110 protein-coding genes, 5 tRNA genes, 1 pseudogene and 1 riboswitch (1 of these 117 only partly in view) are annotated in these 109,431 nt (G+C 72.1%); of the genes and pseudogenes, 60 read left to right on the top strand and 56 right to left on the bottom strand.

The window, feature by feature from the left end; translation table 11 throughout:
• Positions 1-58 (bottom strand) — tRNA-OTHER (locus ACSP97_RS14555); it reaches 40 nt to the left of the window's first position.
• A 177-nt stretch (positions 59-235) separates the two neighbouring features.
• On the opposite strand from ACSP97_RS14555, the gene ACSP97_RS14550 reads away from it, so the two are divergent.
• The 4 genes from ACSP97_RS14550 to ACSP97_RS14535 all read left to right on the top strand — a co-directional run bounded on the left by ACSP97_RS14550 (position 236) and on the right by ACSP97_RS14535 (position 5,407).
• Positions 236-1,672 (top strand): MFS transporter, encoded by a 1,437-nt coding sequence (locus ACSP97_RS14550; RefSeq protein WP_355153512.1) that lies wholly within the window; start codon positions 236-238, stop codon positions 1,670-1,672.
• A 150-nt stretch (positions 1,673-1,822) separates the two neighbouring features.
• The gene (locus tag ACSP97_RS14545) at positions 1,823-3,619 is read left to right on the top strand and encodes a DEAD/DEAH box helicase (RefSeq protein WP_355324987.1); all 1,797 of its coding nucleotides are present in this window, start codon (positions 1,823-1,825) and stop codon (positions 3,617-3,619) included.
• A gap of 300 nt (positions 3,620-3,919) precedes the next feature.
• Complete coding sequence (locus ACSP97_RS14540) at positions 3,920-4,561, top strand: IclR family transcriptional regulator (RefSeq protein ID WP_355153508.1); 642 nt, start codon at positions 3,920-3,922, stop codon at positions 4,559-4,561.
• Between the two features lie 54 nt (positions 4,562-4,615).
• Complete coding sequence (locus tag ACSP97_RS14535; protein ID WP_355153506.1) at positions 4,616-5,407, top strand: S16 family serine protease; 792 nt, start codon at positions 4,616-4,618, stop codon at positions 5,405-5,407.
• Positions 5,408-5,473: 66 nt separating this feature from the next.
• Here the strand turns inward: ACSP97_RS14535 and ACSP97_RS14530 are convergent, their stop codons facing one another.
• Positions 5,474-5,947, bottom strand: a complete 474-nt coding sequence (locus ACSP97_RS14530) for an Lrp/AsnC family transcriptional regulator (RefSeq protein ID WP_355153504.1) — start codon at positions 5,945-5,947, stop codon at positions 5,474-5,476.
• Between the two features lie 122 nt (positions 5,948-6,069).
• Here ACSP97_RS14530 and hppD point away from each other — a divergent pair, with 122 nt between their 5' ends.
• Complete coding sequence (hppD, locus tag ACSP97_RS14525) at positions 6,070-7,218, top strand: 4-hydroxyphenylpyruvate dioxygenase (RefSeq protein ID WP_355153502.1); 1,149 nt, start codon at positions 6,070-6,072, stop codon at positions 7,216-7,218.
• Between the two features lie 56 nt (positions 7,219-7,274).
• On the opposite strand, the gene ACSP97_RS14520 is transcribed toward hppD, so the two are convergent.
• The gene (locus tag ACSP97_RS14520) at positions 7,275-8,765 is read right to left on the bottom strand and encodes a tetratricopeptide repeat protein (RefSeq protein ID WP_364732988.1); all 1,491 of its coding nucleotides are present in this window, start codon (positions 8,763-8,765) and stop codon (positions 7,275-7,277) included.
• A 92-nt stretch (positions 8,766-8,857) separates the two neighbouring features.
• Here ACSP97_RS14520 and ACSP97_RS14515 point away from each other — a divergent pair, with 92 nt between their 5' ends.
• Positions 8,858-10,273 (top strand): FAD-binding oxidoreductase, encoded by a 1,416-nt coding sequence (locus tag ACSP97_RS14515; RefSeq protein WP_440557825.1) that lies wholly within the window; start codon positions 8,858-8,860, stop codon positions 10,271-10,273.
• Between the two features lie 32 nt (positions 10,274-10,305).
• On the opposite strand, the gene ACSP97_RS14510 is transcribed toward ACSP97_RS14515, so the two are convergent.
• A complete protein-coding gene (locus ACSP97_RS14510) occupies positions 10,306-10,719 on the bottom strand; it encodes an SsgA family sporulation/cell division regulator (protein ID WP_355153483.1) in 414 nt (137 codons plus the stop codon).
• Positions 10,720-10,964: 245 nt separating this feature from the next.
• Between ACSP97_RS14510 and ACSP97_RS14505 the strand changes: the two genes are divergently transcribed.
• Positions 10,965-12,554 (top strand): RDD family protein, encoded by a 1,590-nt coding sequence (locus tag ACSP97_RS14505; RefSeq protein WP_440557823.1) that lies wholly within the window; start codon positions 10,965-10,967, stop codon positions 12,552-12,554.
• Between the two features lie 115 nt (positions 12,555-12,669).
• Positions 12,670-13,434, top strand: coding sequence for an RDD family protein (locus tag ACSP97_RS14500; protein ID WP_440557821.1), 765 nt, complete (start codon positions 12,670-12,672; stop codon positions 13,432-13,434).
• Between the two features lie 21 nt (positions 13,435-13,455).
• On the opposite strand, the gene ACSP97_RS14495 is transcribed toward ACSP97_RS14500, so the two are convergent.
• Complete coding sequence (locus ACSP97_RS14495; protein ID WP_355153477.1) at positions 13,456-13,692, bottom strand: hypothetical protein; 237 nt, start codon at positions 13,690-13,692, stop codon at positions 13,456-13,458.
• Between the two features lie 335 nt (positions 13,693-14,027).
• Between ACSP97_RS14495 and ACSP97_RS14490 the strand changes: the two genes are divergently transcribed.
• The gene (locus ACSP97_RS14490; RefSeq protein WP_391870144.1) at positions 14,028-16,382 is read left to right on the top strand and encodes an immune inhibitor A domain-containing protein; all 2,355 of its coding nucleotides are present in this window, start codon (positions 14,028-14,030) and stop codon (positions 16,380-16,382) included.
• Positions 16,383-16,503: 121 nt separating this feature from the next.
• Positions 16,504-16,827 carry a hypothetical protein gene (locus ACSP97_RS14485; protein WP_355153473.1) on the top strand — a complete coding sequence of 108 codons (324 nt, stop codon included), beginning with the start codon at positions 16,504-16,506 and terminating at the stop codon, positions 16,825-16,827.
• Between the two features lie 33 nt (positions 16,828-16,860).
• Here ACSP97_RS14485 and ACSP97_RS14480 read toward each other — a convergent pair whose 3' ends face one another.
• Both ACSP97_RS14480 and ACSP97_RS14475 read right to left on the bottom strand, forming a co-directional pair.
• Entirely contained in the window at positions 16,861-17,454 is a 594-nt protein-coding gene (locus ACSP97_RS14480; protein WP_358678640.1) for an isochorismatase family protein, read from the bottom strand.
• Between the two features lie 168 nt (positions 17,455-17,622).
• The gene (locus tag ACSP97_RS14475) at positions 17,623-18,969 is read right to left on the bottom strand and encodes a nicotinate phosphoribosyltransferase (protein ID WP_355153470.1); all 1,347 of its coding nucleotides are present in this window, start codon (positions 18,967-18,969) and stop codon (positions 17,623-17,625) included.
• Between the two features lie 56 nt (positions 18,970-19,025).
• Here ACSP97_RS14475 and clpS point away from each other — a divergent pair, with 56 nt between their 5' ends.
• The 8 genes from clpS to ACSP97_RS14435 all read left to right on the top strand — a co-directional run bounded on the left by clpS (position 19,026) and on the right by ACSP97_RS14435 (position 26,647).
• Entirely contained in the window at positions 19,026-19,343 is a 318-nt protein-coding gene (gene clpS, locus ACSP97_RS14470; RefSeq protein ID WP_146466723.1) for an ATP-dependent Clp protease adapter ClpS, read from the top strand.
• Between the two features lie 13 nt (positions 19,344-19,356).
• Entirely contained in the window at positions 19,357-19,962 is a 606-nt protein-coding gene (locus ACSP97_RS14465) for a DUF2017 domain-containing protein (protein WP_355527814.1), read from the top strand.
• A gap of 319 nt (positions 19,963-20,281) precedes the next feature.
• Positions 20,282-21,715: an amino acid permease gene (locus tag ACSP97_RS14460; protein WP_355527812.1), complete on the top strand. Its 1,434-nt coding sequence runs from the start codon at positions 20,282-20,284 to the stop codon at positions 21,713-21,715.
• Between the two features lie 146 nt (positions 21,716-21,861).
• Positions 21,862-22,284, top strand: a complete 423-nt coding sequence (locus tag ACSP97_RS14455) for a Mov34/MPN/PAD-1 family protein (protein WP_180330846.1) — start codon at positions 21,862-21,864, stop codon at positions 22,282-22,284.
• A 162-nt stretch (positions 22,285-22,446) separates the two neighbouring features.
• A complete protein-coding gene (locus ACSP97_RS14450) occupies positions 22,447-22,725 on the top strand; it encodes a MoaD/ThiS family protein (RefSeq protein WP_355527809.1) in 279 nt (92 codons plus the stop codon).
• Positions 22,726-22,741: 16 nt separating this feature from the next.
• On the top strand, positions 22,742-23,692 hold the full coding sequence (locus ACSP97_RS14445) for a PLP-dependent cysteine synthase family protein (protein WP_355153463.1): 951 nt from the start codon (positions 22,742-22,744) through the stop codon (positions 23,690-23,692).
• A gap of 265 nt (positions 23,693-23,957) precedes the next feature.
• On the top strand, positions 23,958-26,033 hold the full coding sequence (locus ACSP97_RS14440) for a putative Ig domain-containing protein (protein WP_355527807.1): 2,076 nt from the start codon (positions 23,958-23,960) through the stop codon (positions 26,031-26,033).
• Between the two features lie 170 nt (positions 26,034-26,203).
• Positions 26,204-26,647, top strand: coding sequence for a hypothetical protein (locus ACSP97_RS14435; protein ID WP_440557817.1), 444 nt, complete (start codon positions 26,204-26,206; stop codon positions 26,645-26,647).
• Here the strand turns inward: ACSP97_RS14435 and ACSP97_RS14430 are convergent.
• Positions 26,644-27,108, bottom strand: coding sequence for a type II toxin-antitoxin system PemK/MazF family toxin (locus ACSP97_RS14430; protein ID WP_358678631.1), 465 nt, complete (start codon positions 27,106-27,108; stop codon positions 26,644-26,646). The genes ACSP97_RS14435 and ACSP97_RS14430 overlap by 4 nt on opposite strands.
• Before the next feature lie 261 nt (positions 27,109-27,369).
• Here ACSP97_RS14430 and ACSP97_RS14425 point away from each other — a divergent pair, with 261 nt between their 5' ends.
• Positions 27,370-28,122, top strand: coding sequence for an MBL fold metallo-hydrolase (locus ACSP97_RS14425; RefSeq protein WP_355153455.1), 753 nt, complete (start codon positions 27,370-27,372; stop codon positions 28,120-28,122).
• 73 nt (positions 28,123-28,195) lie between these two features.
• Here ACSP97_RS14425 and ACSP97_RS14420 read toward each other — a convergent pair whose 3' ends face one another.
• Positions 28,196-29,446 carry a PTS transporter subunit EIIC gene (locus ACSP97_RS14420; protein ID WP_355153453.1) on the bottom strand — a complete coding sequence of 417 codons (1,251 nt, stop codon included), beginning with the start codon at positions 29,444-29,446 and terminating at the stop codon, positions 28,196-28,198.
• A gap of 125 nt (positions 29,447-29,571) precedes the next feature.
• Positions 29,572-30,879 carry a PTS transporter subunit EIIC gene (locus ACSP97_RS14415; RefSeq protein ID WP_440557815.1) on the bottom strand — a complete coding sequence of 436 codons (1,308 nt, stop codon included), beginning with the start codon at positions 30,877-30,879 and terminating at the stop codon, positions 29,572-29,574.
• Between the two features lie 184 nt (positions 30,880-31,063).
• Here ACSP97_RS14415 and ACSP97_RS14410 point away from each other — a divergent pair, with 184 nt between their 5' ends.
• The 3 genes from ACSP97_RS14410 (at position 31,064) to ACSP97_RS14400 (ending at position 32,617) form a co-directional block, all read left to right on the top strand.
• A complete protein-coding gene (locus tag ACSP97_RS14410) occupies positions 31,064-31,297 on the top strand; it encodes a glucose PTS transporter subunit EIIB (RefSeq protein ID WP_070027295.1) in 234 nt (77 codons plus the stop codon).
• A gap of 79 nt (positions 31,298-31,376) precedes the next feature.
• A complete protein-coding gene (rph, locus tag ACSP97_RS14405; RefSeq protein WP_355153451.1) occupies positions 31,377-32,114 on the top strand; it encodes a ribonuclease PH in 738 nt (245 codons plus the stop codon).
• Positions 32,115-32,218: 104 nt separating this feature from the next.
• Positions 32,219-32,617 carry a hypothetical protein gene (locus ACSP97_RS14400; RefSeq protein ID WP_382073713.1) on the top strand — a complete coding sequence of 133 codons (399 nt, stop codon included), beginning with the start codon at positions 32,219-32,221 and terminating at the stop codon, positions 32,615-32,617.
• A 31-nt stretch (positions 32,618-32,648) separates the two neighbouring features.
• Here ACSP97_RS14400 and ACSP97_RS14395 read toward each other — a convergent pair whose 3' ends face one another.
• The 4 genes from ACSP97_RS14395 to ACSP97_RS14380 are packed head-to-tail and all read right to left on the bottom strand — an operon-like array spanning position 32,649 to position 36,014.
• On the bottom strand, positions 32,649-33,425 hold the full coding sequence (locus ACSP97_RS14395) for a DUF1707 SHOCT-like domain-containing protein (RefSeq protein ID WP_440557813.1): 777 nt from the start codon (positions 33,423-33,425) through the stop codon (positions 32,649-32,651).
• Positions 33,426-33,434: 9 nt separating this feature from the next.
• Positions 33,435-34,397: an ABC transporter ATP-binding protein gene (locus tag ACSP97_RS14390; RefSeq protein WP_355153445.1), complete on the bottom strand. Its 963-nt coding sequence runs from the start codon at positions 34,395-34,397 to the stop codon at positions 33,435-33,437.
• A 2-nt stretch (positions 34,398-34,399) separates the two neighbouring features.
• On the bottom strand, positions 34,400-35,164 hold the full coding sequence (locus tag ACSP97_RS14385; RefSeq protein WP_355153497.1) for an ABC transporter permease: 765 nt from the start codon (positions 35,162-35,164) through the stop codon (positions 34,400-34,402).
• A gap of 49 nt (positions 35,165-35,213) precedes the next feature.
• Positions 35,214-36,014, bottom strand: a complete 801-nt coding sequence (locus tag ACSP97_RS14380) for an ABC transporter permease (protein WP_355153443.1) — start codon at positions 36,012-36,014, stop codon at positions 35,214-35,216.
• Between the two features lie 832 nt (positions 36,015-36,846).
• On the opposite strand from ACSP97_RS14380, the gene ACSP97_RS14375 reads away from it, so the two are divergent.
• On the top strand, positions 36,847-39,690 hold the full coding sequence (locus tag ACSP97_RS14375) for a transglycosylase domain-containing protein (protein WP_440558430.1): 2,844 nt from the start codon (positions 36,847-36,849) through the stop codon (positions 39,688-39,690).
• Between the two features lie 7 nt (positions 39,691-39,697).
• On the opposite strand, the gene ACSP97_RS14370 is transcribed toward ACSP97_RS14375, so the two are convergent.
• The 3 genes from ACSP97_RS14370 to ACSP97_RS14360 form a co-directional block, all read right to left on the bottom strand.
• Positions 39,698-40,018, bottom strand: coding sequence for a DMT family transporter (locus ACSP97_RS14370; RefSeq protein ID WP_180330857.1), 321 nt, complete (start codon positions 40,016-40,018; stop codon positions 39,698-39,700).
• A 34-nt stretch (positions 40,019-40,052) separates the two neighbouring features.
• A riboswitch (guanidine-III (ykkC-III) riboswitch) is annotated at positions 40,053-40,117 on the bottom strand.
• A 76-nt stretch (positions 40,118-40,193) separates the two neighbouring features.
• Entirely contained in the window at positions 40,194-40,496 is a 303-nt protein-coding gene (locus tag ACSP97_RS14365; protein WP_374028541.1) for a GroES family chaperonin, read from the bottom strand.
• Positions 40,497-40,608: 112 nt separating this feature from the next.
• On the bottom strand, positions 40,609-40,935 hold the full coding sequence (locus ACSP97_RS14360; RefSeq protein ID WP_355153441.1) for a DUF3618 domain-containing protein: 327 nt from the start codon (positions 40,933-40,935) through the stop codon (positions 40,609-40,611).
• Positions 40,936-41,039: 104 nt separating this feature from the next.
• On the opposite strand from ACSP97_RS14360, the gene bcp reads away from it, so the two are divergent.
• The 4 genes and pseudogenes from bcp (at position 41,040) to ACSP97_RS14340 (ending at position 42,884) form a co-directional block, all read left to right on the top strand.
• The gene (bcp, locus tag ACSP97_RS14355) at positions 41,040-41,507 is read left to right on the top strand and encodes a thioredoxin-dependent thiol peroxidase (RefSeq protein WP_070027314.1); all 468 of its coding nucleotides are present in this window, start codon (positions 41,040-41,042) and stop codon (positions 41,505-41,507) included.
• Positions 41,508-41,643: 136 nt separating this feature from the next.
• Positions 41,644-42,299: pseudogene (locus ACSP97_RS14350) on the top strand (HNH endonuclease signature motif containing protein).
• Positions 42,300-42,343: 44 nt separating this feature from the next.
• Entirely contained in the window at positions 42,344-42,796 is a 453-nt protein-coding gene (locus tag ACSP97_RS14345) for an HNH endonuclease (protein ID WP_440557810.1), read from the top strand.
• A 15-nt stretch (positions 42,797-42,811) separates the two neighbouring features.
• Positions 42,812-42,884, top strand: a tRNA-Leu gene (locus tag ACSP97_RS14340).
• A gap of 56 nt (positions 42,885-42,940) precedes the next feature.
• Here the strand turns inward: ACSP97_RS14340 and rdgB are convergent.
• The gene (gene rdgB / locus ACSP97_RS14335; protein ID WP_355324955.1) at positions 42,941-43,543 is read right to left on the bottom strand and encodes an RdgB/HAM1 family non-canonical purine NTP pyrophosphatase; all 603 of its coding nucleotides are present in this window, start codon (positions 43,541-43,543) and stop codon (positions 42,941-42,943) included.
• Between the two features lie 25 nt (positions 43,544-43,568).
• Positions 43,569-44,945 (bottom strand): SGNH/GDSL hydrolase family protein, encoded by a 1,377-nt coding sequence (locus tag ACSP97_RS14330; RefSeq protein ID WP_440557808.1) that lies wholly within the window; start codon positions 44,943-44,945, stop codon positions 43,569-43,571.
• Positions 44,946-45,140: 195 nt separating this feature from the next.
• On the opposite strand from ACSP97_RS14330, the gene ACSP97_RS14325 reads away from it, so the two are divergent.
• Positions 45,141-46,454: a DUF445 domain-containing protein gene (locus ACSP97_RS14325; RefSeq protein ID WP_355153434.1), complete on the top strand. Its 1,314-nt coding sequence runs from the start codon at positions 45,141-45,143 to the stop codon at positions 46,452-46,454.
• Between the two features lie 143 nt (positions 46,455-46,597).
• The gene (locus ACSP97_RS14320) at positions 46,598-48,406 is read left to right on the top strand and encodes an MFS transporter (protein ID WP_440557806.1); all 1,809 of its coding nucleotides are present in this window, start codon (positions 46,598-46,600) and stop codon (positions 48,404-48,406) included.
• Between the two features lie 225 nt (positions 48,407-48,631).
• On the opposite strand, the gene ACSP97_RS14315 is transcribed toward ACSP97_RS14320, so the two are convergent.
• Positions 48,632-48,934 carry a hypothetical protein gene (locus ACSP97_RS14315; RefSeq protein WP_180330862.1) on the bottom strand — a complete coding sequence of 101 codons (303 nt, stop codon included), beginning with the start codon at positions 48,932-48,934 and terminating at the stop codon, positions 48,632-48,634.
• A gap of 173 nt (positions 48,935-49,107) precedes the next feature.
• On the opposite strand from ACSP97_RS14315, the gene ACSP97_RS14310 reads away from it, so the two are divergent.
• Positions 49,108-49,533: an Hsp20/alpha crystallin family protein gene (locus tag ACSP97_RS14310; RefSeq protein WP_355153431.1), complete on the top strand. Its 426-nt coding sequence runs from the start codon at positions 49,108-49,110 to the stop codon at positions 49,531-49,533.
• Positions 49,534-49,979: 446 nt separating this feature from the next.
• Positions 49,980-50,435, top strand: a complete 456-nt coding sequence (locus ACSP97_RS14305) for a DUF2267 domain-containing protein (RefSeq protein WP_440558427.1) — start codon at positions 49,980-49,982, stop codon at positions 50,433-50,435.
• Positions 50,436-50,557: 122 nt separating this feature from the next.
• On the opposite strand, the gene tgmC is transcribed toward ACSP97_RS14305, so the two are convergent.
• From tgmC to ACSP97_RS14265, 8 genes are all read right to left on the bottom strand, one after another.
• Complete coding sequence (gene tgmC / locus ACSP97_RS14300) at positions 50,558-51,820, bottom strand: ATP-grasp peptide maturase system methyltransferase (protein WP_440557804.1); 1,263 nt, start codon at positions 51,818-51,820, stop codon at positions 50,558-50,560.
• A complete protein-coding gene (gene tgmB / locus ACSP97_RS14295; RefSeq protein WP_440557802.1) occupies positions 51,798-52,796 on the bottom strand; it encodes an ATP-grasp ribosomal peptide maturase in 999 nt (332 codons plus the stop codon). The genes tgmC and tgmB overlap by 23 nt, the downstream gene beginning before the upstream one ends.
• Positions 52,797-52,799: 3 nt before the next feature.
• Complete coding sequence (gene tgmA, locus ACSP97_RS14290; protein ID WP_355324937.1) at positions 52,800-53,144, bottom strand: putative ATP-grasp-modified RiPP; 345 nt, start codon at positions 53,142-53,144, stop codon at positions 52,800-52,802.
• A gap of 93 nt (positions 53,145-53,237) precedes the next feature.
• A complete protein-coding gene (locus ACSP97_RS14285) occupies positions 53,238-54,083 on the bottom strand; it encodes a helix-turn-helix domain-containing protein (RefSeq protein WP_355324934.1) in 846 nt (281 codons plus the stop codon).
• Between the two features lie 24 nt (positions 54,084-54,107).
• The gene (locus ACSP97_RS14280; protein WP_358273812.1) at positions 54,108-54,614 is read right to left on the bottom strand and encodes a DUF6879 family protein; all 507 of its coding nucleotides are present in this window, start codon (positions 54,612-54,614) and stop codon (positions 54,108-54,110) included.
• A complete protein-coding gene (locus ACSP97_RS14275; protein WP_355324928.1) occupies positions 54,595-54,822 on the bottom strand; it encodes a hypothetical protein in 228 nt (75 codons plus the stop codon). The genes ACSP97_RS14280 and ACSP97_RS14275 overlap by 20 nt, the downstream gene beginning before the upstream one ends.
• 128 nt (positions 54,823-54,950) lie before the next feature.
• Positions 54,951-55,163, bottom strand: a complete 213-nt coding sequence (locus ACSP97_RS14270; RefSeq protein WP_440557800.1) for a DUF397 domain-containing protein — start codon at positions 55,161-55,163, stop codon at positions 54,951-54,953.
• Positions 55,164-56,009 (bottom strand): helix-turn-helix domain-containing protein, encoded by an 846-nt coding sequence (locus tag ACSP97_RS14265; RefSeq protein WP_358273816.1) that lies wholly within the window; start codon positions 56,007-56,009, stop codon positions 55,164-55,166.
• Positions 56,010-56,228: 219 nt separating this feature from the next.
• Here ACSP97_RS14265 and ACSP97_RS14260 point away from each other — a divergent pair, with 219 nt between their 5' ends.
• Positions 56,229-56,852, top strand: coding sequence for an ATP-binding protein (locus ACSP97_RS14260; RefSeq protein ID WP_440557798.1), 624 nt, complete (start codon positions 56,229-56,231; stop codon positions 56,850-56,852).
• Here ACSP97_RS14260 and ACSP97_RS14255 read toward each other — a convergent pair.
• Positions 56,849-57,598 carry an HNH endonuclease gene (locus ACSP97_RS14255; protein ID WP_358273820.1) on the bottom strand — a complete coding sequence of 250 codons (750 nt, stop codon included), beginning with the start codon at positions 57,596-57,598 and terminating at the stop codon, positions 56,849-56,851. The genes ACSP97_RS14260 and ACSP97_RS14255 overlap by 4 nt on opposite strands.
• 161 nt (positions 57,599-57,759) lie before the next feature.
• Between ACSP97_RS14255 and ACSP97_RS14250 the strand changes: the two genes are divergently transcribed.
• Positions 57,760-58,980, top strand: coding sequence for a DNA cytosine methyltransferase (locus ACSP97_RS14250; RefSeq protein ID WP_358273822.1), 1,221 nt, complete (start codon positions 57,760-57,762; stop codon positions 58,978-58,980).
• Here the strand turns inward: ACSP97_RS14250 and ACSP97_RS14245 are convergent, their stop codons facing one another.
• The 3 genes from ACSP97_RS14245 to ACSP97_RS14235 form a co-directional block, all read right to left on the bottom strand.
• Positions 58,981-59,382: a very short patch repair endonuclease gene (locus tag ACSP97_RS14245; protein WP_440557796.1), complete on the bottom strand. Its 402-nt coding sequence runs from the start codon at positions 59,380-59,382 to the stop codon at positions 58,981-58,983.
• A gap of 96 nt (positions 59,383-59,478) precedes the next feature.
• Complete coding sequence (locus ACSP97_RS14240; RefSeq protein WP_358273826.1) at positions 59,479-60,435, bottom strand: NaeI family type II restriction endonuclease; 957 nt, start codon at positions 60,433-60,435, stop codon at positions 59,479-59,481.
• A gap of 35 nt (positions 60,436-60,470) precedes the next feature.
• Positions 60,471-61,484, bottom strand: a complete 1,014-nt coding sequence (locus ACSP97_RS14235) for a hypothetical protein (RefSeq protein ID WP_440557795.1) — start codon at positions 61,482-61,484, stop codon at positions 60,471-60,473.
• Positions 61,485-61,657: 173 nt separating this feature from the next.
• On the opposite strand from ACSP97_RS14235, the gene ACSP97_RS14230 reads away from it, so the two are divergent.
• Both ACSP97_RS14230 and ACSP97_RS14225 read left to right on the top strand, forming a co-directional pair.
• The gene (locus ACSP97_RS14230) at positions 61,658-62,707 is read left to right on the top strand and encodes a permease (protein ID WP_440557793.1); all 1,050 of its coding nucleotides are present in this window, start codon (positions 61,658-61,660) and stop codon (positions 62,705-62,707) included.
• Positions 62,704-63,513 (top strand): TIGR03943 family putative permease subunit, encoded by an 810-nt coding sequence (locus ACSP97_RS14225; protein WP_440557791.1) that lies wholly within the window; start codon positions 62,704-62,706, stop codon positions 63,511-63,513. The genes ACSP97_RS14230 and ACSP97_RS14225 overlap by 4 nt, the downstream gene beginning before the upstream one ends.
• A 53-nt stretch (positions 63,514-63,566) precedes the next feature.
• Here ACSP97_RS14225 and ACSP97_RS14220 read toward each other — a convergent pair whose 3' ends face one another.
• Complete coding sequence (locus ACSP97_RS14220; RefSeq protein WP_440557789.1) at positions 63,567-64,988, bottom strand: MFS transporter; 1,422 nt, start codon at positions 64,986-64,988, stop codon at positions 63,567-63,569.
• 139 nt (positions 64,989-65,127) lie between these two features.
• Here ACSP97_RS14220 and ACSP97_RS14215 point away from each other — a divergent pair, with 139 nt between their 5' ends.
• The 4 genes from ACSP97_RS14215 (at position 65,128) to ACSP97_RS14200 (ending at position 67,869) form a co-directional block, all read left to right on the top strand.
• The gene (locus ACSP97_RS14215) at positions 65,128-65,655 is read left to right on the top strand and encodes a winged helix-turn-helix transcriptional regulator (RefSeq protein WP_355153416.1); all 528 of its coding nucleotides are present in this window, start codon (positions 65,128-65,130) and stop codon (positions 65,653-65,655) included.
• Positions 65,656-65,726: 71 nt separating this feature from the next.
• Positions 65,727-66,041 (top strand): DUF6412 domain-containing protein, encoded by a 315-nt coding sequence (locus tag ACSP97_RS14210; RefSeq protein WP_355153414.1) that lies wholly within the window; start codon positions 65,727-65,729, stop codon positions 66,039-66,041.
• Between the two features lie 113 nt (positions 66,042-66,154).
• On the top strand, positions 66,155-66,871 hold the full coding sequence (locus ACSP97_RS14205; RefSeq protein ID WP_355153412.1) for a YidC/Oxa1 family membrane protein insertase: 717 nt from the start codon (positions 66,155-66,157) through the stop codon (positions 66,869-66,871).
• 143 nt (positions 66,872-67,014) lie between these two features.
• Positions 67,015-67,869 (top strand): fumarylacetoacetate hydrolase family protein, encoded by an 855-nt coding sequence (locus ACSP97_RS14200; RefSeq protein WP_355153410.1) that lies wholly within the window; start codon positions 67,015-67,017, stop codon positions 67,867-67,869.
• A 73-nt stretch (positions 67,870-67,942) separates the two neighbouring features.
• On the opposite strand, the gene ACSP97_RS14195 is transcribed toward ACSP97_RS14200, so the two are convergent.
• The 3 genes from ACSP97_RS14195 to ACSP97_RS14185 all read right to left on the bottom strand — a co-directional run bounded on the left by ACSP97_RS14195 (position 67,943) and on the right by ACSP97_RS14185 (position 70,517).
• Positions 67,943-68,818, bottom strand: a complete 876-nt coding sequence (locus ACSP97_RS14195) for an LLM class F420-dependent oxidoreductase (protein WP_440557786.1) — start codon at positions 68,816-68,818, stop codon at positions 67,943-67,945.
• 128 nt (positions 68,819-68,946) lie between these two features.
• Positions 68,947-69,447, bottom strand: coding sequence for a heme-degrading domain-containing protein (locus ACSP97_RS14190; RefSeq protein WP_440557785.1), 501 nt, complete (start codon positions 69,445-69,447; stop codon positions 68,947-68,949).
• Positions 69,447-70,517 (bottom strand): Gfo/Idh/MocA family protein, encoded by a 1,071-nt coding sequence (locus ACSP97_RS14185; protein ID WP_440557783.1) that lies wholly within the window; start codon positions 70,515-70,517, stop codon positions 69,447-69,449. Before ACSP97_RS14185 ends, ACSP97_RS14190 begins: the two co-directional genes overlap by 1 nt.
• A gap of 63 nt (positions 70,518-70,580) precedes the next feature.
• On the opposite strand from ACSP97_RS14185, the gene ACSP97_RS14180 reads away from it, so the two are divergent.
• The 8 genes from ACSP97_RS14180 (at position 70,581) to ACSP97_RS14145 (ending at position 76,236) form a co-directional block, all read left to right on the top strand.
• Positions 70,581-71,711, top strand: coding sequence for an ROK family transcriptional regulator (locus ACSP97_RS14180; protein WP_355153491.1), 1,131 nt, complete (start codon positions 70,581-70,583; stop codon positions 71,709-71,711).
• 79 nt (positions 71,712-71,790) lie between these two features.
• Entirely contained in the window at positions 71,791-72,120 is a 330-nt protein-coding gene (locus tag ACSP97_RS14175; RefSeq protein ID WP_440557781.1) for a hypothetical protein, read from the top strand.
• Positions 72,121-72,136: 16 nt separating this feature from the next.
• The gene (locus ACSP97_RS14170; RefSeq protein WP_440557779.1) at positions 72,137-72,412 is read left to right on the top strand and encodes a hypothetical protein; all 276 of its coding nucleotides are present in this window, start codon (positions 72,137-72,139) and stop codon (positions 72,410-72,412) included.
• Between the two features lie 98 nt (positions 72,413-72,510).
• Positions 72,511-73,605: a hypothetical protein gene (locus tag ACSP97_RS14165; RefSeq protein WP_440557777.1), complete on the top strand. Its 1,095-nt coding sequence runs from the start codon at positions 72,511-72,513 to the stop codon at positions 73,603-73,605.
• Between the two features lie 158 nt (positions 73,606-73,763).
• On the top strand, positions 73,764-74,051 hold the full coding sequence (locus ACSP97_RS14160; protein ID WP_440557776.1) for a hypothetical protein: 288 nt from the start codon (positions 73,764-73,766) through the stop codon (positions 74,049-74,051).
• A gap of 78 nt (positions 74,052-74,129) precedes the next feature.
• A complete protein-coding gene (locus ACSP97_RS14155) occupies positions 74,130-74,909 on the top strand; it encodes an HAD-IIA family hydrolase (RefSeq protein ID WP_355153397.1) in 780 nt (259 codons plus the stop codon).
• Positions 74,910-75,010: 101 nt separating this feature from the next.
• Entirely contained in the window at positions 75,011-75,577 is a 567-nt protein-coding gene (locus ACSP97_RS14150) for a hypothetical protein (protein ID WP_355153395.1), read from the top strand.
• Positions 75,578-75,585: 8 nt separating this feature from the next.
• Positions 75,586-76,236, top strand: a complete 651-nt coding sequence (locus ACSP97_RS14145; RefSeq protein WP_440557774.1) for a class F sortase — start codon at positions 75,586-75,588, stop codon at positions 76,234-76,236.
• A gap of 56 nt (positions 76,237-76,292) precedes the next feature.
• On the opposite strand, the gene ACSP97_RS14140 is transcribed toward ACSP97_RS14145, so the two are convergent.
• Positions 76,293-76,366 (bottom strand) — tRNA-Lys (locus ACSP97_RS14140).
• Positions 76,367-76,542: 176 nt separating this feature from the next.
• Between ACSP97_RS14140 and ACSP97_RS14135 the strand changes: the two genes are divergently transcribed.
• From ACSP97_RS14135 to ACSP97_RS14125, 3 genes are all read left to right on the top strand, one after another.
• Complete coding sequence (locus ACSP97_RS14135) at positions 76,543-77,832, top strand: peptidoglycan-binding protein (RefSeq protein WP_440557772.1); 1,290 nt, start codon at positions 76,543-76,545, stop codon at positions 77,830-77,832.
• Between the two features lie 68 nt (positions 77,833-77,900).
• Entirely contained in the window at positions 77,901-79,040 is a 1,140-nt protein-coding gene (locus ACSP97_RS14130) for an SPFH domain-containing protein (protein WP_355153390.1), read from the top strand.
• Between the two features lie 123 nt (positions 79,041-79,163).
• Entirely contained in the window at positions 79,164-79,769 is a 606-nt protein-coding gene (locus tag ACSP97_RS14125) for a lytic polysaccharide monooxygenase auxiliary activity family 9 protein (protein ID WP_355153388.1), read from the top strand.
• A 43-nt stretch (positions 79,770-79,812) separates the two neighbouring features.
• Here the strand turns inward: ACSP97_RS14125 and ACSP97_RS14120 are convergent.
• The 6 genes from ACSP97_RS14120 to ehuB form a co-directional block, all read right to left on the bottom strand.
• Positions 79,813-79,886, bottom strand: a tRNA-Lys gene (locus ACSP97_RS14120).
• 85 nt (positions 79,887-79,971) lie between these two features.
• The gene (locus ACSP97_RS14115) at positions 79,972-80,730 is read right to left on the bottom strand and encodes an IclR family transcriptional regulator domain-containing protein (protein WP_355324860.1); all 759 of its coding nucleotides are present in this window, start codon (positions 80,728-80,730) and stop codon (positions 79,972-79,974) included.
• Positions 80,731-80,944: 214 nt separating this feature from the next.
• Positions 80,945-81,727, bottom strand: coding sequence for an ectoine/hydroxyectoine ABC transporter ATP-binding protein EhuA (gene ehuA / locus ACSP97_RS14110; protein WP_355153385.1), 783 nt, complete (start codon positions 81,725-81,727; stop codon positions 80,945-80,947).
• Positions 81,717-82,367, bottom strand: a complete 651-nt coding sequence (gene ehuD, locus ACSP97_RS14105; RefSeq protein ID WP_355153383.1) for an ectoine/hydroxyectoine ABC transporter permease subunit EhuD — start codon at positions 82,365-82,367, stop codon at positions 81,717-81,719. Before ehuD ends, ehuA begins: the two co-directional genes overlap by 11 nt.
• Entirely contained in the window at positions 82,364-83,083 is a 720-nt protein-coding gene (gene ehuC / locus ACSP97_RS14100; RefSeq protein WP_391870122.1) for an ectoine/hydroxyectoine ABC transporter permease subunit EhuC, read from the bottom strand. Before ehuC ends, ehuD begins: the two co-directional genes overlap by 4 nt.
• Complete coding sequence (gene ehuB, locus ACSP97_RS14095) at positions 83,080-83,994, bottom strand: ectoine/hydroxyectoine ABC transporter substrate-binding protein EhuB (protein WP_355153380.1); 915 nt, start codon at positions 83,992-83,994, stop codon at positions 83,080-83,082. Before ehuB ends, ehuC begins: the two co-directional genes overlap by 4 nt.
• Between ehuB and ACSP97_RS14090 the strand changes: the two genes are divergently transcribed.
• Entirely contained in the window at positions 83,969-84,295 is a 327-nt protein-coding gene (locus ACSP97_RS14090; protein ID WP_440557768.1) for a DUF3830 family protein, read from the top strand. The genes ehuB and ACSP97_RS14090 overlap by 26 nt on opposite strands.
• 236 nt (positions 84,296-84,531) lie before the next feature.
• Here the strand turns inward: ACSP97_RS14090 and ACSP97_RS14085 are convergent, their stop codons facing one another.
• Entirely contained in the window at positions 84,532-85,482 is a 951-nt protein-coding gene (locus ACSP97_RS14085) for a D-2-hydroxyacid dehydrogenase (protein ID WP_440557766.1), read from the bottom strand.
• Positions 85,483-85,833: 351 nt separating this feature from the next.
• On the opposite strand from ACSP97_RS14085, the gene ACSP97_RS14080 reads away from it, so the two are divergent.
• Positions 85,834-86,565, top strand: a complete 732-nt coding sequence (locus ACSP97_RS14080; protein WP_355153375.1) for a maleate cis-trans isomerase family protein — start codon at positions 85,834-85,836, stop codon at positions 86,563-86,565.
• A gap of 97 nt (positions 86,566-86,662) precedes the next feature.
• Positions 86,663-87,760, top strand: a complete 1,098-nt coding sequence (locus ACSP97_RS14075; RefSeq protein ID WP_355153373.1) for an LLM class flavin-dependent oxidoreductase — start codon at positions 86,663-86,665, stop codon at positions 87,758-87,760.
• Positions 87,761-87,766: 6 nt separating this feature from the next.
• Here the strand turns inward: ACSP97_RS14075 and ACSP97_RS14070 are convergent, their stop codons facing one another.
• Complete coding sequence (locus tag ACSP97_RS14070; protein WP_355527749.1) at positions 87,767-89,572, bottom strand: putative bifunctional diguanylate cyclase/phosphodiesterase; 1,806 nt, start codon at positions 89,570-89,572, stop codon at positions 87,767-87,769.
• Between the two features lie 323 nt (positions 89,573-89,895).
• Between ACSP97_RS14070 and ACSP97_RS14065 the strand changes: the two genes are divergently transcribed.
• Entirely contained in the window at positions 89,896-91,155 is a 1,260-nt protein-coding gene (locus ACSP97_RS14065; RefSeq protein WP_355527747.1) for a M6 family metalloprotease domain-containing protein, read from the top strand.
• A gap of 152 nt (positions 91,156-91,307) precedes the next feature.
• Here the strand turns inward: ACSP97_RS14065 and ACSP97_RS14060 are convergent.
• The 7 genes from ACSP97_RS14060 to ACSP97_RS14030 form a co-directional block, all read right to left on the bottom strand.
• Positions 91,308-91,381: transfer RNA gene (locus ACSP97_RS14060), tRNA-Lys, on the bottom strand.
• Positions 91,372-91,917: a hypothetical protein gene (locus ACSP97_RS14055; RefSeq protein ID WP_355527745.1), complete on the bottom strand. Its 546-nt coding sequence runs from the start codon at positions 91,915-91,917 to the stop codon at positions 91,372-91,374. Before ACSP97_RS14055 ends, ACSP97_RS14060 begins: the two co-directional genes overlap by 10 nt.
• 152 nt (positions 91,918-92,069) lie before the next feature.
• On the bottom strand, positions 92,070-92,438 hold the full coding sequence (locus ACSP97_RS14050; RefSeq protein ID WP_070027370.1) for a hypothetical protein: 369 nt from the start codon (positions 92,436-92,438) through the stop codon (positions 92,070-92,072).
• Positions 92,439-92,708: 270 nt separating this feature from the next.
• The gene (locus tag ACSP97_RS14045) at positions 92,709-94,046 is read right to left on the bottom strand and encodes an AAA family ATPase (RefSeq protein ID WP_440557763.1); all 1,338 of its coding nucleotides are present in this window, start codon (positions 94,044-94,046) and stop codon (positions 92,709-92,711) included.
• Positions 94,043-95,632: a hypothetical protein gene (locus ACSP97_RS14040; RefSeq protein ID WP_440557761.1), complete on the bottom strand. Its 1,590-nt coding sequence runs from the start codon at positions 95,630-95,632 to the stop codon at positions 94,043-94,045. Before ACSP97_RS14040 ends, ACSP97_RS14045 begins: the two co-directional genes overlap by 4 nt.
• Positions 95,623-96,879, bottom strand: a complete 1,257-nt coding sequence (locus tag ACSP97_RS14035) for a hypothetical protein (RefSeq protein WP_382013757.1) — start codon at positions 96,877-96,879, stop codon at positions 95,623-95,625. The genes ACSP97_RS14040 and ACSP97_RS14035 overlap by 10 nt, the downstream gene beginning before the upstream one ends.
• Positions 96,776-97,711: a phosphatase PAP2 family protein gene (locus ACSP97_RS14030; protein ID WP_440557759.1), complete on the bottom strand. Its 936-nt coding sequence runs from the start codon at positions 97,709-97,711 to the stop codon at positions 96,776-96,778. The genes ACSP97_RS14035 and ACSP97_RS14030 overlap by 104 nt, the downstream gene beginning before the upstream one ends.
• 238 nt (positions 97,712-97,949) lie before the next feature.
• On the opposite strand from ACSP97_RS14030, the gene ACSP97_RS14025 reads away from it, so the two are divergent.
• Positions 97,950-98,546, top strand: a complete 597-nt coding sequence (locus ACSP97_RS14025) for a histidine phosphatase family protein (RefSeq protein ID WP_355527737.1) — start codon at positions 97,950-97,952, stop codon at positions 98,544-98,546.
• Positions 98,547-98,597: 51 nt separating this feature from the next.
• On the opposite strand, the gene ACSP97_RS14020 is transcribed toward ACSP97_RS14025, so the two are convergent.
• Positions 98,598-100,082 (bottom strand): hypothetical protein, encoded by a 1,485-nt coding sequence (locus tag ACSP97_RS14020; RefSeq protein WP_355527735.1) that lies wholly within the window; start codon positions 100,080-100,082, stop codon positions 98,598-98,600.
• Positions 100,083-100,368: 286 nt separating this feature from the next.
• Here ACSP97_RS14020 and ACSP97_RS14015 point away from each other — a divergent pair, with 286 nt between their 5' ends.
• Positions 100,369-100,776, top strand: coding sequence for a hypothetical protein (locus tag ACSP97_RS14015; protein ID WP_355153354.1), 408 nt, complete (start codon positions 100,369-100,371; stop codon positions 100,774-100,776).
• A 34-nt stretch (positions 100,777-100,810) separates the two neighbouring features.
• Complete coding sequence (locus ACSP97_RS14010) at positions 100,811-101,683, top strand: spermidine synthase (protein ID WP_440557756.1); 873 nt, start codon at positions 100,811-100,813, stop codon at positions 101,681-101,683.
• Between the two features lie 330 nt (positions 101,684-102,013).
• On the opposite strand, the gene ACSP97_RS14005 is transcribed toward ACSP97_RS14010, so the two are convergent.
• Positions 102,014-102,559, bottom strand: a complete 546-nt coding sequence (locus ACSP97_RS14005; protein WP_440557754.1) for a hypothetical protein — start codon at positions 102,557-102,559, stop codon at positions 102,014-102,016.
• Positions 102,560-102,714: 155 nt separating this feature from the next.
• Here ACSP97_RS14005 and ACSP97_RS14000 point away from each other — a divergent pair, with 155 nt between their 5' ends.
• The 3 genes from ACSP97_RS14000 to ACSP97_RS13990 all read left to right on the top strand — a co-directional run bounded on the left by ACSP97_RS14000 (position 102,715) and on the right by ACSP97_RS13990 (position 106,387).
• Complete coding sequence (locus tag ACSP97_RS14000) at positions 102,715-103,422, top strand: response regulator transcription factor (RefSeq protein ID WP_180330926.1); 708 nt, start codon at positions 102,715-102,717, stop codon at positions 103,420-103,422.
• On the top strand, positions 103,419-104,822 hold the full coding sequence (locus tag ACSP97_RS13995) for a sensor histidine kinase (protein WP_358273872.1): 1,404 nt from the start codon (positions 103,419-103,421) through the stop codon (positions 104,820-104,822). Before ACSP97_RS14000 ends, ACSP97_RS13995 begins: the two co-directional genes overlap by 4 nt.
• Positions 104,823-104,944: 122 nt before the next feature.
• Positions 104,945-106,387: a glycoside hydrolase family 18 protein gene (locus tag ACSP97_RS13990; RefSeq protein ID WP_440557751.1), complete on the top strand. Its 1,443-nt coding sequence runs from the start codon at positions 104,945-104,947 to the stop codon at positions 106,385-106,387.
• 197 nt (positions 106,388-106,584) lie between these two features.
• Here the strand turns inward: ACSP97_RS13990 and ACSP97_RS13985 are convergent, their stop codons facing one another.
• Both ACSP97_RS13985 and ACSP97_RS13980 read right to left on the bottom strand, forming a co-directional pair.
• Positions 106,585-108,009 (bottom strand): GH1 family beta-glucosidase, encoded by a 1,425-nt coding sequence (locus tag ACSP97_RS13985; protein ID WP_355153344.1) that lies wholly within the window; start codon positions 108,007-108,009, stop codon positions 106,585-106,587.
• A gap of 105 nt (positions 108,010-108,114) precedes the next feature.
• A complete protein-coding gene (locus ACSP97_RS13980) occupies positions 108,115-109,164 on the bottom strand; it encodes a LacI family DNA-binding transcriptional regulator (RefSeq protein WP_355153342.1) in 1,050 nt (349 codons plus the stop codon).
• Positions 109,165-109,431 lie beyond the last annotated feature (267 nt).

Genomic DNA, 109,431 nt, shown 5'->3' with positions numbered 1-109,431 from the left:
CGGAGCTCGCTGATGGATGCTGCGCAGGCGAGCCCCTGAGCCACTCGGGCACACGGCCGTGTTGATGGATCGACCGTAGGGCGGGGGAGCGGTGGGGCTCAAGGGGATGGCCGGGGCTGCAATGTGACTGCCACACCGCGTTCACGGGACCGGAGGGGACCAGGACCAAGGTCGTAGCGGGAGGTGGGACCACCGACAGGGGTCAATGTCGGTAGCGGGCCTTACTCTGACGGGCATGAGTGTCCTGGGATCCCGTGCCGCCGATGCCGTGGTGGAGGAAGACGTCGAGCCGGACGGCGGTGTGCTCGGCCGGTCCTACCGGGCGCTGAGCATCGGCATCGTCTCCGTCGTCCTGCTGATCGCCTTCGAGGCGACCGCCGTGGGCACCGCGATGCCCGTCGCCGCCCGTGAGCTGAACGGCGTGGCGCTGTACGCGTTCGCGTTCTCCGGGTACTTCACCACCAGCCTCTTCGGCATGGTCCTCGCCGGCCAGTGGGCCGACCGGCGCGGTCCGCTCGGGGCGCTGACCAGCGGGATCGGGGCCTTCGCGGTGGGGCTGGTGATAGCCGGCACCGCGCAGTCGATGTGGGTGTTCATCCTGGGCCGGGCCGTCCAGGGGCTCGGCGGCGGACTGGTCATCGTCGCGCTGTACGTCGTCGTCGGCCGGGCCTACCCCGAGCGGCTGCGCCCCGCGATCATGGCGGCGTTCGCGGCGAGCTGGGTCGTGCCCTCCGTGGTCGGTCCGCTCGCCTCCGGTGCCGTCACCGAGCAGCTCGGCTGGCGCTGGGTGTTCCTCGGCATCCCGGTCCTCGTGGTGTTCCCGCTGGCCCTCGCCCTGCCGCAGATACGCCGCCGGGCGTCCGGACCGGTCGACGCGGAGGCGGGCGCCGCCGCCTTCGACCGGCGGCGCGTCCGGCTCGCCCTCGGCATCTCCCTCGGCGCCGGCCTCCTCCAGTACGCCGCCCAGGACCTGCGCCCCCTCTCCCTGGTGCCCGGCGCGGCCGGTGTCGCCCTGCTGGTGCCCGCCGTCCTCGGCCTGCTGCCGCCCGGCACCTGGCGGGCCGCCCGCGGCCTGCCCGCCGTCGTCCTGCTGCGCGGGCTGTCCGCCGGGTCCTTCATCGCCGCGGAGTCCTTCGTGCCGCTGATGCTGGTCACCCAGCGCGGGCTGTCGCCGACGCTCGCCGGGTTCTCGCTGGCCGCGGGCGGCGGCACCTGGGCGCTGGGCTCCTGGGTGCAGTCCCGGCCGCGCCTGGCGCCCCACCGGGAGCGGCTGATGACCGGCGGGATGCTGCTGGTGACCGTCGCGCTGCTGGCCGCGCCGAGCGTGCTGTGGCACTCCGTGCCCGCCTGGACCGTGGCCGTCGCCTGGGCCTTCGGCTGTCTCGGCATGGGCCTGGTGATCTCCTCCACCAGCGTGCTGCTGCTGCGGCTGTCCGCGCCGGAGCAGGCGGGTGCCAACTCCGCCGCGCTCCAGATCTCCGACGGTCTCTCCAACGCCCTGCTGCTCGCCGCCACCGGTGCCGCCTTCGCCGCCCTCGGCGGCGGCACCTCCGCGACCACGACGACCACCTCCTCCCACCCCGCCGCCTTCGCCGCCGTCTTCCTGCCGATGGCGGTGGTGGCCCTGGCCGGGGCCTGGGTGACGACGCGGATGCGGACGGAAGCGCCCTGACAGCGCGCGGCGCGAGCGCCGGAGCGCGCCGGTTGTGACGTGAGTCCCACCCGGGGGCGACCCGGCCTCGTTCGGCGTCGGAGGGGAGCGCGGCGCCGGTAGGGTGGCCCGGTTGTCATACGTAGCCGACTGACCTTGACCACGGAGACCGTGACTACCACCGCTTCCTCCACCACGTCCCACCACCTTTCCCCCGCCTTCCCGGGGCGTGCGCCCTGGGGCACCGCCAGCAAGCTGCGTGCCTGGCAGCAGGGGGCGATGGAGAAGTACATCCAGGAGCAGCCGCGTGACTTCCTCGCCGTCGCCACGCCCGGCGCCGGCAAGACCACCTTCGCGCTGACGCTGGCCTCATGGCTGCTCCATCACCACGTGGTGCAGCAGGTGACCGTGGTCGCGCCCACCGAGCACCTGAAGAAGCAGTGGGCCGAGGCGGCGGCGCGCGTGGGGATCAAGCTCGACCCGGAGTACAGCGCCGGCCCGCTCGGCCGGGAGTACGACGGGGTCGCCGTCACCTACGCCGGTGTCGGCGTGCGCCCCATGCTGCACCGCAACCGCGTCGAGCAGCGCAAGACGCTGGTGATCCTGGACGAGATCCACCACGCCGGTGACTCGAAGTCCTGGGGCGAGGCCTGTCTGGAGGCGTTCGAACCGGCCACCCGGCGGCTCGCGCTGACCGGTACGCCGTTCCGCTCGGACACCAACCCGATCCCCTTCGTGACGTACGAGGAGGACAACGCGGGCATCCGCCGCTCCGCCGCCGACTACACCTACGGGTACGGCTCCGCGCTCGCCGACGGCGTCGTCCGGCCGGTCATCTTCCTCTCCTACAGCGGCAACATGCGCTGGCGCACCAAGGCCGGTGACGAGATCGCCGCCCGGCTCGGGGAGCCGATGACCAAGGACGCGGTCAGCCAGGCCTGGCGCACCGCGCTCGACCCGCGCGGCGAGTGGATGCCGAGCGTGCTGCGCGCCGCCGACCAGCGGCTCACCGAGGTCCGCAAGGCCATCCCGGACGCCGGCGCGCTGGTCATCGCCTCCGACCAGGACTCCGCCCGCGCCTACGCCAAGCTGATCCGTGAGATCACCGGTACGAAGGCCACGCTGGTGCTGTCCGACGACGCCGGCGCCTCGAAGCGCATCGACGACTTCAGCGCGAGCGAGGACCGCTGGATGGTCGCGGTGCGCATGGTGTCCGAGGGCGTCGACGTGCCGCGCCTCGCGGTCGGCGTGTACGCCACCACCATCTCCACCCCGCTGTTCTTCGCGCAGGCCGTCGGCCGCTTCGTCCGGTCCCGGCGGCGCGGCGAGACCGCCTCCGTCTTCCTGCCGACCGTCCCCGACCTGCTCACCTTCGCCAACGAGATGGAGGTGGAGCGCGACCACGCCCTCGACAAGCCGAAGAAGGAGGGCGAGGAGGACCCGTACGCCGAGTCCGAGAAGGAGATGGAGGAGGCGAACAAGGAGCAGGACGAGGACACCGGCGAGCAGGAGCAGTTCGCCTTCGAGGCGCTGGAGTCCGAGGCCGTCTTCGACCGGGTGCTCTACGACGGCGCCGAGTTCGGCATGCAGGCCCACCCGGGCAGCGAGGAGGAGCAGGACTACCTCGGCATCCCCGGGCTGCTGGAGCCGGAGCAGGTGCAGCTGCTGCTGCAGAAGCGGCAGGCCCGGCAGATCGCGCACAGCAAGAAGAAGCCGGACACCGAGGCCGACCTGCTGGAGCTGCCGGCCGAGCGGCGCCCGGTGGTCAGCCACAAGGAGATGATGGAGCTGCGCAAGCGGCTCAACACCCTGGTCGGCGCGTACGTCCACCAGAGCGGCAAGCCGCACGGGGTGATCCACACCGAGCTGCGCCGGGTGTGCGGCGGGCCGCCGAGCGCGGAGGCCACCGCCGGACAGCTCAAGCAGCGCATCGCCAAGGTGCAGGAGTGGGCGACGCGGATGCGCTGAGGACCGGGCGGGCGGGGGTGACGCTGCCGTACGTATACGGACGAATACCGTCAGCCCGCCTGGGTCCTTGACCGGATTCTGGACCAAGACTTCCGCTCAGCGAACCCCCTTCGCTACTGTCCCGCTACGCATACGCCCCGTGGCAGCGCCGCCGCGGAGCGCAGCCGTGAAAGCGACAGGGTCCGGAGCCGCCGGGCCGTCCTGCCGATCGGCGGCCTCTGGAGCGCGTCGCCGACGGGACTCGGTGACGCATCGTCCGCTCGGGGGCCCGCCGACCTCACCGCCGAAGGAGTGGGGGTCGTGACCGCGGAGACCTCTCAGACGCTCGACCGGGGACTGCGGGTCCTCAAGCTGCTCGCCGACACCGACCACGGGCTGACCGTCACCGAGCTGTCCAACAAACTGGGCGTGAACCGGACCGTGGTGTACCGGTTGCTCGCCACGCTGGAGCAGCACGCCCTCGTCCGGCGCGACCTCGGCGGACGCGCCCGGGTCGGGCTCGGGGTGCTGAGGCTGGGGCGGCAGGTGCACCCGCTGGTGCGGGAGGCCGCGCTGCCCGCGCTGCGCTCGCTGGCCGAGGACATAGGGGCCACGGCGCATCTGACCCTGGTCGACGGCACGGAGGCGCTGGCCGTGGCGGTGGTCGAACCGACCTGGACCGACTACCACGTGGCCTACCGCGCGGGCTTCCGGCATCCGCTGGACCGCGGCGCCGCGGGCCGGGCCATCCTCGCGGCCCGTCGCGCCCCCTCCGCCGAGCCCTCCTGCACTCTGACCCGGGGGGAGCTGGAGACGGGGGCGTGCGGTGCGGCGGCACCGCTGGTGGGGGTGACCGGGGTGGAGGGCAGCGTCGGCGTCGTCATGCTCGCGGAGTCCGTGCCGGAGCGGGTGGGCCCCCGGGTGGTGGACGCGGCGCGGGAGGTGGCGGAGGCGCTGCGGTGAGCGCCCCGGCGGCCGCGGCGGCGCCGCGCGTACCACGTCACGTAAATTGAACCCGTGCTCTCACGTCTCACGCGCCGCCAAGCCCTCACCGTGTGCGCCCTCCCGGTCGTCGCGCTGTTCGCCACGGCGGTGTTCGCGCCGCTGCCGTTCTCCGTGGCGCAGCCGGGGCTGACGGCGAACGTGCTCGGGGCGAACAAGGGCACCCAGGTGATCACGGTCGACGGCGCGCGGACGCGCGGGCCGAGCGGTCAGCTGCGGATGGTCACCATCGAGGCGACCGGCCCCGACGCCCGGGTCTCGCTCGGCGACGTGATCGGCAACTGGTTCCGCGCCGACCGTGCCGTGATGCCCCGTGACGCGGTCTACCCGACCGGTGACACCCTCAAGGAGATCGAGCAGCACAACACGGCGCAGATGCGGCAGTCGCAGGACGCGGCGACCAGCGCGGCGCTGAAGTACCTCGACCTGAGCCCCGACAAGGTCAGGGTCACCCTGAAGCTCGCCGACGTGGGCGGCCCGAGCGCGGGCCTGCTGTTCTCCCTGGGCATCATCGACAAGCTGCACGGCGACGGTCACGGCGGCGATCTCACCGGTGGTCGCACCATCGCCGGTACGGGCACGATCGACGAGGCCGGCCGGGTCGGCGCGGTCGGCGGCGTGGCCCTGAAGACGCAGGCCGCCCGGCGCGACGGCGCCACCGTCTTCCTGGTGCCGAAGGCCGAGTGCGCCGACGCGAAGGCCGAACTGCCCAAGGGGCTGCGCCTGGTCCCGGTGACCACGCTGAAGGGCGCGGTCGACTCCCTGGTCTCCCTGGAGAAGGGCACGGGCTCGGTACCGAGCTGTTAGGGGCGGCGCCCGGACGGCAGTCGGCGCGCCGGCCGCGGACGCCGACTCCCGCCCGCGCGGCTCCCGTTACCCCTCCTCCTGCGCCGCCTGCTCCACCAGCGGGATGACCCGCAGCGGCACCGGGTTCTCCATCACGATCGCCGTGGAGGCGCGCACGATGCCCTCGAAGCCGACGACCCGGTCGATCACCCGCTGGAGGTCGGCGTTGGAGCGGGCGACCAGGCGGCAGAGCATGTCGCCGCTGCCCGTGGTGGTGAGCAGTTCCAGCACCTCCGGCACCGTCGCCAGGTAGGCGCGCACGTCCGCCCCCTGGCCCTGCCGGATCTGGAGCGTGGCGAACGCGGTGACCGGATAGCCGAGGGCCGCCGGGTCCACCTGCGGGCCGAAGCCGCGGATGACGCCGTTCGACTGGAGCCGGTCGAGGCGGGCCTGCACGGTGCCCCGGGCGACCCCGAGCCGCCGGGACATCTCCAGCACGCCGATGCGCGGCTCGCGCGCCAGCAGCACGATGATCCGCCCGTCCAGATGATCGATCGCCACGGCCCCTCCCGGGGTGGTCATCCTGTACAGAAAGTCCGGCCGGTGGGCCGTTCCGCCTAACAAATTGCCCAGTGAATACGCGAACTATTGCGCACCTTGCAGAGTCCGGTCACCCTTCCGCTATGACGCAGACCACACAGCACACTCCCGACACGACCGCCCGGCAGGACGACCCCTTCCCGGTCAAGGGAATGGACGCGGTCGTCTTCGCCGTGGGCAACGCCAAGCAGGCGGCGCACTACTACTCCTCCGCCTTCGGCATGAAGCTGGTCGCCTACTCCGGACCGGAGAACGGCAGCCGCGAGACCGCCAGCTACGTCCTGGAGAACGGCTCCGCCCGGTTCGTCTTCACCTCGGTGATCAAGCAGAGCAGCGACTGGGGCCGCTTCATCGACCGGCATGTGGCCGAGCACGGCGACGGCGTCATCGACCTGGCCATCGAGGTCCCGGACGCCCGCGCCGCGTACGAGTACGCCATCGCGCAGGGCGCGCGCTCCATCGAGGAGCCGTACGAGGTCAAGGACGAGCACGGCACCGTGGTGCTCGCCGCCATCGCCACCTACGGCGAGACCCGCCACACCCTGGTGGAGCGCTCCGGCTACGACGGTCCCTACCTCCCCGGCTACGTGGCCGCCCAGCCGATCGTGCCGCAGCCCGAGCACCGCACCTTCCAGGCGATCGACCACTGCGTCGGCAACGTGGAACTCGGCAGGATGAACGAGTGGGTCGGGTTCTACAACAAGGTCATGGGCTTCACGAACATGAAGGAGTTCGTGGGCGACGACATCGCCACCGAGTACAGCGCGCTGATGTCGAAGGTCGTCGCGGACGGCACCCTGAAGGTGAAGTTCCCGCTCAACGAGCCCGCGATCGCCAAGAAGAAGTCGCAGATCGACGAGTACCTGGAGTTCTACGGCGGTCCCGGCGTCCAGCACATCGCGCTGAACACCAACGACATCGTGCAGACCGTCCGCACCATGCGCGCGGCCGGCGTCGAGTTCCTGAACACCCCGGATTCGTACTACGACACGCTGGGCGAGTGGGTCGGTGACACCCGGGTGCCCGTGGAGACCCTGCGCGAGCTGAAGATCCTCGCCGACCGCGACGAGGACGGCTACCTGCTCCAGATCTTCACCAAGCCGGTCCAGGACCGGCCGACGGTGTTCTTCGAACTGATCGAGCGGCACGGCTCGATGGGCTTCGGCAAGGGCAACTTCAAGGCCCTGTTCGAGGCGATCGAGCGCGAGCAGGCCAAGCGCGGCAACCTCTGAGCCACAGCCGAGGAACGGGGGCCCGGCACTCCACGTGCCGGGCTCCCGCCCACGTCTCAGCCAGGCACTTCCACATCCTCCGGTTCGCCCAGCGCCGCGAGCGCCGACCTGGCCTGCGGGGCCCACAGGGGCGAGAAGGACGGGTTGATGCGCAGGGCCTCCTGGAGGCTGCGGCGCGCGGGCCCCTCCAGCTCCAGCGCGGCCTCGATCGCGCCCCGGTGGTAGGCGTACAGCGCGCTGCGCAGGCCGCCGCCCTTCGTGCCGTCCGTCGCGGTCGTGGCGTACCGAAGGGCCTCGTCGTCCTCGCCGACCCGGTGCAGCGCCCAGCCGAGCGCGTCGGCCACCTCGATCCCGGGCTGGCGGTCGTACTCGGCGCGCAGCCGCTCCACGGCGTCCGCCGCGTCCCCGTGGTCGGCCTCGTACCGGCCGAGCACCAGCTCGTCGTCGACCCCGCCCGCCGTCTCCCGCTTCGCCAGCTCGGCCACCTGGTCGTAACTCTGCCGGGCCTGCGCGGTCCGGCCCAGCGACTCGTACAGCTCGCCCAGCTCCAGGGCGTCGCGCGGGTCGGCCCGACGGTCGAGGGCCGCCCGGTACGCGGTCACCGCCTCGGCCGGCCGCCCCAGCGCCGCCAGCGCCCGCGCCCGTCCGGACGGCGCCGCCTGCTGGTCCGCGTCCAGCCGCAGCGCCTCCTCGTAGTGGCGCAGCGCGTCCTGCGCGTCGCCCCGCTCGAAGGCCAGCTCGCCGAGCTGGGACAGGTAGGCGGCCTGCTGGGCGGGGGAGCCGGCGGCGGCCGCCGCGTCGCTGAGCTGGGCCACCGCGTCCTCGCGCCAGCCCCGGCTCCGGTAGACCGCCGCGGCCTGCGCCATCACGGCGGGCCGTTCGGCCGGCGCGGGCTTCAGCGCCATCAGCTTCTCCAGGGCGGTGCCGACGGATTCGTAGTCGCCGAGCCCGTTGTACGCCTCGATCAGCGGCGCGTACGAGGTCCACCGCTTCGGCGCCAGCTCCTGCGCCTGCTCGCCGTATCGTTTCGCCTCCGCGAAGTCCCGGCGTGCCAGCGCCAGCGCGGCCATCCCGTCCAGCGCCTGGAGGTTCTGCTCCTCGTCCACCACCTGGAGCGAGGTCTGCAAGGCCTGCTCCGCCCTCGGGAAGTCCGCGGCCCGCGCCGTACGGCGGCCCCGTTCGACGTACGCCGTGCCCAGCACCGCCCACGCCTTCGCGTCCTGCGGCTGCGCCCGCACCCGCTGCTCCTGCTGCCCGATGAGCGCGGTCAGGGCGGGCAGCGCGGCCGGCACCCCGGAGGTCACCGCGGTCAGCGCCTGCGCCGCCTGCGCCGGGGCGCGCACCGGCGCCCGGTGGGCCCGCGGCCCCGCGGCGGGCGGACTCGCGGCCCCGGACCGCAGCCCTGGCCACACCGCCAGCACCGCGCCCGCGACCAGCCCGCCGGTCAGCGCGGTCACCAGCACCCGCCGCAGCAGTCGCCGGGAACGGCGCGGCGTGGAGGGCTCGCTCATCAGGGACGTACCCGGCTCGCTCACTCGGTTGTCCATGGCGCTCACTGTGCGTCAGTACGACAAGAAGATCGCGCCGGGTGAGGCAGGAGGCTGACGGGGTTCACACCGATGGCTGTGAGTGCGAACCTGTGATCATGAGCCGCATCGAAGCGCACCGCGATGGAGCGGGCGCAGCAACCGGTAGCCTCACCGACCGGCTCCTGGCCGGCCTGCCCGCCGAGGCCGTCCTGACCGACTCGGACGTCACGGCCTCCTACGCCCACGACATGGCCAGCTTCTGCCCCGCCGGGGCCCCGGCCGTCGTGGTCCTGCCGCGCACCGTGGAACAGGTGCAGCACGTCATGCGCACCGCCACCGAACTGCGCGTCCCCGTCGTCCCGCAGGGCGCCCGCAGCGGCCTGTCCGGCGCCGCCAACGCCTCGGACGGCTGCATCGTGCTGTCCCTCGTCAAAATGGACCGCATCCTGGAGATCAACCCCGTCGACCGGGTCGCCGTGGTCGAACCGGGCGTGATCAACGCGGCCCTCTCCCGAGCCGTCGAGGAACACGGCCTGTACTACCCGCCGGACCCGTCCAGCTGGGAGATGTGCACCATCGGGGGCAACATCGGCACCGGCTCCGGCGGCCTGTGCTGTGTGAAGTACGGGGTGACCGCCGAGTACGTCCTCGGCCTGGACGTCGTCCTCGCCGACGGCCGTCTGATGTCCACCGGCCGCCGCACCGCCAAGGGCGTCGCCGGCTACGACCTCACCCGCCTGTTCGTCGGCTCCGAGGGCTCCCTCGGCATCGTCGTCCGCGCGGTCCTCGCCCTCAAGCCCAAGCCGCCCGGACAGCTCGTGATGGCCGCCGAGTTCGCCTCCGCCACGGCCGCCTGCGATGCCGTCTGCCACATCATGGAGCGGGGCCACCTGCCTTCCCTGCTCGAACTGATGGACCGTACGACGGTCAAGGCGGTCAACGCCATGGCCCGCATGGGCCTGCCGGAGACCACCGAGGCGCTGCTGCTCGCCGCCTTCGACACCCCCGACCCGGCCACCGACCTCGCCGCCGTCGGCGCCCTGTGCGAGGCGGCCGGCGCCACCCAGGTGGTCCCGGCCGAGGACGCGGCCGAGTCCGAGATGCTGCTCAAGGCCCGGCGGCTCTCGCTGCCCGCGCTGGAGGCGGTCAAGGGCACCACGATGATCGACGACGTGTGCGTCCCGCGCTCCCAACTCGGCGCCATGCTGGAGGGCATCGAACGGATCGCCGCCAAGTACGGTCTGACGATCGGCGTCTGCGCGCACGCGGGCGACGGCAACACCCATCCCACCGTCTGCTTCGACGCCCAGGACGAGGACGAGTCCCGGCGGGCCCGCGAGTCCTTCGACGAGATCATGGCCCTGGGCCTGGAACTCGGCGGCACCATCACCGGCGAACACGGCGTCGGAGTACTGAAGAAGGAGTGGCTGGCGCGGGAGATCGGGTCCGTCGGCGTGGAGATGCAGCGGGGCGTCAAGGCCGTGTTCGACCCGCTCGGCATCCTCAACCCCGGCAAGCTCTTCTGACGGCGCCCGGCCCCGGGCGACGGGGGACCGGGTCACCGGGCGAGCAGCTGGTCGAGCGCGTCGTCGATGCCGAGCTGCCCGCCCTCCGTCCCCGGCGGGACCGCGCGCAGCGTCCGCTCCAGCCAGGCCGACACCTGCGGGGTCGGCGCCTCCAGCAGCGCGTCCCCGTCGGGCGAACTCAGCGCCATCAGCACCACGCTGCGCCCGTCCGCCTTCGTCGGCCACACCCGCACGTCCCCGTGCCCGCACGGCCGGAACACCCCCTCCACCAGCAGCTCGCGGGCGAACGTCCAGTGCACCGGGTGCTCGGAGTTGATGTGGAAGACGATGTGGACGGCGTACGGATCGTCGCACCGGTAGGCGAGCAGGGCCGGGACCGGGATGCTCCGCTCGGGCGACAGGATCAGCTTGAGTTCGAGTTCCCGCTCCACCACCGTGTGCTGCATGACCTGGGTTCCTTGTCTGTCGGGGGACGTGCGCGGGGCCGCGGGGCGCGGGCCCGTACCAGGGGAGAGGGGGCGGCCGCGCGGGCATTACGCGGGTTCGGGGAAATTTTTTTCGGCCCGGCGTACCGGACGCGCCCCGCGTTGCCCGGAAGGAGTGGGTCCTGCGGGACTGGCGGTGGCCGGTGCCCGCGTCTGATAGATGTGGGAGGCCCATCCCACCCACGAGCAGATACGGGACGACGGACATGAGCGCCCCAACCCCGGCCCCAGGTGACGACAGGCCCCGCGAGGGCTACTACCCGGACCCGTCCATCCCCGGCTACGTCCGGTACTGGAACGGCACCGCCTGGGTGCCCGGCACCAGCCGCCCCGCCCCCAAGGACGGCGAACCGCTCAGCCCACCCCCCGGCGTCACCCCCGCCGTGGAGGAGACGGGCCCCCACTTCTTCGACGAGGAACCCGGCGGCCCGGCCGCCTCGGGACCGGCGGTCACGGGGAACTCCCCGGGGCCGGCGGCGGATTCGGGGACGCCCGGCCCGTGGCCGGCGGCGGGCGAAACGGGCGCGGCCACCGCCGATGGCACGCCCGGCCGGGAAGCGGAACGGGCGGACGAGGCCCGGCAGTCGGGGCAGGCCCAGTGGGGTGGGGCCGGGGTGCCCGGGCAGGCCCGGCAGTCCTGGCAGCAGGAGGCCGCCGCTCCCCGGCAGACTCCCGCCGGCCCCTCCGTGCCCGCGCAGGGCGGTGCCGCCGGCACCCGGGGCGCCGATCCGCGCGTGGCGCCCGGTCCGGCGCGGCCCGAGGGCCGGGCGGCCGGCGGCGACGGCACCGCGACCATCCCGCCGACCGGGAGCGAGGCCCCGGATCCCGGCACCTTCGTCTTCCGGCGGCCGGTCACGGAACCCGCGGCCGCGCGCACGGACGACGGCACCATGACGATCCGTCCGGTGCCGCCGCACCAGGGCGCCGCGCCCGGCTTCGGCACCCAGGGCCCGGTCGCCGCGCCCACCCCCGCCACGCCCGCGCCCGCCCGGCAATCCCCGCCCTCCGGCCCGGGCTTCGGCGCCGTGCAGACACCCCAGGCCCAAGCCCCGCAGGTCCAAGTCCCGCAGGTCCAAGTCCCGCAGGTCCAGGCATCGCAGGCCCAAGTCCCGCAGGTCCAGGCACCGCAGCCCCAGCCGCCCCAGACCCGGCAGCCCGCGCCCGCGTCCCCGCAGATGCCGCAGCAGGCGGGCGGCCAGGCGTCCTGGGCGCAGCAGGTGCACCAGCTCGCCGGCGGTGCGGACGAGCTGCCCGTGGCGCCGTGGAAGCCGCCGGTGGAGGACCCCTTCCAGGCGGCGGCGCGCAGACAGGCCGCCGCCCGCCCCGCCGGACTGGGCAAGCGGTTCGCGGCCCGGCTGATCGACAGTGTGGTCGTGGGCGCCGTGACCGCCGCCGCGGCCGTGCCGCTCGGCGTCCGGGCCGTCGACCACATCCGGCAGAAGATCGACGCGGCCCGGCTGTCCGGGCACGAGGTCACCGTCTGGCTGCTCGACGGCTCGACCGGCACCAGCCTCGCCGTCGTGCTCGCCGTGCTGCTGCTGGCCGGCGTGGTCTACGAGGTGCTGCCCACCGTCAAGTGGGGTCGCACCCTCGGCAAGAAGCTGTGCGGCCTGGAGGTCCGGGACATCGAGGCGCACGAGCCGCCGACCTTCGCCCCGGCGCTGCGCCGCTGGCTCGTCTACAGCGTTCCCGGGCTGCTCGGCATCGGGATCGTGGGCGTGCTGTGGTGCCTGTTCGACCGGCCCTGGCACCAATGCTGGCACGACAAGGCGGCCCACACCTTCGTCGCGGGCTGAGCCGGGACCGGGGCGCGGCACCGGCTCAGGTACCGGGCCGGACCCCGGGACCGGCCGTCCCTCGTACGGCCGTCCGCCGGATGCGGAGCCGGGGCGTTCGCGATCCACTCGGGCCATGAGCAGCGCACCGCCCCCCGGCTCCGGAGAGCCGCCACCCGAGGACGACCCGTTCAGGAAGCCGCCCCCGTCGGAGCGGGGGCCGGGCTCACCGTACGACCGCCCGCCGGACGGCGGCGGCCAGTACCCCCCGCCCTACGGCGGCAGCGAGCCCCCGCCCTCCGGCGGCCCCTACGGGCAGGGCCCCTACGGCGGTGGCCCCTACGGCGGTGGCCCCTACGGCGGTGGCCCCTACGGTGGCGGCCCCTACGGCGGTGGCCCCTACGGAGCCGGTCCGTCCGGCCCCGGCGGCCGTCCCGCCGACCCCCTCGCCGGCATGCCCCCGCTCGCCGACAGCGCCAAGCGGACACTCGCCCGCATCATCGACATGATCCTGGTCGGGATCGTCGTCTACCTGCTCACCTGGGCGTTCAACGTGCGCGAGTACGAGGTGAACGGCGACCGCGTCGACGCCGCCCGCTCGCTCGGCCAGTCCGTCATCGCCGCCGTCCTCTACATCGCCTACGACACCTTCCTGACCCACAAGACCGGCCAGACGCTCGGCAAGAAGTGGCTGCGCATGCGGGTGGCCAACCTGTCCGACGGCGCCACCCCCAGCACCCGGACCTCACTGCTGCGGGCCCTCGTGCTGTGGCTGCCGTTCGCCTTCTGCTGCGCCTGCGTCTGGACCGTGATCTGCGGCGGCTGGAGCTTCTTCGACCGGCCCTACAAGCAGGGCCTGCACGACAAGGCGGCCAAAACGGTGGTGGTCAGCACCGACTGAACGCCGCCGCACCGGCCGGTGTCACAGGGCCGTCGGGACGCGCCGCTCCTCCGGAGCCGCCCCGGCGGCCTCTTCCGTGTCCCGCGCCCCCGGCGCCGGCACCGTCATCGCGACCAGCAGTCCGAGCGCGAGCGCGGCGAGGGCGATGACGGCGATGCCGGCCCCCGAACTCGTCTGGGACAGCAGCAGCATGGCGAGGGTCGAGAAGACCACGGTGCACGCACCGTAGGCGAGCTGGGCGACGGTCGGACGAGGCATGGCAATCGTGTCCTCGGAAGTCTTGGTGATCGGATGACCGGGTGATCGGGTGCCGTTCGACGCTCTTCTCTCCCCGCCTGCATGCCCGAGCGGACACCTCGGTAAGCGTGACCTAACCCACGGTGCCGATGCACGGGGGGCGCACAGGAAGCACGCCCCGCCTAAAGCGGCCGTCAACTCCGCATAGTCCACCAGACCTTACCGAGTCAAGATCTGTCTTTTCTTCTAAACCTCTAGTCAAATGTCGTCACTTGAACACGCGCTTGTCATGCGCGCACGGACTTCCGATCACGGGAACCCCCTGTCCGCGCGCGGGGCGCAGGGGAGGAACTCAAGTGACCAGCAGATCCTGGACGTTCAGAGCGGCCGCGATCGGTGTGACGCTCGCGGCGGCCTCCGCCACGTTCGCCACCTTCGCCGTCGCGGAGGCGAGCACCCAGACCGGGGCCGGCGCCGTACACCGGCACGACCCGGCCCCGGTGCGGCAGCAGGCCCACGACCTGGACGGCCCGCTGAGCAAGACGCAGAAGGCGCAGCGCGCCGAGGCCCTCAACCAGGTCATCGCGGGCAAGGCCGCCGCGCAGGAGCGCGACGGCTCCAAGGTCGTCAAGCTCAAGAGCGGCAAGGGCAAGAGCAAGTACGTCGAGCTGAGCCGCGAGAAGACCGACAAGATCTTCACCATCCTGGTGGAGTTCGGCGACCAGACCGATGCCAAGTACGGCGGCACCCCCGGCCCGCTGCACAACACGATCGCCGCGCCGGACCGCAAGCTCGACAACTCCACGGCCTGGCAGCAGGACTACAACCAGAAGCACTTCCAGGACCTGTACTTCGGCACCGGCAAGAACACCGAGTCGCTGAAGAAGTACTACGAGAAGCAGTCCTCGGGCCGCTACTCGGTGGACGGCGAGGTCTCCGACTGGGTCAAGGTCCCCTACAACGAGGCCCGTTACGGCAACAACGCCTGCGGCTCCACCAACTGCACCAGCGTGTGGAACGTCGTCAAGGACGGTCTGAACGCCTGGGTCGCCCAGCAGAAGGCGGCCGGCAAGTCCGACGCCGACATCAAGGCGGACCTGGCCCAGTACGACCAGTGGGACCGCTACGACTACGACGGCGACGGCGACTTCAACGAGCCCGACGGCTACATCGACCACTTCCAGCTGGTGCACGCCGGCGAGGACGAGTCCGCGGGCGGCGGCGTCCAGGGCACCGACGCGATCTGGGCCCACCGCTGGTACGCCTTCGGCACCGACGCGGGCGCCACCGGCCCCACGGACAACAAGCTGGGCGGCGCGCCGGTCGGCGACACCGGCATCTGGGTCGGCGACTACACCATCCAGCCGGAGAACGGCGGCCTCGGCGTCTTCGCGCACGAGTACGGCCACGACCTCGGCCTGCCGGACGAGTACGACACCGACGGCGGCGACAACTCCACCGGCTTCTGGACCCTGATGTCCTCCGGTTCCTGGCTCGGCACCGGCAAGGAAGCCATCGGCGACCTGCCCGGCGACATGAACGCCTGGGACAAGCTCCAGCTGGGCTGGCTGAACTACGACACCGCCAAGGCCGGCACCAAGTCCTCGCACAAGCTGGGCGTCGCCGAGTACAACACCAAGAACAAGCAGGGCCTGGTGGTCAGCCTGCCCGACAAGGCGGTCACCACCACCATCAACGAGCCGGCCCAGGGCGCCACCCAGTGGTGGAGCGGCAGCGGCAACGACCTGAAGAACACGCTGACCCGGGACGTCGACCTCACCGGCAAGTCCTCGGCCACCCTGTCGCTCGACGGCTGGTGGGCCATCGAGGCCGACTACGACTACCTCTACACCGAGGTGTCCACCGACGGCGGCGCCAAGTGGACGGCCGTGGACGGCACGGCGGACGGCAAGGCCATCCCGCGTGACGCCAGCGGCGCGCCCGCGCTGACCGGCTTCTCGGAGAAGAACCAGAAGCTGTCCTTCGACCTGAGCGCGTACGCCGGGCAGAAGATCCAGCTCCGCTTCCGCTACGTCACCGACGGCGGCGTCGCGGAGAACGGCTTCACCGCCGACGAGATCACCCTGACCGCCGACGGCACCCCGCTCTTCTCGGACAACGCCGAGACGGCGGACGCCGCCTGGACCGCGAGCGGCTTCTCCCGCATCGGGGCGTCCTTCACCAAGGACTACCCGCAGTACTACATCGCCGAGAACCGGCAGTACGTGTCGTACGACACCACGCTCAAGACCGGCCCGTACAACTTCGGTTCCGCGGCGCGGCCCGACTGGGTGGAGCACTACCCGTACCAGAACGGCCTGTTGATCTGGAAGTGGGACACCTCCCAGGCCGACAACAACACCAACGTGAACGACCACCCGGGCAGCGGTCTGATCCTCCCGGTCGACTCCCACCCGACGGCGCTGCGGTGGGCCGACGGCACGCTGCTGCGCAACCGGATGCAGGCGTACGACTCGCCCTTCAGCCTCTACGGCACGGACGGCATCACGCTGCACAAGGCGGACGTCGCGACGAAGATCAAGCCGTCCAAGGGCGTCTCGGTCTTCAACGACCACGCGAGCACGTACTACGACCCGGCGAACCCGAGCGGTGCGGTGAAGGTAACTGACACCAACACCAAGATCTCGATCGTCCACGAGGCCAAGGACGGCTCGACGATCTCCGTCAAGGTCGGGCCCGCGGTGAAGTAGTCCGAATCTTCGCAGGTCAGACACGTATCGGCGGCAACCCCTTGGCGGGTTGCCGCCGATCGTGTTTAGGTGCGTTCTGTGACTCTCTTATTGACACCGAACGAAACGGGGATGTGACCGCATGGCCGCTGGAGGCTTTAGCAAACTGCCGAACGGCACCGTCGTCGTCGCGCTGAACCTGCCGTACGACGCCGCCGGGGTGCGTGTCCTGGTGCACGCCCGCAACCGGGCCCGGGCCCTGACCCGGCTCCGCAATCTGGGCCTGCGCGCGGTCTACCTCCGCGGCAACACGGCTCCGCCGACGCCGGACGAGGTCACGGCGGTGCTGCACCATCCGGACGGCCTGATATGGCGCACGGCCCCCGCCCCGGGGGACAACGGTGTCATGACCGAGCTGTGGCACCCGATCCGGGCGCTGCTGCGCGGGACGGCGGTGGCGCGGTAGCGCCGGGCGGCGGGGCCGCGGCGGCGGCCGGGCTCAGCCGCCCAGCACCGGCTTGCCGGTGAGTTCCACGCCGGCCGCCCGCAGCTCCTCCAGGGCGCGCTCCGTCGTCTCCGCGCAGACCCCGGCCGTCAGGTCGAGCAGGACGGTGGTGCGGAAGCCCTCCCGCGCCGCGTCCAGGGCGGTGGCGCGCACGCAGTGGTCGGTGGCGATGCCCACCACGTCGACCTCCTGGACGTCCCGGGCGCGCAGCCAGTCGGCGAGGGCGGTGCCGTTCTCGTCACTGCCCTCGAAGCCGCTGTAGGCGGCCGAGTAGGCGCCCTTGTCGAAGACCGCGTCGATCGCGCCGGAGGCGACCGCCGGGGCGAAGTTCGGGTGGAAGCCCACCCCCTCGGTGCCCGCGACGCAGTGCGCCGGCCAGGAGTGGACGTAGTCGGGGTCGTCGGCGAAGTGGCCGCCGGGCGCGATGTGATGGTCGCGGGTGGCCACCACATGGCGGTACCCGGTGCCCGCCGCCTGGCCGATCAGCTCGGTGACGGCGGCGGCCACGTCGGCACCACCGGCCACCGCGAGGCTGCCTCCCTCGCAGAAGTCGTTCTGCACGTCTACGACGATCAAGGCGCGGCGCATGGTGGTGTCCTTCGAACGGTGGTGAAGTATCCGAGCCTAGAGAGTTACGGGCCCGTAGGGGAGAGGCAGAGGGACGGCGGTCCCGCTCCAGGGCCGCTCGTTCGGGTCGTGCCGGGCTCGCGGGCCCTTACACCGCTCCCTGGTCCGGCCTGATCCGAACGACAGACCCTAGCTACCCGAGCGCTCGTGGAGGTACTCCGTCGGCAGCACCGGTTCCCCCCGCGACAGCTGGGTCGCGGACAGCGGGAGGTTGGCGCGGGCGGCGATGTGCCGGTCCCGGGGCACGTCCAGCGGCTCGCGGGCCACGACCGTGCCGTTCTCGACCAGCCGCACCAGCAGCTGCCGGTCGGCCAGCTCGGCCGGCACCGGTCCGGTGCCCACGACCTCGGCCTCGGCCACCCCGTCCGCGTCCAGCCTGCGGGCCGCCCACTTGCGGCCCCCGACGGAGGTCTTGCCGCCGCTGGACTTCTTGGCCACCGGCACCAGCGGCGCCCCCGGGTCGGCGGTCTCCGCGCGGGCGACCAGCTTGTAGACCATGGACGCGGTCGGGTGCCCGGAGCCGGTGACCAGCTGGGTGCCCACCCCGTACGCGTCCACCGGCGCGGCGGCCAGCGAGGCGATGGCGTACTCGTCCAGGTCGGAGGTGACCACGATCTTGGTGCCGGTCGCGCCCAGCTCGTCCAGCTGCTGGCGGACCCGGTGGGCGACCAGCAGCAGGTCGCCGGAGTCGATGCGGACCGCGCCCAGCCCGGGGCCGGCCACCTCCACCGCGGCACGGACCGCCTCGGTGACGTCGTACGTGTCCACCAGCAGCGTGGTGTCCGCGCCGAGGGCGTCCACCTGGGCCCGGAAGGCGTCCCGCTCGCGGTCGTGCAGCAGGGTGAAGGCGTGCGCGGAGGTGCCGACGGTCGGGATGCCGTAGCGGAAGCCGGCCGCGAGGTCGGAGGTGGTGGCGAAGCCGCCCACGTAGGCGGCGCGCGCGGCGGCGACGGCCGCCAGCTCGTGGGTGCGGCGGGCGCCCATCTCGATCAGCGGGCGGTCACCGGCCGCGGAGGCCATCCGGGAGGCGGCGGCCGCGATGGCCGAGTCGTGGTTGAGGATGGAGAGGATCACCGTCTCCAGGAGCACGCACTCGGCGAAGCTGCCCTCCACGCGCATGATCGGGGAGCCGGGGAAGTACACCTCGCCCTCCGGGTAGCCCCAGATGTCCCCGGTGAACCGGTAGTCGGCGAGCCACCGCAGGGTCTCGTCGTCGACGATCCGCTGCTCGTGCAGGAACCGCAGGACGCCCTCGTCGAAGCGGAAGTTCTCCACCGCGTCCAGGACGCGTCCGGTGCCCGCGACGACGCCGTAGCGCCGCCCGTCGGGCAGCCGCCGGGTGAAGACCTCGAACACGCTCCGCCGTTCGGCCGTGCCCGCTTTCAGGGCGGCCCGCAGCATCGTCAGCTCGTACTGGTCCGTGAAGAGCGCCGTCGACGGAACATCCACCGGCAGCCCAAGGTCCGCTGTGTTCATGTCGAGTAGGGTAACCCCATCTCGTCAGTGTGACGATTTCCGGGGTGCGTGGCAGCATGGTCACTGTGACGTCACCCGCGCCCGTAGAGATCGAACGCACCGAGTCGGCGGAGGAGGTCTTCGCCGTACCCGAGCCCGACGTCCCCTGGGTCACCATCGTGCACAACGACCCGGTGAACCTCATGAGCTATGTGACGTACGTCTTCCAGACGTACTTCGGCTACAGCAAGGACAAGGCCACCAAGCTCATGCTCGACGTCCACCACAAGGGCCGGGCGGTCGTCTCCAGCGGAAGCCGCGAGGAGATGGAACGCGACGTGCAGGCCATGCACGGCTACGGACTGTGGGCCACCCTGCAGCAGGACCGGAAGTAGCGAATCCATTTACATGCCCGGACATTTCGAACCGCTCCCCGGCGGCGGCGCGGCCGTCGCGCTCGACGACGTCGAGATCTCGATCATCCGATCGCTGGCCGTCCAGCTCCTGGAGCTGATCGGCCCGGGTCCCGGTGCGGACGCCCCCGCCGATCCGCTCGCGGAGCTGTTCGCCGAGGGGCCGAGCGAGCCGCCCGCCGACCCGGTGCTGCGCCGGCTCTTCCCGGACGCCTACAGCGACCCGGAGAAGGCCCCGGACTCGCCCGCCCAGGCCGAGGAGCGCCGGGCGTACTCCGCCGAGTTCCGCCGCTACACGGAGAACGACCTGCGGGCCGGCAAGCGGGAGAACGCGCTCGCGGTGATCCGCAGCCTGGACGCGCTCGCCCCGGTGGACGAGGGCGGCGCGGTGCTGAAGCTGACTCCCGAGGAGTCCCGGCGCTGGCTGAACTCCCTCAACGATCTGCGCCTCGCGATCGGTGCCCGGCTGGAGATCACCGACGAGGACGACACCGAGCTGCTGTACCGGCTGCCGGACGACGACCCGCGCAAGCCGATGGTGATGGCCTATCTGTGGCTGGGCGGACTCCAGGAGACCCTGGTGTCGACCCTTATGCCCTGATCTCGCCCGATCGGCCGTTCGCTCAGCGGACGCTCAAATCCGGATAACGATCCCGTCACCGTTGCGGCCGGGTTTGCCTCATTCGGTCGCTCTTTGTCTGCTTTTACCTGTGCCCTGCGTCACAATCGATCAGGGTGATCAGTGTTGCGGTCGTGATAAATCTTCACGACCGCCCGGCGAACACCACCCATGTTCGGCCGGGTGCGCCACCGAGCCGACGACCGTCGGCCAGGCAACAACTCCATCAATCCGGGGGGATCGTGATCCGGTCCGAGGCCGACGAAAGGCCCGGGTCGGAATGGAGAAAGGCGCACCAAACATGACCTCAGCGCAGGTCGACCAGCAGTCCGACGGCCAGGGGGCCGTGCGGGCGGAAGGCGGCGAGGGCGAGGGGTATCAGCGGGGGCTCGGGTCCCGGCAGATCCAGATGATCGCCATCGGCGGTGCCATCGGCACCGGTCTGTTCCTCGGCGCGGGCAAGGGCATCTCCAAGGCCGGACCGAGCCTGATCCTGGCGTACGCCATCGCGGGCTTCGTCATCTTCCTGATCATGCGGGCGCTCGGCGAGCTGCTGATGTACCGCCCGGTCTCCGGCTCCTTCTCCGAGTACGCGCGCGAGTTCATCGGCCCGTTCGCGGGCTTCGTCACCGGTTGGACGTACTGGCTGTTCTGGGTGGTCACCGGCATCACCGAGGTCACCGCCGCGGCCGCGTACATGACGTACTGGTTCTCCATACCGCAGTGGGCCTCGGCCCTGATCTTCACGATCGTGCTCTACGCCGCCAACCTGATCTCCGTGAAGCTCTTCGGCGAGCTGGAGTTCTGGTTCTCCATGGTCAAGGTGACCGCCATCATCGGCATGATCCTGATCTGCGTGGGCATCCTGACGCTCGGCTTCTCCGACGCGGGCAAGACCGCCTCGGTGGGCCATCTGTGGAACGAGGGCGGCTTCTTCCCGCACGGCGTCGGCGGCACCCTGATGACGCTCCAGATGGTCATGTTCGCCTTCCTCGCCGTCGAACTGGTCGGTGTGACCGCGGGCGAGTCCAAGGACCCGCGCAAGGTGCTGCCGAAGGCGATCAACACCGTGCCGTGGCGCATCGCCGTCTTCTACGTCGGCGCGCTGATCATGATCCTGTCGGTGGTGCCGTGGACCGAGTTCCACGCCGGGGTGAGCCCCTTCGTCGCCGCCTTCCAGAAGATGGGCCTGTCCGTCGGCGCCGGCATCGTCAACTTCGTGGTCCTCACGGCCGCGCTGTCCTCCTGCAACTCCGGCATGTACTCCACCGGCCGGATGCTGCGCGACCTCGCGCTCAACAGCCAGGGTCCGAAGTTCTTCACCAAGCTGACACCGAGCGGTACGCCGCTGGTCGGCACCACGTTCTCCGCCGCGCTGATGCTCGTGGGCGTCTGGATCAACTACCAGTGGCCGGGCAAGGCGTTCGACTACGTGGTCTCCTTCGCGACCATCTCCGGCATGTGGGCGTGGATCGTCATCCTGATCTGCCACATCCGCTACCGGCGGCTGTCGGACCGCGGCGTGCTGCCCCGCTCGGAGTTCCGGGCCCCCGGCGCCCCGTACGCCAGCGTCTTCGCGCTGCTGTTCATCGGCATGGTGATCGTGCTGATGGGCATCGACAAGGACGCCCGGGTCTCGCTGTACTGCGCGCCGCTGTGGGGTCTGATCCTCGGCGTCTCCTACGCGGTGCTCAAGCGCCGCAACCCGGAGGCCGCAGCCTTCGCCAAGCGCTGACGCCACCGCCAGGACCCCTCCCCGGGACGTCCGGCCGTCCGGAGCACTCGTGGTGCCCCGGGCGGTCGCCGCTCAGGACGTCCGGCATGCGGGCCGCCTCGTACCACCCATCGGTACGGGGCGGCCCTGTGCTTATCCTGACGAGCATGCTGACCATCACCCAGGCGCTGTACGACCAGATCGTCGCCCACGCCCGCAAGGACCACCCCGACGAGGCGTGCGGCGTCGTCGCCGGTCCGGCCGGCTCGGACCGCCCCGAGCGCTTCGTCCCCATGCTCAACGCGGCCATGTCGCCCACGTTCTACGAGTTCGACTCGGGCGATCTGCTCAAGCTCTACCGCGAGCTGGACGACCGCGACGAGGAGCCGGTGGTCATCTACCACTCGCACACCGCGACCGAGGCCTACCCCTCGCGCACGGACATCTCCTACGCCAACGAGCCCGGCGCCCACTACGTCCTGGTCTCCACCGCCGACACCGACGGCCTGGGCGAGTTCCAGTTCCGTTCCTTCCGCATCGTGGACGGCGAGGTCACCGAGGAGGAGGTCAAGGTCGTAGCCGCCTACTGATCTCAGGATGCGACCGGTATCCGTCCGACAGGTGGGATCACATTCCGGAGCGCCGACCGGGAATCGATACGATGAGCCCATGGTTCTGACTGTGGTGCGCGCCTTCTGCTGACGTACCGAGCCCGCAGCCCCGACGAACACTTCCGACAGGAGCCCGCAACCATGGCCATCGAGGTCCGCATCCCGACCATCCTCCGCACCTACACCGGCGGTCAGAAGGCGGTGGAGGGCACCGGGAACACCCTCGCCGAGCTCTTCGCCGACCTGGAGAGCCGGCACGCGGGCATCCAGGCCCGCATCGTGGACGGCGACCAGCTGCGCCGGTTCGTCAACGTCTACCTGAACGACGAGGACGTCCGCTTCCTGGACGGCATCAACACCAAGCTGTCCGACGGCGACAACGTCACGATCCTGCCGGCCGTCGCCGGCGGCATGCGCTGATCGGTCCCCGGCAGCGATGCGTTACGACTCCCCGCTGGCCGCGGTGGGCAACACTCCTCTGGTGCGCCTGCCGCGGCTGTCGCCGTCCTCCGAGGTCCGCATCTGGGCGAAGCTGGAGGACCGCAACCCCACCGGCTCCGTCAAGGACCGCCCCGCACTGCACATGATCGAGCAGGCGGAGAAGGACGGCCGGCTCACCCCGGGCTGCACCATCCTGGAACCCACCTCCGGCAACACCGGCATCTCGCTGGCCATGGCGGCCAAGCTCAAGGGCTACCGCATGGTGTGCGTGATGCCCGAGAACACCTCCCAGGAGCGCCGGGACCTGCTCGGCATGTGGGGCGCGGAGATCATCTCCTCGCCGGCCGCGGGCGGTTCCAACACCGCCGTGCGGGTGGCCAAGGAACTCTCCGCCGAGCACCCCGACTGGGTGATGCTGTACCAGTACGGCAACCCGGACAACGCGGGCGCCCACTACGCCACCACCGGCCCGGAGATCCTGGCGGACCTGCCCTCCGTCACCCACTTCGTTGCGGGCCTCGGCACCACCGGCACCCTGATGGGCGTGGGCCGCTATCTGCGCGAGCACAAGCCGGACGTCAAGATCGTGGCCGCCGAGCCGCGCTACGACGACCTGGTCTACGGCCTGCGCAACCTGGACGAGGGCTTCGTCCCCGAGCTGTACGACGCCTCGGTCCTCACCACCCGCTTCTCGGTGGGCTCCGCCGACGCGGTCACCCGCACCCGGGAGCTCCTCCAGCAGGAGGGCATCTTCGCGGGCGTCTCCACCGGTGCCGCGCTGCACGCGGCGATCGGCGTCGGCAACAAGGCCGTCAAGGCGGGCGAGAGCGCCGACATCGTCTTCGTCGTGGCGGACGGCGGCTGGAAGTACCTCTCCACCGGCGTCTACACGGCGGCCACCACGGAAGAGGCCATCGAGACGCTGCACGGCCAGCTCTGGGCCTGAATTCCGGGCGGCCTTCCGCCTCAAGCACAGCCCAGCCCCCTCTCACGAGGGGGCTAAGCCGTTCCTATGGGCAAGCAAAGAATTCCTTCGGGCCCTGCCGGGTGAAGCGCGTGCGGGGCTAGGTTCCTCCCGCACCCTGTCATGTCACGTTCAGCCGACAGGGTGTCTGCGATGTCATGCTCATGACTGCGTGGTCGCCGCTACGCGCGTCACGGGCCTGCCAACCAGTGCGAGAAACCCCACTTCCCGATGGAGGCAGTACCCCATGCGTGAGTCACGCCCGAGCGGGCGCACCCGAAGCGTGCGAAGACTTCTGGCCATCGCCTTCCCCGCTCTGTCCCTGACCGTCGCCGGATTCGCCGCCGCGCCGACGGCCGGCGCGCAGCCCGCCGCGGCCCACCCGCACACCTCCAAGGTCGCCCAGAACAACCAGGCCCTGACCGCACCCCAGCGGCAGACCTTCCACCCGACCGGCAAGGCCGGCCAGAAGGTCCCCACCACCCACCTGTGCGCCGCCCACGCCGCGCCCGGTCACGTGTCCTGCTTCGCGCAGCGCCGCACCGACATCAAGCAGAAGCTGGCCTCGGCGCTCGCCGCCGCGGCGCCCTCCGGTCTCTCCCCGGCCAACCTGCACAGCGCCTACAACCTGCCCACCACGGGCGGTTCGGGCCTGACGGTCGCGGTGGTCGACGCCTACAACGACCCCAACGCCGAGTCGGACCTGGCCACGTACCGCTCCCAGTACGGCCTGTCCGCCTGCACCAAGGCCAACGGCTGCTTCAAGCAGGTCAGCCAGACCGGCTCCACCACCTCGCTGCCGACCAACGACAGCGGCTGGGCCGGTGAAGAGGCGCTCGACATCGACATGGTCAGCGCCGTCTGCCCGAACTGCAACATCGACCTCGTCGAGGCCAACTCCGCGAACGACACCGACCTCGGCATCGCCGAGAACGAGGCCGTCGCGCTGGGCGCCAAGTTCGTCTCCAACAGCTGGGGCGGCTCCGAGGCGTCCTCCCAGACGACCGAGGACTCCCAGTACTTCAAGCACCCGGGCGTCGCGATCACCGTCTCCGCGGGCGACTCCGGCTACGGCGCCGAGTACCCGGCGACCTCCCAGTACGTGACCGCCGTCGGCGGCACCGCCCTCACCACCTCCTCCAACTCCCGTGGCTGGAGCGAGTCGGTGTGGAACACCAACTCCACCGAGGGCACCGGTTCCGGCTGCTCGGCGTACGACCCGAAGCCGAGCTGGCAGACCGACTCCGGCTGCTCCAAGCGCATGGAGGCCGACGTCTCCGCGGTCGCCGACCCGGCCACCGGTGTCGCGGTCTACGACACCTACGGCGGCAACGGCTGGGCGGTCTACGGCGGCACCAGCGCCTCCTCGCCGATCATCGCCGGCGTCTACGCCCTCGCGGGCACCCCGGGCTCCAGCGACTACCCGGCGAAGTACCCCTACAGCCACACCGGCAACCTGAACGACGTCACCAGCGGCTCCAACGGCTCCTGCACCACGTCGTACTTCTGCAAGGCGACCACCGGCTACGACGGCCCGACCGGCTGGGGCACCCCGAACGGCACCGCGGCCTTCACCTCGGGCGGCGGCACCGGCGGCAACACGGTCTCCGTGACCAACCCGGGCAGCCAGTCCACCACCACCGGCAGCTCCGTCAGCCTCCAGATCAGGGCTTCCGACAGCGCGGGCGCGGCCCTGACCTACAGCGCCTCCGGCCTGCCCACCGGCCTGTCGATCAACAGCTCCACCGGTGTGATCTCCGGCACCGCGTCCACCGCGGGCACCTACCAGGTCACCGTCACCGCGACCGACTCCACCGGCGCGACCGGCTCCACCTCCTTCACCTGGACCGTGGGCACCGGCGGTGGCAGCGGCTGCACCTCGGCCCAGCTGCTGGCCAACCCGGGCTTCGAGTCCGGCAACACCGGCTGGACCGCGAGCAGCGGCGTGATCACCACCGACAGCGGTGAGCCGGCGCACAGCGGCTCCTACAAGGCCTGGCTGGACGGGTACGGCACCTCGCACACCGACACCGTGTCCCAGTCGGTGACCATCCCCGCGGGCTGCAAGGCGACCCTGACCTTCTACCTGCACATCGACACCGCGGAGAGCGGCAGCACCGCCTACGACAAGCTGACGGTCACCGCCGGTTCGACCACCCTGGCGACGTACTCGAACGTGAACGCCAACTCGGGCTACGCGCAGAAGACCTTCGACCTGTCCTCGCTGGCGGGCCAGACGGTCACCCTGAAGTTCAACGGCGTGGAGGACTCCTCGCTGCAGACCAGCTTCGTCGTGGACGACACCGCCCTGACGACCAGCTGATCACCCGCACCGCCTGAACCACCCTGCGATCCCGCACGCGGACACCCTCCGCGTGCGGGATCCGTTCGTTGGCCGGTCCTTTGCCGTCCGGCGGGATCCGCCACCGGCCGCCGTACGTCACACCGGCACCAGGCGGGCCGACCGGCGGCCCCGCGGAAAGGCGGTCCCCCATGCGCCGTACGACAGTTCTCGCCCTCGCGGCCACCGCCCTGCTCCTCGCGGGCTGCGGCACCCACACCGGCTCCACGGCGAGCCGGAAGGTCTCCCCCGCCCCCGGGAACCAGGCCCCGATATGCCGGAACGAGGTGCGGCTGACCACAGCCGACAACGGACGCACCGTCTGCGTGGCCAAGGGCGGCGAGGTGCGGCTCGCCCTCACCGGCACCAGGGACCGGCCCTGGAAGCCGGTCACCGTCACCGGCGGTGCCCTCACCGCCGTCAACTCGGGCTTCGTCATCCGGCCCGGCGACGCCGAGGCCGCCTACCGGGCGGTCGCCCCCGGCACCGGGAAGCTGACCTCGTCCCGCCCCATGTGCGCCCAGCCCACCGCGCCCGGCCAGATGGCCTGCAAGGGCATCCAGGACTGGGCGGTCACCGTGACCGTGAAGAGCTAACGTGCGAGGTGGCGCACCTGGTCCCACAGGACCGGGTCGACCACACCCACCCGGCGGCGGAAGTCGCCCACCGGCACCTCGCGCAGCTCGTCGGTGTGCAGGAAGCTGGGGCGGCCCCGCGCGTCGCCGACCGCGCCGGGCGGCAGCGGGATCACTCCGGCCCGGTCGTCGTGGAACTTGCTGGTGATCTTGGCGACGGTGGCCCGGTTCCCGCGCACGGCCAGCACCAGACAGGGCCGGTCCTTTACCTCCGCGCGGTCCTCGAAGGGCACGTTCGCCCACCAGATGTCACCCGGCGACGGACGGGTGCCGCGTGCCCCCGCCGCCCGGGCGCCCGGCCGGGCCGGTGGCCGCAGCCGCCGTCCGCGGGGCCGGCGCCCGCGCCCCCAGCCGTCGATGAGCGAGGCCACCAGGGCGAGCAGCACCACCGCGGCGAGCGCCAGCCACCAGGACGTGTCCATACGACGACGTTACCGGCGCGTGCCGCCCGGCGCGCGCCCTCTCGTCGTTCCCGTGCGCCCCGGGTCCAGCCGAACCGGTGACAGCACAGGTGAGTTCGCCCACAACGGCCCCTGGCAGAGGAGCGGCCCGCGCCCTCGCGCCGTAGGCTCGACAGACCCGCACGACCCCCGTCAGCCCTTTTCCGGGGTTCCTCGTCCTGTCCTTGTCCGGGGAGCCCCGGCCCGCCCACCGCTTCTCCCGCCAACGGAGGTTTCTGCTTCATGAAGCTCACCGTCGTCGGCTGCTCGGGGTCGTTCCCGTCCGCGGAATCGGCCTGTTCGAGCTACCTCGTCGAGGCCGACGGCTTCCGGCTGCTCCTCGACATGGGTAACGGCGCCCTGGGCGAGCTGCAGCGCCACTGCGGTCTCTACGACCTCGACGCGATCTTCCTCAGCCATCTGCACCCCGACCACTGCATCGACATGCTCGGGTACTTCGTCGCGCGCTACTACCGGCACGAAGGCGGCCGGTGCGCGCCCGTGCCGGTCTACTGCCCCGAGGGCACCGAGCACCGGCTGACCACGGCCTACGCCGACACCCCCTCCGCCTCCTCGATGAGCGAGGTGTTCGACTTCCGCACCGTCAAGCCGTCCACGTTCGAGATCGGCCCCTTCACGGTGCACACCGACCTGGTCCGCCACCCCGTGGAGGCGTACGCGGTCCGGCTGGAGCACGGCGGCCGGACCCTCGTCTACTCCGGGGACACCGGCGTCACCCCCGTGCTGGACGAACTGGCCCGGGACGCCGACCTGTTCCTGTGCGAGGCCGCGTTCACGTACGGCAAGGAGAACATCCCCGACCTCCATCTCAACGGCCGCGAGGCGGGCGAGACGGCCACCCGTGCCGCCGTGCGCCGTATGGTCCTGACCCACATCGCCCCGTGGACCGACCCCGGAGCCAACCTCCGCGACGCGCGCGAGGTCTACGCGGGACCGGTCGAACTGGCGGCGCCGGGCGCGGTCTACGAGATCTGACGCGGCGACGCGCACGAAGGCCCCGGAACCCGTCGAGGGGTTCCGGGGCCTTCGTCGTGCCGGTCGGACGGTCTCACGCCTTGGTGAGGTCCTCGACCTCCTCCTCGGGCTCGCGGCCCGGGGTCTTGAGGTCGAACTTGAGGATGGCGAAGCGGAAGACCACGTAGTAGATCACCGCGAAGACCAGTCCGATCGGGATGATCAGCCATGGCTTGGTCGCCAGATGCCAGTTGAGCGCGTAGTCGATGAAGCCGGCCGAGAAGTTGAAGCCGTCGTGCACGCCCAGGCCCCAGGTGACCGCCATGGACACCGCGGTGAGCACCGCGTGCACCACGTACAGCAGCGGGGCGATGAACATGAACGAGAACTCGATCGGCTCGGTCACACCGGTGACGAAGGACGTCAGCGCGAGCGAGACCATCATGCCGAGGACGACCTTGCGGCGCTCGGGGCGGGCGCAGTGCGCGATGGCGAGGGCGGCGGCCGGCAGACCGAACATCATGATCGGGAAGAAGCCGGTCTGGAAGAGTCCGGCGGACGGGTCGCCGGCCAGGAACCGGGTGATGTCGCCGTGCACGACCTCGCCGGAGGCCTTCTTGAAGTCGCCGAGCTGGAACCAGGCCACGGTGTTGACGAACTGGTGCATGCCGATCGGGATCAGGCCGCGGTTGACCAGGCCGAACAGGGCGGCGCCGCCGGCCCCGAGGCCGGTCATCCACTCGCCGAAGTGCGTGATGCCCTTGCCGATGGGCTCCCAGACCAGCAGGAAGAAGACGCCGACCAGGGTGCCGACGAAGGCCATCAGGATCGGCACCAGGCGGCGGCCGTTGAAGAAGCCGAGCCAGTCCACCAGCTTGGTGCGGTGGAAGCGCTGCCACATCACGGCCGACAGCAGACCCATGATGATGCCGCCGAGGACACCGGGGTCGTTGTAGGTCGCGGCCACGATCTTGCCGTGGTCGACGTGCTGGTCCACCAGCGGGAAGGCCTGGAGGACCTTGCTGTAGACGAGGAAGCCGACGACCGCGGCCAGGGCGGTGGAGCCGTCCGACTTCTTGGCGAAGCCGATGGCCACGCCTATGCAGAACAGCAGGGGGAGGGATCCGGTCAGGGCACCGCCGGCCGCGTTGAACACCGTCGCGACCTTGTCCCAGCCGAGACCGTCCTTGCCGAAGATGTCATCCTGTCCGAGGCGGACCATGATGCCCGCGGCCGGCAGTACGGCGATCGGGAGCTGAAGACTCCGGCCGACCTTCTGCAGGCCCTGGAACAGGCCCGTTCCCCGCTTCTTCGCGGGGGCCGCCGTTGCGGTGGCGGTGCTCATACGTCCTCCATCGGGTGGTGGTCTACACCACTCACTGGTGTAGACCTTTTGTAGCATGATGAAGGTGCCGTAAGGAACCGTGAGTTCCGCCACCGAACCGCCCCGCGCGGTGCCGGGCGGCGCCGTCAGACCTCGGTCACGTCCTCGGTCTCGGCCGCGGGCTCGCGGCCCGGGGTCTTCAGGTCGAACGCCGTGATCGCGAACCGGAAGACGGCGTAGTAGACGAGCGCGAAGGCCAGCCCGATCGGGACGATCAGCCACGGCCTGGTCGCCAGGTGCCAGTTGATGACGTAGTCGATCAGACCCGCCGAGAAACTGAACCCGTCGTGCACCCCAAGAGCCCAGGTCACCGCCATGGAGACGCCGGTGAGCACCGCGTGGACCGCGTACAGGGCCGGCGCGACGAACATGAACGAGTACTCGATCGGCTCGGTGATGCCGGTGACGAACGAGGTCAGCGCCACCGACAGCATCAGACCGCCGACCTCCTTGCGGCGGTGCGGCCTGGCGCAGTGCGTGATCGCCAGCGCGGCGGCCGGCAGCGCGAACATCATGATCGGGAAGAAGCCCGAGGTGAACTGGCCCGCGTGCGGGTCGCCCGCCAGGAACATGCTGATGTCGCCGTGCACCACCGTCCCGTCCGGCGCGGTGTAGCTGCCGAACTGGAACCACAGGGGCACGTTCAGGAACTGGTGCAGGCCCACCACGAGCAGCGCCCGGTTGGCGACGCCGAACAGCCCGGCACCCCACGCCCCGGCCGCGTGCAGCCAGCGGCTGAACGCCTCCAGGCCGGCCCCGACCGGCGGCCACACCCACAGGCACAGCGCCGCGAACACGATGGCGGCGAAGGCCATGAGGATCGGCACCAGCCGGCGGCCGTTGAAGAAACCCAGCCAGTCCACCAGCTTCGTACGGTGGAAACGCGCCCACAGGAACGCGGCCAGCAGCCCCAGCACGATCCCGCCGAAGACCCCCGGGTTCTGGAAGGTGAACGCCGCCACCGTCCCGTCCCCCGCCCGGCAGCCGACGCCGGGCAGGGCCCGCGAACCGGCCGGGCAGTCCTGCGGGAACTGGTGCAGCACCCCGTAGTAGACGAGGAACCCCGCCACCGCGGCGAGCGCCGTCGAACCGTCCGCCTTGCGCGCCATGCCGATCGCCACGCCCACGCAGAACAGCAGCGGCAGCCCCAGCGAACCGTCGAGCAGCGCCCCGCCCGCGCCCCGCATCACCTTGGCCGCCGCACTCCAGCCCAGCCCGCCCTCGCCCACCACGCCCGGCTGCCCGAGGCCGATCAGCAGGCCGGCGGCCGGCAGCACCGCGATCGGCAGTTGCAGGCTGCGCCCCATCTTCTGGAGCCCCTGGAACAGCCGGCCCCAGCGCTCCCGCACCACGCCGGTCCCGCCCTCGCCGCCGGTCGCGCTCCGCTCGCCCATGGGCGTCCTCCGGCCACTCGACTCGGACGCGGTTTGGCGCCCGTCCCCCCGCTGGTGTAGACCAGTCGGCGGACGGTTCCGCTGTCGTGATCGCCATCATTCGGCACGGACGGCATGACCGCTCGCGAAGATGGGCCAACTGTGGGTTACTGCGACAAAGCGGTTCGGATCAGGGAGAAGGAACATGGCCACCAAGGCTGAGAAGATCGTCGCCGGCCTCGGCGGGATCGACAACATCGAGGAGATCGAGGGCTGCATCACCCGGCTGCGCACCGAGGTCTCCGACCCCTCGCTGGTCGACGACGCGGCCCTGAAGGCCGCCGGCGCCCACGGCGTCGTCAAGATGGGCAGCGCCGTCCAGGTCGTCATCGGCACCGACGCCGACCCGATCGCCGCGGAGATCGAAGACATGATGTGACGTCCCCCGGGACGCACGGACAGGGGCTCTTCCCGACGCGGGAGGAGCCCCTTCCGCATCTGCGGATAGGCTCCATGCCATGTCTCGCATCGACGGCCGTACTCCCGAACAGCTCCGCCCGGTCACCATCGAACGGGGATGGAGCAAGCACGCCGAGGGCTCCGTCCTCGTCTCCTTCGGTGACACCAGGGTCCTCTGCACCGCCTCCGTCACCGACGGCGTCCCGCGCTGGCGCAAGGGCAGCGGCGAGGGCTGGGTCACCGCCGAGTACGCCATGCTGCCCCGCGCCACCAACACCCGTGGCGACCGCGAGTCCGTCAAGGGCCGCATCGGCGGCCGCACCCACGAGATCTCCCGCCTCATCGGCCGCTCGCTGCGCGCCGTCATCGACTACAAGGCGCTCGGCGAGAACACCGTCGTCCTCGACTGCGACGTCCTCCAGGCCGACGGCGGCACCCGCACCGCCGCCATCACCGGCGCCTACGTCGCCCTCGCCGACGCCGTCGCCTGGGCCCAGGGCAAGAAGCTGATCAAGGCCGGGCGGCAGCCGCTCACCGGCACCGTCAGCGCCGTCTCCGTCGGCATCGTCGGCGGCGTCCCGCTCCTCGACCTGTGCTACGAGGAGGACGTGCGCGCCGAGACCGACATGAACGTCGTCTGCACCGGCGACGGCCGCTTCGTCGAGGTCCAGGGCACCGCCGAGGCCGAGCCCTTCGCCCGCGACGAGCTGAACGCCCTGCTCGACCTCGCGGTCGCCGGCTGCGACACCCTGGCCGCCCACCAGCGCGCCGCCCTGGAGGCCACGCTCGCCCGGTGACGGGCAACCCGTGGCGCCCCCCTCGCGTCCTACCGGTACGGGTGCCCGGCCCGCCGCCGCACCCGTACCGCCGCAGGGGACATCAGGAGAGGGTGGACACCACCATGGGCGCCAGCCGACGCCGAGGCCGTCTCGCCGCCGTCGCCACCGTCGTGACGGCCGCCGCGTTCACCACCGCCCTCACCGGCTGCGGCTCCGTGGACAAGGCCCTGGACTGCGTGCAGACCGCCGACACCATCGCCGACAGCGTCACCGACCTCCAACAGGCCGTGGAGGACGCCGCGCACGACCCGGGGCGGGCCGACGCCGCGCTCGACTCCATCGAGACCAAGCTGCGCCGGATCGGCGACAAGACGGACAGCGCCGACGTCAACCAGGCCGTCGACGACCTCGACCGGGCCGTCGGCCGCGTCCGCACGGCACTGAGGAACGGCGACCGCACACCGGACGTCGGGCCGGTCACCGACGCGGCGGGCGAGCTGACCAAGGTGTGCACCACGTAGCCCCCGCCACCGCCGCCCGGCACGGCGCTCCTCAGAGCCCCCGACGCCGCTCCTCGCGTCGTTCCCGCAGCTCCTCGTGGCGGTCCCGGTGCGCCTCGCGCCGCTCCTCGCGCGACGAGCGGGGCAGCTCGCGCCGGCCCTCCCGGCGCTCCAGCCGCTCCTGCCGGCGCTGCTCCTTCAGCCGCTGCCGCTCCGCCCGCGTCACCTTGCGGGCCACCCCGACCCCGCCCCAGAAGGCGAACCCGCCGATGACCACCCGCGGCGCACCCGGCTCCGGCGGCCCGTCCGCCCGGGGATGCTCGAAGGCCCCCATGATCCCGATGCCGCGCACCACGACCTCGACCCCCGGCGGCACGATCACCTGGACCCCGCCCATGACCGCCACGACGTTGATCTCCACCTCGCGGTCGGCGAAGTCCGCCTCGCGCAGATCGATCTCGCCACCGCCCATGAACGTGAAGCAGTTGAAGCGCTTGGGCATGGTCCAGCGGCCCTTGCGCTCGAACCCCGACAGGATCGCCACCCCACCGGACGAGGAACCCTCCCCGCCGACGATCCGGGACGCCCAACCGCCCTCCGACGCAGGCTCCTTGACGAAGGAGACCGGCGCGGCCGAGGCGCCCGCGGGCAGATCCCGGGTGAGCGGCGCCAGCTCCCCGTACGTACGCGCCCGGTACACCGCCTCCAGGCGCTCCTCGAACTCGCCCATGTCGAGGCGCCCTTCGGCGAGGGCGTCACGCAGCACCTCGGCCACCCGGTCCCGGTCGGCATCGGAAGCGCGGAGCTCCGCACGTGCGTCGTCGGTCATGGCAGCAGCCTACGAGACCGCCTTCTCCGCGTACATCTTGGCGATGACGGCCTCGATGTCCGGCTCCCGCACCGACAGGTCCACCAGCGGGTACTCCGCCGCCAGCCGCGCGACCACCGGCGCCGCCGACTGCCCCGCCGGGAACGCCAGCCACTGCCGGGGGCCCTCCACCCGCACCACCCGCGCCGACGGCACCTCCACCGGCGGCAGCTCCCGCTCCAGGTCCACCACCAGCGTCCGCTCACTCTCCCCGGCCTCGTGCAGCCCGGCGAGCGGACCGTCGTACATCAGCCGCCCGTGGTCGATCACCATCACCCGGGAGCACAACTGCTCGATGTCCTGGAGGTCGTGGGTGGTCAGCAGCACCGTCGTGCCCTGCGCGGCGTTCAACTCCCGCAGGAAACCCCGCACCTTGGCCTTCGACACGACGTCCAGGCCGATCGTCGGCTCGTCCAGGTACAGCACCTCCGGATCGTGCAGCAGCGCCGCCGCGATGTCCCCGCGCATCCGCTGCCCCAGCGACAGCTGCCGCACCGGCGTGTCCAACAGGCTGCGCAGCTCCAGCAGTTCGACCAGCCGGTCCAGGTTCTCCCGGTAACGGGCGTCCGGGATCCGGTACATGCGGTGGGCCAGCCGGTAGGAGTCGATCAGCGGCAGGTCCCACCACAGCGTGGTGCGCTGCCCGAACACCACCCCGATGCGGTGCGCGAGGCGCGACCGCTGCCGCGACGGATCGATCCCCGCCACCCGCAGCCGCCCCCCGCTCGGTGTCAGGATGCCGGTCAGCATCTTGATCGTGGTCGACTTCCCGGCGCCGTTCGGCCCGATGTAGCCCACCATCTCCCCGCGCGCCACGGTGAACGACAGCGAGTCCACCGCCCGCACCTCCTGCCGCTCCCGCCTGAGGAAACCGGTCTTGCGGCGCACCGAGAAGACCTTCTCCACCTCGTCCAGCTCGATGAAGCCGTCCATGGCTAACTCCCTGTGCTCCGATACGAACGAAGACCCGCCCGCCAGGCCAGCCCGGCCGACGCGCAGCAGACGACCGCCACCAGCGGCGGCGCCCCCACCACCCACCCCGGCAGCTCCAGCGGATACGGCCGCCCCAGCACGTACGACGCGGGCAGCCAGTTGACGAAGGCCAGCGGCAGCACGAACGTCACCCCGCGCACCAGCTCCTTCCCGAACACCGTCGGCGGATACTGCAGCAGCGTCGTACCGCCGTACGTGAACGCGTTCTGCACCTCCGCGGCGTCCTGCGCCACGAACTGGAACGCCGCCCCCGCCACGAACACCGCGCAGAAGATCGCGCAGCCGCTCACCAGCGTCAGCGGCATCAGCAGCAGCTTCCCCGCCGTCCAGTCCACGTCCAGCCGGCTCAGCGCCCAGCCCAGCACCAGCGACCCCTGCGTCAGCCGGCCGAGGCGCCGCAGCGCGAACCGGTCCGCCGCCACCTGCGCCAGCACCGGCGCCGGCCGCACCAGCAGCGCGTCCAGCGTGCCGTCCCGCAACCGCCGCCCCAGCCGGTCCATCGACCCGACCACCAGGTCCGCCAGACCGAAGGAGACCGCCGACAGGCCGTACAGGAACGCCACTTCGGGCAGCGACCAGCCGCCCAGGGCGTCCACCCGCGAGAACATCAGCATGATCGCCACGAAGTCGAAGAACGTCGCCGCGAAGCTCCCGAACGTCGTCATGGCGAACGACGCCCGGTACGCCATCGTCGACCTGATCCACATCCCGGCGATCAGCCGGTACGCCCGCACCCCCTCCGCGAGCCGCCCGCGCTCAGCCACCCTGCACCACCACCCGCCGCGTCGCCGCCGACTGGAGCAGCCGCCCGGCACCGAGCAGCACCACCGCCCACGCGCCCTGGAACAGATAGGTGCGCAGCGGATCCCCGTGCCCGAGCAGGATGTCCGCCGGCGCCTGGAGCAGCGAGGACCAGGGCAGGGCCCGCACGATGGTGCCGAGCGCGCCCGGGAACACGTTCAGCGGCAGCAGCATGCCCGAGCAGAAGTAGCCGAGCAGCCAGGTCATCTGGGTCACACCGGTGCCGTCCAGCAGCCAGAACGCGCTCAGCGCCACCAGATAGCGCAGCCCGAAGCCGACCAGCATCGCCAGCACCACGGCCACCAGGAACGCCGCCCATCTGCCCGGGTCCGCCGGCAGGTACGCCGGGAAGACCAGCGCGCCGAACACGAACGGCACCACACCCCGCCCCAGCAGCTGGAAGAAGGCCCGGCCCAGGTCCGCGGCCAGCCACCACAGCTGGAGATCGGCGGGCCGGTACAGATCGATCGCCACGTCCCCCGTACGGATGCGTTCCATCAGTTCGTCCTCGACGCCCCCGCCGCTGATCGCGAGCGTCGACAAGAAGGCCTGTCCCAGCCATACATAGGTGATGGCCTGGGCCTGGTCATACCCGCCCAGATGTGGCTTCAGGTCCCACAGCGCCCGGTAGGTGTACACGAGAATCAGCCCGAAGACCGTATTGGTGAACACCCCTGCCGCAGTGGCGGCCCGGTAGGTCGCGTACCGTCTGAATCCCCCCAACGCGACAGCGGCGTACAACCGTCCCGCGCTCACGCCAGTCGACCTCCTCGGACCGCTCGACACCGAAGCGCAGGAGCCTAGTCCGAAGGCCCGGCGGCCGGCCACGCATTTCCCTGCGGAAGCGTGCCGGAATCCGGGAACGGAACGCCAGGTGCGAGAGTCTTCAAAACGGGGGGCAAGGCGTACGAGGCGTACGGGAACGTACGACGCGAAACAGGAGTCCGTGCACGACATGAGCGACGAGCCACAGCCGCAGCAGCCGAAGGAAGGCGTGGCACCGAAGAAGCCGCTGCCGGCTGAGGGGCCAGGGACCCAGGGGGCCACCCCCGACACCCCGGAGGGCACCGAGAGGACCAGCCGGAGCGAGGACACCGGGAAGGCCGGCGACACCGGCCGGGCCGAGGGCACCGGGCGTTCCGGGCGCGTCGCCGGAACCGGCACGACCGACGGCGCCGGCGACGTCCGGGCCGCCCGGGAGTCCCGCGAGGCCGAAAGCCCCACCGGCGCCGGAAACAGCGCCGGTGCCGCGCAGGCCGCGGGCGCCGGCGAGACCCGGGACGCCCGCGGGCCCGAGGTGTCCCGCAAGGACCGGGCAGCCGGCGCCGACCGGGACACCGAGGACGCCGCGACGGACACCGCGGACACCGGAACCCGTCGTTCCGTGCCCGCGCCCCAGGACCGCACGGCCTCCATGGCCCGCGCCCGGCAGGCCGCCCGCGACGCCCGCACGGACACCGGCGCCACCGCGGCCTCCGCACCGGAGGGCACCGACGCACGCGGCTCCGGCACGCCCACCGGCGCCGAGAAGCCGCAGGTGCCCGGCGCCCGCACGCCCGAGAAGCCGCAGTCCGCCGAGAGCACCCAGGTGCTGCGCCGGATCACCCCGCCCCGCGAGCCCAAGGAGTCCGGCGGGTCCGGCCCGGGCACGCAGCCGCCCGAGACCACCCAGGTGCTGCGCCGCGTCTCCGCCCCCCGCAAGGGCGAGCCGGGCCGCCCCGCCAAGGCGAACCCCGCGACCGGATCCGAGGCGACCGGATCCGAGGCGACCGGACCCGAGGTGACCGGCCCCACCACCCACACCACCGGCACCCGTCCGGGCGGCCCCGGCCGGTCCGCCCGAGCGGCGGGCGCGGCGGGCGTGGCCGCGGCAGGCGCCGCGGGCACCGCCGCCGCGGCCGCGGGGAAGGCAGGCGCGGCGGGCGCCGTGGGCGCGGCAGCCGCCGGCTCCGCGGCCGGCGCCGCCACCCCCGGCGGCCCCGGCACCACCCCCGGACAGGCCGACTCCCGTACCGGCACCGGTCCCCAGCAGACCGCCCACGCCTCCGAGGCCCGGACCACCGCCCTCGCCGCCGCCTCGGACGACCCCGGCGCAGGCAAGGGCAAGGGCAAGAAGCCCAAGCGGCCCAAGCGCACCGGCTGGCGGCGGCTCCTGCCCACCTGGCGGATGGTGCTCGGCACCTTCGTCGTCGCCGTCCTCGCGATCGTCGGCCTGTTCTTCGTCGGCTACTCGCTCGTCAACATCCCGCCGGCCAACGCCCTCGCCACCAAGCAGGGCAACGTCTACCTCTACGCCGACGGCTCCCAGCTCGCCCGCGATGGCGAGATCAACCGCGAGAACGTCACCCTCGCCCAGGTCTCCAAGGCCGCCCAGCACGCCGTACTGGCCGCCGAGGACCGGGACTTCTACACCGAGTCCGCCGTCGACCCCAAGGCGATGATCCGCGCCGCCTGGAACACCGCGACCGGCAAGGGCAAGCAGTCCGGCTCCACGATCACCCAGCAGTACGTGAAGAACTACTACCTGGCCCAGGAACAGACGGTCACCCGCAAGGCCAAGGAATTCTTCATCTCGATCAAGCTCGACCGGAACAAGTCCAAGGACGACATCCTCGAGGGCTACCTCAACACCAGCTACTTCGGCCGCAACGCCTACGGCATCCAGGCCGCCGCCCAGGCCTACTACGGCCGCGACGCCAAGGACCTCGACCCGGCCCGCGCCGCCTACCTCGCCGCGCTCGTCAACGCGCCCAGCGAGTACGACGTCGTCGCCCACCCCGAGAACAAGGCCGCCGCCGTGGCCCGCTGGAACTACGTCCTGGACGGCATGGTCAAGCAGGGCTGGCTCAGCCAGTCCGAGCGCGCCGGCATGAAGTTCCCGATGCCGAAGGAGCAGACGACCTCCACCGGCCTGTCCGGCCAGCGCGGCTACCTCGTCGAGGCGGTCAAGCAGTACCTGACCACCAACAACATCATCGACGCCGACCAGCTCGCGGCCGGCGGCTACCGCATCACCACCACCATCCAGAAGCCCCGCCAGGACGCCTTCGTCAAGGCCGTCAACGACCAGCTGGTCTCCAAGCTGGACAAGAAGAACAACAAGGTCGACAGCTACGTCCGGGCCGGCGGCGCCTCCGTCGACCCCAAGACCGGCGAGGTCGTCGCGATGTACGGCGGCATCGACTACGTGAAGCAGTACACCAACGGCGCGACCCGCGGCGACTTCCAGGTGGGCTCCACCTTCAAGCCGTTCGTCTTCACCTCCGCGGTGCAGAACGGCTCCACCACCCAGGACGGCCGCCCCATCACCCCGAACACCCAGTACGACGGCACCAACGAGCGCCCCGTACAGGGCTGGAGCGGCGGCGGCTACGCCCCGCAGAACGAGGACCAGAAGTCGTACGGCCAGATCACCGTCACCAAGGCCACCGACCTCTCGGTGAACGCGGTGTACGCGCAGATGGCCGTCGACGTCGGCCCCTCCAAGGTCAAGCAGACCGCGATCGACCTGGGCATCCCCTCGGGCACCCCGGACCTCCAGCCGTACCCCTCCATCGCGCTCGGCACCGCCACCGCCAGCGTCCTGGACATGGCCGAGGCGTACGCCACGCTCGCCAACCACGGCAAGCACGGCACCTACACCCTGGTCAAGAAGATCACCCGGAACAGCACCGAGGACGTACAGCTGCCCGACCAGCCGGTCAAGCAGGTCGTCAGCCGGGCCGCCGCCGACACCACCACCTCCATGCTGCGGAGCGTGGTCGAGGGCGGCACCGCCACCGCCGCCAAGGCCGCGGGCCGTCCGGCGGCCGGTAAGACCGGTACCGCCGAGAACGACACCGCCGCCTGGTTCGCCGGCTACACCCCCGACCTCGCCACGGTCGTCTCCGTGATGGGCCAGGACCCGGTCACCGCCAAGCACATGCCGCTGTACGGCGCCCTCGGCCAGGCCCGCATGAACGGTGGCGGCCCGCCCACCCAGATCTGGGCCCAGTACACCCACGACGCCCTGCAGAACAGCACCGCCGCCAGTTTCAACCTGCAGCTCCAGCCCGGCGCCGACCAGCCGCAGCCGCCCGGCCCGGGCGACCCGAGCCAGTCCGCCGGCACCGACGGCCAGGACAACGGCGGCACCGGCACCCCGAGCGGCACCCCCAGCGGCGCCCCCACCGACGGCGGCGCCACCACGGGTGACACGGGCACCGGCGGCGCCGCGACCGACGGTGCCAGCAGCACCGGCGGCACCCCGGCCACCGACGGCGGCACCACCGCGGGCGACACGGGCACCGGCGGCGCCGCGACCGGCGGCGACCCCGGCACCGGCGGCGCACCGGGCGGCGGCACCCCCGGCGGCGGCACGGCCACCGGCGGCGGCACGACGGACGGCACCGGCACCGGCACCGGACCGGGAGGCGCGGGCACCGGGCTCTGAGCCCGGCTCAATGACCGCCGGTCGCCTTCAGCCCCACGACGGCGACCAGCAGCAGACACACGAAGAAGATCCGGGCGGCGGTGACCGGCTCACCGAACACCACCATGCCGAGCACCGCCGCACCGGCCGCGCCGATCCCGACCCACACCCCGTAGGCCGTACCGATCGGCAGGGTCCTCGCGGCGTACGACAGCAGCACCATGCTCGCGACGATCCCCGCGCCGGTGAGCACACTGGGCACCGGCCGGGTGAAACCCTCGCTGTACTTCATGCCGACCGACCAGCCGACCTCCAGCAGACCGGCCACGACAAGCAGAACCCAGGCCACGACGGCACCTCCGAGACGAACGACGTTTCTCCGCGGTGCGTCGTCTTTGCCTGCATCCCGGTACGGCGCGTCTCGTCGGGCTCGCCTCCGAAGCTAGCAAAGGCATGCCGAGAAGGGCTGGTGACCATGGTCACCAGCCCTTCTCGGCATGCGTCCCGCAGCGGACGCTACGGCCTCACAGATACAGCCCGGTGGAGTCCTGCGACCCCTCGAACCGGTCAGCGGCCACGGCGTGCAGATCACGCTCGCGCATCAGCACGTACGCCACGCCCCGTACCTCGACCTCGGCCCGGTCCTCCGGGTCGAACAGCACCCGGTCACCGGGCTCCACGGTCCGTACGTTCTGACCGACCGCGACGACCTCGGCCCAGGCCAGCCGCCGCCCGACCGCCGCCGTCGCGGGAATCAGAATGCCGCCCCCGGACCGCCGCTCGCCCTCACCGGACTCCTGCTTGACCAGCACCCGGTCGTGCAGCATCCGGATGGGCAGCTTGTCGTGCTGCGGGGTGCTCTGCTGGTTTCTGTTGGCGCTCACGCCTCGAACCTACCTGCCTTCGACACGCCCGTCGTCGTCCGGGTGGCCGTCGCCGTCAGCGCCCGCGCCGCCGGGACAGGGCGATCAGGCCCCCGACCCCGACGACGACGAGCGCCACCGGCACCACCCGGTCCATACGCAGCCGCCCGTGCTCGTCCGCGAACTGCGCCCTGACATCGCTCACCACCCGGTTGACCTGCACATACGCGCGGCCCATCGTGTGGTCGACATGGGCGACCGCCTTGGCTTTCGCATCCCCGACGATCGTCTTCGGGTGCACCCGCACCCCGATCTCGTCGAGGGTCTCGGCCAGCACTTCGCGGCGGCGCTTGATGTCCGCCTCGATCTGCGCCGGGGTTCTGGTGTCCGCCGTGTCCGCCACCGTACGGCCTCCGAAGTCTGCCGGGATTGAGCTGTTGCTGTTCCGGACAGTTTGTCAGCTCCGGCCCGCGCCGCACCGCAAGGCCCCCCGGTTACGCTGGTCCGATGAGCGAGCGACTCCAGCCGGGGGACGTGGCCCCCGCCTTCACCCTCCCCGACGCCGACGGGAACGAGGTCTCCCTCGCGGACCACAAGGGCCGCAAGGTCATCGTCTACTTCTACCCCGCGGCACTCACCCCCGGCTGCACCAAGCAGGCCTGCGACTTCACCGACAACCTCGACCTGCTGGCCGGCGCCGGCTACGACGTCATCGGCATCTCCCCGGACGCCCCCGAGAAGCTGGCCAGGTTCCGCGAGAAGGAATCCCTGAAGGTCACCCTCCTCGCCGACCCCGACAAGAAGGTCACCGAGGCCTACGGCGCCTACGGCGAGAAGAAGAACTACGGCAAGACGTACATGGGCGTCATCCGCTCCACGTTCGTCATCGACGAACAGGGCACCGTCGAACGCGCCCTCTACAACGTCCGCGCCACCGGCCACGTCGCCAAGATCATCAAGGACCTCGGGATCTGAACCCCCGCCCCCACGATCGACGGCCCGCCCCGGAACATCGGGGGCGGGCCGCCTTTCTGTTCCGCGCGTGACCCTCCGCCGCCCGATTCGTTACTCCGTGCGGGCGGCGAACGTATGCCCCGAAGGGAGGGGCTCGATGGGGGCCAGCGCATACACCAAGGATCGGCTGGAAGAGGCGGCCGACGGGGCGCGGAATTTGTCGGAGGCGTTGGAAAGGCTGGGGGTGGATCCGAGGAGTCCGACGCGGCGGTACGTCCTGGGACGGATGAAGAAGCTGGGGGTGGACGTCTCCCACTTCGAGCGTGAGGGGGCGAAATGGACGAGAGAGGTGCTCGAGGACGCCGTGGCCGCCTCCAGAACATGTGCGAGGTCCTGCGCCGTCTCGGCCTGGAGGTCGTCGGCGGTCATCACACGCACATCAGCCGCAGAGTCAAGGCGTACGGGATCGACACCTCGCACTTCCGGCTGCCGGCACAGCGAGGGAAGGCATGGCGCGCCCGCACGCCCGAGAGGCTGCTCGTCGCGCAACCTGTCGGCCAGGCCCGACGCATCCCCAGTGACCGGCTCAAGTGGGCGATGACGTCCCTGGGAGTGCCGGAGCACTGCGTCCGGTGCGGCACGGAGCCGGTGTGGCGGGGGCGCCCGTTCCCGCTGGAGGTCGATCACATCGACGGCGACTGGCGCAACAACCGCATCGGGAACCTGCGCTTCCTCTGCCCCAACTGCCACTCGGTGACGGACCATTACCGGGGACGCGGCAAGGGCCGCTCCCGCCGGGGCGGCGCCGTATGAGCGGCTTTGGTGATACCCGCAGGCCCGGATCCGAGGAACTGCGCATGGCTGTCGCCGAGTCGATCTCCGTGGCGCAGACGCTACGCCGTCTGCGGTGCCCCGACTCCGGCAGGCAGCGGGCGCTGCTGCGTGAGTGGATCGCCGAGGAGGGCATCTCGACCGCGCATTTCCTGGGACAGGCCCATCAGCGCGGCATGACCCGCGCGGATCGCCTGAAAGGCCCAGAGGCCATCCTGGTCAAGCATGACGGCCGACGCCGGACACGAACTCATCTGCTGCGCCGTGCGCTCCGCGAGGTGGGCGTGCCGGAGCGATGCGCCGAGTGCGGTGTCGGTGCCCAGTGGTTCGGACGATCCATGACCCTGGAGGTCGACCACATGAACGGGGACTGGAGCGACGACCGGCGGGAGAATCTGCGCCTGCTGTGCCCCAATTGCCATGCGACCACCGACACCTGGTGCCGAGGTGGTCGGCGAAGGCATACTCTCTCCCGGTAAAGTGGGGCAGGCTCCGCGCTCGTACTCCAACGGCAGAGAGACAGGCCTTAGAAGCCTGGTGTTGTCGGTTCAAATCCGACCGGGCGCACAAGTGGAAAGCGGCCTCGCGCCTTCGTTTCCGGGGCGCGGGGCCGCCGCGTGAACTCAGCCCACCAGCTCCCGCACCACCGGCACCAGTGCCCGGAACGCCTTGCCCCGGTGGCTGATGGCGTTCTTCTCGGCGGCGGTCAGTTCGGCGCAGGTCCGGGTTTCGCCGTCGGGCTGGAGGATCGGGTCGTAGCCGAAGCCGCCCGTGCCCGCCGGGGCGTGCCGCAGGGTGCCGCGCAGTTGGCCCTCGACCACGCGTTCCGTGCCGTCCGGCAGGGCCAGGGCGGCGGCGCAGGCGAAGTGCGCGCCGCGGTGTTCCTCGGCGATGTCGGAGAGCTGGGCCAGCAGCAGGTCGAGGTTGGCCTGGTCGTCGCCGTGGCGGCCGGACCAGCGGGCGGAGAAGATACCGGGGGCGCCGTTGAGGACGTCCACGCACAGACCGGAGTCGTCGGCGACCGCGGGCAGCCCGGTGGCCTGCGCCAGCGCGTGCGCCTTGAGCAGGGCGTTCTCGGCGAAGGTGACGCCGGTCTCCTTGACGTCGGGGAGCTCGGGGTAGGCGTCGGCGCCGACCAGTTCGTGGGGGAGTCCGGCGTCGGCCAGGATGGCCCTCAGCTCGGTGATCTTTCCGGCGTTGCGGGTGGCGAGGATCAAGCGGGTCATGCCGTCAGTATTCCTCGCCCCGCGCTCACAGCTCCGCCTGCCCCGCGCCCTTGAGCGTGCGCAGGTCGAACACCTCGGCCATCTTCGCGAAGCCCCGGTCGTCGGGGTGCAGATGGTCGCCGGAGTCGTAGTCGGGGCGCAGCCGGCGCGGGTCGTAGGGGTCGCGGAGCGCCTTGTCGAAGTCGACGACCGCGTCGTACACCCGGCCCGCGCGGATCTGTGCGTTGATCTGCCGGCGGACCGCTTCCCGGGCGGGGGTCCAGCCCCGGTGGCCCTCGAAGGGCATCAGGGTGGCGCCGACGACCTTCAGTCCGCGGGCGTGGGCGTCGCGGGCGAGGGTGCGCAGTCCGCCGAGGACGCGGTCGGGGTCGGCGAGGCGGGGGTTGCGCAGGATGTCGTTGATGCCGAGGTCGACGACGACCACCTTGGCGTTGGTGCGGGAGAGCGCGTCGCGTCCGAAGCGGCCGAGTCCGCTCTGGTTCTCCGCGGGGCGGCCGAGGCCGTCGGCGAGGACCTGGTTGCCGCTGATGCCCTCGTTGACGACGCTGTAGCGCGGCAGTCGCCGTCCGTCCTGGAGCGCGGAGCGCAGCCGGCCGCCGAGCAGGTCGGGCCAGCGGCGGTTGGCGTTGGTGGTGGAGGTGATGCCGTCGGTGATGGAGTCGCCGAAGACGACGACGGTGCCGTCGGCCTCGTTGCTCAGCACGTCGAGGGCGGTCACGTAGCGCCAGTAGGGCGTCTGTTGGGTGTAGGGGGTGCCGGTGGAGTCCTCGGTGCGGTCGCCGGTGGCGACGTAGGAGATCTGCCGGGCGTGCGGGTGGTAGGTGACCGGTCCGGAGGGGGTGGGGGAGTAGGTGGTGACCAGGACGTCGGCGCCGTGGGGGATGAGCAGGTGGACGGCGTCGCTGACGGTTTCCTCGCCGGCGGGTATGACGACGCCGGTGGCGCCGTTGAAGGTGAGCCGGCGCATGGTGCCGGCGTCGGCCGCGGCGGTGGCGTCCCCGGCGGACAGGGCGATGGTGGCGTGGGTGATGTCCAGGGGGGACTGGCCGTAGAGGTTGGAGAGGGTGATGCGGGCGCCGGTGCCGCCGCTGTCGGCGTGTACGACGTTGCGTACCGAGTGGCCCGCGAGGCCGGTCGTCTCGGTGCCGGGTTCGCCGCCGACGGGGGCGGTGGCCCAGGAGGCGACCCAGGTGCCGGTGGAGACGGGGGCGGCGGAGGAGTCGCGGTGCGGGCGGCCGTCGGCGAGGGCGCCGGAGGGGGTGGCGCGGTCGGGTGCGGCGGTGACGTAGATGCCGGCGCATACGGCGATCACGAGCGCGAGGAGCGCGCCGAGCAGGGTGGGGTACTTCGCGCGGTGCTGTGTGCGGGCCTGCCCCGGGGCCCGGTCATGACGCCTGGTCACGCTTGTGTCGTTCTCCTCGGGCGAGGGAGCCCCGGGCTCCGATCTTGATGAGTCCATGATGCGTCATGGGCCGGGGTGCGCCGGTGGGCCCCGGCCCGTTCCCCCGCGGGGACAGACGCCCCGAACCCCTGTTCCGTTCCGGTGGCCGGTCGGCAAGGGACAATTGTGTGCGGTATCACCGAGCGGGTGGAGCTGATGGAACCTACCGAGACGGAAACGGCCGGGCCGGCCGCGTCGTACCGGACGATGACGGCCTTCACTCCGGCCGACGAGGAGCGCCGGCGCGGGGTGCGGCGCATGAAGACGACCGCGACGGGCCTGTTGTTGCTGGTGGCCGTGGTCTACGTGCTGGCCAAGGTGGCCGGGAACGCGGGTGCGGGCGCGTGGGCGGACTACGTCTCCGCGGCGGCGGAGGCGGGCATGGTGGGTGCGCTGGCGGACTGGTTCGCGGTCACCGCGCTGTTCCGGCATCCGCTGGGGCTGCCGATCCCGCACACGGCGATCATCCCGACGAAGAAGGATCAGCTGGGTGTCTCGCTGGGCGAGTTCGTGGGGGAGAACTTCCTGTCCCGGGACGTGGTGCGGCAGCGGCTGCGGGCGGTGGGCATCGGCGGCCGGCTGGGTGCCTGGCTGGCCGAGCCGGAGCACGCGGACCGGGTGACGGCGGAGCTGGCGACGGCGCTGCGGGGCGCGCTCACGGTGTTGCGGGACTCCGATGTGCAGGCGGTGGTGGGGGAGGCGATCACCCGGCGGGCGGGTGCCCGGGAGATCGCGCCGGGTCTCGGCAAGCTGCTGGAGAAGGTCGTCGCGGACGGTGGTCACAAGCGGGCGGTGGACCTGGTGGTCTCGCGTGCGCACGACTGGCTGGTGCTGCACGGCGACAACGTGATGGGAGCGGTGCAGGGCGGGGCGCCCGGCTGGACCCCGCGGTTCGTGGACCGCAAGGTCGGTGAGCGGGTCTACAAGGAGCTGCTGCGTTTCTGCGCGGAGATGCGGGACATGCCGTCGCATCCGGCGCGTGGCGCGCTGGACCGTTTCCTCACGGATTTCGCCTCCGATCTCCAGTCGGACACGGAGACCCGGGCGCGGGTGGAGCGGCTCAAGGGCGAGGTGCTGGGCCGCGGTGAGGTGCAGGATCTGATCGCGTCCGCGTGGACGGCCGTGCGGTCGATGATCGTGGCGGCGGCGGAGGACGAGCGCAGCGAGCTGCGGATGCGGTTGCGGGCGGCGCTGCTGTCGCTGGGCGAGCGGATGGCGCACGAGCCGAAGGTGCAGGAGAAGGTGGACAGCTGGGTGGAGGGTGCGGCGGTGCACGTCGTGTCCACCTACCGCAAGGAGATCACCTCGTTGATCACGGACACGGTGGCGGGCTGGGACGCCGAGCACACCACCCGGAAGATCGAGGCGCACATCGGCCGCGATCTGCAGTTCATCCGGATCAATGGCACGGTGGTGGGATCACTGGCGGGACTGCTGATCTTCACGGTGTCGCGGGCGGTGGGCGGCTGACGGTCGGGTGGCGCCGGGTGGCGTACGGCGTCCGGTCCGGGGCCTGTTCGCCGTCTCGATCGCCTGAATCGGCAGGACAGGGGCACCCGTCGAGCTGTCGCCTCTCCGCGCAGGAGGGGCGTCCTTCGACGAGGAGGGAGCCGATGACAGGAGCCGAGATGGGGGCGCCGGGGGCCGGGGCGGCCGGGGCCGGTGGCACGGGACGACGGGCTCGGGGGGACGGGCGCGGCGATGGCGGCGTTCCGCACGGTGGCGGGCCGGGCGGTGGCGGGGCGCGCGATGACGGCGGGCGGGCGGACGACGCCCGCTCCGGCGGCGCAACCGGCGGGACCGGCGGTGGGGCCGGCGGAACCGGTGGGGCCGGCGGAACCGGTGGGGCCGGTGCGGGTGGCCGGACCGGCAGACCCGACCGGACGACCGCCGGGGCGGCCGACCGGGCCGACGGCGGCGGCCGGACCATCACCACGGACATCCCCGCGCGCCTGGACCGCCTGCCCTGGTCCCGCTGGCACTGGACGATCGTCATCGGCCTGGGCACGGTGTGGATCCTCGACGGCCTGGAGGTCACGGTCGTCGGCAACATCGCCAGCCGTCTGGCCGAACCGGGCAGCGGTCTGTCGATCACGTCCGGTCAGATCACCGGTGTGGCCGCCGCGCTGTACGTGGCGGGTGCCTGTCTGGGCGCCCTGTTCTGGGGCCGGCTGACCGACCGGTTCGGCCGCAAGAAGCTGTTCATGATCACCCTTGCGGTGTATCTGGTGGCGACGGCGCTGACCGCGGTCTCGTGGGAGGCCTGGTGGTTCTTCCTGTTCCGCTTCCTGACCGGCTTCGGTATCGGCGGTGAGTACGCGGCGATCAACTCGGCGATCGACGAGCTGATCCCGGCGAACTACCGCGGCCGGGTCGACCTGGTCATCAACGGCAGCTTCTGGCTGGGCGCGGTCGGCGGTTCGCTGCTGTCCATCGTCGCGCTGAACACGGGCCTGCTGCCGATGAACGTCGGCTGGCGGCTGACCTTCGCGCTGGGCGCCGTACTGGCCCTGGTGATCCTCCTGGTGCGGCGGCATGTGCCGGAGAGTCCGCGCTGGCTGCTGATCCACGGCCGGGACCGGGAGGCGGAGGAGATCGTCTCCGATATCGAACGGCAGGTGGAGGCGGAGAAGGGCACCCGGCTGCCCGCGACCGACGCGCGGCTGGAGATCCGCCAGCGCAAGAGCGTCACGTTCGCGGAGATCGCCCGTACGGTCTTCGGCCGCTACCGCAGGCGGGCCGTGCTCGGCTTCTCCCTCTTCATCGGCCAGGCGTTCCTCTACAACGCGATCACCTTCGGCTTCGGCGCCATCCTGACCAAGTTCTTCGGTGTGCCGACCGACCGTACCGGCTACTACTTCGCGGTGATCGCGGTGGGCAACTTCTTCGGCCCGCTGCTGCTCGGCAAGCTCTTCGACACGGTCGGCCGCCGGGTGATGATCTCCTCCACGTATCTGCTGTCGGGCCTGCTGCTGTTCGGCACGGCCTGGCTGTTCGGCCGGGGCGTGCTCGACGCTGCGACGCTGACGGCGTGCTGGTGCGCGGTCCTGTTCTTCGCCTCGGCGGGCGCGTCCAGCGCGTATCTGACGGTGTCGGAGATCTTCCCGATGGAGACCAGGGCGATGTCGATCGCCTTCTTCTACGCCCTGGGCACCGCGGCCGGCGGCATCAGCGGCCCCCTGCTCTTCGCCGACCTCACCGGCACGGGCCGGGTCGGCGACACGGTGCTGGCCTTCTGCATCGGCGCGTCCCTGATGTGCGCGGCGGGCCTGGTGGCGGCGGCCCTGGCGGTACGGGCGGAACGCCGTTCCCTGGAGGACGTCGCGCGCCCGCTGACGGCGGTGGGCGAGGACACCCGGTCCTCCGGCAGCCACTCCCAGGGACCCTCGGCACCGCCACCGCCGGCGGCGAGCGCGCCGTGAGGCGCTCGCGGCAGCGAGGGCCGGGGGTGTCGAGGGGGCCGGCGGGCGGGGCGGGGTAGTCCGGTCGTGCATGCGCTGGTCGCGGTCACGCTGGTCGTGCACGCGCTGGTCGCGCCCGCTCGCCGGCGGCCGCGACCAGCGCGGTGGCTTGGTGGACCAGCGCGGTGGCTTGGTGGACCAGCGCGGTGGCTTGATGGACCGGCGCGGTGACTCGGTGGCCGGACTCTAGGCCTTGCGGTCGGCGACGGCCCAGGACGCGAGGGCGACGGCGCCCGCGACACCGAAGACCGAGGGCCAGGCGCCGACCTTCTTGGCCAGCGGGTGGGAACCGGCGAACGCGGCGACGTAGGCCGCGGTCAGCGCGCCCGCGGCCTTGCCGCCCGCCTGCTTGCGCCACTGCTGGGCCGCGGCGGCACCGGCGACGGCCAGCACGGCCCCGCCGAGCTGACGCTTCTTGGTCCAGCGGGCCACCCCGTACCCGCCGACGAGCCCGCTCGCGGCGACGACAGCGCTGGGAACCTTGGCCATGAGTGCCTCCGAAAGTCGTAGGGGGAGATACCCCTCATCTCGCCCCCGAGGCTAACCCGCTGGTCGGAGGACATACGGAAGCTGAGTCGAGGCTTGTCAACTTTCCGGCTTCGAGCTATATAAGAAGCCGTAGGGCATCGCACCCCAGCGCCTGAAGAGAGGAGTGACCTGTGATGCTCATGCGCACCGACCCGTTCCGCGAATTCGACCGACTCGCGCAGCAGGTCCTCGGCAACACCGCCCGTCCGTCCGCGATGCCGATGGACGCCTACCGGGCGGGCGATGACTTCCTGGTCCATTTCGACCTGCCGGGCATCGACCCGGAGACGATCGAGCTGGACGTCGAGCGCAACGTCCTCAACGTCCGCGCCGAGCGCCGCAGCCCGGCCCCCGAGGACGCGGAGGTGCTGGTCGCCGAGCGGCCCACGGGCAGCTTCACCCGCCAGCTCTTCCTCGGCGACACGCTCGACACGGACCGCATCGACGCCTCGTACGAGTCCGGTGTGCTGACGCTGCGCATCCCGGTGGCCGAACAGGCCAAGCCCCGCCGCATCCAGATCACCGGCGGATCGACCTCCCGCAAGCAGATCAGCGGCTGACGCACACGCCCGCGGGGCGGTGAGCGGGACCGGTTCCGGTGCGGCACCCGGAGGCGGCCCCGCTCACCGCCCCGCCCGATGGAAGGGACCCGGGCCCCGGGTCCCCCCACCCCTGCCGTCTGCCGCCCACCCCTGCCGTTCGGCCCCGGGAACTGCCCACCCGTCCCGGTCGGCCGCTCGCCCGGCGGGGTACCGAACCACTGGATCTACCGGACGCCCGGCACCGCCCGACGTGCCCCGGAGAAGGAGTCATGACGATGACCACGACGGTGACGAAGCCGAGAACCCCCGAGACGGCGACGAAGCCGGGAGCCACCGAGACGGCGCTGAAGCGGGGAGCCACCGAGACGGCGACGAAGCACGGGATCACCGAGACGGCGTTGAAGCGGGGAACTTCCGGGACGGCGACGAAGCACGGGATCACCGAGACGGCGACGAAGCCGGGAATCCCGGAGGCGGCGACGAAGCGGGGAGCCACCGACTCGGCCCGCTGGCAGGAACTGACCGAGTCCGTCCGGGAGATGGGTCAGTACACGACGCGTGCGGAGGCCGAGCGCGTCACCCGGATTGTCCTGTCGGCCCTCGGCGGCCATGTGACCGGCGACGAACGCGTCGCCCTGGCCCAGGCCCTGCCCCGCGAGGCCGGCCGCGTGATCGCCTCCCAGATCCCGGCGACCCACCCGCTGACGGCACGCGAGTTCGTGGAGTCGATAGCCACCCGCATCGAGGGCGCGACCCCGGCCACGGCCCGCTGGGACGTCAGCTCCGTCCTCAGCACCCTCGCCGAGACCATCGGCACCACGCTGACCACCCGCATCCTGGCCCAACTCCCGCCGGGATATGCGCTGCTCTTCGGAAGGGCGGAACTGGCGACGGCGGCCAACTCCTCCGCGGCCCTGTGATGACCTGCCCGGCCATGTGCCGGGCAGGCGCCGACCCCGGGGTGCTCCGGACGCGTACGGCCAGATGACCTCCGCTGCCGGACGAAACCGCCGACCGCCGGCCAGCGCTTCCGGCGAGGTGTTCAGCGTCCGCCTCCGCGCATCCGGCGGGATGCGGACGGTCCGGTGGTGCTGGCGCGACCGTAGCCGCAGGAGGGCAGCGGAAGGCTCGGCAGTTGCGGGTGGCTCAGGAACTGCTCGTCCCCACGGACACACAACCTGAACCTGCCGGGGCCGGGCCTGCCCGAGGCGTCGAAGGCGTCAAGAACTCCTTCGATCCGCTCCCACAGCCTCACCGGACCGGCCTCGCGCACATCCCAGCCGGGCCCGCGAGGCGTGAGGGAGGCGGCGGAACCGCTGACGACATCGACCAGGACCACAGTGTCCTCGAAGGTGGTCAACTGGGCGTCAGGCACGGCGCACTGGGCGAGGTAGCGCAGGTGGAACGCCTCTGCGGTGGCAGCCGTGATCCTTTCCGGGCCGTGCCGCACCGGCCTGGCCTTCTCAGGCAGTCCCGCCACCCAGTGTGCGGGGTTACCGAAAGCGGGTGCCGCGTGGCTGCGGGCGGACATGAAGGAGACCGTGCCCGGAAGCAGTGTCCCCTCGGCGGTACCGTCCCCGGAGATCGTGAGGAGGACGCGGGCGTAGCCGTACATCCAGCCGGACAGGGTCAGCAGGATCTTCCCGCCCGGCCGGGTCTGCGCGATGAGCGCGGGCGGTACGGCGCGGAATGAGCAGGCGGCCACGACGCGGTCGAAGTGCGCTTCCGGCCAGTAGCCGTACCAGCCGTCGGCCACCGCCAGGGTAGGCGTGTACCCGCAGCTGTGCAGTGCCGTCGCCGCCGTCTCCAGGCGTTTCGGGTCGGCGTCGAGGCTTGTGATGCCGGCTGAGCCAAGCCGTTCACAGGCCAGTGCGGTCGAGTAGCCGCTGCCCGTACCGATCTCCAGCACGGCGTGCCCCTCCGTGACGTCTGCGTCGGCCCACATCCGCAGTACGAGCGAGGGCAGGGTGGACGACGACGTGGGCGTCCCACCGTGCCGTACCCGGGGTGCGGCCCAGTCCGGCTCCTGTTCGTCGAACTGCGTGATCAGTGTGCGGTCGGAGTACGCGGCCGCCAGCCAGCGGCCGTAGTCGGCATCGGCGGTGACGGGTTCCCATACGGTGAGCCCGTGCTCGTCCGGCTCCTGTGCGGGGAGGTAGAAGCCGGGCACGAACCGGTGCCGGGGCACCGCGGCGACGGCCGCTCGCCAGGCGGGATCGTCCAGTGCGCCGCTGGTTTTGAGGGATTCCGTCATCGCTTCGCGCAGCCTGACGGCGTCGGTCTCAGGTGCGGCCGGCATCATCATCGGCAGTGCCCTCCTGTGTGGTCAGAATGTCGGCGAACGCCTCAGCGATGGCTGGGGCGTCCGGAAGCCAGCCCCACTGCCCGTTCGGATTGCACTCGATCGCCCACCAGTTCCCAGGTTCGTCGGCAGGTCCCGTGAGGGCGAAGTCGAAGCACCCGAAGACCAGACCGGACAACGACAAGTAGCCGTACAGAGCGGTCCGCACCGGTTCCGGCACGGTGACAGGGGTGTGGATCAGGCAGTCCCAGTCGCCCCTGCGCCAGTCCAGGGCGCCGCTCGGCGTGGTGATCAGCTGTGCGAAGACCCGGTGGCCGACGACGGTGACGCGCACGTCCCCGGTCTTCGGGATCTCGGCCTGGAAGAGGTGTGCCGTCACGACGACCGTCTCGTCCAGGGTGTGGGGATCGATCCGCTGGGTCCAGATCGCCCCGGCTCGGCCGTCGTCACCCGGAGGCAGTCCGCGGAAGGTCTTGTAGACGACGTACTCGTGACCAGCGGCGAACTTACGTGCCTCATCGAGGTCATTGGTGATGAGGGTCGGCGGAATGCGCAGCCCGAGGGCGGCGAAGCGCTGAAGCTGGGCGGGTTTGAAATCGGCGCGTGCCACCGCGGACGGGTGGTTGACGTACAGAGGCGCGTGCAGACCACTCAGCACACCGCCGAGCCCGTGCCGCGCCTCGGCGGCGACGAAGTCCCCCTGCTGCCCCGGAACACGGCCGGCGCACGCCGAGTACGGGCGCGGGCGGCGCCAGTAGACCGCTGCCACGTCCTCGACCTCTACCTCCCGGGTCGGGGTGCGCAACCGTCCACTCCACCTCGGCACTCCCGCGTCCAGGCGGAACCCGAACACGAGAGCGGGCCCGATGTCGGCGGGATCGACACGGACGACCGGCACGTCTCTCTCGTTCAGCACGCCGATGACATGGTCCGCGGTCAGGTCTTCCAGCGCGGTGACGACCAGTACCGTCGAGCCCATCGCTCAGTCCGACTCGTAGTCCGTGGTGTGGTCGTCCTGGGTCTGCGGTTGCGGCCCCTGTCCGTCCCCGCCCCCGGACACCGAAGCGGTGCCCGTCGTCCTGGACGTCCCGTGCCTGCCCATCTCGACCAGCCTGCCGTCGGCGTCCGTGTAGCAGGCGGTCTGCGAGCCGGGGTCCAGAACCACCGAGACGTAAGGAGCGGGTCCGACGGGCAGCCGGTCGGTCACGAGACGCATGGCCCAGGGCACGCCACCCGGGACGGCGGGCTCCTTGGCTACGAGGAGAACACCTTCATGCCCGAAGAGTTCCGTCGCCCTGCTCAGCCGCGCCCTGATCTGGCTCACCATGTGCCGCCTTCCCTCCGTTTTCGCGATGTGTACGGAAAACGCTAGGAATGACCAGGCACCCGCCTCTACGGGTGTGCGCGAACTTGCACGCCGTCACGCGCAGGAGGCAATGGCGGACGCGATCAACGCGCGCGCTGGTGCGCCATGGACGGCCAGGTCGGCAAGCGCTGAGAACGTCCGTCCATAGGTACCGACTTCGTGCGGCTGGGTGATGGTCAGGAAGGCGGAGACGAGCTCTACGTTGACCTGCCCCTCATCGAAGATCCAGAAGTCTTCGACGGGCCAGAGGGCAGAGCGGTCCGCGCTCAGAGGGATCACGCCGAGGCTGACGTTGGGCAGCGAAGCCAGGGACAGGAGATGGCCGAGCTGCCCGGCCATCGTCTCCGGCCCGCCGATCCGGTGCCGCAGCGTGCTTTCTTCCAGGACCACGGCGAAGCGGCGCCGTCCGTCGTGCAGCAGCCGCTGCTTGTCCACCCGTACCTGGACGGCCGCCTCCAGATCGTCGGGCACGGCACGCCGGTCACGGATCGACCTCAGCAGCGCCGTGATGTACCCACGGGTCTGGAACGGACCCGGAATCAGCCACGAGGAGTACGCCCGGAAGCGCAGTGTGCGTTCCCAGAGGGGAAGGACCGACTCCTGGGCCCGGCGCAGCCCGGACCGCTCCATACGCCGCCACTCGACGTAGGCGCCGTCGATGTTGCGCGCCGTGGCAATGAGGTCCGCGGTCTGCCCGGTCGCGCCGCAATGCAGCGTGTACATCCGCAGGTCGTCGTCGGAAGGCGCCGTGCGGCCGTTCTCGATGCGGCTGCATTTGCTTTCGTGCCAGCCGGCCCGGGAGGCCAGCTGCCGAGCCGTCAGGCCCGAGTCCTGCCGGATCTCACGCAGCCGTTTCCCCAGGGTCTCCCGGGCTTGCTGGACGCTGGATGACGAAGCCACTTCAGACTGCCCGGATGCGCCCTGTCAGAACGGCTGGTACTGATCGTGGGGGACAGCCCGGTCCCACACGGAGGCGAACGCCGAGGCACACAGCCGCACCACGGCCGGGTCGGTGACCAGCTCTTCGCCGGTCATCGTGCCGTCACCGGCGAAGTGGTTGAACAGCACGGACCCGTTGTCGAACAGCCAGAAGTCGTTGCCCGGCAGTGCGAGTGCGGAGGCCTGCCGACGGGGCAGCCAGCGGACGTCTTCGCCGGCCTTGATGTTGTGCGGGCTGGTCAGTTCGTACTCGTAGCGGACATAGGGCGAGAGTGGTTCCGAGACGATGCGGGCCCGCTGTACGGACACCCCCCTGGCCACCGTGGCGGAAACCAGCTCGCCCCACCAGGACCAGCGCTCCGCCGGATCGAACCGCTCGCCCGCCGCCCACTCACGGTAGTCCTCGTCGAGCGCGTACGCGTCCCGCGTCTCAAGGTGGCGGCAACTGTGCCGGGCCGTGCGGAAGAGTTCCTCAATCGCCGTCTCGGACACCGTCGTTCACCTCCGGGAAGAACCGCAGCATGCGACGCGGGAACTCGATCACCGTCTCATGATCGGGGATATCCAGCTGTGCAAGCCGGCCGGGGTCCGTGACCCGCCAGCCCTGGAGGATGTAGTGCCCCGTCTCGTCGTCCAGGTACACGGTCGGGGAGCCGTTGTTGGGACTCTCGGGGTCCTTGCCCAGCCGACGCAGTGCCATGTGCCCTCCACGGTGACGAGTGACGATCGACAGGAACAGGCTTGCGCCGGCCGGGCATGGCGGGCCAGCGGCTTGCACGAACTTGTACGGTGCCGAGGCCCGGTCCTGCCTCTCAGCGCGGTGAAGCCTCAGTTCCCGAGCTGCCCGTTCCCCACGGCCTGAGAGAACGCCTGCCAGGCCACGCCTTGGAGAACGAGTATGGCGCCGCTGCCGATCTTCGAGTCGCGTACGAGCACACCAGAGGACACGAACGCGGCCTCCACACACTCAGTCGCGTTGCCGCCGCTGTAGGACGACTTGAACCAGCGGGGCTCCGAGACGGACTGGGGGCCGGCGGTCATTCACAGCTCCTTGAGGGCGCGGTGGATCAAGGCGGAGGAGGCTTCCATGTCCAACGCTTGTGCCTGGAGGTACTCGAACGCAAGCCTGTACCGGTCAAGTTCCTCGTCCTTCTCCAAGAAGAGGGATCCGGTGTGGAAGTCGACATACACGACGTCGAGTGCCGGCTCGGGGCCGCCGAGGATGACGAAGCTGCCCAGCGAGGCGGCATGGGCGCCTTTCGAGAAAGGCAGTACCTGAAGCGTGATGTGAGGGGACTCGTTGGCTTCGAGCAGCCGACCGAGCTGCTCCCTCATGGTCTGAGGCGAGCCGACGACACGGCGGACAACGGACTCGTCGAGGATCGCCCACAACCGCGGTGGCTTCGGGCGGGTGAGGATCTCCTGCCGCTTCATGCGGATGCCGACCAGCCGGTCGATCTCCTCCTGGGCAAGGGGTACTTCGTTGGCCCTCTGCAGCGCCGTGCTGTAGGCCCGTGTCTGGAGGAGGCCGGGCACGTAGACGCAGGAGAAGTGACTCTCGCGTACGGCTTCGTCCTCCAGAGTGAGCAGCAGGTTCATGCTCTCCGGAATGGAGTCGGCGAAGGAGTGCCACCAGCCTTGCTCCTTCGCGCCCTTCGCCAGGCTCACAACGGACTCGCGCTCGGCCTCGGTTGCTCCGTACTCGCGGCACAGCGCCTCAACGATGACCCACTTGACCGGCCCAGCCTGGGTCTCATAGCGGCTGACTGTCGCCTTCGAGACGCCGACAAGCCGCCCGGCCTCCTCAAGGGTCAGCCCCTTGCGGGCACGCAACTTGCGCATCATGGCACCAAGTTGGCGGCGGCGTGTTGTGGTCCGCTCGGACATTCGGCTCCTTCGCCGTGCGCTGGGGTGATGGCCCGGAGATCCCGATCAGGCTAGGGAGCCGTGAAGCTGCCTCACCACCGGATTCACCCGATCGATTCCCGTGAGAAGTTGCATAACGAGAGTTCTCATATGCCATGCTCGACCTCAGGTCGCTACGCAATGCAGCCGTTCGGATACGGCGGGCGCAGGCATGTGCGTGGCCCGGAAGGGAGGACCGCCATGTCCGACCGTGAAGTCAGGGAGCCCGGACTCCGTTGTGTGCTGCCTTTTGCGGCCACAGCCTCGGAGATGAGGATGCTGCGCAGAGCGGCAGGAAATCAGCTGGGCCGCTGGGGCATGCCTGTGGACACCGATGAGGTCGCACTTCTGGTCACGGAGCTTGCGACGAATGTCATCAAGCACGTCGGCGAGGGTGTGACCGCTGCCCTCGTCCTTGAATGGAGAGGTGGAAGGCTGAGGATCGAGATGCACGACGGCAGTCGGACGATGCCGGCCCGGGCATCCATGTCGTGCGCTGAGGAGTGCGGGCGTGGCTTGCATCTCCTGGCAACCCTTGCGGCCGATTGGGGAGCGGCCCCGACTGCGGCCGGTAAGTCGGTCTGGTGTGAGGTAGAGCTGAGGGGCCAGACATGCCGACGACTTGAGCGGGCTGCCTGCGCCCTGGAGGGCTATGCGGGCGGCAAAGTGGACTTCCGGCATACGGTCAACCGCATCGGCCTGGAGGAGGCGGCGATTGAACTGATCGCAGATCTGCTGCACTGGACTGCTTCCCGTGGGCACGACCCGGACGAGATCCTGGACCGCGCCCAGGTCCATTACGAGGCCGAAGCGGGTGCTGCCTAGTGAGACGCCGAATGAGCGGACTTCCCCATCAGCGCGCGAAGGGACGCTGGGGTGCGCCAGGTGGCACCGGGGCGACTCCTATGGCACATCCTGTGGCAGTTGGCGCAAAGACAAGCAAGATCGGCAAGTCCGGTCTCTCTTTGGCCGGAGACGTGCAGCGGCGTGACGTGATGCACTTCGATGTAGCCCTCGCCGAGTTCGCCGTAAGTGCGCGCGAAGTCGAAGTCGCACACCTCGCAGCTAAGCGGCCGGCCTTGGCGGCGCATGTGATCGATCTTGAGTCTGCGCAGCCGCGGGTCACGCTCCCGCGCCAGGGCCCAACGGACGAGCAGACGTCCTTCGATGGCTGTGACCCCCGTCTCGTCGACTTCCTCGGGCTGAGGCGGGATGCTGTGCAGCTCGCCCGAGCCGATGCCATCCTCAATGGCCTGGGCGGCCTGGAGCATCTCAGCTTCACGGCTGAGGAATGCATCGATCATCAGCAGCGTCGGCCTCCCGCACCGCGTGGCTGCCCCGCTGTACTGCGGGTGGTTTGTTGCAAAATCAGTGGTTTTGCGACTAACGCTGCTGGGAGACCTGAACCCGGGAAGTGCGAGCGCTTCGGTGCTGTGGATCGGAAGCGAGCGAAGCAGTTCCGACAGTTCGTGCACCTCCGGATCCGTGGTTCGCAGCTCCCTCCATCCGTTCTTCACGACCAGTGCTCCGGCCAGTACGAGTTCGTCTTCCGTCCAAGCAGGCGTCCGCATGCGCAATATCGTATGAGTGTTCGGCGTGACGGAGGGTGCGTTCAGCGAACGGCGGGGCGTGCGGCACACTTGGTGAGGTCTCGTTGTCAGTGGGGTCTGTCACCCTCAGTGATGGTGGATTGCAAGATGTGTCTGCCGCTGCACGGCTGTAAGGAGGGGGCATGACCCACGCGAAGGAATCTGCGCACATGAGCGCGGAGTCAACCGGGCCCGAGTTCACGTCGATCGAGATCTGTGCTGGCGCCGGCGGGCAGGCCGTTGGTCTTCACCAGGCAGGGTTCAGACACCTGGCTCTGGTCGAGATCGACAGGCATGCTGCTGAAACCCTTGCGCTCAACATCAATGACCATGAGGTCTGGGGCTGGGAGAGGAAGCACTGCGACATCCTGGCGGCTGATGTCAAAGAGTTCGACCCCTACAGCGACCTGGTCAAGGGTGCTGATCGGCTGAAGAAGGGCGAACTGGACCTGCTGGCTGGCGGCGTGCCATGCCCTCCGTTCTCACACGCCGGGAAACAACTCGGGAAAGACGACGAGCGAGACCTGTTTCCGCGCATGCTGGACCTGGTCGACGCTTTGAGGCCGCGCGCGGTGATGATCGAGAACGTCCGAGGGATCATGGATCCGAAGTTCTCGGACTACCGCGACTGGATCAAGGCACGCCTCCAGAGCGGTAAGTACCGAGGAGACGATGGGGAGATCGCTTACGATCCGGGCCTCGGATACACCGTCGCTCAGTGGGATGTTCTGGAGGCCAGTGATTTCGGTGTGCCACAGCTTCGGCCGCGAGCCATCCTCGTGGCGTTCCGCAACGACGTCATCAAGGATTTGAAGTACGAGTGGCCTTCGGCTACGCACGAAGACCCGGTCAGTGTCGCTGACAGCCTTGAGGCATCCATGCGGGAGCGATTTGAGCGGTACTTCGAAGGTGTGCATGCCGAGGTGGCACGCAAAGCTTTCGACCGGTGGCTGGAGAAGGCCCGTAATCGTGATGCTGAACTCAAGGGCAAGGGCGGGGGTATCGCACCTACGCTTGTCGGAGGGTCGAAGAAGCACGGTGGAGCTGACCTTGGGCCGAGCCGTGCAAAGGCGGCCTGGAAACTGCTTGGCGTCTCAGGCCTTGGCGTGGCCAATGATATTGAGACGTGCGCAAAGAAGCAGACGGAAGGTCGTGACCTTTTCGGCGCCGACGGGCCGATGCTCACTGTGCGGCAGGCAGCCATCATCCAGGGCTTCCCGCCCGAGTGGGATTTCGCGGGTGGGAAGACTGCGCAGTACCGGCAGGTGGGCAATGCCTTTCCGCCGCCGGTAGCGAAGGCCGTCGGTAAGTCGATCATCGATGTCCTGAAGGCCGCCCGGGAACGTGATCAGCAGAAGAGCTGATCAGCTGGCTCGTCCCTTGCGCATTGCGTTGCGCCGCTTTTCAACCTCGGCGGCGATCCGGGCAGCGCAGTCCTCCGATGGCTCGTGTTCCCAGAACCGGAGCACCGTCCAGCCTGCCTCCTTCAGGCGCTGGTCGGTGTCCCGGTCGCGTGCCATGTTGCGGGCCACCTTGTCTGACCAGTAGCCGGGGTTGGTCCGCGGCGGGACGTAGTGCTCCGGACAGCCGTGCCAGTAGCAACCGTCGATGAAGACAGCCACTTTGGCAGGGCGGAAGACCATGTCGGCGGTCCGGCGAAGTCCGGGCAACGGCTTGGCTGCGACTCTGTACCGAAGCCCCTGTGCATGTACGAGCCTCCGGATCAGCCACTCCGGCTTGGTGTCCCGGTTCCGGATGGCTTGCATGTTGCGGCGACGGGCGGCGGATGAGGCCCAAGATCCTTCGGGCGGAGACCAGGGGGATACGGTGTCTGGGGTCGGCCTTTTTGTCGTCATCTTTGATCAGTACTTAGCTGGCGCTACAGATGAGGGATCGCCCTCTCTCCAGATAGCGTAGCTGCGACCGAAGATTTGGGTCGTTTCTCTACTGAGTGATGGGGCTTGTATCTCTGTGATGCGGGTTGACACCCACGAGCCCTTTGTCGGTATGGGAAGGCCAAGTTCATATGCGATACGGGGATGCTGGCCCTGATGTCCGAGAATGATGATTCCCTTGTCGCGTAGATGGCTGCGGGCGTCGCGTACACGTTTCGGGCTATCGTCCTGACGGGCCACAGTGAGGACGGTATTTCGATTGATGAGTCTCGTTTGAACGCGAAGGAAAAGTTCGTTAGTGCGGGCTTGGCCGCTCTTTTCGTTCTCGAAGATTGACTTCATGGTCGGCGCTGGGAGGGTGAGCAGGATATTTTCCGGAAGTCGCCCCTCTTTAACTAGCCATTCGATTGCATTTCTTCCGGCTGCAGATAGGGTGCGCTTCCCGTCTCGGTTTTTTCCGAGGTTCAAATATTCATCTGCTATTTTGATAAGACCCACTTGGTAGGTTGCTTTGTGGTCATTTGCCTTGATTAGTAGGCAGATGTGGCCGTTTGCTTCATTAGGGATGGTCCAGTTATCGCCAATGGTGAATTTGGCGTCGACTTCGTGGTTGTTAATCAAGAAGTCCATCTTGGTGCCGCGACCTAGCCCAAATTCTGCACGAGCGATGATCTCGACCTTGGTTCCGAGATAGGTCTTTTCGGTTTTTTCGAGATCTTTGAGGTTGAAGCGTCCTGTCCGTTGCCCGTCGAGGACCTCATCGATTGACTGTCGAATGAGGTTTCCGAAGCGCAATTCGAGAGCGGGTTGAGATCGAAACCAGTTGGCTACTTCGGTTAAACCGAGGTCTGAATCCAGGTGTTTCGTTGACTGAGAGATTCCTTGTGCTGCATTGACATCAAGAGAGAATAGAGAATCGCTCAAGACTCTTCCTTGTGAGTGGTGTGATCTAAGCGGCGTTACTCAGCCCCGTGACACCCCTCATACGCCTTCTTCGACCCGCACCAGCACCCCGCCCCCACCTCCGGTGGCCAGGCCACCGCGCGGCCCCTGGAGGCCAGGGTCGTGGCGTACTGGGGGAGCAGGGTCGGGTCGTCCGGGGAGGTGGCTTCGGAGGCGGCGAAGGCTTCGTAGGAGGGGACGGTGCCGGTGACGATGCCGAGGTTGGCCGTGCCGGAGGAGGAGAGTTCGCGCAGGGAGGACTCTATGGTCGCGAGGTGGGCCTCGTGGGAGGGGTACTCCGTGGCGAGGGCGGGGTAGGCCGAGAGGAGTTCCGCCAGTTCCGGGGCCGGCCAGTGCAGGACGGCGACCGGGAAGGGGCGGGAGAGGGCCTCGCGGTAGGTGCCCAGTTCGGCGCGGAGGCGGGAGATCTCGGCCTGGAGTTCGGCGGGGTTGTCGGAGCCCAGGGACCAGACGCGTTTCGGGTCGTGCAGTTCGTCCAGGGGGACCGGGCCGGTGTGCAGGGTGTCGGCCAGGGTGTCCCAGTCGTCGTGCGGCAGGCCCCGCATGCGGCGGACGCGGTGGCGGCCGTGGAGGAGGGGGTGCAGGGGGAGGGGGGTCTCCTGGGTGTCGGGCAGGAGGAGCCGCGCCGCCTCCGTGAAGGTGTCCTCCGCGGCGTCCAGCTCGTCGTGGGACTCCAGGGACTCCGCGACGATCAGCCACGGGCCGGGGTCGCGCGGGGCGGTGGTGCGGATGCCCTCGATGATCGCCCTGGCCTCCGCCTCGTGGCCGTACTCCCAGAGGTTGGCCGCCTTCAGGGCCCGCACCAGGGACGGGTTCTCCAGGGTGCCGGGGGTGGACAGCAGGCGGTCGTAGAGGGTGGTGGCCGCGGGGCGGTCGCCGGACAGCTCCAGGTGGGCCGCCGCCCGCAGGAGCAGGGCCTCGGCGTCCTCCGGGTACAGGCCGGCGGTCCGCTCCAGGCGTGCCGCTTCGGCGGTGTGGTCGACGTTCTCGGCAGGCGTGTCGGGGCGCATGGGGGACACCGTACTGCCGGGCGCCGACAAACGTGAGGGACGGTGGGGGCAAGCACCCGTGGGCCGTACCGGGGTACGCGGCGCCCGTGCACAGGAGCGGTCGCTATCTTCGGTGCCGACAGCGACATCCACGGGGACACCCGTCCGTGTGGACATCTGGACGTGGGGTCGGGATGCGGTTGACGGGGGAGCTGGTCGAGGCCGGTCAGGACGGTTCGGCGGCGGCTCGGGAGGGGGCGGCGGCGGGGGCGGCGACGGCCGCGAGCGCGCCGCCCCGGTTCTGGCCGCTGCTGCTGGTCGGCGCCGCCGTCGTGCCCGGGACCCTGCTCTTCCTCGTCGGGCGGTGGGGTGACGCCCCGGCGGTGCAGGCGTGGCGGACGGTGTGTCTGGCGGTCACCGTGCAGGCGCTGCCGTTCCTACTGCTGGGTACGGCCCTGTCCGGGGCGATCAACGCCTTCGTGCCCGAGTGGGTGTTCCGGCGGATGCTGCCCCGGCGGCCCGTGCTCGCCGTGCCGGTGGCCGGGGTGGCGGGGGTCGTGCTGCCGGGCTGCGAGTGTGCTTCCGTGCCCGTCGCCAACAGTCTCATCGGGCGCGGGGTGACACCGGCCGCGGCGTTCGCGTTCCTGCTGTCCGCGCCGGCCGTCAACCCCGTCGTGCTCACCGCCACCGCGATCGCCTTCCCCGGCGACCCGGCCATGGTGCTGGCCCGGCTGCTGGCCTCGCTCGCCACCGCCGTCGTCATGGGCTGGCTGTGGTTGCGGTTCGGGCGCAGCGAGTGGCTGCGGCCGGCCGTACGGCACACCGGGCACCGCACGGGCCACAGCCGCTGGGACGAGTTCCGGCTCGGCTTCCAGCACGACTTCCTGCACGCCGGCGGCTTCCTGGTGCTCGGCGCCATGGCGGCGGCCACCTTCAACGTCGCCGTGCCGCGCTCCGTGCTCGACACCTTCGCCGGGACGCCCTGGCTGTCCGTGCTCTTCCTGGCCGCCCTCGCCGTGCTGCTCGCCGTCTGCTCGGAGGCGGACGCCTTCCTGGCAGCCTCGCTCACCGGGTTCCCGCCGGTCGCTCGGCTGGCGTTCATGGTGGTGGGTCCCATGGTCGACCTGAAGCTGATCGCCTTGCAGGCGGGGACCTTCGGGCGGGCGTTCGCCGTGCGGTTCTGCGCGGCCACCCTCGTGGTCGCCGTCGTGTGCAGCGCGCTGATCGGAGGGGCACTCCTGTGAAACGGTCGTTCCAGGCGGGATTGCTTGTGCTGTGCGGGCTCGGGCTGCTGCACATCTCCGTCGTCACCGACCTGTGCCTGCGCTACGTCAAGGAGAGCATGCGGCCCCTGCTCATCGCCTCGGGCGTGGTGCTGGTCCTGCTGGGGATCGCCGGCGCCGTCCTCGACCGGAGGGGGCGGCGGGACCCCGAGGAGCACGAACACGGGCACGGGCACGAACACGGGCACGAACACCCGAACGGGCACGAGGACGAGCACGCGCAGGCGCACGGGCACGATCACTCCGCAATGCCGCGCGTCGCCTGGCTGTTGCTGCTGCCCGCGCTCAGCCTGCTCTTCTACGCGCCGCCCGCCCTCGGCGCCTACACCGCCGCCCGGCAGCCGGCCAAACCGGTCGCCCGGCAGGGCGCGTTCGACCCGTTGCCCGCCACCTCGCCGCTGCCGATGACCCTGTCCGACTTCACCAGCCGGGTACGGCAGGACCGTTCGCGGGCCATCAAGGGGCGTACCGTCACGATGACCGGGATCGTCACGCCGCACGGGAAGGACGGCTGGGATCTGACCCGCATCATCATCAACTGCTGCGCCGCGGACGCCCAGTCGGTGAAGGTGCGGATCTACGGCGGTCCCGTGCTCGCCGCCGACACGTGGGTGTCGGTCACCGGGAGCTGGCACCCCGCGGGCACCCTGGGCACCGGCTCGGCGCAGGTCGCGCTGGACGCCCGTACGGTCACGAAGGTGCCCCGGCCCGTCAACGGCTACCAGGACGCCCTCCCCTTGCCCACCACACGGTCGGGCGGCTCCTGAAGCGCCGTGAAACCAGGGGGCGCGGCTGCCGAACCCCGGCCCGCCCGCCGCCCCTACGCCCGCTGCCCGTCGCGCTCCCGCAGCACCATCACCCCCACCGCCCCCGCCAGCGCCAGCCCCGCCGACACCACCAGGGCGATGTCCGTGCCGTGGGCGAGGTCGCCGCCCGAGGTGGCGAGGGCGATGGTGAGGGCGACGCCGGCGCTGGAGCCGATGTAGCGCAGGGTCTGCTGGGCGCCGGAGCCCATGGCGGCGCGTTCGCGCGGGACGGAGTCGACGGCGAGCAGCGGCAGGGCGCCGTTGAGCAGGCCGCTGCCCACGCCGCCGATGGCCAGGCCGGGCAGCAGCCGGGTCCAGGAGCCCGCGCCGACGGCCCCGAGCATCGTCAGGACGGCGACCATGTGCAGGGCGAAGCCCAGGGCCAGTTGCGCGCGCGGCGGTATCCGGCCGGGCAGTCGCTTGACCTGGAGGGCGACGGCGAAGCTCAGGCCGGACCAGAGCAGCAGCAGGCCGGCCGTGGCGAGGGGGGACAGGTGCATGGTCTGCTGCACGACGGCGGGCAGGTAGCTGAAGGGGGCGATCACGGCGAGGCCGGTGAACAGGCCGCCCGCGGAGGAGGACAGGAAGCGGGGGCGGCGCAGTAGGCCGAGGTCGATCATCGGGGTGCCGGAGCGGCGCTCCACCGCGACGAACGCGCCGACCAGCAGCACCGCCGCCGCGAGCAGCAGGCCCACCGGGGCTCGCAGCCAGCCGTCCCGGCCCAGGGTCAGCGCCGCGATCAGGGCGGTCAGGGCGGTGCCGAAGGTGAGGGCGCCGAGGATGTCGGGGCGGCCGCCGCGGGGCGCGCGGGACTCGGTGAGCGCGCGGGTGCCGAGCGCGGCCAGGAGCAGGGCGACGACGCCGAGGACGCCGTAGCCGACGCGCCAGTTCGGCAGGGACGCGGCGACCAGGGGGCCCGCCGCGATGCCGCCGCTGACGAAGGCACCCCAGACGCCGGTCGCGTGCAGCCGGCCGCGCGGGCTCGGGAAGGCGTGCACGATCAGGCCGAGGCCGCTGGCCAGCAGGGCCGCGCTCGCGGCGCCCTGGGCGATGCGGGCCAGGGTGAACTGCCAGGTGGACGTGGCCAGCGCGCCGAGGGCGGTGGTGAGGCCCAGGGCCAGGGTGCCGCTGAGGAAGATCCGGCGGCGGCCGTAGTCGTCGGCGAGGCTGCCGGCCACCAGGAGCAGGGCGGCGAGGCCGAGCGGGGTGCCGTTCAGGAGCCAGGCCTGGGCGGAGAGCGAGGTGTGCAGGGCCGTCGCCGTCTGCGGCAGCGTGACCATCGGGGCGGTGTAGATCATCAGGGTCACCGCGGTCGCCGCGCTGGTGAGGGCGAGGGTGGCGCGGGGGCGGACGGGGGTGTCCGGGCCGCTGGGCGCACCTCCCCCCGCACGCGCCGTATGCGCCTGCCGTACGGCGGTGGAGTCGAGCCCGGTCATGGCAAGTCCTGTCCCGCCCCGGCCCGCGCTGCCGGACCGAAGGCATAAGTTCGTTCATCGAACCTTGCTGTCCCGGCCACCGTAACACGGTCGGTTCAATAGATGAACCTATGGTCGGGAAGTCGCTACAGTGGGGGGCATGGCACTGGGCAAGGACTACGCGACACAGGAGTGCTCGATCGCCCGCGCGCTCGAAGTCGTCGGCGAGCGCTGGACGCTGCTCGTCGTCCGGGACGCGCTCTACGGCGTGCGGCGCTACAACGACTTCCTGGTCCATCTCGGCATCCCGCGCGCCGTCCTGGCCGCCCGGCTGCAGGCGCTGACCGCCGAGGGCATCCTCGAAAAGCGCCGCTACCAGCAGTCGCCGCCCCGGGACGAGTACGTCGTCACCGAGCGAGGCATCGCCCTGTGGCCCACCCTGCGCTCGCTGGGCAGCTGGGGTCGCGAGCAGTTCGACGGGGCCCGGCTGCGCTACTTCCGGCACGCCGTGTGCGGCACCGAGATCGGGCCGTACGGCGAATGCGCCCTGTGCGGAACCATCGTGCCGGTCGCGGACGTTGTCATGGAGCCGGGCCCCGGACTCGATCCGGACCCGGCGGACCCGGTCAGCCGCGCCCTGCTGAAGCCCAAGCGGCTGCTGGAACCGCTGGAGACCGAACAGGCATGACCGAGCAGGCATAATCGACGCACAGGCATGACCGGCGAGGATGAGACGCCGGCCGGGGGAGGGGGAGAGCGATGAGCCGCGAACGCAGCCGTGCCGTCGCGTTCCTGCTTGCCCCCCTGTTCCTGCTGCTCCCCCTCGCCCTCCTCGACACCGGCGGCCTCACCACCGCCGTCGCCCTCGCCGCGACCGCCGCGGCCGGTTCCGCGCTCGCCCTGTGCAGCCACCTCGCCGCCCGCTCCGTGCCCGCCGTGCCACCCACCCGGGTGCGCACCGCGATACGCGACCGGGCCCGGCGCACGGCCTTCCTGCCCCAGCGCGACCCCGACGCCCCCGGCCGCCGCCGGCCCAGGGCGCCCGGACGGACCCTTCCGGCGACCGCCGCGTAGGGCACGTAGGGCACACCGGGCACGCACCACAGTCCCTCCGTGACCCCGCGCGGGTCGTCCTGCCGAACCTCACTTCGCATTCCGGCACGACGAGACCCCCGGAGGGCTCACCCATGTCCGTCTTCTCCGTGTTCGCACACCTGGTCGAGCGGCTCGCCGACCTGCTCGCCCCGCTCTGCCACGCCTCCGCGACCGCCGCCGCGATCGTCCTGTTCACCGCGCTCGTACGCCTGCTCGTCCACCCCCTCTCCCGCGCCGCCGCCCGCGGCCAGCGGGCCCGGGCCGCGCTCCAGCCGAGGATCGCCGAGCTGCGCCGACGGCACGCCAAGGACCCCGAGCGGCTGCGGCAGGCGGTCCTGGAGCTGCACACCGAGGAGAAGGTCTCGCCGCTGTCCGGCATCCTGCCGGGCCTGCTCCAGCTCCCCGCCTTCTTCCTGCTCTACCACCTGTTCTCCGGCGCCGGCGGCGCGGGCGGCCAGCTGCTCGCCCACCGGCTGTTCGCGGCGCCGCTCGGCGGCCGGTGGGCCGACGCGCTCGCCGGGGACGGGCTCTTCGGCGGGGCCGGGATGGTCTACCTCGGGCTCTTCGCGCTGGTCGCCGCGGTCGCCACCTTCAACTACCTCCGCACCAGGCGGCAGATGGCGCAGCACCCGGTCATGGCCGCCGCCGGCGGCGAGGAGGTGCCGGGGCTCGGCGCGGTCGGCAAGGTGATGCCGTTCCTGTCCTTCCTCACCCTGGTCACCGTGGCCGTCGTACCGCTCGCCGCCGCGCTGTACGTCGTCACCAGTACGACCTGGAGCGCGGTGGAGCGGGCCGCGCTGTACCGGTAGCGGCACCCGCGGGCGGCGCTCGGCCCCGGTCCACTCCCTGAACAGGGTCTTGCGGGCCGGACGGGAGACTTGGAGGATCGTCCAGTCCTCCGATGGCTGCACCCGTCGGCCGGGCGCCTGCGCGATCGAAGGAGATGGTGACCATGAAGCTGCTGCGAGTCGGTACGGCGGGGGCGGAACGCCCGGCGCTGCTCGACGCGGACGGGACCCTGCGTGACCTGTCCGCACTCGTGGACGACATCGACGGCGCGCTCCTCGCCGACGAGGCCGCGCTGGCCCGGGTACGGGCGGCGGCCGACTCCGGTGAGCTGCCCGCGCTGGACGCGGGGCTGCGGATCGGGCCCCCGCTCGGCCGCATCGGCAAGATCGTGTGCATCGGGCTCAACTACCACGACCACGCCCGGGAGACCGGTGCCGAGCCGCCCGCGGAGCCGGTCGTCTTCCTCAAGGCACCGGACACCGTCGTCGGCCCGGACGACACCGTGCTCGTGCCGCGCGGCTCCGTCAAGACCGACTGGGAGGTGGAGCTGGCGGTCGTCATCGGGCGCACGGCCCGCCATCTGGAGTCGGCCGAGGAAGGGCTCGCGCATGTCGCCGGGTACGCGGTCGCGCACGACGTCTCCGAGCGGGAGTTCCAGATCGAGCGCGGCGGGACCTGGGACAAGGGCAAGAACTGCGAGACGTTCAACCCGCTGGGCCCGTGGCTGGTGACGGCCGACGAGGTGCCGGACCCGCAGCGGCTCGCGCTGAGGCTGTGGGTCAACGGGGAGCTGAAGCAGGACGGTACGACGGCGGAGCAGATCTTCCCGGTGGGGGAGGTGGTGCGGTACGTGAGCCGGTTCATGACGCTGTACCCCGGCGATGTGATCAACACCGGGACGCCCGCGGGGGTGGCGATGGGGCGGCCCGAGCCGAAGCCGTACCTGAGGGCCGGGGACGTGGTCGAGCTGGAGGTCGAGGGGCTCGGCCGGCAGCGGCAGGTGCTGAAGGACGCGTAGCCGCCCGCCGTCGGCCCGGGGGTGGCGGGGAACCGCGGCGCGCGGTTCCCCGTGGGCCCGGCGGGCCGAGGCGTCAGCCGAGCAGCGCGGCGAGGCGGCGCCATTCCTCCCTCGGCAGGGTGCTGCCGGTGGTCTCGGTGACCACCTGGAGGGCCACGTGGTCGGCGCCCGCCTCGTGGAAGGCGTCGACGTGCTCGCGGACGCGGGTGTCGTCGCCCCAGGCGAAGACCGCGTCGATGAGCTGGTCGCTGCCGCCGTCGGCCACGTCGGCCTCGCTGAAGCCCAGGCGCAGGAAGTTGTTGGTGTAGTTGGGGAGTTCGAGGTACCGCGACAGGTAGGCGCGCGCGATCGCGCGGGCACGGTCCGGGTCCGCTTCCAGGACGACCTTCAACTCCGGCGCCAGCAGCGGCTGTTCACCGAGGATCTCGCGGGCCTTGGCGGTGTGCTCGGGGGTGACCAGGTAGGGGATGGCGCCGGCCGCCCGGTCACCGGACAGCTTCAGCATCTTGGGGCCGAGGGCGGCCAGCACGCGCCGGTCGGCGGGCAGGCCCGCCTTGTCCAGCTCGTCCAGGTAGCCGACCATCGTGGCGTACGGCCGCTCGTAGCCCTGCACCCTGGGGCCGTGGCTCACCCCGAGGCCCAGCACGAAGCGGCCGGGGTGGGCCGACTCCAGCTCGGCGAAGTCGGCGGCGGTCTCGGCGGCCTCCCGCTGCCAGACGCTCTGGATGCTGGTGCCGACGGTGATCCGGCCGGTCGCCCCGATGAGCGGGGCGGCGTTCGCGGCGGTGCTGTTGCCGCCCAGCCAGATGGCGCCGTAGCCGAGTTCCTCCAGCTCGGCGGCGGCCTCGGCCTGTTCGGTGCGGCGGTCGGGCTCCTCCGCGCGCAGCGCGACGTCCCAGACGCCGTACCGGCCGATGCGCTGCTTCAGCGGGCCTGTGGTGTCACTCATGCGGGCGATCCCTCCGGGTGGTGGGGCTGTGCTGTGATCATCACTTCCCACTGCCAACCGGAGGGCGTCGCCGCTGATTCCCGCGGTTTTCCCCCGAGGCCGAAGTTCCCCCGGTCGGCCGAGGCCGCTCAGCCCGCCGACGCGCCGAGGAACTTCTCCAGCGCCGCCACCACCAGCCGGTGGTCCTCCACCTGCGGCAGACCGGAGACGGTCACCGCGCCGATGACGCCGACGTCCGCCACCCGGATGGGGAAGGAGCCGCCGTGGGCCGCGTAGACGTCGGGGTCGAGGCGGGAGGAGTGCTCGAACGTGGTGCCCTTGGCGCGGAAGCGGGACCCGACCAGGTAGGAGGGGGCGCCGTAGCGCATGGCCACCCGGCGCTTGCGGTCGATCCAGGCGTCGTTGTCCGGCGTGGAGCCGGGCAGGGCCGCGTGGAAGAGCTGCTGGCCGGCGCGGTGGATGTCGATGGCGACGGGCAGCCGGCGCTCGCGGGCCATCTCCACCAGGAGGGAGCCGAGGGCCCACGCGTCCTCGTAGCCGAACCGGTGGAACACCAGGCGGCGTTCCTGTTCCTCCAGTTCCTCGATGGTGGGAGCGGGCGCGAGTTCGGCAGTGGTCGACTGGGACATCAGAGGCTCACCGTCACTTTCTCCTGGGCGGACCTGCGGGCCGCCTCCAGTACGTCGAGGGCGGCGGCCGCCTCCAGGGCGGTCACCGGGTTCGGCCCCGCGCCGGCGAGGGCGGCGGCGACGGCCGCGTAGTACGCCGGGTAGTCGCCGGGCAGGGTCGGTACGGGGGTGCCGCCACCGGTCAGCGGCGACTCGCCGGCGCCGATGCGGCCGTACAGCGACGCGGGCTCGGCACCCCACTCGGGGCCCGGGCGCAGGCCCTCGCGCAGGGCGCCCTCCTGGGGGTCGAGGCCGTACTTCACATAGCCCGCCTCGGAGCCCAGCACGCGAAAGCGCGGGCCGAGCTGGGGGGTCGTCGCGGAGACGTAGAGGTGGGAGCGGACGCCGCCGGCGTGGGTGAGGGCGATGAAGGTGTCGTCGTCGGCCTCGGCGCCCGGGCGGCGGACGTCCGCCTCGGCGTACACCTCGGCGGCCGGGCCGAACAGGACGAGGGCCTGGTCGACGACGTGGCTGCCGAGGTCGTAGAGCAGGCCGCCGATCTCCGCCGGGTCGCCGGACTCGCGCCAGCCGCCCTTGGGCTTCGGACGCCAGCGCTCGAAGCGGGACTCGAACCGGCGGACCTCGCCGAGCGCCCCGTCCGCGAGGAGGGCGCGCAGGGTCAGGAAGTCGTTGTCCCAGCGCCGGTTCTGGAAGACCGACAGCAGCAGGCCGCGGTCCTCGGCGAGGGCGGCGAGCGACCGGGCCTCGGCCGCTGTGCCGGCGACCGGCTTGTCCACGACCACGGGCAGGCCCGCCTCCAGGGCGGCGGTCGCGAGCGGGACGTGGGTCTTGTTCGGGGAGGCGACGACGACCAGGTCCAGCTCGGCCGCGCGGGCGAACAGCTCGTCGGGGGTCGCGGCGAGCGTCACGTCCGGGAACTCGCCGCGGGCCTGTCGCTGCCGCTCCGGGTTGGAGGTGACGACCGTGTCCAGGGCGAGGCCCTCGGTCGCGGCGATCAACGGGGCGTGGAAGACGGAGCCGGCGAGACCGTAACCGATCAGGCCGACGCGGAAGGGCGTGGCGGCAGTCATGACCCCCACTTTCGCAACGCCGTTGCCAAAGTGCAAGCGGAGGGGACAATGGGGCGTGTGAGCATGGACAGGGCGAGGGGCGGACGGGCCGGCACCGGGGCGGACGTGGGCGCGGTGCGGTCGCACAACAGCGCGCTCGTGCTCGGTCTGCTGCGGGAGGCCGGGGCGGCGGGGATCAGCAGGCTGGAGCTGGCCGAGCGGACCGGGCTGACCCCGCAGGCCGTCAGCAAGATCACCGGACGGCTGCGGGAGGCGGGGCTCGCGGCGGAGGCCGGGCGGCGGGCGTCCACCGGGGGCAAGCCGCGGACCGTGCTGCGGCTGGTGCCGGAGGCCGGGCACGCGGTCGGCGTCCATGTGGACCGGGACGAGCTGCGGGTGGTGCTGATACGCCTGGACGGGGCCGTGGTGGGGGAGCGGCGGGGACCGCTGGACCTGGGGGCCGGCGCGGAGGCCGTGCTGGGCACGGTCGCGGCGCAGGTGACCGGGCTGGTGGGGGAGTGCCTCGGCGAGTTCGGGGAGCTGGCCGAGGTGGACTCGCTGCTGGGGGTGGGGGTCGCGCTGCCCGGGCCGCTCGACCATGTGCGGGGGGTGCTGCACCGGGTCACCGGTTTCCCGGGGTGGGACGGGTTTCCGCTGCGCGACGCGCTGCGGGAGCGGCTGGGGGTGCCGGTGATCGTGGACAAGGACACCAACGCGGCGGCCGTGGGGCTGGCGGTCGGGGGCGAGGGCGGGTCCTTCGCCTATCTGCACCTCGGTACGGGGCTCGGGGCCGGTCTGGTGATCGGCGGGCGGGTGCACCGGGGGGCGCGGACCGGGGCGGGGGAGTTCGGGCACCAGGTCATCCAGCTGGACGGACCGCCCTGCGAGTGCGGGGACCGGGGGTGCCTGGAGGCGCTGTGCCTGGCCGCGGTGGCGCGGGGCGAGGCGGCCGCGGCGGCGCGGGTGCTCGGGGTGGGCGCCGGGAACCTGGTGGGGCTGCTGGACATCGACCGGGTGCTGCTCGGGGGGCGGACGGTGTTGGCGGACCCGGAGCCGTACGTGCGGGGCGTCGCCGCGGTCCTTGCGGCGCGGACGGTCCGTGAAGGGGTGCGGGAGGGGGTGCCCGTACGGGTGGCGGCCCGGGGAGAGGGGGCCGTGGGCGAGGGAGCCGCGGAGCTGGTGCTGGGCGAGTTGTTCGGGCGAGCGGGGGCGTGAGGGCGGCGGTCCGGGCGGGCGGGTGTGCGCGCCGGGGTACTCGTGGGGTTGCTGTTGCCCCAGGGGAAGGAGGTGCGGTGTGAAGGCGCTCAAGCCGAGGATCGTCGCCGTGTTGGTGGGGGCCGGAATGCTCTGCCTGCCGGGAGCCGCGCAGGCCGTCGCGGCGCAGGGCACGGGCTACGCGTACTGCGGGGTGGACCGGGCCTCCGGGCTCGGGGTGATGGCGGCCCGGAGCGTGCCCTGCGGGGCGGCCCTCGAGGTCGCGGCCGCCTATACGAAGGGCCGGACCGTCGAGGTGCGCGCGGCCGGGTCCCGGTGGGTGTGCGGGGAACGGCAGGGGGACCCCGACCCGTACCAGGTCTGCGCCGATGTACGAAGCGGCGGCCGAGTGGTCACGCTGGTCTCCTGACTCCCCGGAGGCTCCCGTGCCGTCCACACGGCTCTCCGCGCTCGCGGCCGGTGCCGTGACGCTGCTCGCGCTCTGCGTCGCCGCCCCCGCGGCCCCGGCGGACACCGGCTGCGACCGGGCCCTGGCGGCCGCCGGGCGGGCGGAGCGCTCCTACGACGCCCTGAAGGCGGACCTGCTGCACGGCATCGCCGACGGTGGCCACCCGGACATCTCGCAGGAACAGGCGCTGCGCCGGGCCGAGGCCGAGCGGGACGCGACCGCGTCCGCGGCCCGGCGGGCCTGCCATCCCTGACCCTGCGCCCCTGACCTCGGCCGATCGGGGGGACGCGCGGGGTGCCACCGGAGTGGCATCGCGGAACCGGGGGCCCGCACCGGCATGGTCATGTGTTCATGCGACTGTGCACGCCCCTGCACCCGCCCCTGCGCTCGTCCCCGTCCCGGTTCCGCTCCCTGCGCAACCCGTCCCCCCGTTTCCCAGGCCCGCGCCCCCTGCCGCCCCGCGCCTTGCCGCGCCGCCCCCTGACCCTGTGCGCCCTGGGGCTCGCCGTGGCCGCCGTCCTCGTCCCCGGACCGGCGGCCGCCGTCGGCGCGGGGCCCTCGCCGTCCTGCGCGGCGCCGGGCGAGCGGGACTTCCCGCTGGCCACCCGGATCCGCGGCGGCCCCGACTCGTACCGGCCGGGCGGCGGTCGCGGCACCTGGTACATCGACCTCACCAACACCACCACCCGCTCCTGCGCCGCCGTCCACCCGGTCGTCGTCCTCGTCGACGACCGGCACGCGCTGCGGGTGGAGCAGGCGCGGCTGGACTTCCACGACGGGTCCCGCGTCCGGCCGGTGGCATTCGAGAGCAGCGACGAGAAGGAGTTGATCGGCGTGCTGGACGCACCCGGATTCGGTGGCTTCACCGTGCCGCCGGGCAAGACCGTCAGCGTGCGGGTCCGGCTGGCGCTCACCCGTGACGCCGCCGTCCCCGACCAGGTCACCGCGCGTGCCGCCGCCGTGCAGCGCCGGGGCCGGGACGGGGAGTGGGTCGGGGAGTCCAACGTCTACCGGTTCGGCGTCGGCACGCCGGGCGACGGCGCGGGGGAGACCTCCGCGAGCCCCGACCCGGACCGCACCCCGGTCGCACAGCGCCTGCCGGAGGCGGGCACCGGCACCGGAACGGGTACGGGCACGACCACGGGCACGGGCACGGAGGCGAGCACCGGCACGGAGGCGGGCACCGGCACGGAGGCGGGCACCGGCACCGGCACGGAGGCGAGTCCGGGCGCCGGTACCGCCGCCGGCCGGTCGTCCAGGGACGGCGACGGCGCGGCCCCCGCCAACCCCTCCCTCCCCTTCGCCCAGGACGCGCAGGAGGCCGGGGAGCGCGCCCGCGAGCTGGCCCGGACCGGTCCCGGCCTCACCCACGGACTGTTCGCCGCGGCCGGCGCCCTGCTCTGTGTGGCCGGTGCCGCGTTCCTCGTGGCCCGCAGGCGCCGCTGAGCGGGCGGCCCCAACTCCCCGCCCCCGCCCACCCCGACGAGCTGCACCGAGGGGGTGCGCGGGGGCCCGCTGGACCTGCTCGACGCCAAGTACGAGAACAAGGTGCAGTACTCCACCCCGGGTGTCGCCGGTGACGCACGGCCGTGCTCATCCAGGCCATGCCCAATCTCGGCATCCGGTTCCCGGCCGGAAAGGACGGCGGGCCGTCCGCCTTCGCGCTGCCGTACGCGGCCGGGCTCGTCTCCAAGGCCCCGCACGACGCCACCGCCACCGCCGTCGCCGAACTGATGGACGGCGTCGAGGTCTTCCGGCCCGACTGCCGAGGTGCTCCGGCCCGACTGGGACGACGTCGACAAGAACCTCGCGTCCTCCGCCGACGACCGGAAGGTCCGCGACGGGCAACTGATCGCCTGCCGTACTCCGGGGTACGGACCGGCCGGGGCTGACTACCCTGGGGGGCGTCGGTACGCCGTGGTTCCGGCGCCCCCGTTCGTTGATCCCACGCATGCCAGGAGACGCACAACATGGCAGACCGCAAGCCCATCGAATCGTGGCTCACCGACATGGACGGCGTCCTGATCCACGAGGGTGTGCCGATCCCCGGCGCCGATGCCTTCCTGAAGAAGCTGCGCGAATCGGGCCGCCCCTTCCTGGTCCTCACCAACAACTCCATCTACACCGCCCGTGATCTGCACGCCCGGCTGCGCCGCATGGGCCTGGACGTGCCGACCGAGAACATCTGGACCTCGGCCCTGGCCACCGCCCAGTTCCTGAACGACCAGCGCCCCGGCGGCAGCGCCTACGTCATCGGCGAGGCCGGCCTGACCACCGCGCTGCACGACATCGGCTACGTACTCACCGACCACGAGCCCGACTTCGTGATCCTCGGCGAGACCCGCACCTACTCCTTCGAGGCACTGACCAAGGCCGTCCGGCTGATCAACGCCGGCGCCCGGTTCATCGCCACCAACCCGGACAACGTCGGCCCCTCCACCGACGGCGACCTGCCCGCCACCGGCTCGGTCGCCGCCCTGATCACCGCCGCGACCGGCCGCAGCCCGTACTTCGTCGGCAAGCCCAACCCGCTGATGATGCGCGCGGGCCTGAACGCGATCGGCGCCCACTCCGAGACCTCCGCGATGATCGGCGACCGCATGGACACCGACGTGCTGGCGGGACTGGAGGCCGGGATGCGCACCTTCCTGGTGCTCAGCGGGGTCACCCGGATCGCCGAGGTGGACCGCCACCCCTTCCGGCCCTCCCAGATCGTCGACTCCATCGCGGACCTCGTCGACCTCGTCTGAGCCGGCCGGGTCCGGGCATCACCCGGACGGAGCAGCGCGGCGCCTCCCGAGGTGCGGGGGCGCCCGGGCCGGGGGAACCTCCTGATGTCTGGAGGTTCACGATGGGCTCACTACCCCTCACTGTGTGCAGCGGCCTGCTGGCCGTCGCCGCGCTCGGACCGGCGGCCCAGGCGGCCCACGCGGCGGGCGGCGGCACCCTCGCCGCCGTGCCCGGGACCCCCGCGCCGGGGACCGACGTGACCCTGCGGGTCAGCGGCTGCACCGGGAGACAGGCCACCGCCGCCTCACGCGCCTTCGTCAGCGACGCCCGGCTGACCGGCGCCGGGGGCACCTTGTCCGGCGAGACCCGCGTGGGCTCCTCCGTCGGGCCGGGCGCCTACGACGTCAAGGTCACCTGCGCGGACCGGGTGGTCGACGGCACCCTCACGGTCGTGGCGGGCGGGGCCGGCAAAGGAGCCGGCGCGAGCGCACCGGGGCAGCCCGGCGGACCCCTCGCCACACCCGTCGCCCCGGTCGACGCCGGCGGTGGCGCCACCGCCCGGTTCGCCACCGTGGCCACCAGCGGGAGCGGACCGGACACCGCCCAGGCCCTGACCGGTCTCGCGCTGGCCGCGATCGCCGCCGTCGCCGTGGGGCTGCGCGCCCGCCGCGGCCGCCGCCCGCACTGAGGGCGCGGATGCGCGAAGACCACCTCCGCGGCCGTCTCTGCACCGCCCTGACCTGGGCGGTGCTGCTGCTCGGGCTGTGGCTGTGGGGGCGGGCCGTCACCGCCGTACCCCAGGGGGCGCGGCACCCGGCGGCCGGTGATCTGTTCGCCCTCGGCGCCACCGCGCCCGTCCGGCTGCCGCCCCCCGCGCGGCCGCTGCCGGAGGCGCTGCCCCAGCGCATCGACATCCCCCGGCTCGGCGTCCAGGCGCCGGTGGTGGCCCGCGGTCTGGACACGCGCGGCGCGCCCGCCCCGCCGCCCTTCGACCAGCCGGGCGTGGCCGCCTGGTACGGCGCCGGGACCCGGCCGGGCGCGAGCGGCACCGCCCTGATGGTGGGCCACCTCGACACCGACACCCGGCCCGCCGTGTTCCACCGGCTGCGCACCCTCACCCCCGGCGCCTCGGTGCGGGTGGTCCGCTCGGACGGCAGGGTCGCCCGGTTCACCGTCGAGGACGTCCGCGTCCTGCCCCGTACCGGCTTCGACGCCCGGCAGGCCTACGCGCCGCGCGTGCCCGGCCGGGCCGAGCTGCGCCTGATCACCTGCGGCGGCGGCTTCCGCGACGGCGCCTACACGGCGAACGTGGTCGTCTCGGCGTACCTCACCGGCTCCACGGGGTGAGGCGGCCCGGCATGCGGAAAGGCCCCTCGCTGCTGCGAGGGGCCTTTCCGTGTCGGTGCGCCGCCAGGGACTCGAACCCCGGACCCGCTGATTAAGAGTCAGCTGCTCTAACCAACTGAGCTAGCGGCGCCTGCTGACAGAGAGAACTCTACCTGACCTGCGGGGGTGCTTCCGACCACCCGGGGGAGGCCGCGGGGGGTGCCGTACATCATTCGGACCGTCAAAGTGCGCGTTCCGGACAGAGTTGGAAAACTGATCAACGTGCACACAAGCGGACGAAAACCCCATGAATGTGAGGCAGATCGCATGGCCGCTCCGGCGTTCGAGGAGTTCGAACCCGCGCGTGACTGCGGCTGTCCCGGCTGTGTCCACCGGCGACGCACCCGCCGCCGCCCGCTGCCCGGCCGGATCGGCCACCGTCCCTCGACCCGCGGCATGGTCCTCGTCGCCGCCGTGTCCGCCGCGCTCGGCGTCACGCCCCCGGCGACCGCCCTCGCCGCCGGCCACGGGCCGCACCGCCAGGCCGTCCCCGGCGACGGCGAGTCCGACACCCCCCAGGGCACCGAGTCCCCGCTGCACGGCCCGGCCGGCAGACCGGCCACGCCCGGCGGCGTCGGCACCCCGCACACCACCCGCGACGCCATCATCAAGCGGGCCAAGTCGTGGGTGACCGCGAAGGTGCCGTACAGCATGAACCGCTACTGGACCGACGGCTACCGGCAGGACTGCTCCGGCTACGTCTCCATGGCCTGGGGGCTGAACAGCAACCAGTGGACCGGCAGCCTCGCCAAGTACGGCGTGAAGATCAAGAAGTCCCAGCTCCAGCCCGGCGACATCCTGCTCCACCACAACACGGCCGACCCCCAGCAGGGCTCCCACGTGGTGATCTTCGGCGGCTGGACGGACGCCACGCACACCTCCTACAAGGTCTACGAGCAGACGCCCCCGCACACCCGCTCCCAGACCACCCCGTACCCCTACTGGAACCACACCGGCGGGTACGTGCCGTACCGCTACAAGGGCCTGACCGACGGCAATCCCGGCGCCGAGGCGGCGGACGGCAAGGCCACGGACCTCTTCCCGGGCGCCGCGTCCTTCGGGCCCGGCGCGCACAACGCCCACGTCACCCAGCTGGGGCAGATGCTGGTGGCCCGGGGCGCGGGACCGTACTACCCGAAGGGTCCGGGGCCGGTCTGGAGCGAGGGCGACCGGCGGGCCACCGAGGCGTTCCAGCGGGCCCAGGGCTGGAACGACGAGGAGGCCGACGGACTGCCGGGCCCGCGCACCTGGGCGCTGCTCGTCTCCGGCCAGGGCCGGGACATCGCCCCGGACGAGGACGGCCCCGCCTCGCACGGGGTGCCCGGTTACCCCGGCAAGGCATACTTCCGCCCGGGGCAGAGCAACGACCACATCACCCGGCTCGGGGCCCGGCTGGTGAGCAAGGGGTTCGGCCGGTTCTACGACACCGGGCCCGGTCCGCGGTGGGGCGAGGCGGACCGGCGGGCGGTGGCCGCCTTCCAGCGTTCCCAGGGCTGGCGGGGCGGCGCGGCCGACGGCAGCCCGGGCCCGGAGACCTGGCGCCGCCTGTTCGCGTGACTCCCCGCTGTCACACCCCTGTCGACCCGTTTTTCATGACGCATCTGGCGCGGAGGCTGGAGGCACGCATGAGCACGACCACCTCGCACACACCGTCCGGTTCCGAGGGGCGACCGCAGGCCGCCACGGCCACGGCCACCGGCACCCGTCCGGCCCGGCTGATCCGGAACGAGTCCACCACCGAGATCCCGGTCCATCTGCTCTTCCGCGACGATCCCGGCCCGGACGGGGCGCCGGCGCGGCCCGCCGTGGTGGGGCGCCGCCAGGGCACGGGCGAGCTGCCGCGCGCCGGCCGTCCGGCGGCAACACGGCGGGACCCGCTGCCCCGGGTCGACCCGGAGCTGCGCGAGCGCCCGGCGCGGGCGCTGCCCGGGGCGGCCGGGCTGCTCGCCGGGGCCTGCGGGGTCACCGGCGCGCTGGCCGCGTCCTGGTGGGCCGGGGTGCTGCCGCCGCTCGCCGTCCAGGCGCTGCGGCTGCCCGCGCCCGCGGACCCGGGCCTCGGTCCGGCGCAGTGGGCGGCGTACGCCGGGGCCGGGCTGCTCGGCGCGGCCGGTTTCGGCGGGCTGGCCCGGGGCCGGACCGGACGGGCCTGGGTGGTGGGCCTGTTCGGCCGCTACCGGGGCACCGTCCGGCGCACCGGGCTGCTCTGGGTCAACCCGCTGCTGCGCCGCAGGCGGGTGGATGTGCGGCTGCGGCACTGGCGCAGCGAGGCGATGCCCGCGGCGGACCCGGGCGGGCTGGCGGTGCGGGTGGTGGTGCTGGTGGTGTGGCGGGTGCGGGACACCGCGCGGGCGGTGCTCGGCCTGGAGGACCACGAGCGGTATCTGCGCGAGTGCGTGGAGGCGGCGCTGGCCCGGGTGCCGGTGGAGCCTGCGCTCGGCAGCCGGGGCGGGCCCGCGGTGGCCGGGGAGGCGCTGACCCGGCTGGTGGTGGCACAGACCGCGCCGGCCGGTCTGGAGGTGTTCTCGGTGCAGCCGCTGCGGGCGGAGTACGCCCCGCAGATCGCGGACGCGATGCAGCGCCGCCGGATCGCCGCGCTGGAGGCCCGGCAGCGGGCCAGCATGCTCAGCTCGGTCGTGGACTCCGTGGAGGACACGGTGACCCGGCTGACCACGCGCGGGCTGGTCGAACTGGACGATTCCGAGCGCAAGGTGCTGGTACGGGACCTGACGGTGGCGTTCTGCGCGGGCCGCGGGGAGCGGGCGTAGCCGGTTCGTCCGCTTCTGCCACTGGTATGGACATGCCAAAGTCCCGCCCATAATCTGTGAGTTGGTCTAGACCTACCCTCTGCACGGCTCACCGAACTCCCCACGTTCTCGAGGAGCGGCAGTATGCGCACCAAGACGAAGATGTCCGCGGTCGTGCTCGGAGTGGTGACCGCCGGAGCGTTCGCGCTCTCCACCGGCGGCGCCAGCGGGCACGGCTACACCGACCTCCCCGTCAGCAGGCAGAAGCTCTGCGCCAACGGCACGGTGACGGGCTGCGGCGACATCCAGTACGAGCCGCAGAGCGTCGAGGGTCCCAAGGGCTTCCCGGCCGCCGGGCCCGCCGACGGCCAGCTCTGCAACGGCGGGGTGTCCCGCTTCAGCCAGCTCAGCTCGCCGACCGCCCCGTCCGGCGCGGCCTGGCCCACCACCAAGGTGACCGGCGGGCAGTCGTACACCTTCCGCTGGCAGTTCACCGCCCGGCACGCCACGACGGACTTCAAGTACTACGTCACCAAGCCGGGCTGGAACCAGAACCACCCGCTGTCCCGTTCGGACCTCAACCTCACGCCGTTCCTGACGGTGCCCTACAACGGCCAGCAGCCGCCGGCGACGCTCAGCCACAGCGGCACCCTGCCCACGGGCCTGTCGGGTCACCACGTGATCCTCGCGGTGTGGACGATCGCCGACACGGGCAACGCGTTCTACGCCTGCTCGGACGTCACGTTCTAGGCATGGAGAAGGCCCCTCACCGAAGTGAGGGGCCTTTCCGCTGTGCGCCGCCAGGGACTCGAACCCCGGACCCGCTGATTAAGAGTCAGCTGCTCTAACCAACTGAGCTAGCGGCGCGTGACTCTCGCCTTCCGCTTCCCGCGGCCGGCGACGAAGAAAATACTACCTGGTCCTCGGGGGTGCTCGTGACCACCCGGGGACGCTAGAGGGCCAGCGACAGCAGCACCGGTGCCGCGTTCCGGTTGAGCGTGTCCGCGGCCCGCTTCAGCCGGTGCGCGTGCTCCACCGGGAGCGACAGCGCCAGGCAGCCCACCGAGGCGCCCGCGGTGATCGGGACGGCCGCGCAGACCGTGCCCACCGCGTACTCCTGGAGATCCAGCACCGGCACCGTGGGCGGCTGGGACTCCAGACGGGACAGCAGCAGCTTGTCGCTGGTGATGGTGCGCGAGGTGAGCCGGGCCATCTTGTGCCGGGCCAGGTGGTCGCGGCGGGCGTTGTGGTCCAGCTGGGTGAGCAGGCTCTTGCCGACCGCCGTGGCATGGGCGGAGAAGCGGAAGTCCACCCACTCGTTGACCGCGGGCATGCCGGGGCCGGCGGCGTACTGGGTGACCTTCACCTCGCCGTCGACGTAGCGGCTGATGTAGACCGCCGCGCCGACCGAGTCGCGCAGCCGGTCCAGGGTGCGCTGGAGCTTGTCGGCGAGGGCCCGCTCGCGGTCCTCGGCCGAGGTGAGGCGGCGCAGGGTGTCGCCGGTGACGTACGCGCCGCCGCCGACCTGTTCGACGTAGCCCTCCCGGCGCAGCATCCGCAGCAGCAGCGCGAGCCGCTCGGGACCGAGGCCGGTGAGCCGGGTCAGCTCGGTCTCGGTGACCCCGGTCGTGGTGCGCGCCACGGTCTCCAGCACGCGCAGCGCGTCCTGGACCGAGTGGTACGGGGCGGTCGGCTCGTGCATCAGCGCCACGGTGTTCCCCCCTGCGCTCGCTTACTGGGCCGTGGATCTCCGGACGGTGCGGCGATTCCACGATAACGGGCAAACGGCCGCCGGGGAGAGGGCGTTGACAAGTTTCCGATCCGTCGCTCCCGCTCCCGGCGGCGGCCCGAACTGCGGCGACGACCCATTGGCATATGCCAGGGTCATGTCCCAGTGGCTGGACCTCGGCCGTTGCGCGCGCCCCTCACAGCACCGCGCTGAGGAACTCCCGGGTGCGCTCCCGCTCCGGCTCGGAGAAGATCTTCTCCGGCGGCCCCGACTCGATCACCCGGCCGCCGTCGAACATCAGTACCTGATCGGAGATGTCCCGGGCGAAGCCCATCTCGTGCGTCACGCACAGCATGGTGATGTCGGTGCTGCGCGCGATGTCCCGCAGCAGATCGAGCACACCCGCGACCAGCTCCGGGTCGAGCGCGGAGGTCACCTCGTCCAGCAGCAGCACCCGCGGCCGCATCGCCAGCGCCCGCGCGATCGCCACCCGCTGCTGCTGCCCGCCGGACAGCTGGGCCGGGCGCGCCCCGCACTTGTCGGCGAGGCCCACCAGCTCCAGCAGCTCCCGCGCCCGCTCCTCCGCCTCGTCCTTGGACAGCCCGAGGACCCGCACCGGCGCCTCGGTCAGATTGCGCAGCACCGTCATGTTCGGGAACAGGTTGAAGTGCTGGAACACCATCCCGATCTTCTTGCGGACCTCCCGGACCCGCTTCTCCGGTGCCGGGAACAGCGGCTCGCCGTCGACGGTGATGGTCCCCTCGTCCGGCTTGGTCAGGGTCATCAGGAGTCTGAGGATCGTGGTCTTGCCGGAGCCGGACGGCCCGATCAGGGTCACGTGCCTGCCGGGCTGGACGGCGAAGTCCAGGCGGTCGAGCACGGTGTTCGCGCCGAAGCGCTTGGTGACCTGCTCCAGACGGACCAGATCGGCCGGCTGGGCGGCGGTGACGGACGGCTCGGTACGGGTCTCAACGGACAAGGCGTCGCTCCAGGGCTCGCAGGAGAAGGGAGGCCAGGTAGGAGATGAGGACGAAGGCCACGCCGATCACGGTGAGCGGCTCGGTGAACTGGAAGCGCTGCTGGGAGAAGAGCCGGGCCTGGCCCAGCATCTCCAGCACGGTGATCACCATCAGCATCGGTGTGTCCTTGAGCATGGAGATCACGTAGTTGCCCAGCGCCGGCACCACCCGGCGGATCGCCTGCGGAAGGATCACCGCGGTCCAGGTCCGCCGCCGCGGCAGGTTCAGCGCGGTCGCCGCCTCCCACTGGCCGACGGGCACCGCCTCGATGCCGGCCCGGTAGACCTGCATGGTGTACGTCGAGTAGTGCAGGCCGATCGCGAAGACGCCGGTGGTCAGCGCGGAGAACGTCAGGCCCCACTCCGGCAGCACGTAGAAGAGGAAGAACAGCTGCACCAGCAGCGGGGTGTTGCGCACGAACTCCGTGACCACCCCGACCGGCCAGCGCACCCAGCGGGTCGGAGCCCGCATCAGCAGCGTCCACACCAGGCCGAGGGTGAAGGACAGCAGCGAACCCAGCACCAGCGCCCGGAGGGTGACCAGCAGGCCGTCCCGGAAGTGCGGCATGAAGTCGCTCACCGCGTGCCAGTCCCATGTCATGCGACACCACCGCCCACCCCGGTCGTCCGCGCCCGCTTCAGCGCACGCGCCGCCCGCTCGGTGCCGGCGTCCTTGCCGATCCCGGACTTCAGCCGCTTCTCCAGGCCGCGCATCAGCCGGGTCAGCACGAAGGCGATCACGAAGTAGATGACCAGCACGTACGTGTAGATCTCCGCGCTCTGCTGGAGCGCGAGCCGCACCAGGTTGGCGCTGAACGTCAGATCGCCCATGCCCATGACCGACACCAGCGCGGTGCCCTTGAGCAGCTCGACCAGCAGATTGCAGAAGGAGGGGATCATCTCCGGCACCGCCTGCGGCAGCACGATCAGCCGCATCCGCTGCGCCGGGGTGAAGCTCAGCGCGATCCCGCCCTCGCGCTGCGCCGGATCCACCGCGTTCAGCGCCCCGCGCACGATCTCCGCGCCGTACGCGCCGTACGTCAGCCCCAGCGCCAGCGTGCCCGCCCACATCGGCACCAGCTGCCAGCCGAAGGCGATCGGCAGCACGAAGAACACCCAGAAGATCATCACCAGCGCCGAGGTGCCGCGGAAGACCTCGGTGTAGACGCCGGCCACGAAGCGCACGATCCACAGCCGGTGGGTGCGCGCCATGCCGACCACGAAGGACACCGCGGCGGCCAGCAGCGCGCTGAACACCAGCAGCTGGACGGTGGTCCAGACGCCCTTGAGCACCAGTTCCCAGAGCCCCGAGGTCATTGCCCGCACAGCTCCTTCGCCGTCAGGTCCGTCATCTCGGCCTTGCCGAAGCCGAACGGCCGCAGGATCCTCAGCAGTTCCCCGGTCCGCTTCAGCTCGCGCAGCTCGGCGTTGAAGGCGTCCCGCAGCCGCGTCTCGGTCGGCCGGAACGCGAACGCCCCGCCGTCCACATGGGGCTTGCCCCCGACCAGCGGGGCGAACGGCGCGGTGGCCTCCGCCCTGGCCGACTTCTTCACGACCTCGCGGGTGGTGAGGGCCGTACCCGCGAACACGTCCACCCGGCCCGCCTCGACCGCGTTCAGCCCGGCCACCTGGTCCGGCACGATCAGGATGTCGCTCTGCCGGTAGCCCGCCTCGACGGCGTACTGGATCTCGGCGTACCCGGTCCCGGTCGCGAACTTCGCCTTCTTCGCGACGACGTCCGCATAGGAGTGCAACCCTTTCGGGTTCCCCTTTCCGACGATGAACGAATCCAGCATCTGGTAATCCGGGTCCGCGAAGATCACCTGCTTGCAGCGGTCGGCGTTGACGTACATGCCGGCCGCGACCACGTCGAACTGCTGCGAGTTCAGGCCGGGGACGAGCGAGCCGAACTCGGTCGGCACCGGCTGCACCCGGTCCACCCCGAGCCGCTTGAAGACCACCTTCGCCAGCTCGGGCGCCTCACCGGTGAGCCGGCCGTCCTTGTCGATGTACCCGAAGGGGATCTCCCCGGCGATCCCGAGGCGTACGACGCCCTGTGCGCGGAGCCGGTCGAGCAGGTCGCCGCCGTTTCCGCCGGCGGCGGCCACCCGTGTGCAGCCCGCGGCGCCCAGCGCCCCGAGCGCCGCGATCCCGCGGAGCAACGCCCGCCGACCGGGTCTGTGTTGCGACCGGAAAGTGTGTATGCCGTTCCCATGTGGTGCAGCCATGGCGGCGCCGCTACCCCAGCGAATCCAGGGTATGCGCCCCGGTTTTACGGCCGGACGGTGCGTCACCGTCCCGCTCCACAGGCGGAATGCGCGCTGCCGCACGCGGCCGTCGACCGGCCGCGCGTCCCTGACCTGCGCGGCGGTGCGGAACGCGCGGCCGCCGTCCGGCGAGGTCCGCCCCACCAGGTACACGGGTGGCGGGATCTGCGCCCTGTTCCCGCCCCTGGCCTCCACAGAACCCCCACCGGAAAACCCGGCGGTCACCCCGGCGGAGGAGCGGCTCGGAGCCCGGCGGGCGTGACCACCGGACGGCACGCGACCTGGGCCTCGTGGCACCGGCCCATCCGCCGGCCCAGGCCCATCCGGGCGTCCACCGCCGCCAGACAGTCGAGCGCGCTCAGCCGCGCCCCCCGCGCAGACCTCCCGCAGGCCCGGGACGAGGGGCCCGGGGCCTTTCGTTTGGATCGGGCCGGATCAGGGAGCGGGGTCTGGTGCCGTGCGTCGCAGGGCGGAGGAGGGCGACATGGCGGAGCCAGGTCAGTGGCCGGGCACGTATCCACGCGTCTTGTCGACCATGTTCACCAGTGGTCTGCCCGCCGCCCACCGCTCGTACAACGCCACGAACTGCCGCCCCAGTTCATCGCGCCAGCCGACCGTGTCCCCGCTCATGTGCGGGGAGACGATCAGTCCCGGCAGCTGCCACAGCGGGCTGTCCGCGGGCAGCGGCTCGGCGGCGAACACGTCCAGGGCGGCGCCCGCGATCCAGCGCCGGGTCAGGGCCCGCGCGAGCGCCTCCTCGTCGACCAGCTGCCCGCGCCCGACGTTGACGAAGAACGCGGAGGGCTGCATCACGTCGAACCGGTGCGCGTCGAACATGCGGTACGTCGCCTCCGTCAGCGGTGCCGCCGCGATCACCCAGTCCGCGCGGGAGATCAGCCGGTCCAAGTCGGCCGGCCCGTACACACCGGTCCGCGGCACCCGCCCGACCAGTGCCGTCGTCACCCCCAGCGCCTTCAGCACCCGGACGATCGCCCGGCCGATGGGACCCGAACCGACCACACAGGCACGGGTACCCGCAACCCGCCGGCTCTCCCGGTGCCGCCACACCCGCTCCCGCTGCTGCTCCAGGGTGCGCGGCAGATCCTTGGCCACGGCCAGCACCAGGGCCGCCACGTACTCGGCGACCGGCTGGTCGAAGACGCCGCGCGCGTTGGTGACCACCGTCGGCGAGGCGGCCAGCTCCGGGCACATCAGATGGTCCACGCCCGCGCTCGCCGTGTGCACCCAGCCCGGCCGGGGCCCCGGGCCGGGCCACGCCTCGCGCACCGCGGTCGAGGTGAAGTCCCAGACCAGCAGCACGTCCGCCGTGGGCAGCCGCTCGGCCAGGTGCGCCGCGTCCGTGCGCACGATCCGGGCGCGCCCGGTCAGCCGGCCGAGTCGGGGCGGCGGCTCGGCGTCCAGCACGAGCACGGTCGGGACGGTCGTCATGGGGCGCGGCTCCCGGGGTCCGAGGGGGTGCCTGCCCAGGCGCCCGGGAGGTGCCGCTGCGAACGCCTGAGCGCCAGGGACCGACCACGTTCGCACCCGAACCCACCGCCGTCAACACGGCGTTGCCGCGAGGGCCGGGCCCCGCGCAGCGTGACCCGGTCGGCCGAGGACACCGTGCCCGCGACCCGGCCGCCGGCCGGGGCGGCGCGCCGTACGGGGGCGGGTCGGTGCGGCGGAATGTGGGCTGCGCCGCGGAGGCTGGGTACCCGAGCCGTGGAACCGTACCGGGCGCCGTCGGCACGAGGGCGCCCGGACACGGTCCGTACCCGACCGGACGCAGGAAGGCTGGACATGACCGCACTCGGATTCCTCTACCCGGGCCACTTCGCCGAGGACGACTATCCGCGCATCGAGCAGCTCCTGGGCAGCGACATCCGGGTGGACCTGGTCCACACCGACCTCGGAGAGGACGCGCACCGGGTGGCGGCGCTGCGCGAGATGGGCTCCGCCGAGCGGCTGCGCGAGGGCATGGAGCGGCTGCGGCTGGCCGGTGCCGAGACGGTGGTGTGGGCGTGCACCAGCGGCGGCTTCGTGCACGGCTGGCAGGGCGCCCAGGACCAGGTGCGCACGCTGGCCCGGCTGGCCGGGATGCCGGCCTCCTCGACGTCGTTCGGCTTCGTGCACGCGGCCCGTGAGCTGGGGGTGCGGCGGGTCGCCGTGGGCGCCACCTACCCCGAGGAGATCACCGCGCTGTTCGCCGAGTTCCTGCGGGCGGCCGGCCTGGAGGTGACCGCCGTGCACTCCTCGGGGGTCGCCACGGCCGCCGACGCGGCCCGCTGGGGCGAGGAGGACGTGCTGAGGCTGGCGCGGGCCGCGGACGACCCCGGCGCGGACGCGGTGCTGCTGCCGGACACCGCCCTGCACACGGCCGCCTGCCTCGGGCTGCTGGAGAAGTCCCTGTCCAAGCCGGTGCTCACCGCCAACCAGGTCACGGTGTGGGAGGGGCTGCGGCTCGCCGACCGGCGGGTGAACGCGCCGGAGCTGGGGACGCTGTTCACCCGGGAACCGCTGGTCCAGGTCTGAGGAGCCGGACCGGGCGAGCCGGCGGCGGAATAACCGGGGCCCGCCCCCGGTTGCCACTGTCCGGCACAGCTCACGCCGCGAACAGGAGGCCCTCACCGTGTCGGCAGACGAGGCAGACGAGATCCGGGGAACGACGCACGGCACCGCACCCGTCCCCCTCTCCGTGCTGGACCTGGTGACCGTCGGCGCGGGCCGCACCGCCACCGACGCCCTGCGCACCAGCGTCGAGCTGTCCCGGCTCGCCGAGGCCCGCGGGTTCCACCGGTACTGGGTCGCCGAGCACCACTCCATGCCGGGCGTGGCCTCCTCCTCACCGGCCGTGATCCTCGCCCACCTGGCCGCCCACACCGACCGCATCCGGCTCGGCTCGGGCGGCGTCATGCTGCCCAACCACGCCCCCCTGGTGATCGCCGAGCAGTTCGGCACGCTGGAGGCGATGGCGCCGGGGCGGGTCGACCTCGGGCTCGGCCGGGCCCCCGGCACCGACGGCGCCACGGCCGCGGCGCTGCGCCGCACCGACACCCTGCACGAGGGCGCCGACGACTTCCCGCAGCAGCTCGCCGAGCTGACCCGCTTCCTCGACGACGACTTCCCCGACGGCCACCCCTACCGGCGCATCCACGCCATCCCGGGCCCGGTCCAGGGGAGCACCCCGGGCGGGGTCCAGTCCCCGCACCGCCCGCCGATCTGGCTGCTCGGCTCCTCCGGGTTCTCCGCCCAGCTGGCCGGCATGCTCGGCCTGCCGTTCGCCTTCGCGCACCACTTCTCGGCGCAGAACACCATCCCCGCGCTCGACCTGTACCGGCAGACCTTCCGGCCCTCCGAGGTGCTGGCCGAGCCGTACGCCCTGATCGGCGTCTCCGCGCTGGCCACCGACGAGGAGGGCGAGGCGCGCCGCCAGACCCGCGCGATGGGCCTGAACATGCTCCGGCTGCGCACCGGCCGCCCCGGTCTGTTCCCCGACCCCGCGGAGGCGGAGCGGCAGGAACTCGGCCCGATGGAGGAGGAGTTCATCGACTCCTGGTCGTCCAACGTGGTGTACGGCACCGCCGACGAGGTGCGCACCGGCCTGGACGAGCTGCAAAAGCGCACCGGCGCCGACGAGCTGATGCTCACCACCCACGCCCACCGCGGCGAACTGCGCCTGCGCTCCTACGAGTTGATCGCCGACGCCTATGGACTGCCCGCCGCGTAGGGCCGGTCACGGCTTTCCCACCGCGTAACTGCGGGCGCCCAGCAGCTCGGAGATGCGGTCCGGCGGCACCGGGCGGGAGTACAGCCAGCCCTGTCCGGTGTCGCAGCCGATCCGGCGCAGCCTGCTCGCCTGCGCCGCGGTCTCCACGCACTCGGCGGTGACCGTCAGGCCGAGCCGGTGGGCCAGCTGGATCATCGCCTCCACGATCACCTCGTCGGCGGGGTTCGGCGGCACCCCCTTGGGCGTCTCCTCGTACTGGAAGCCGCGGACGAAGGAACCGTCCAGCTTCAGCGCGGAGACCGGCAGCCGGCTGAGGTAGGCGAGGTTGGAGTAGCCGGTGCCGAAGTCGTCGATGGCGATGCGCACCCCCATGTCGCTCAGGGCCTGCAACGCCTGGAGCGGGCGGCCCGCCGAGCCCATCACCGCGGACTCGGTCAGCTCCAGTTGCAGCAGGTGCGGGGCCAGCCCGGTCTCCGCGAGGGTCTGCGCCACATCGGCCACCAGGTCGGAGTCCCACACCTGGCGCACGGCCACATTCACGCTGACGAAGATCGGCGGCTCGCCGGGGTGGTCCAGCTGCCAGCGGCGGGCCTGCCGGCAGGCGGTGACCAGCGCCCAGCGGCCCAGCTGCACGATCGAACCGTCCTCCTCGGCCAGCCCGATGAACCGATTCGGCGTCAGCGTGCCGAACTGCGGATGGTGCCAGCGCACCAGCGCCTCGACCCCGGACAGCCGGCCGTCCTCCATGCCCACCAACGGCTGGTAGTCCAGCACGAACTCGCCGCGCTCGACGGCGGGGCGCAGGGTGGAGGAGAGTGCCTGGCGGGTCATCCGGTGCGCGTTGCGCTCGGGATCGAACAGGGTCCAGCGGGCCTTGCCGTCGGCCTTCGCCCAGTAGAGCGTCGTATCCGCCGCCTGCATCAGACCGGTCGCGGTGGTGCCCGCCGCATGGCGTTCCACGACGCCGATGGAGGCCGTCAGCGACAGCCGCTGCCCGGCCAGGTCGAACGGCTCCTCAAGGGAGGTGAGCGCCGACTCGGCGAGGTCGGCGAGTTGTTCGGTGCCGGTGGAGTCCTCCACCAGCAGCGCGAACTCGTCGCCGCCGAGCCGGGCCACCAGCGGGGTGGCGGCACGGGCGTACCCGGCCGCGTCGGCGACCGTGGTCAGCCGCTCGGCGACGGCCGCGAGCAGCCGGTCGCCGACCCGGTGGCCGAGGGTGTCGTTGACGGCCTTGAACCCGTCGAGGTCCAGGTAGCACAGCCCGATCCGGCCGGTGGCGCCGTGCTCGTACGACTCCGCCTCCAGCGCGGCCGACAACCGCTCGAAGAACAGGGTGCGGTTGGGCAGCCGGGTCACCGGGTCGTGCATCTGCAAGTGCCGCAGTCGCGCCTGGAGTTCGCGCCGGGCGCTGATGTCGGCGACGGACAGCAGCACGCCCGCCTCGCCGTCGGTCAGCGGGGCGACGGTGAGCTGCACCCACACCGAGTTCCCCCCGGGGTGCTTCAGCCGGCGGGTGCAGCGCAGCCGGGCCTGCCGGCCGCTGAGCACCTCGCGGTAGGCGTGCCAGGAGCGGACGTCGGCGGTCAGGTCCACCAGGTCGGCGGCGGCCCGGCCGGTGAGGGCGGCGCAGTCGAGGCCGAGCAGTTCGCCGAAGGCCGGGTTGGCGCGGACGACGATTCCCTCGTGGTCCACGACGGCCATGGCGAGCGGGGCCGCCCCGAAGACACGGTCGTAGGGGGTGTGATCACTGTCTGTGACGGCTGACCGGTCGAGGTCTGCCGCGGGCGTCGGCCCTTCGGACGTTCCGCTCACCGCTCGCTCCCGCAGTGCACTCGATCTCTGTCCGTGCCGGAAAGTGTGCCGATCATAGAGGCTGGCCCCGGGCCCTTCCAGCCACCGTCCAGTCTCCCGGACCGGTGGGACTTTCTGACAGATCGTTTCTGCCCGGACCTGGACGGGTTATTGAGGCCGTCGACCAGTTGTGACGTTCCGTGAGTGATGCGGTGATGTCGTGCGCCGTCGTGCGCCTGGCGCCCGAATGGGGAGTGCTCACTCTTCCGGTGCAGACAAACAGGGCATGGAGTGGCGAAACACAGCAATCTGGGTGCGGGTCCGTCCAACCGCGTCCGGAGGTCATGTCCGTGCCCCTGCTGCGCAGCACCGCCGCCGTGTGCACCACGTTGTCGGCGCTGGCCGCGACCTCGATCATCGCCGGACCGTCGGTCGCCGAGCCCTTCGCCACGGCCCCGTGCGCCCTGCACCGCACCGGTGCCCGCCACTCCGAGGGGGCGGACACCTGGGACGCGGACTATGCCCGCCCCACCAGGGCGCTGGACGCCGTCATGGTCTTCCTGTCGTTCCCGGACGCGGTCCCGCAGACCACCCCGGCGGAGCTGACCGCCGACCACTTCCCGCAGACCAGCCGCTATTTCGAGCAGGCTTCCTACGGCAGGTTCACCCTGCGCGCGCATCCGCTGAGCCACTGGTTGCGTATGCCCCGTCCGTCGACGGCGTACGCCGTACGGCGGGACTGGGCCGCCGAGGACCGGGCCGCGTATCTGCGGGACGCCTTCGAAGTGGCCGACAAGGCCGTCGACTTCTCCCGCTACCAGGTGGTGTACCTCGTCGCGGACCCGGACGCGCCCGGCGTGGACTCCGACGCCACCAAGGTCGTCAACCTGGACACGCCCGTCCACGTGGACGGCACGGACGTGCGACGGGTCGTCACGGTGTTCGAGAAGCATCCGCCGGACCGGCTGGTCCTCGCCCATGAGACCGGTCATGTCTTCGACCTGCCCGACCTCTACCACCGCCCGGCCGACGGCAAGGGCGACTGGGACACCTACGTCGGCGACTGGGACCTGATGGGCAGCCAGTTCGGCCTGTCGCCGGACATGTTCGCCTGGCACAAGTGGCGGCTCGGCTGGCTGGATCCGCGCCAGGTGATGTGCGTCCGCGGCGCCGGACCGACCCGGCTCACCCTGGAGCCCCTCGCGGTGGGGCCCGGCATCCCCGTGCAGGGGGCCGCCGGGGCGTCCGCCTTCGGTCTCGGCGACGGGCTGAAACTGGCGGTGGTGCGCACCGGCCCGGACAGCGTCCTCGCCGTGGAGGCCCGCACCGCCGTCGGCAACGACCGCACCACGTGCCGCGAGGGCATCCTCGTCTACCGGGTGCGCAGCGGCGCCGCGTCCGGTGGCGGCCCCGTCGAGGTCGTCGACGCCCATCCGCACACCGAGGCATGCCCGGACGACTCGGTGTACCCGCCCCTCGCGGACGCGCCGATCGCCCTGGGGGAGAGTTTCACCGTCCCGGGCGCGGGCGTGAAGATCGAGGCGGAGGGCCGGACGGCCTCGGGGGCGTGGACGGTGAAGATCACGCAGCGGATCACCGGGTGACGTCCCGGCCGGCGGTCACCGGGCCGACGGCGGCCGGGCCGACCGTGGCGGGGGTGTGGGTGGCGGAGCCCCCACGGTGGAAGTCGCGCAAAAACAGCGAGGGCGAGTCCTCACCGCGTGTTCCGCGGTCATGACTCGCCCTCGCCATCGCGTGCGCCGCCAGGGACTCGAACCCCGGACCCGCTGATTAAGAGTCAGCTGCTCTAACCAACTGAGCTAGCGGCGCCTGCTGACGTCGTAGACCTTAGCATCCTCGTCGGCGGGAGGAAAAATCGATATCCGAACCGTCGTGCGTGCCGCCCGCACGGCCGCCCAGAGCAGCACCTCCGGGCCCGGCAGCCAGGGGCGACGCGCGTCCGGGGCGACCACCCAGCGGGGTCCGCCGCAGTTGTCGCCGCCGTCCGGCGCCGGGACGGTCACCGCGTCGCCCGTGCCGTGGCACAGCAGGGGCGGAACCGCGGCCGCCCGGTGCGAGCCCCACTCCTCCCAGGCCAGCAGCGAGGGCAGCCGGTGGGCGGTGCCGGGGGCGCAGAACAGCAGCATCCGGCCGCGGGACATCGCGACCGGGCCGGAACCGGGGCCCTCGTCCCACAGGCGGTCCAGCATCCGGCGCCCGAAGACGACCGGGGCGCTCACCACGTCGAAGACGGTGCCGCAAGGCAGGACGGCCGGCGCGGGCGTGTACAGCGGGTACGTCCCGGCGGAGGCCAGCCAGGCGGCGCCGTCGGGGGTGACGCGGGTGACGTTCGGTGTACTGCTCATGCCGTTCAGATCTACCCGTTGTGAGCAATCGGTTCTCCTGAGTTGCGGAAAACCGGGACAGGGAAGGAGACGGGGAGTATCTTGCCCGCCTGGCATATGCCAGGTGAGGGATCACGCGGGGCGCACGGGATCACCGCGGGGTCACACGGGGCTCACACGGGGTCCGCGGAGGTCCGTCCCTCGCTGTTGCCGCGCATCAGGTCCCGGCCGAACTCGACCATCTTCTTCGCGTAGTCCTCGGTCCACTCGGCCCGATCGGCGATGTCGGCGGCCGTCAGCCGGTCGAACCGGCGCGGGTCGGCGAGCTGGGCCGCGGCGATGGCCTGGAACTCCACGGCCCGGTCGGCGGCCGCGCGGAACGCCTGGGTCAGCTCCGTCGCCCGGGCCAGCAGCGCCCGCGGATCCTCGATCGACTCCAGGTCGAAGAAGTGCTCGGGATCGGCGGCCGCCTCCGCGGGCTCGAAGATCAGGGGCGCGGGGCGTAGCCGCGGTTCGTTCCGACGCGGCGTGGGCTCCGCCATGTCTTCTCTCCTCCTCGCACGATCTTCGTACGGTTCGCTGGGCACCACCTCTCCGGTGGGCCACCCTCCATTGTCCCGCGCCCACGCAAGGGGCCCGGGTCCGCGTTCACGGCCGCCACTCCACCCGGTGTTCGGCGAGGTGGGAGAGGACCGCGTGGTTCGCCTCCCAGCCGTCCGGGCTGTGTCCATCGGCCGCCTTTGGCGGCGTGCCGGACTCCGTCCGGCGGGTCGGGCCCGGAGCGTCTGCCGGACCGGCGCCCGGGTCCGCGTTCACGGCCGCCACTCCACCCGGTGTTCGGCCAGGTGGGAGAGGACCGCGTGGTTCGCCTCCCAGCCGTCCGGGAACTTCACCAGCGTGCCGAGCTGGACCGGTTCCGTGGAGGGGTAGTCGTCGAGCAGGTCGCTCACGCCGGCGCGGCAGACCACGATGCAGGCGTGCCGGTGGCGGGAGGCCAGGACGCACAGGCGGCCGGTCTCCAGGTGGAAGGCGGTGGCGTCGGGGCGGCCGGACAGCGGGTGCAGGACGACCGTGACGTCGTACTCACGGCCCTGGAGCCGGTTCGCGGTGTCGACCGTCACCTCGAAGACGCCCAGGTCGGCCAGGGCGGAGCGGACGGCGGCCGCCTGGTCGCGGTGGGCGGTGCCGACGGCGATCCGGGCGGCGGTGAGCGGGGCCGGGTCCGGGGAGCGCTCGGAGACGGCGGCGCCGCCCCGGTCCAGCAGGCGCCGTACCACCAGTGCCACCGCGCGCACCGCCTCCGGATCGGTGCGCGGGGTGTGCCGGGCGGGCAGCTCCAGCAGGCCCCAGCCGGACGCGGCGGCCTCGTCGATCACCCGGTCCGGGCCCGAACCGTCGCAGGGCACGGCGAAGCCGAGCCGGCGGTCGCCGTGCCCGGTGCCGCTGCGGAAGGGGGTGTACGGGTAGAACGCGTCCGAGACCAGGGGCGCGGCGGAGGCGGGCAGCCGCCAGGAGACCGGCAGCCGGTGCTGCGGCAGGCCCGGGTTGTGGGCGAGCAGGGTGGTCACGGCGGAGGCCGACGGGTCGTACGACAGCCCCGCCCACTGCTCGCTGCCGACGATCGCGAACGGGTCCAGCTGGCCGGGGTCGCCCACGAACAGCGCCCGTTCGAACAGCCCGGCCACGGCGAGCAGGGAGTCCGAACGCATCTGGTACGCCTCGTCCACGATCGCGTGCCGCCACGGCTCGTCCACCGTCACGTGCGCCCACTTCGCGGCGGTGGACAGCACCACCGGCAGCCCGGCGAGGTCGGCGGCCTTCGCCGAGGTGCGCACGCCCGGCAGGTCGTCCAGCGCCTTGTCGTAGGCGTCGGCGTCGCTGCTGTGCAGTCGGCCCACGGGCAGCTCGGGGTTCTTCTCGGCGAGGCGCAGCGCGAGGTCGTCGACCTGGGCGTTGGTCTGCGCCACCACCATCAACGGGCGCCCGGCGTCGGCGAGTTCCAGCGCCGCCCGGACCACCAGGGTGGACTTGCCGGCACCCGGCGGGGAGTCGACCACCACGCCCCGCTCGGTGCCGTGCAGCGTGTCGTGGAGGATCGCGTCGGTGGCGCGGGCGGCCGCGGTCGCGGGATCGGCGTCGACGGTCGTCACAGCACGTCCTCCTCGGTGATCGGATCGGCGGCCTCCGGCACCGCCTCGCCGGGCGGCCCGCCATGGGTCCACGGGGTCTCCTGCGGGTCGGGCAGCTTCGCCCCGCCGCGCTGCTCGTGCTCGAAGAGGGTGAAGCAGACCCGGTCGCCCTTCTCGGGCACCGAGCCCGGCTCCGGCTCCCTGCCCCGGCCCATCTTGTCCAGGATCCGCAGCACCACCGCGTCCCCGGCGGCCCGCTCCACGAACTCCGCCGACTGCGGGCGGCCGTCCAGCGAGCGGTAGACCTTCGCGCGCTCCGCCAGATGCGGCAGGTCCTCGGTGCGGACCGTCACCAGCGGGCGCGGGCTCGGCCGTCTGCCCTCGCTGTACGCCATCACGACCTCGGTGACCTCGCCCGCGAACGCCTCACCGGCCAGCCGCCGTCCCGCCATCACCAGCGGATCGTCCAGCGCCTCCTGCGCCTCCAGCCGGGCCTGTTCGCGCTCGCGCGTGGCCAGCTTGTTCGCCGCGGTCACCGCGTCGTCCCGGCGCGGCTGCGGGGGTTCACCGGCCAGCACCCGGTCCCGGTGGCCGGTGAACGACCAGCGGTCCCGCAGCCAGCGCTCCGCCACATGCGCGCCCTCGGGCAGCGCCCGCAGCAGGTCCAGGCCCCGCCACACCGCGTCCCAGGTGGGCCGGGTCCGGCTCGCGACCAGTTCCCGCACGTCCCGCTCGGCCCGGGTGAGCGCGGCCAGCCGGTCGTCGGCGTCCAGCGGGTCCTCGGCGGCGGCCAGGGCGGTGCGCGCCCGGTCGTACCGCTCGATCGCCGGGGCCAGCAACTTGTTGTCGAACGCCGGGTCGGTGGCCGGGCCGGCCGGCGGGCACAGCAACTGCCCGGCCGCGTCCCGCGCCAGCTCGGCCCGGTGCGCGGCCTCGGCGCCGCTGACGTCCGCCGGGGGGTCGATCCACGCCAGCAGCGCGCCCAGGTGCTGGTCCTCCAGGCCGGACTGGCCGGTCGCCCAGTGCCGGGAGAGCACGTCGGTGAGGGCGAGCAGCAGCGCGGAGCCGGGGACCCGGGACCGCTCCCCGTAGTGGGTGAGCCAGCGGCCGAGCAACGGCACCCGGGGCGGCGCCGGATAGGGCGCTTCCGGGTCCTGCTCGGCCGTACGGCGAAAGCGCATGGAGCGGCCGAGCAGCCGTACGAAGTCCAGGCCGGCTCGGCTCGGCACGATCAGCTGGGGCGCGTCCGTGCACAGCTCCACCTCGACCTTGACCCGCTTGCCGGTCTCCGGGTCGGTCTCGGTGCGTTCGGCGGCCTCCACGGAGGCGGCGTAGGAGTCGATGTACGGCAGGATCACGTCCGCCAGTTCGGCGAGGAACGCGAAGCGCAGCTCGCGGTCGCGCGGCTGCGGCACGACCAGCAGCCGGGGCGCGTCCCGGTCGGTGCCGACCAGCGCGCCGAGCGGGGCGCCGGTCTCGCCCGCGGTGGTCAGCGGCACGAACACCAGGGGATGCCCGGAGACATGCCGGTGCAGCACGGTGGCGGCGGGCTGGGCCCGGCCGGTGCCGACGGCCTCCAGCCGGGCCAGGGTGTCGATCAGCGACATGCGGACGCCACCTCCCCAGGACCCGCCTCACGAGAACCCGTCTCCCGAAGCCCTGCCTCCCGGACTTCCGGCTCCCGGAGTTGTGCTTCCCGGAGGGCCTCCGCGCGCAGGGCCGCCGCCCGGCGCAGGGCAGCCACCGCCGGGTCGTCCGCTTCGCCGGCCTCGCCGTGCGCCGCCGCGAGGACCTCCTGCACCGTGGTCAGGCCGCCCAGTTCGGCGCGCAGCGGGCGGCCGAGCCGGGTCACGGAGCCGGCCGACCGGGCGCGGTCGCGGCAGTGGAAGGCCAGTTCGCAGGCGGACAGGCACTCCGGCGCGTAGGCGGCCGGGACCGCCGCCACGGCCGCCGTCAGTTCCTCGGGGTCGCGGTCGGGCGCGAAACAGGTGCCCTCGGGCAGCGCGTCGGCGATCTCCTCGATCCGGGTGAGCCGGGTGAGCTGCCGCGCGGTGACCGCGCGCTGCTTGCGCACGTCGACCGCGCTGCCGGCGGGCAGGTTGGAAAAGTCCTTGGGGCACACCAGCAGCACCCGGTGGCGCACCCGCGGGGCCGGGTCCAGCCGGGCGGCGACCTCCTCCAGGGCCAGCACGTACACCGCCGCCTGCCGGGCCGCGGCGCCGACCTTCGCCGGGTCCGCCGAACCGTCCAGCATCGGGAAGGACTTGATCTCCACCACCGACCAGCTGCCGTCGGGGTGCACCACCACCGCGTCCGGCTCCAGGAAGGCGAGCGAGCCCGCCACGTCCAGCGCCAGCATGGGGTGGTCGAGCAGCGTCCAGCCGCCCGCGAGCGTCGCCTCCCGCAGCGCCAGCGCCGTGCGCGCCGTACGGCCCTCGGGGCCCGGTGCGGTCAGATCGGGCACCGCCGCCGACTCCGGTGCCTCGGCGCCCGGATCGAGGCGGGTGTGCGCGAGGCGCAGCAGCTCCGCACCGCCGTCCGCCTTCACCTTCGCCTCGAACGCGTTGCCCCGGGTCAGCGCGAACTGGGACTGCCCGAACGCCGAGGGCGCGCCCAGCGCGTCGGCCAGCCGGGCCTTGTCCACCCCGGCGCCGTCCAGGATCGCCCGTCTGCGGCACCCGGGGTTCGCGGCCAGCGCCGCGAGGGCGCGCGCGTCCAGGGCCTTCGCCGGTACGTCGGGGCCGCGCAGCTCAGCGAGCCGGTGCCGGAGCCCCTTCGCCCGCGTCGGTGGGAGAGGCGTCCGGCTCGGCTGGGACGCCGGGCCGCGACTCGCGCTGCCGTGGAATTCGCTCACCCGCGGAAGTCTTGCATCCGCCACTGACAATCGGGGAACCCGCGCCCCGCGCGGAGCCAGGGAACAGCCGGGCCCGCACCAGATCGGCGGCCCGGGTCACCCACGGCGCGAGCAGGTGACCGACGCCCATCACGGCGATGCCGGCGAGCGCGTCCAGCAGATAGTGGTTGGCCGTGCCCATCACGACGAGCGCGGTGCCCAGCGGGTAGACCACGCCGAGGACCTTGGTGAGCCGGGTGCCGCCGTGCCGCCACAGCATCACCCCGCACCACAGCGCCCAGCCGACGTGCAGACTCGGCATGGCCGCGTACTGGTTGGTCATTCCGCCCAGGCCCCGCGGCGCACTGGCGTCGCCGCCCCACCAGCCGTACGCGCTGTAGTGGGCCATGGTGTCCACGAAGCCCTCGCCGGCGGCGAGCAGCCGCGGCGGGCAGGTCGGCACCAGGGTGAAGCCGATCAGACCGATGAACGTGGACGTCATCAGCCAGGTGCGGGCCCGCCGGTAGTACTCGGCGCGGGACCGGAACAGCCACACCAGAATCGCGGGCGTGACCAGGTAGTGCAGCGAGGCGTACCAGAAGTCCGCGGGTATCCCGAGCCACGGCTCGCGGGTGAACAGGCGGTTGAGGGGGTGCTCGGCGTTCAGACGGAGCAGCTTCTCGGCGCGCAGCAGGGCCAGGCCGTGCTCGACGGCGTCGTCCACGTCACCGCGTACGACGAGGCGGCCGGCCGAGTAGCAGCCGTAGACCAGCAGGAGCAGTGGCAGTTCGGTCCACCAGCGCAGCCGGGTGCGGGGCACCGTCTCGGTGCCCGGTGTCTCGGTCTGCGCCATCCGATCGTCCTCCCCCTTCTGCGGTGCGGCCGCCCGGTGGGCGACCGTGCCACTTTACGGTGTCCGTTCCTCACCCGTGCGGGTGCTCCGGAGCCGGTCCGCGAGGGGTGCTCCGGCCCACAAAGACGTCACCGGTGGCCGCCGGGTTGCCCGAGCCGGGGGTGAGCGATGATGAAAGGGACGACTCTCGTTGTTTCCGCGACGTCCCTGTGGCGTACGCCTCCCGGAAAGGTCCCCCATGGCACCGCGCATCCTGCTGGCCCGGCACGGACAGACCGCCTGGTCGCTGTCCGGCAAGCACACCGGCCGGACCGATGTGCCGCTCCTGGACGAGGGCCGGCGCGGGGCGAAGCTGCTCGGCGAGCGTCTGCACCGGGCGCCGCTGGACGGGCTGCCCGGGGTCGAGGTGCGCACCAGCCCGCTGTCACGCGCGCGGGAGACCTGCGAACTCGCCGGGTTCGGGGAGCGGGCCGAGACCTGGGACGCGCTGCTGGAGTGGGACTACGGCGCCTACGAGGGGATGACCCCGGCGCAGATCCAGGCGGTGCGGCCGGGGTGGCTGATCTGGCGCGACGGCGCCCCCGAGGGGGAGACGATCGCCGAGGTCACCGCTCGTGTGGACGAGGTGATCGGCTGGGTCCGCTCGGCCGACCGCGACGTCCTGCTGTTCGCCCACGGCCACATCCTGCGTTCCCTGGCCGCGCGCTGGCTGGGTTTCCCGCTGGACTTCGGCGCCCGCGTCCGCCTCAACCCGACGTCCCTGTCGATCCTGGGCTGGGCCTACGGCGAACCGGCGCTGGAGAGCTGGAACGACGTGGGCCACCTGACGGACTGAGCGGGCCGAGCGCGCGACCGGAGGCGGCGGGGTGCCTCCGCCCGCGGCGCGTCAGGCCCCCGACATCCGGGGCAGCGCCTTGTGCCGGTCCAGGAAGTCCGCCACTCCGGAGGCCCGCCGGTGCGGCAGCAGCACCCGCGCGGTGCCCGCCAGCATCGTCTGGATGCGGGACGACTGGACCTGGTCCAGCAGGGAGAGCACCCGCATCCCCGCCTCCGCCGCCTCGTCGGGACGGCCCTCGCGGGCGAGGTCGTCGGCCAGTTCCGCCGTGTACAGGGCGAGGTTCCGCGCGAAGTGGGGGTCCTGGAGGTCCGCCGCCCGCCGCGCGTGCCGCGACGCGCGCCGCCAGTCGCCCAGCATGGACCAGCACTGCGCCTCCAGGCCCTCCAGCTCGGCCTCGCCGTAGAAGCTCATCCACTCCGGGTCGGCGCCCGAACGCCCCCGCGCGAACAGCGCCTGCGCCCGCACCAGCGCCCGCGCGCAGCCGGTGCGGTCGGCCAGCCCCGCCCAGCCGCCCGCCTCCCGCAGCGCCAGCAGGGACATCAGCCGGTCCGAGCCCAGGCCCCGGGCCGCACGCTGCGCGGCCTGCGCGGCCCGCACCGCCTCCCGGGGCCGCCCCGCGTCCCGGGCCAGGAAGGCGGTGTTGCAGAAGGCGTGCGCCTCCAACCCCTCGTCCCCGGTCATCCGGGCCGTGGCCAGCGCCTCCGCGTAGTGCGAGCGGGCGTCGTCGAAGCGGCCGGAGTCATGCGCCAGCCAGCCCACCGAGATGGCGAGTTCACCCGCGCCCGCGTGCAGCCGGTCGACCGTGGTCTGCCGGGTGGCGCCGGCGTCCAGCAGCGCGTAGGCGGCGCGCAGCGGAGCCGCCGCGCGCCGGTAGAGCCCGTCCGCGCCGTGCCGGTCGTCCAGCAACCGGATCCGGCGGACGGCCTCCTCCAGTGCCGCCGCCTCGGCGCTGCCGGGCCGGCGCGGGGGCAGAACCGCTGCCACGGCGTCCGGGGCGAGCCCCAGCGGGCCCAGCGCGGCGGCGGCCATGGTGGCTCCTCCGCCGGTCATGAATGCGCGACGCAGCACGTCGCTCTCCTCGTGGTTCAGGTGGTCGTGCGGGCACGGCCCCTGCGGGTCGCACCCCTTGTGCGGGTCGTACGGGTCCTGCGCGTCCTGCTGGTCCTGCGGCTCGAACCCCGCCGCGGCGGCACCCCGCTCCGCCCCGCCCGCGGCGAGCGCCCGCGGTGCCGTGCGCGCCGCCCGGCCGCGGACGGACGAGCGGGGCGCGAAGCCGAGGTCGGCGAGCGTACGGCCGGGAAACATGTGCAGGAACACACGTTCGTAGGCGTAGTTGGGGCAGCGGATCTCACCCGCCTCGACCCGCCCGACGTAGCGCGCGTCACAGCTCACCCGCTCACCGATCTCCCGCGCGGCCCGCCGCACCAGCGCCGCGAACTCGGCCGGTGAGCGCCGGCCGCGCAGCCGCCGGAAGGCGAGGTTCGGCCGGGGTGGCCGCTCGGACTGTGACGAGGTCACGGTAGACGACGCCATGGCCGGGTCCTCTCGTGCGAACCGTCGAACCATGCCGGTCCCGGGGCGAACCGGGAGGCGCCACCCAAGTCTCGGGAGGTGCCACCCGGGGACGCCCCGATTCCGGCGAGCAAGAACGTACCGTCTGTGCCGGAGTCGCCACGCTCGGTTTGGCCACAAAACCGGATATCTCATACGTGATCTGCCATGAAGTGCCATCCTTTGCGGCGCACTTGTGCCGTAGCCGTTGACACGGTCGCGCGTTGGACCCCATGGACCGCGACAGTGCCGTGTGGTGGAGGCGGGCATGCAGACCAGCCAGAGCAACGAACCGTGCGCGTCGCCGTCGTCGCCCGGGCCGGGCGGCACGGCGTGCGACCTGGTGACCGTACCGGCCCGGCAGGGCCTGGAAGCGGTCGACATCCTGCGGCGCGGTGCTGCGGACGCGGTGGGACCCGTCCTGCACGACGACGACCGCGACACCCTCGGCTTCCTGGTGCCCGCCGGCACCGCCGCCTGCTGGGACGTGCCGGGCAGCACCTGCACCGAGACCGACGGCCGCGGGCTGCGCCTGGCCCCGGAGCCCCCGGTGCGGGGCGCCGACTGGCTCCTGCCCCCGGGCGAGGAGACCGATCTCGCGACCGATCCGGTGGTGCTGCGCGAGGCCCTGGGCGAGGCGGCGCGGCTGCTCCGGGCCGCGGACGGCTGCCGCTGAAACGTTTACCGCGGGCGCCTGCGAAAATGGCGGGATGGGCAGGTCGAGGAACGCGCGGCGCGACGCGGCGGCCACCGTCGGTGTCGTCGAGGAGACGGTCGACGGCGGGCTGGCGCGGCTCGTGCCGGACCCCGACCGCGGCCGGGCGTGGACACTGTCGATCGACGGGGCGCCGCAGTCGCACGTCGACCTGGACGACCCGGCCTACCTCTCCTTCGAGTACCAGCGCCGCCTCGGCCACGTCATCGATCTCGCCGCTCCGCCCGGCAAGCCCGTGCACGCGGTGCACCTCGGCGGCGGCGCCCTCACGCTGGCCCGGTACGTCGCCGCCACCCGGCCCCGCTCCACCCAGCAGGTCGTGGAACGGGACGCGAGCCTGGTCCGCCTGGTCCGGCGCGAGCTGCCGCTGGACCCCAACGCCCGGATCCGGGTGCGCTCGACGGACGCCCGCGAAGGGCTCGCCAAGGTGCCCGACGGCTGGGCCGACCTGGTCGTCGCCGATGTCTTCAGCGGCGCCCGCACCCCCGCCCACCTCACCTCCACCGAGTTCCTGGACGAGGTCCGCCGCGCCCTGAAGCCGTCCGGGGTCTACGCCGCCAACCTCGCCGACGGCCCCCCGCTCGCCCATCTGCGGGGCCAGATCGCCACCGCCGCCGCCCGGTTCGGCGAACTCGCGCTGATCGCCGACGCGGCCATGCTGCGCGGCAAGCGTTTCGCCAACGCGATCCTGGTCGCCTCCGACCTGCCGCTGCCGATCGCCGAACTGACCCGCCGCGCCGCCTCCGACCCGCACTCCGCTCGGGTCGAACACGGCAGACAACTCACCGACTTCACCGGGGGCGCGCGCCCCGTCACGGACGCGGCGGCGGTGGACTCGCCGGCTCCGCCGCCGTCGGTTTTTCGTTGACGGGGCGGGTGTACTGGGGGTGTTGGGGTGTCGGGGGTGATCGGCTCCGGGCGGTCGGCTGGGGGGGCGGCTTGTGTCTACCGTTTTACGGAAACTGCCGATCGCCCAGTGGCGGCGGTGGACTGTGGATTGTCGACCGTGGACTGCCGACTGCCGACTGCCGACTGCCGACTGCCGACTGTGGATTGTCGACCGTCGACTGTGGACTGTGAACTGCGGATTGTCGACCGTCGACTGTGGACCGCCGACCGCCGACCGCCGACCGCCGACTGTGGACCGCCGACCGCCGACCGCCCCACCCCGCATCGCGACCCCCGCCCCCACCGGTGATCAATAACTGCCGATCTCCACGTGCGGCGGCCCGTCGTGCCACGTGCAGAACACCGACACCCGGTCCGTGCCCCGGCTGAACTCCACCCGGATCCACGAGGGCGTCTTCCACACCTGCATCGACCAGCCCGCCCCCGGTGTCGCCGAGACCAGCGTGGCGTCGGCCGCGCCCAGTTCGAACACGGCCCGGCCGCCCGCGGTGTCGTACGCCTTGACCGTGCCGGTGCCCGTACCCGTGCCCGAGTCGGAGCCGGGCGCGGAGGCCGAGGGTGTGGGTGTGGGTGTGGGGGAGCGGTGGACGGTCCGGGTGGGGGAGGGGGCCGGGGAAGCGGACCGTGACCGGGCCGGCGGCGGGGGGCCGGACGCCTGCGTGCCCGGAGCCGTGGCCGTGGCCGTCGTCGGGGACCCGGTCCCCACCACCGGCAGGGCGCGCGGCGGGTCGTACGCGGTGCCGGCCATCACCGTGTGCACGCCCCACCACGACAGCGTGACCGCCGCGCCGGTCGCGAGCAGCCACGCCAGTACGTGTACGAGTCCTCTGCGCATCGCGCCCCATCCTGCCCCACCCCGCGCCCGCGCCGCGCACTCCCGCCCCGCGCTCACACCCCCGCGCCCGCGTCAGCGGCCCCGGCTTTTTCCACAGTCGCGGAGTTGTCCACAGGCCCGCGCCGGGTCGTCGCGCATGGCGTACGGTGCGGCGCATGGCAAGTGTGCTCGTGGTCGAGGACGACCAGTTCGTACGCTCGGCGCTCATCCGGCAGTTGACCGACGCCTCGCACACCGTGCGCAGCGTCGGCACCGCGCTGGAGGCGCTGCGCGAGGTCGCGCACCACCGTTTCGACGTGGTGATCCTGGACCTCGGACTGCCCGATCTGGACGGCTCCGAGGCCCTGAAGATGCTGCGCGGCATCACCGACGTCCCGGTCATCATCGCCACCGCCCGGGACGACGAGGCGGAGATCGTCCGCCTGCTCAACGCGGGCGCGGACGACTACCTCACCAAGCCGTTCTCGGTCGACCACCTCTCCGCCCGGATAACGGCGGTGCTGCGCCGGGCCCGGGCCGCCGGCGGCGAGGCCCCGCCCTCGGCAGTCCTGCGCGTCGGCGGCCTCACCGTGGACCCGCTGCGCCGCCAGGCCGAACTGGACGGCACCCGACTCGACCTCACCCGCCGCGAGTTCGACCTGCTCGCCTTCCTCGCGGGCCGCCCCGGCGTCGTCGTCCCCCGCAGGGAACTCCTCGCCGAGGTCTGGCAGCAGTCGTACGGCGACGACCAGACCATCGACGTCCATCTGTCCTGGCTGCGCCGGAAACTGGGGGAGACGGCGGCCCGGCCGCGCTATCTGCACACCCTGCGGGGCGTCGGGGTGAAACTGGAGCCGCCCGTGGACGCGGAGCCACCGCGATGAGGTGGGCCCTGGTCAAGGTGTGCCTCGCGGTCACCACCATGGTCGTGGTCGCCTTCGCGGTGCCGCTCGGCCTGGTGGTCCGCGAGATGGCCCGTGACCGTGCCTTCGCGGGCGCCGAGCGGGAGGCCGCCGCGGTCGCGCCCGCGCTGTCCATCACCACCGACCGGGACGAGCTGGAGCGGGTGGTGGCCTCCGCGGGCGCCGGTTCGAAGATGGCCGTCCACCTGCCCGCCGACGGCTCCCGCGGCCCGCTGGACATAGGCGGGCGGCGCGCCGCCGACCGCGACGTCCAGGCGGTGCGCAGGCTCGGCCGGGCCTCCACGGCCACCGTCACCGGCGGCTTCGCCCTGCTCCAGCCGGTGGCGCTCGGCTCCGGCTCGATCGCCGTGGTCGAGGTGTACGTACCGGAGTCCGAGGTGACCAACGGCGTCGGCACGGCCTGGGCGGTGCTGGCCGGCGTCGGCCTCGCGCTGATCGTCGGCTCGGTCGCCGTCGCCGACCGGCTCGGGGTGCGCATGGTGCGGCCCGCGCGCCGGCTGGTCGAGGGCGCGCGCGAACTGGGCGAGGGCAAGCTGGGTGTCCGGGTACCGGAGGACGGCCCGACCGAACTGCGGCTCGCGGCGGTCGCGTTCAACTCCATGGCCGACCAGGTCGTCCAACTCCTGGCCAACGAACGGGAGCTGGCCGCCGACCTCTCGCACCGGCTGCGCACCCCGCTCACCGTGCTCAGGCTCAACGCGGCCTCCCTGGGCGCCGGACCGGCCGCCGAGCAGACCCGCACCGCCGTCGCCCAACTGGAACGCGAGGTGGACACCATCATCCGCACGGCGCGGCAGGCCAAGCCGCAGACGGTCCCCGCCGGTCCCGGCGCCGGCTGTGACGCGGCGGAAGTGGTGCGCGAGCGCATGGAGTTCTGGTCCGCGCTCGCCGAGGACGAGGGCCGCACCTGGCGGGTGGCCGGTGTGGACCACCCGGTGCGGATACCCGTGGCCCGCGCCGACCTGGCCGCCGCGCTCGACGCCCTGCTCGGCAATGTCTTCAGACACACCCCGGAAGGCACCGCCTTCGCGGTGGACGTGCACCACGGTGAGGACGCGGTGATCGTGCTGGTCTCCGACGCGGGCCCCGGCATACCCGACCCCGAGGCGGCGATGGCCCGCGGCCGGGGTTCCGGAACCGCCGGCTCGACCGGGCTCGGCCTCGACATCGTGCGCAGGCTCGCCGAGTCCACCGGCGGCGACGTCCGCATCGGCGGCTCGGTCCTGGGCGGCACCGAGATACGGGTCCGGTTCCAGTCCGACGGACGCGGACCGCGCGGGCGGAGCCACCGAGGGGCCGCGCGACGGCGCCGGGCGCGCACCCTGGTCTCCACCTTTAACCGGCCCCGATCCCATCCTTAAGCGAACCCTAAGATCGCGAACCGCCGTCCCTATCAGGCCGTTTGCCCGATTCCGGATCGCTAGCGTGCTGCCGCACCGCACCCCCCGTGCGAAACCCCGTGAGAACGAAGGCAGGCAGGCGTATGAGCACGCACCGGCGCAGGATCAGTGGCAGGAACAAGGCGATAGGCGGCCTGGTCGCCGCGGCCGTGGTCGGCGGTGGCGCGCTCCTGTTCACCGGCACGGCGAGCGCGGCGGTGGTGAACGCCGCGTACACCAGGACCAGCGACTGGTCGACCGGCTACACCGGCCAGTACGTCGTCACCAACAACACCACCGCGCGGGAGAAGTCCTGGACGCTGGAGTTCGACCTGCCGGCCGGGGCCAGGCTGTCCTCGCTGTGGAACGGCGAGTCGAGCGTCAGCGGACAGCACGTCACCGTGCGTCCCGCGAAGTGGGACACCCAGGGCCTGGCCCCGGGTGCGTCGGTGACCGTCGGCTTCGTGGTCGAGGGCAGCGGCGCCCCGACGGGCTGCCGGATCGACGACGCCCCCTGCTCCACCGACGACGGCCCGGCCCCCGAGCCGAGCGGCCGCCCGACCCAGAGCCAGTCCCCGGCGCCCACGCCCACGCCCACCAAGACGTCGACGCCCACCCCCACCCCCACCCCGACCACCGGCACGGGCACCACCGCCTCCGCCGGCTTCGCCCCCTACGTGGACACCTCCCTCTACCCGGCCTACGACCTGCTCGGCGCCGCCAACGCCACCGGGGTGAAGAACTACAACCTGGCGTTCGTCACCGACGGCGGCGGCTGCACCCCCAAGTGGGGCGGGGTCACCGATCCGACCAGCGACGCGGTGGCCGCGCAGATCGGCAAGCTGCGGGCCGCGGGCGGTGACGTCCGGGTCTCCTTCGGCGGCGCCTCCGGCTCCGAGCTGGCCACCACCTGCTCCTCCGCGGACGCGCTCGCGGCGGCGTACGGCAAGGTGATCGACGCGTTCAAGCTGACCAAGGTCGACTTCGACGTCGAGGGCGGCGCACTGCCCGACACGGCCGCCAACACCCGCCGCGCCCAGGCCATCGCCAAGCTCCAGGCCCAGCACCCCGACCTGGACGTCTCCTTCACCCTTCCGGTGATGCCCGAGGGCCTGACCCAGGACGGTGTGAACCTGCTGACCAACGCCAAGGCCAACGGTGTGCGGACCGGCACCGTCAACATCATGGCGATGGACTACGGCTCCTCCTACAGCGGCGACATGGGCGACTACGCCGAGCAGGCCGCCACCGCCACCCAGGCCCAGGTCAAGAGCGTGCTCGGACTCTCCGACGCGGCCGCCTGGAAGACCGTCGCGGTCACCCCGATGATCGGCGTCAACGACGTCTCCTCCGAGGTGTTCAAGGTCGACGACGCCACCCAGCTGGCGAGCTTCGCCAAGTCCAAGGGCCTCGGCGGCCTGTCCATGTGGTCGGCCGCCCGCGACCAGCAGTGTCCCGGCGGCCCCAAGCCCTCCGCCGACCCGACGTGCAGCTCCATCAGCCAGGACAAGTACGCCTTCGCCAAGGCGTTCGCCACCTTCGGCTGACCGCCGTCACCACCGGGTCGGCCCCGGCCGGGCCCCCCGCCTCGGCCGAGGCCGACCGCTTCCCCGGGCCGGCCACCGCCGTCCCGCCGCCGGTCAGGCGGCGGGACCGGGGCCCGGCCCGGTGCTCATCGGCTGCCCCGCCGGTCTCCCGCCCGAGCGAGCCGCTCGGCCACTTCGGCGGGAGGCCGCACGCTCCCTCAGACGTCCTCCACCGGGGGCAGCTCCCCGGTCCGTGCCGCGCGCGCGTACCAGAGGGCGCTCGACTTGGGGGTGCGCTCCTGGGTCGCGTAGTCCACGTACACCGCGCCGAACCGCTTGTCGTAGCCGTACGCCCACTCGAAGTTGTCCATGAGGGACCACAGGTAGTAGCCGCGCACGTCGGCCCCGTCGGCGATCGCGCGGTTCACCTCGGCGAGATGGGCGCGCAGATAGGCGACGCGCTCGGGGTCGTGGACCCGGCCGTCGGCGTCGGGCTTGTCGTCGTAGGCCGCGCCGTTCTCCGTCACGTACAGCCGGAGCCCCGGGGCCTCGCGGGAGTAGCGCGTGATCAGGTCGTACAGGCCCGACGGCTCGACCGTCCAGCCCATCGCGGTGCGCTCGCCCGGCGTCTGGTGGAACGCCACGTCCTCCGAGCCCGGCCACGGCGAGTGCGCGCTCGTCCCGTGGCCGTCCGCGCGCGGGCCGTTCGGCGCGGACCCGGGCGAGGAGACCAGCGCCGGCGTGTAGTAGTTGAGGCCCAGCGCGTCCAGGGGCTGGTGGATGTCCGCCAGGTCCCCGTCGAGGACGTACGACCAGTCGGTGACCGACGACGTGGCCTCCAGCAGCGTGGCCGGGTACGCGCCGTGCAGGATCGGGCCGTGGAAGACCCCGTTGGCGAGGTCGTCGATCCGCTGCGCCGCGGCCAGGTCCGCCGGGCTCTGCGTCAGCGGCCGGATCACCTGGGAGTTGAGGCTGACCGCGACCGAGCGGTGCGCGGGCAGCACCGAGCGCAGCGCCTGCGTGGCCAGCCCGTGCGCCAGGTTCAGGTGGTGGGCGGCGCGCAGGGTGGCGGCCGGTTCGGTCCGGCCCGGCGCGTGCACCCCGGAGCCGTAGCCCAGGAAGGCGCTGCACCAGGGCTCATTGAGCGTGATCCACTGCTCCACGCGGTCACCGAGCGCCTCGCCCACGAGCTGCGCGTACTCCGCGAAGCGCAGCGCGGTGTCCCGCTCCGGCCAGCCGCCCGCGTCCTCCAGCTCCTGCGGCAGGTCCCAGTGGTAGAGGGTGACGGCGGGCTTGATGCCGTGGGACAGCAACTCGTCGACCAGCCGGCGGTAGAAGTCCAGGCCCGCCTGCGCGGCGGGGCCCCGGCCGGTGGGCCGCACCCGCGGCCAGGACACCGAGAAACGGTAGGCGTTCAGGCCGAGTTCGGCCATGAGGGCCACGTCGTCGCGGTAGCGGTGGTAGTGATCGACCGCGATGTCGCCGGTGTCGCCGCCGGCCGTCTTGCCGGGGGTATGGCTGAAGGTGTCCCAGATCGAGGGGGTGCGGCCACCCTCGCGGACCGCGCCCTCGATCTGGTACGCGGACGTCGCCGCGCCCCAGAGGAAGGCGGGAGGGAAGGACACGGTCATCGGTTCGGGCATGGAATCGCTCCCACGAGTCGAGTGGGACCATTATGCATGGGAGCGCTCCCATAGAGAATGGGCGAACCACCGGCGGTATCCGAAGGGGACGGTTCCGGGGCGGTTCTAGGCCGACTCCCGCACCACCAGCTCGGTCGGCAGCACCACGGCCCGGTGGCCGGTGCCGCGGTGGCAGATCTCGTCCAGCAGCAGGTTCGCCATGGTGCGGCCCATCTCCTCCAGGGGTTGGCGGACGCTGGTCAGCGGGGGGTCGATGTGCCGGGCCACGATCGAGTCGTCGAAGCCGACGACGGCCACGTCCCGCGGCACCCGCCGGTGCGCGGCGCGCAGTTCCAGGACCGCGCCCGAGGCCATCACGTCGGAGGCGGCGAAGACGGCGTCGAGACCGGGGCGCCGGCGCAGGAGCGCGCGCATGGCGGCACGGCCGCCCTCCTCCGTGAAGTCGCCGGACGCGATCAGTTCCTCGTCGACGGCGAGGCCCGCGCACTGCAGTGCCTCGCGGTAGCCGTCGAGGCGCTCGCGGGCCACGTCCATGTCCATCGGGCCGGTGATGGTGGCGATGGTCCGGCGGCCGCCCGCCAGCAGGTGCTGGACCGCGACCCGGGCGCCGCCCCTGTTGTCGGCGCGGACGTGCCCGAGCCGCTCGCTGTCGCTGCGCCGCCCGGCCAGCACGGTCGGCACGGCCAGTTCGTCCAGCCGGTCGGGCAGGGTGTCGTCGCTGTGCACGGCCATCATCAGCACCCCGTCCACCCGCTGTGCGGACAGGTAGGCGGCGAGGCGCGCGTACTCGGACTCGTCCCGCGCCAGCACCAGCAGCAACTGCATCCCGGCACCGGCGAGTCCGGCGGAGACGCCTCGGATGATCTCCGAGAAGTACGGCTCCGAGAAGAGCCGGTTCTCGGCGTCGGGGACGACCAGGGCCACCGAGTCGGTGCGGCGGGTGACCAGGGAACGGGCGGCGCGGTTGGGGACGTAGCCCAGTTCGGCGATCGCCCGCTCGACGGCGGCGCGGGACCGGTCGCTGACCTTGGGGGAGCCGTTGATCACCCGTGAGACGGTGCCGCGGCCGACCCCGGCCCGGGCGGCGACGGCGTTCAGAGTCGGGCGCCGGACGTCCGCGGTCCTGTGCGGCTGCGGCAGTTCGGCAGTGCTCATCGTTCACCTTCCGGTGCTTGGTGGGGGGCGGCTTCATTCTGGCCCAGAAAAGTCCGGCCACCGGTCCGGCGCCTCCCCGGACGGAATCGTTCCCGTGATCGGTGCCGCTCTGACCTGGCCGAACGGAGCGGCGACGGCGCGAGCCGGGCCCATCTGACGTTCCCTCAGGTGAAACGTAAACGTGACGCGCTGAACACGCTTGCGCAACAACGCCGTTTTCAAGTCTTGACACGTGGCCCGGCAGCAACGAGTCTTCCGGCATGCCGC

The organism is Streptomyces sp. SCPE 10 (genome assembly GCF_051980735.1).
GTDB lineage: Bacteria > Actinomycetota > Actinomycetes > Streptomycetales > Streptomycetaceae > Streptomyces > Streptomyces misionensis.
Note: the sequence above shows the minus strand (reverse complement) of the source record. Positions and strands in the feature narration are given on the sequence as shown.

Bases quoted from the DNA above. Each gene is read 5' to 3' on its own strand.
- ACSP97_RS14550 (WP_355153512.1), top strand. From the start codon at position 236: ATGAGTGTCCTGGGATCCCGTGCCGCCGATGCCGTGGTGGAGGAAGAC.
- hppD (WP_355153502.1), top strand. From the start codon at position 6,070: ATGACGCAGACCACACAGCACACTCCCGACACGACCGCCCGGCAGGAC.
- ACSP97_RS14520 (WP_364732988.1), bottom strand. From the start codon at position 8,765: ATGGACAACCGAGTGAGCGAGCCGGGTACGTCCCTGATGAGCGAGCCC.
- ACSP97_RS14510 (WP_355153483.1), bottom strand. From the start codon at position 10,719: ATGCAGCACACGGTGGTGGAGCGGGAACTCGAACTCAAGCTGATCCTG.
- ACSP97_RS14505 (WP_440557823.1), top strand. From the start codon at position 10,965: ATGAGCGCCCCAACCCCGGCCCCAGGTGACGACAGGCCCCGCGAGGGC.
- ACSP97_RS14500 (WP_440557821.1), top strand. From the start codon at position 12,670: ATGAGCAGCGCACCGCCCCCCGGCTCCGGAGAGCCGCCACCCGAGGAC.
- ACSP97_RS14495 (WP_355153477.1), bottom strand. From the start codon at position 13,692: ATGCCTCGTCCGACCGTCGCCCAGCTCGCCTACGGTGCGTGCACCGTG.
- ACSP97_RS14485 (WP_355153473.1), top strand. From the start codon at position 16,504: ATGGCCGCTGGAGGCTTTAGCAAACTGCCGAACGGCACCGTCGTCGTC.
- ACSP97_RS14480 (WP_358678640.1), bottom strand. From the start codon at position 17,454: ATGCGCCGCGCCTTGATCGTCGTAGACGTGCAGAACGACTTCTGCGAG.
- ACSP97_RS14475 (WP_355153470.1), bottom strand. From the start codon at position 18,969: ATGAACACAGCGGACCTTGGGCTGCCGGTGGATGTTCCGTCGACGGCG.
- clpS (WP_146466723.1), top strand. From the start codon at position 19,026: ATGGTCACTGTGACGTCACCCGCGCCCGTAGAGATCGAACGCACCGAG.
- ACSP97_RS14465 (WP_355527814.1), top strand. From the start codon at position 19,357: ATGCCCGGACATTTCGAACCGCTCCCCGGCGGCGGCGCGGCCGTCGCG.
- ACSP97_RS14460 (WP_355527812.1), top strand. From the start codon at position 20,282: ATGACCTCAGCGCAGGTCGACCAGCAGTCCGACGGCCAGGGGGCCGTG.
- ACSP97_RS14455 (WP_180330846.1), top strand. From the start codon at position 21,862: ATGCTGACCATCACCCAGGCGCTGTACGACCAGATCGTCGCCCACGCC.
- ACSP97_RS14450 (WP_355527809.1), top strand. From the start codon at position 22,447: ATGGCCATCGAGGTCCGCATCCCGACCATCCTCCGCACCTACACCGGC.
- ACSP97_RS14445 (WP_355153463.1), top strand. From the start codon at position 22,742: ATGCGTTACGACTCCCCGCTGGCCGCGGTGGGCAACACTCCTCTGGTG.
- ACSP97_RS14440 (WP_355527807.1), top strand. From the start codon at position 23,958: ATGCGTGAGTCACGCCCGAGCGGGCGCACCCGAAGCGTGCGAAGACTT.
- ACSP97_RS14435 (WP_440557817.1), top strand. From the start codon at position 26,204: ATGCGCCGTACGACAGTTCTCGCCCTCGCGGCCACCGCCCTGCTCCTC.
- ACSP97_RS14430 (WP_358678631.1), bottom strand. From the start codon at position 27,108: ATGGACACGTCCTGGTGGCTGGCGCTCGCCGCGGTGGTGCTGCTCGCC.
- ACSP97_RS14425 (WP_355153455.1), top strand. From the start codon at position 27,370: ATGAAGCTCACCGTCGTCGGCTGCTCGGGGTCGTTCCCGTCCGCGGAA.
- ACSP97_RS14420 (WP_355153453.1), bottom strand. From the start codon at position 29,446: ATGAGCACCGCCACCGCAACGGCGGCCCCCGCGAAGAAGCGGGGAACG.
- ACSP97_RS14415 (WP_440557815.1), bottom strand. From the start codon at position 30,879: ATGGGCGAGCGGAGCGCGACCGGCGGCGAGGGCGGGACCGGCGTGGTG.
- ACSP97_RS14410 (WP_070027295.1), top strand. From the start codon at position 31,064: ATGGCCACCAAGGCTGAGAAGATCGTCGCCGGCCTCGGCGGGATCGAC.
- rph (WP_355153451.1), top strand. From the start codon at position 31,377: ATGTCTCGCATCGACGGCCGTACTCCCGAACAGCTCCGCCCGGTCACC.
- ACSP97_RS14400 (WP_382073713.1), top strand. From the start codon at position 32,219: ATGGGCGCCAGCCGACGCCGAGGCCGTCTCGCCGCCGTCGCCACCGTC.
- ACSP97_RS14395 (WP_440557813.1), bottom strand. From the start codon at position 33,425: ATGACCGACGACGCACGTGCGGAGCTCCGCGCTTCCGATGCCGACCGG.
- ACSP97_RS14390 (WP_355153445.1), bottom strand. From the start codon at position 34,397: ATGGACGGCTTCATCGAGCTGGACGAGGTGGAGAAGGTCTTCTCGGTG.
- ACSP97_RS14385 (WP_355153497.1), bottom strand. From the start codon at position 35,164: ATGTGGATCAGGTCGACGATGGCGTACCGGGCGTCGTTCGCCATGACG.
- ACSP97_RS14365 (WP_374028541.1), bottom strand. From the start codon at position 40,496: ATGCTGCACGACCGGGTGCTGGTCAAGCAGGAGTCCGGTGAGGGCGAG.
- bcp (WP_070027314.1), top strand. From the start codon at position 41,040: ATGAGCGAGCGACTCCAGCCGGGGGACGTGGCCCCCGCCTTCACCCTC.
- ACSP97_RS14345 (WP_440557810.1), top strand. From the start codon at position 42,344: ATGGCTGTCGCCGAGTCGATCTCCGTGGCGCAGACGCTACGCCGTCTG.
- rdgB (WP_355324955.1), bottom strand. From the start codon at position 43,543: ATGACCCGCTTGATCCTCGCCACCCGCAACGCCGGAAAGATCACCGAG.
- ACSP97_RS14325 (WP_355153434.1), top strand. From the start codon at position 45,141: ATGGAACCTACCGAGACGGAAACGGCCGGGCCGGCCGCGTCGTACCGG.
- ACSP97_RS14320 (WP_440557806.1), top strand. From the start codon at position 46,598: ATGACAGGAGCCGAGATGGGGGCGCCGGGGGCCGGGGCGGCCGGGGCC.
- ACSP97_RS14315 (WP_180330862.1), bottom strand. From the start codon at position 48,934: ATGGCCAAGGTTCCCAGCGCTGTCGTCGCCGCGAGCGGGCTCGTCGGC.
- ACSP97_RS14310 (WP_355153431.1), top strand. From the start codon at position 49,108: ATGCTCATGCGCACCGACCCGTTCCGCGAATTCGACCGACTCGCGCAG.
- tgmC (WP_440557804.1), bottom strand. From the start codon at position 51,820: ATGATGATGCCGGCCGCACCTGAGACCGACGCCGTCAGGCTGCGCGAA.
- tgmB (WP_440557802.1), bottom strand. From the start codon at position 52,796: ATGGGCTCGACGGTACTGGTCGTCACCGCGCTGGAAGACCTGACCGCG.
- tgmA (WP_355324937.1), bottom strand. From the start codon at position 53,144: ATGGTGAGCCAGATCAGGGCGCGGCTGAGCAGGGCGACGGAACTCTTC.
- ACSP97_RS14275 (WP_355324928.1), bottom strand. From the start codon at position 54,822: ATGGCACTGCGTCGGCTGGGCAAGGACCCCGAGAGTCCCAACAACGGC.
- ACSP97_RS14270 (WP_440557800.1), bottom strand. From the start codon at position 55,163: ATGACCGCCGGCCCCCAGTCCGTCTCGGAGCCCCGCTGGTTCAAGTCG.
- ACSP97_RS14265 (WP_358273816.1), bottom strand. From the start codon at position 56,009: ATGTCCGAGCGGACCACAACACGCCGCCGCCAACTTGGTGCCATGATG.
- ACSP97_RS14260 (WP_440557798.1), top strand. From the start codon at position 56,229: ATGTCCGACCGTGAAGTCAGGGAGCCCGGACTCCGTTGTGTGCTGCCT.
- ACSP97_RS14255 (WP_358273820.1), bottom strand. From the start codon at position 57,598: ATGCGGACGCCTGCTTGGACGGAAGACGAACTCGTACTGGCCGGAGCA.
- ACSP97_RS14250 (WP_358273822.1), top strand. From the start codon at position 57,760: ATGACCCACGCGAAGGAATCTGCGCACATGAGCGCGGAGTCAACCGGG.
- ACSP97_RS14245 (WP_440557796.1), bottom strand. From the start codon at position 59,382: ATGCAAGCCATCCGGAACCGGGACACCAAGCCGGAGTGGCTGATCCGG.
- ACSP97_RS14235 (WP_440557795.1), bottom strand. From the start codon at position 61,484: ATGCGCCCCGACACGCCTGCCGAGAACGTCGACCACACCGCCGAAGCG.
- ACSP97_RS14230 (WP_440557793.1), top strand. From the start codon at position 61,658: ATGCGGTTGACGGGGGAGCTGGTCGAGGCCGGTCAGGACGGTTCGGCG.
- ACSP97_RS14220 (WP_440557789.1), bottom strand. From the start codon at position 64,988: ATGACCGGGCTCGACTCCACCGCCGTACGGCAGGCGCATACGGCGCGT.
- ACSP97_RS14215 (WP_355153416.1), top strand. From the start codon at position 65,128: ATGGCACTGGGCAAGGACTACGCGACACAGGAGTGCTCGATCGCCCGC.
- ACSP97_RS14210 (WP_355153414.1), top strand. From the start codon at position 65,727: ATGAGCCGCGAACGCAGCCGTGCCGTCGCGTTCCTGCTTGCCCCCCTG.
- ACSP97_RS14205 (WP_355153412.1), top strand. From the start codon at position 66,155: ATGTCCGTCTTCTCCGTGTTCGCACACCTGGTCGAGCGGCTCGCCGAC.
- ACSP97_RS14200 (WP_355153410.1), top strand. From the start codon at position 67,015: ATGAAGCTGCTGCGAGTCGGTACGGCGGGGGCGGAACGCCCGGCGCTG.
- ACSP97_RS14195 (WP_440557786.1), bottom strand. From the start codon at position 68,818: ATGAGTGACACCACAGGCCCGCTGAAGCAGCGCATCGGCCGGTACGGC.
- ACSP97_RS14190 (WP_440557785.1), bottom strand. From the start codon at position 69,447: ATGTCCCAGTCGACCACTGCCGAACTCGCGCCCGCTCCCACCATCGAG.
- ACSP97_RS14185 (WP_440557783.1), bottom strand. From the start codon at position 70,517: ATGACTGCCGCCACGCCCTTCCGCGTCGGCCTGATCGGTTACGGTCTC.
- ACSP97_RS14180 (WP_355153491.1), top strand. From the start codon at position 70,581: ATGGACAGGGCGAGGGGCGGACGGGCCGGCACCGGGGCGGACGTGGGC.
- ACSP97_RS14165 (WP_440557777.1), top strand. From the start codon at position 72,511: ATGCGACTGTGCACGCCCCTGCACCCGCCCCTGCGCTCGTCCCCGTCC.
- ACSP97_RS14160 (WP_440557776.1), top strand. From the start codon at position 73,764: ATGCCCAATCTCGGCATCCGGTTCCCGGCCGGAAAGGACGGCGGGCCG.
- ACSP97_RS14155 (WP_355153397.1), top strand. From the start codon at position 74,130: ATGGCAGACCGCAAGCCCATCGAATCGTGGCTCACCGACATGGACGGC.
- ACSP97_RS14150 (WP_355153395.1), top strand. From the start codon at position 75,011: ATGGGCTCACTACCCCTCACTGTGTGCAGCGGCCTGCTGGCCGTCGCC.
- ACSP97_RS14145 (WP_440557774.1), top strand. From the start codon at position 75,586: ATGCGCGAAGACCACCTCCGCGGCCGTCTCTGCACCGCCCTGACCTGG.
- ACSP97_RS14135 (WP_440557772.1), top strand. From the start codon at position 76,543: ATGGCCGCTCCGGCGTTCGAGGAGTTCGAACCCGCGCGTGACTGCGGC.
- ACSP97_RS14130 (WP_355153390.1), top strand. From the start codon at position 77,901: ATGAGCACGACCACCTCGCACACACCGTCCGGTTCCGAGGGGCGACCG.
- ACSP97_RS14125 (WP_355153388.1), top strand. From the start codon at position 79,164: ATGCGCACCAAGACGAAGATGTCCGCGGTCGTGCTCGGAGTGGTGACC.
- ehuD (WP_355153383.1), bottom strand. From the start codon at position 82,367: ATGACATGGGACTGGCACGCGGTGAGCGACTTCATGCCGCACTTCCGG.
- ehuC (WP_391870122.1), bottom strand. From the start codon at position 83,083: ATGACCTCGGGGCTCTGGGAACTGGTGCTCAAGGGCGTCTGGACCACC.
- ACSP97_RS14090 (WP_440557768.1), top strand. From the start codon at position 83,969: ATGCCGTTCCCATGTGGTGCAGCCATGGCGGCGCCGCTACCCCAGCGA.
- ehuB (WP_355153380.1), bottom strand. From the start codon at position 83,994: ATGGCTGCACCACATGGGAACGGCATACACACTTTCCGGTCGCAACAC.
- ACSP97_RS14085 (WP_440557766.1), bottom strand. From the start codon at position 85,482: ATGACGACCGTCCCGACCGTGCTCGTGCTGGACGCCGAGCCGCCGCCC.
- ACSP97_RS14080 (WP_355153375.1), top strand. From the start codon at position 85,834: ATGACCGCACTCGGATTCCTCTACCCGGGCCACTTCGCCGAGGACGAC.
- ACSP97_RS14065 (WP_355527747.1), top strand. From the start codon at position 89,896: ATGTCCGTGCCCCTGCTGCGCAGCACCGCCGCCGTGTGCACCACGTTG.
- ACSP97_RS14055 (WP_355527745.1), bottom strand. From the start codon at position 91,917: ATGAGCAGTACACCGAACGTCACCCGCGTCACCCCCGACGGCGCCGCC.
- ACSP97_RS14050 (WP_070027370.1), bottom strand. From the start codon at position 92,438: ATGGCGGAGCCCACGCCGCGTCGGAACGAACCGCGGCTACGCCCCGCG.
- ACSP97_RS14040 (WP_440557761.1), bottom strand. From the start codon at position 95,632: ATGTCGCTGATCGACACCCTGGCCCGGCTGGAGGCCGTCGGCACCGGC.
- ACSP97_RS14030 (WP_440557759.1), bottom strand. From the start codon at position 97,711: ATGGCGCAGACCGAGACACCGGGCACCGAGACGGTGCCCCGCACCCGG.
- ACSP97_RS14025 (WP_355527737.1), top strand. From the start codon at position 97,950: ATGGCACCGCGCATCCTGCTGGCCCGGCACGGACAGACCGCCTGGTCG.
- ACSP97_RS14020 (WP_355527735.1), bottom strand. From the start codon at position 100,082: ATGGCGTCGTCTACCGTGACCTCGTCACAGTCCGAGCGGCCACCCCGG.
- ACSP97_RS14015 (WP_355153354.1), top strand. From the start codon at position 100,369: ATGCAGACCAGCCAGAGCAACGAACCGTGCGCGTCGCCGTCGTCGCCC.
- ACSP97_RS14010 (WP_440557756.1), top strand. From the start codon at position 100,811: ATGGGCAGGTCGAGGAACGCGCGGCGCGACGCGGCGGCCACCGTCGGT.
- ACSP97_RS14005 (WP_440557754.1), bottom strand. From the start codon at position 102,559: ATGCGCAGAGGACTCGTACACGTACTGGCGTGGCTGCTCGCGACCGGC.
- ACSP97_RS14000 (WP_180330926.1), top strand. From the start codon at position 102,715: ATGGCAAGTGTGCTCGTGGTCGAGGACGACCAGTTCGTACGCTCGGCG.
- ACSP97_RS13995 (WP_358273872.1), top strand. From the start codon at position 103,419: ATGAGGTGGGCCCTGGTCAAGGTGTGCCTCGCGGTCACCACCATGGTC.
- ACSP97_RS13990 (WP_440557751.1), top strand. From the start codon at position 104,945: ATGAGCACGCACCGGCGCAGGATCAGTGGCAGGAACAAGGCGATAGGC.
- ACSP97_RS13985 (WP_355153344.1), bottom strand. From the start codon at position 108,009: ATGCCCGAACCGATGACCGTGTCCTTCCCTCCCGCCTTCCTCTGGGGC.
- ACSP97_RS13980 (WP_355153342.1), bottom strand. From the start codon at position 109,164: ATGAGCACTGCCGAACTGCCGCAGCCGCACAGGACCGCGGACGTCCGG.